Here is a 111,728-nt window from a genome sequence, read left to right as displayed (position 1 = left end):
CGGAGATGATCACCGGATAGGGCACCGCCGGTGCCGTTTGCAGAGGCTGCGTTTTGGCCATCACCGCCACCGATGACCGGCCATCGGCAGTGGCCCGCAGCCGGGTATCACCACGGACTCGGGCAAAGCGATCCAAGTCGGCCTGGTGCAGCCTCGACAGTCATGTCGTCGGCCAGCGTGCGCCACCAGCGTTGGGCGGCGGTGTGGTTGGCCTTCTCCACCACGCCCTTGCGGTTACCGCGCCGGGCCGGGCAGATCGCCACCGCCACGCCGTAGTGCTTGGCGACCCCCGCGAACGAGGCGGTCACGCGTCCCGAGCCGGGGTCGCAGACTGTGGCCATTTCGATCGAACCGCCACACCCGGGTCAGCCCACCAAGTCCACGGGTGACGCGATCCAAGCCGGCAACCAGGTGCGGCTGATCCTCCGATGGCGCCAAGAAGCCGCGCCACTTACCGGAATGCGCCAGCGAGCCGACCAACAGATGAGCGGTCTTGCCCCAACCCCAGGATGCCGGTGGGTCGGGCAATTCCAGGCAGTCCCATTGGGTTTCGTCCCCGGGTGCATGTGGGATTCACTGCGTTCGGGCGCTCGGTGGCGGTCCGGCAGGCCTGGCACACCGGCCGTAGATCCCGCACCCGGATATTGCGGGTCAAGCTCTGATACGACAAACCGAACCCCAACTCCTTGAGCTCGTCAAACAGGGTGCGGGCCCACAGGTGCGGGTCCTCGGTCAGCCGCGCGGTGACGTAGTCGACGAACGGGTCAAACGGATCCGGGCCGGGCCAGGCACCCACCCCGGGTTACCGTCACCGGCCAGATATCTGCGGACCGTCTTGTGGTCAAGACCGGTGTGGCGGGCGATCGCCCAGACCGTCCAACCACGCTTGCGTAGGGCATGTATTTCCACATCGTCCTCCCATGTGAGCATGAGAAAGCGGGCCTCCTTCGGTGGAGCAACTGGCGTCAGACACCAGTAGCTTCGAAGGAGGCCCGCCCTTCTCGGCGGAGCCACACGGGTGGGGAATTTCGATGAGCGTCAGTGGGGATTTCAGCGAGCGCGGTCAGTTCCAGCAATCGATTTCGGCGACGCAGCTCACGCAGTTCGGCGGAATCACCGGTGCTCTTGCCAACCTTGGCGCCCTCGTCGATATCCGCCTGACGCATCCACTTGGTCAGCGTCATCGGATGGACACCGAAGTCCGTGGCGATCTGCTCGATCATCACGCCGTCGTCGCGGTTGCGGGCAACACGGACGAGATCGTCGCGGAACTCGCGGGGATAGGGCCTGGGCACAATGACATCCTTCCAGCCCGCCCACCTGGGGCAAGCAACTCAGATGTCACCTGTCCGTGCAGCAGACCCGAATGGATCACTGTGCCAACGGGTTTGCGGCGTAGGCGGGCCATGTTCAGGGCGTCGGCGACCAGTTCGGTGCGGAGGTGATCGGCGATCGACCAGCCCACTACCCGGCGGGAGTACACGTCGAGCACGACCGCGGCGTAGATTCAGCCTTCGCAGGTGCGGTGCTGAGTGTAGGGGTCGGACCGGGGCGCGGTGTCGGCATTTCTACCGATCCGTTTCCCCGGCCCGCCCTCCGAACCCGCCGAGCGAATTTCTCCGCAACGGGCTCTCCACGGATTCAGGCCACTGGTGCAGTGATGTCCGTCGGCCTCGCTGTCCAAGGGGTGATGATTTTCGTGCCCCGGTAGCGGTATCGGGTGACCTCTACCTTCTGCGGCCGAAACATCGCCGTCTTGCCTTCGCGGATTTGCCAATTGGGCAGGAACCGTCGATGGAAGACGCCCCACGCCAGCCCGTGGTGCCGTTTGCGCATCCAAGTCACCACCCGCCACCATGTGAAGTGGTCGAGGTAGTCGAAGGTGCGTTTGGACACCCCGTGCTGGAAGTAATTGCACCATCCCCGCAGGACGGGGTTGAGTTGGCGCAGCAGATCAGCGAGCGTTCGATGTTTGTGTCGCCGCGTCAGATTCCTGACTTTGTCGGTGATGGACATAAGTGCCTTCTTCGACGGCCAGGTGTAGACGTAGTGCTTGGTCGTGCCCCTTTTGATCTGCCGTTGGATGCGGAAGCCGAGGAACTCGAACCCCTCGTCGACGTGGCAGATCCTGCTCTTCTCGACCGACAGGCGCAGGCCCATCGGCGCGAGCACTGCTGCGATCTCGTCCCAAAGCGCTTCGGCATCAGCGCGAGTGCCGTGGACCATGACACAGAAATCGTCTGCGTAGCGGACGATTTTCATGGTCGGAACTCCGGCGCGTCGATGCTTGGCACGTGTCCATTCCGGGCCGAGCGCCTTCCACTTCGCGGCGAAGTGCTCGTCGAGAACGGACAGGGCGACATTGCTGAGCAGTGGTGAGAGGATTCCGCCTTGCGGAGTGCCGGTGATGGTGTCCCGGTAGCCGAGATCTTTCGAGAGAATCCCGGCTTTGAGGAACGACTTCACCAGGGCCAGAACGCGTTTGTCCCCGACACGTCGCCGCACCCGGCCCATAAGGGCCGAATGCGAGATTTCATCGAAGCACGCCGTGATGTCTCCCTCGAAAACCCAGTGATAGGCCCGTGAGCCGCTGGCGAGGTGATGGATCTCAGCGATGGCGTCCTGGGCTCGCCTGCCCGGCCGGAACCCATATGCGCACGGATGAAAGTCCGCCTCGAAAATGGGCTCCAGCACCAGCTTCAGCGAAGCTTGCACGACCCGGTCGGCGACGGTCGCGATACCCAGGCGGCGGAGCTTGCCGTTCGCCTTCGGGATCATCACCTCCCGCACCGGATCCGGCCGGAATATCCGCTCCTTGAGTTCCTCGCGGAGCCGCTGAAGCAGTCCGACCGCCTCTGCCGCACCGACAGACCGCGGTGCGGTCCCATCGGCACCGGCTGAGCGCGCACCCTTGTTCGTCCGCACCCGCTCCCACGCGAGGGTGAGGAATGCGGGGTCATAAACGAGGTTGTACAAATCATCGAAACAGCGGTCGCTTTCATCAACCGCCCAATGGTGCAGTTTGCGTTGCATCCTGCGTACCCGCAGCTCGGCCGTGTCCGGGTCGGGCCACAAAGCACTCGTATTCACAAGTGACCTCCACAGTCTGCGTACTCGCCGCGAACCCGCTGGAGCCCTTTGCCATGCGACCGGCTTTCCCGGCCTCGGACTACTACGGCTCCTCCGCCCCACCACACCGGCATCAGCCGACGACTGCCTACCCCTCCAGCCCGGCTGGCTGCCGGATCTGACCGGGGACCGGCGCGGTGGTTCCCGTGTTCACTGTCAACCGTTTGACGGGTGAGGTGTCCAGCTATGCCCCTGCGACCTCGTCACGGCTACGCCGCAGTCCTTCACCGTGACCTCCCGAACCGGCGACATCAACCGGCCCACGAGTTCCCCGCCCTCAGGGCGGGTGCGCGTCGCTGCCCAGCCCGCATCCGCCAGGTTGGAGCTGGTGGTCTTCTCTTAAGAGGCGTTCAGCCGCTGGTTCCTCGCGTACACCTTCCCGTCTCGCTAGCCGGACCCGACCCGTCTGGCAGTACCAGGCCGTCCCGGCGTTGTCGGGGCTGCTTCCCACCCTCACCAAAGTCTCTTTAGATCAGGCTGCCCCCAGCTTCTACCGGGCCACTGCGATGGCTCGGCGACGGTGGTCTCTCACCTCCGTTCGGTTGAACAGCGCCTCACGGCGCTCGATGTCGGTGACCCACAACCGGTCGGGACCTTCGGCGCGGAACTGCCGCTGAACCAGATCCGGCCACGATGCGGCCGCCGGCGGTTCCCGCCTCCAGCGGCGGCGATGAACGCCTTGCACGCTAACGAGTTTCATGCACCGCCACACCCGCTTATGGCCGACCTGGATCCCGTGGCCGTGACGCAGCTCAGCCTAGATACGGCGTACCCCGTAGGTGTGGCGCGACGCGGTGTGAATTGCGGTGATGGTGTTGGCCAGCTCGGCGTCGTGGCGGTCGCGATCGCAGGCCGCCCGGGTGCGCCATTCATGGAAGCCTGACGTCGACACCTGCAGGATCCGGCCGGTCAGCGCGACAGGGAAGCCCTGCGCAGCCAGCTCGTGGACCAGCCGGAACCCTATTTTGGGAGGATGTTCTCCCGGGCGAAGTAGGCGCTGGCCCGTTTGAGGATCTCGACTTCCATCTCCAGCACCCGCTTTTCTCGGCGCAGCCGGACCAGCTCAGCCCGCTCGTCGCGGGTCAGGCCCTCTTTGTGGCCCTCCTCAACGTCGGCCAGATCCATCCATCGACGCAAACAGGACTCGCTGATCGCCAGGTCCTTGGCGATCTTGGCGATCGGTTTCTCTCGCAGCCGGGCCAACTCCACCGCACGACGGCGAAACTCCTCCGGATGAGCAGCAGGCATCTTCTCTCGGACTCCTTCCCTTGAGACGATCATCGCCTCAACCCCGGTGTCCGGGAAATCGGGAACAGGTCATTGATCGGCTTGCCGTCGCTTCGGCCAGCACACGTCACGTCAAATTTCCGGGTCTCGCCCACCCACTCGAATCGGTTCGACTACTACGCGGATACGACGGCGCGGAACCGGACATCGCCGGAGCGAGCTCGCGCGATTGCGCGATTGATGTCGGCCATCGGAAACGTTTCGACCAGTGGTCGCACTCCGGTGCGGGCGGCAAAGTCGAGCATAAGTCTGGTTTCGTGCTGTGACGCCGGCACTCCCCCGAAAATGGCCTTCTCCGACACCAGCAGAGAAATGGGACTGACCTTTACTGCACTGTCTGGCATACCGACGATGCTCAGTATCCCCTGCGGCTTTAACGCGGTGAGGTACTCATCCCAGGGCAGATCACCAGACACCGTACTCAAGATGAAATCGAAGGAGCTCGATGCTTGGGCTAATTCGTCGGTGTCGCGGGTCAGGATGAAATGATCGGCACCCAACTCATGGGCCAAGTCGCGTTTGCCGGCAGAGGTGGAGATTGCGGTTACGTCGCATCCCCAGGCGCGGGCGAACTGAATCGCGAGGTGACCGAGTCCCCCGATACCGACGATGGCGATGTGGTCAGTCGGCCTGACGCCGTGCCGGACAAGCGGCGCGAAGACCGTGACGCCCGCGCAAAGCAGCGGACCAGCGTCCTGCAGTTCGATGGCATCAGGGAGTGGATAGGCAAAGCGCCAGTCGCTGGCACGCACCGAGGAGGCGAAGCCACCGCGGTCTCCGCGCAGAACGGTGTCATCGCGACGCGCGCAGAGTTGCTGACGGCCGGTCAAACAGAATTCGCAGCTCATGCACGAGCCGGCGATTGCGCCGACGACGACGCGTTGGCCGACAGCGAGTTTGTCGGTGTCCACTAGGGAACCGACGGCGGACACCACGCCGGCGGCCTCGTGGCCGGCGACCAAGGGGAAGTTCGCATAGCCCCAGTCGTTGTCAATCATCACCACATCGCTGTGACAGACCCCGCAGTGAGTGACCGCGACGTCAACCTCGAGCGGCCCGAGCTCTCCGGCTTCGTAGGTATAGGGCGTGAGTTCGGCGCCGGCGGAAGTGGCGGCATAGGCATTGACACGCATGGGGGTTCCTTCGACGTTTGTTCTACCAACGGTTTGAGGCGTAGCACCAACAGGCGGCACGCCACACTCGAGACGAGCGGAACGCTAACTAACTAGTTTGTTTCGCGGCAACGGTACCTCTGCCAGGACAACCTTGTCAAACCAACCAGTTAGTTACAATGATGGTATGAAAGACGTACCCGTCACTCGCCGCCGCATTCTCGATGCGGCGGCAGCAGAGTTCGCGCAGTACGGCATCGCCGGAGCCCGAGTCGACCGTATTTCAGCGAAGGCCCAGGCCAATAAGGCGCAGCTATACTCTTACTTCGGCAGTAAGGATGGACTGTTCGACCAAGTCTTCAACGAGCTTGCCGCGACGCTCATGGGCACGGTGCCCTTCAACGCCGACGACCTACCGGGTTATGCGGCAAGGCTCTACGACACCTGTCTTGAGACACCCGAGATCGTGCGCCTTGCTACCTGGGCGCGCTTAGAGCGCGTACAAGTCGGTGAATTCTCGGAAGCGATGCGCGGTGACACGAAGCGGAAGGTCGACCAGATTGCAGAGGCCCAACGGAAGGGCGTTGTCAATCCAACATTCGACCCCTGCGACGTGCTCGCTATGGCGATGGCCATGGCGTTGGCGTGGTCTCCCGCCAGTCTGTTCTACACTGCAACTTCTAGCGATCCAGATGAGGACAACGCCCGGCGAAGACGCGCGCTTATCGACATGGTGCGAAATGCGTTGACTGACTCGCGGCACCACGCCGATCAATGACGATGCCTTCGACCACTCCCGCATCGATCAGCGCCTGGCGCTTCCACCGAAACAGCTTGGACTGCGGGATGTTCATACCGGCCGCGATGGCGACGACCGGCTCGCGCGATCGCAGACGCTGAGCATTTGCCAGCGCACCGTCGCCGGATAACTGAGGGACATGTGACCTCCTGCTGATCACTGTCCCCCGACTCCATAACGGTGGACCTACAACACGCGTACAGACCGCGTGGGCTTAGTACCGGGGACTCGCCATGAGCGTGCCCGCGACACGGCCGACGAACAATGAACCCCAGCTGGCCACCGCGCTTGCGATCGCCGCCGCCCAAGCCGGTCATCCTGACCTCCAACCTGCCGTTCTCCCGCTGGGGACAGGTATTCGGCGAGCCCACCATCGCCTCGGCGATAATCGACCGGATCGTGCACAACGCCGAAAATCATCGCCCCTCAGTAGGCAATCTGGCCGTGGTGCAGTCTGTGCTGGTCCGTTCGGACGTGGCCGGGATCGTCGACGACTTCGCACCCCGCCGCGTGGATGCGGCCGCGTCAGTGGGCACCTATCTGGCGTTGGCGTGAGAGAACCGGATCATCGACCCGTGGTCCAGTGGAAATCTTGCCGTCCAGCCATGTTGCTTGGGACTAACGGCACCGGTGCGCTGCGGTGATCTTGCCCGACGTCCAGTGTGACAGTGCTGTCGCGGGTCGTGCGGACTGATGGTTCTTCTCTTGAATATCTGCGCCGCTACCCGGCACGGACGTAGCCCTTTCTCTCGACTCGGTCGTCTTGAGGGAGACACAAGGCGAAGCCAATCCATCAATCAGTGTCAGTGGTGTCCGCGGCGGTAGCCGTGTCCGCCGCGGTGCTCATCGCGGTAGCCGTGTCCGCCGCCGTGCTCATCGCGGTAGCCGTGTTCACCGCCGTGCTCATCGCGGTAGCCGTGTCCACCGCCGTGCTCATCGCGGTAGCCGTGTCCAAGGCTGTCGCGCAGCCAGCCGAATAGTCCCTTGCGTCGGTGTCCGCGTTTTCTGCTCATACCACCCCAACGTCGAATGGGGCTCGAGCGTTCCCCCGCAGTCCGTCGCCTCCGGGCTTGGCCATGACCGAGGGCAGACATCGCTGTTCGCCCACTTTCGCCGCATGACAGCCGCACAGCGGATATGTGCCGGCCCCGGTCGCCGGGTTGCCGAGTAACTTACCGCGGCATGGTTGCTTCGCCGGCACCCGAGCAGGCGTCGCGCCTTGCCGACACGTGAGCGTTGACCGGCCGTGGACCAGCACGGCAGCCAACGCTAAGCCCAACACCGTGGCGCGGATGACCAGGGCTACCACGCCGAGACTGGCCAGCAGGTTCTGCCGGATGACGGTGCGGGGTACCCGCATGAGCCCAGCCGAAGCCCCACCGGTCAGAAGGCAGCGGATTCCTCCACGTGGTCGGGGGGCTCGACCTGGATCGTGGGGTGGGTGACGCCATACCGGTCGGCGAGGAGTTGCCGAGCCGAGTCCAGCACCGCGTGCCAGTCGGCACGATCAGTGATTACCAGGTGCGCGGTGGCGGCCTCCATGCCGCTGGTGACCGTCCAGATGTGCAGGTCGTGGACGTCACGGACACCGGGGATCGCGGCCAGCTCCCGGCTGGCGGCGGCGACGTCCACGCCAGGAGGCGCCACCTCCATGATGATCCGCAACGCCTGTCGCATGAGCTGCCACGTCCGTGGCAGGATGAACAGGCCGATCGCCGCCGCGACGATGGCGTCGATGTAGCGAAATCCGGTGACCGCGATGACGACCGCACCGACGATCACGCCGATCGAACCGAGCATATCGGACATGACCTCGAGGTAGGCACCCTTGACGTTCAGGCTCTCCTTGGCCCCCTTGGTGAGCAGGCGGAACGAAATGATGTTGACCACCAGCCCCACCGTGGCGACGACGAACATCGGCCACCCAAGCACCTCCGGCGGGTTCCTGAAGCGCTGTACCGCCTCGTAGAGGACGTAGAACGCGACGCCGAACAACAGCAGACCGTTGATGACAGCGGCCAGCACCTCCAATCGGTACGTGCCGTAGGTGCGCTGCCCAGCGAACGGGCGCTTCGCCAAGTAGATCGCGGTCAGGGCAAGTCCGAGCCCGAGCACATCCGTCCCCATGTGGGCCGCGTCACTGATCAGCGCCAGCGAGCCGGTGACGATCCCGCCGACGACCTCCACGCCGGCGTAGGTGGCGGTCAACGCGAAAGCAATCATCAACGGTTTCTGGTGGCGCTCACCCGCGCTGCCGATCCGTCGCCCGTGGGCGTGCTCGTCACCATCGGAGTGGCCTGGCGTGGACTTCTGTGGGCGCCAGTCCCTGTCACTGGATGAGGTCATCTAAATGTCCTTACCTTCTTGTAAGTTCGAGTCCATTGGCCCCGGGCGTCGAATCACTCAAGTGAGCGGCCCTGGCCCGGCTTCGGTGCATCTGGTCGCGAACTCCTTTACCTCAAGCCGTGATCGGCGGCCGCAATCTGTGGTACAACACCGTTGCCGCCGGCTGGATCGAGGCCCGCAACCGCTCCGCCGACGCCATCACCGAATTCAAAGCCATCAGCAGCGACGAATCGCCCCACTGTGCACCTCGCCGACATCCTCGAACTCTACGCCGCCGCGTTCTTCGCGCTCGCTTCCCAATTACGGGAAGATCCCCAACACCCACGGTGTGCACGCGGGTACAGTCCAGCGGCGTGTGCAGCGGTGCTGGCCGGCCCAGCCGCGGTGTGGGTGGGGGTACGCGATGTGAACCAGCTGATCAGTGGCTGGGCCGGGGTGCACGGAGGGCTACCGGATGCGCCGTATCGACCGATCGGGCTTCTGGGGGCGATGCTGGCCTGGCACGGCGACCTGAGTGTGCGTCCTGAGGCAGCGGACATGGCCGCGAAGCCGACGAGCCGGCCGCTGCGCGGGCTCGGGTCGTATACCAATTCGAGAAGCGCGCGCAGCTCGCCGCGGCGCGCAGTGGGGGTGGTGCACCGGGATGGTAGCCGTCGGTGCCTACCTTTTTGGAGCTCCGCGCACGGTGAGGCCGCGATAGCAGCCGACGAGGCCCGGCGATGAGCCCGAAGGTGGCCGTTTTGATGGTCGCGATGATGTCACTTTGGGCAGGCCGGTGATGGTGGTGAGTTCGCTCAGCCGCTGCGGCCGACGTGTACGGTCGTCGTCAGGCGCTCCCAACTTCGATGGCTTTGACCACGAGCAGGCTCGCCCCGACGACGAGATAGCCACGCAAGGCCAGCATGCCTAGCCGAGTTCCGACCGACCAGGACACCAACTCTAACGAAGCTAATGGCGGCATCCGCCAGGTGGCGCGATCGGCGCTGGCTAAAGCGAGAGCGAACTGTTGTGGCACCGGTTTTTTCGGTCGCCGACGGCCAGACCTCCGTAGCGCATCGAAAACGGTTGCGGCGCATATAGCGAGACCGACGGTGAGGTCGGTGGCGAGTGAGACGATGTCGAGGCTGGGAAACACGGTCGTGGCCATTAGTACGCCCGAGAGCAACAACAGGACACTGACGATAAGCCTTGTTATCACGTTGAGATGCGGCCGGTTCACCCACGGGCCCAAGACTTCCCGGTCGTTGCATAACAGCCCCAAGAAGACAGTCGCGCTGGGCAGCAGCAATCCGGCCAGCGCTTGCACGCCGGTGGTGATCAATCCCAATGGCGCGCCGGGGATAAGCACGATCGCTGCGGCGATCACGACCATCCCGGTGTAGGACAGGTAAACGGCTTGGCGTCACCCAAGCCGCGGTGCAGCGAATGCTTGAGCCCGCACACATCCCCGAAGGCATAGCTGGTGCACAGGGTCACCGCAGCGGCCCCGATGATGGAGGCGTCGAGCAACACGATCGCGAACACCGACCCGAGGGTGGTGTCGATTTGGTCGAGCAGGTGCGCAACCGTGCCGGCGTCGGCGAAGCGCCCGCGGCTGGTGGTGGCCCGCGCGGCCCAGTCGCCGGTCATGATCAACGCCGCCGCACCGATCACTGCGACGAAGGCGCACAGCGTGGTGTCGGCGCGTTCGTAGCCGATGAAGCGCGGCGTGATGCGCTTATCGACAATGTTGGACTGCTGAAAGAACAGCTGCCACGGGGCTACCGTGGTGCCGACAATCGCGATGATCAACAGCACCGCGTCCGAGGTCACTCCGCCACTCATGCCGGGGAGGAACAGGGTTTCCGCGGCGCGCCCAGGGTCCGAGTAAGAAATCAACAGCATCGGAATTTGCAGCAGCGTGGTTCGACGAACACGGGCATTGCGCGTTCCCAGCGCCGGAAGCACTGCCGGTGGCCATGATGGCGATCAGCGTGAGCGCGGCGAACGGACGATCACATATCTTGGGATGCCGATGTAGTCGGCCGCCAGGGTGATGCCGATGAATTCGGTGACTAGTCAAAGAATTCAGCAGGAACAGGTCACCCACGGAGAACCAGCCCCAGCCGCGGCCGAACCTTTCATTGATCAGCCGGGCGTGTCCGACCCCGGTGACCGCACCGAGGCGGACCATCTCCTGGTTGACAATTAGGACCGGGGCTCAATAGCACGAGCACCCACGGCAGGCTGTAGCCGTAGTTCTGTCCGGCCTGCACGTAGGTCGAGACACCTCCGGCGTCGTTGTCGCCGACCATCACGATCAAGCCGGGACTCGATGATCGCCAACATGGTGGCTAGGCGCATTTTCCAGGCTGCGCGGACGGGCGATGTCGCTGAGGTTGATTCGGCCCAGTGCACCTTCGATGTCGCCGAGGTGAGCGCTGTCCAGCACCGGCGCTGTCGGTGGAGGCCATGTTGGAGCCGGCCGTTTGCACCATGAAGCCATGGGCGTTGGCCTGCTCGTAGATCACCTGGAAGTTGCGGCCCAGCTGGGTGATGAATTCCTGGCAGGCCACTGAGCCCGCGCCACCCCAGAAGTCGCCGGCGCGGAGCACATCGCGGATGATGGCCTGATGCTCGGCCTTCAGGGCGGTGGACATGGGCACGGATCAGCGTGCCATGGGCGTCGACATCGCCGAACGGGTAGCCGATCGTCATCGGTGTTTTCCTAACGGGTGAAAAGCGGCTATTTGCTCAGGATCTGCTGAGAGGCCTGCTCTTAAGCCTCGTAGTGGTTGGCGTCGCGGATCAGCCCGTCACGCACACCGTGCAGCATGTCGACGATGTTGAAAAACGCGGTGTTCATCTGGCCCATGGTGTCGTAGGAGGTGGCCTGAGCGGTCCCGCTCCATCCGACCCCGGCAATGTTTTGGCTGGATGCCCACACCTGGCGAGCCTCGTCCTCCACGGTATGGGCGTGCACATCGAAACGGCCCGGCATTGCCCGCATCCCATGCGGATCGGTTCTAAAACGCGTAGTCATTGGAATCTCTCCTTCATCGAAATTGTGGTGCGGTAGTACTGTGCTGGTCAGCACGGTTGGCAGCCTGAATGAATTGGCGGTCTTTCCCCGTTACCCAGCGGCGGGCCAGTGAGGCACCATGAGCGGGCGGATTAAGAACCGGGTATCTGCAGTGGTGGCACCGGTTGTCGCGCGCCCGGCCATAGCCGCCGGTGCGTAGCCGGGCATGCCGGTCCCGACCGCTGGAGGGGGGCTGAGCGGGGTGGCCCCCAAGACCGATGCGAGAGGGCTTGCCGGTGGGGCGGCCGCGGTCCAGCTGGACGGCACCGACAATGACCCAATCGACGGGGCCTGACCCAGGGCGGCAGATGCGCCGCCACCGGAACCCAGGTTCGCCAGACCCACGAGGCCTCCGAGTGGGCCGGCCGTCACAGCCTCTCCCATCGCGTTCCCAGCTGCGTCCCCGGCCGCACCGGCACCTAGCAAGCTCGTGAAGGCACCCACCGTGTTGCTGGGCATGTAGAACCCGGACGAGAAGATGGTGTTCCAGATATTCGCGTTGGGTCCAAATTCATTCCACCAGTCGAACCCAGAGCTCCCGGATCCAGACCCGGTCAGCTGGCCCAGGATTGCGGAAAGCCCTGACGTGGACGATGCAGTCGGCGATCCAAGCTGCTGGAGCGCGCCCGGCACCGCAGACGTCAACTGTGACAACGCTGTCTGCGTGCTAGCGGCACCGACTGTCGTGCCGGTGGCCTGGTTGACCGCAGCGGCCTGCATGGGCAGCGCACCGGGGTCGGTGTTCTGCGTCGGCACGGTGAACGACGGCACCTTGGTGGCTGCTGCCGACTGCGCGGCATAGCCATACATGACGGCGGCGTCTTGTGCCCACATCCCGCTGTAGTGGGCCTCGGTGGCCGCGATCGCCGGGGTGTTCTGCCCGAGCACGTTCGTCGCGACCAGCGACGCCAGCTGCGCACGGTTGGCCGCGATCACCGGCGGGGGCACCGTCATCGCAAACGCAGTCTCGTAGGCCACTGCGGCGGCCGTTGCCTGGTTTGCGGTCTGCTCAGCCTGTGCAGCAGTCGTGTTCATCCACGCTACATATGGCGCAGCGGCAGCGGCCATGGCCGTCGATCCCGGACCGCGCCAGCCTTCGCTGGTCAGATCCGAGATGACCGATCCGTAAGACGCAGCGTGCGAACGCAACTCGGCTGCCAGCCCGTTCCAGGCTGCTGCCGCGCTCAGCATCGACGCCGGTCCTGGGCCGGCGTACATTTTGGCGGAGTTGATCTCCGGCGGTAGCGCGCCGAAATCCATCATCACAGTCATTGCTACCCACTCCTTTAGCCGGTCGCGACGGTGTTGGCCGCCTCGGTGGTCGCGTATGAACCGGCACCGGCACCCAAGATGCGCACGAACAGGTCATGAACCGCGGTGGCCTGGGCGCTGACCGCCTGATAATTCGCGGCGTGGGCGCTGAATTGTGTTGCAGTCAGAGCGGATACCTCGTCGGCGGCAGCAGGAATGACGCGTGTAGTCGGCAGCGCCGCTGCGGTGTTCTGGGCGGCTAGGGCCGAGCCGATACAGTGCAAATTGTTGGCTGCTGCAGCCAGCATTTCTGGCTGTGTGGTCACAAAAGTCATCGGATTTCTCCTTCCGGAAAGCAGACTGAAGCTGCGGCTGTAGTCATGTCGAAGCACGCCAAAAGGACGCGCACTTACCAAACGAAGGCGTGCGTTGGTTTTAACCGAAGCGGCGCAAGCCGATTCAAATGATGGGAAGGATGCCGGGGCCGGATCTGAACGAAACGGTCATCGGACTCGGATAGGGACTATCACCGGGACTTATCTCGCTCTCACCTCCTCACGGCCAGGGCACACGGGGGTGCCGACACGGTGCACAATGGGATGAGGCGACCTGGCTGATTAACCAGCCGCGGCACCCCTCTCGTCAGAGCTTTGGCACTACACGGCGTATCCGGTTGTCCCGGAAGCCACTTGGGCTCAACCCTTAAGCCGGGAAGAGCTGTCCTGACCCTGGGCGTCTTTCGACGTTTAAGGTCAGTGGCCTATGTCCGTGCAGACGCCTCACCTAGCGAGGTGCATGCGGAGTTAATCCTGGCACTCGAAGGCGACGCCAGTCAACTCGGCAGCGAGATCTACAAAATCGGGGGCAGTCCCATCCGCCCGCGAAACACCCTTGGTACCTGAGCTAAGCGCGCCCGCGACACGGTGACCGTCGTGAGGCATGAGGAGTGGGGCTGACAGTTTCCCTATGCGGCCTTTACTGGCCGGTGTGGCCACGATTGCTTCGACAGTGATCAGGGTCAATCGGCCGAGGGCGATCTGGTGTCGGCGAAGGCGGGCTGGTGCGTTCAATCCGCGTGACGATGGCGGTCGGTCGCTGCTTGCTGGCCGTGCCCGGCGGCGATGGTCCAGGACATTTTCTGCAGCAGGCTGAAAACGGACTTATGACCGCGGGCACTTGCGAATTTATTGGTAGCAGTGCGGCCGACCCAAAATCAGGTTGCGTCCCGCGCAGTGGTGTAAGTCGGGCCGGCGATTCGTGGGGCTCTGCGTTTCAACTATGCCGTCAGTGCGGCTGGGACCACAACGTGTTGGTCGGGTTGGTCATTGGCGCGGTTGAGCAGGGCAAGGGTGGTTTCGGAGAGATAGCGTTTGTCGGCGACCTGCCATTCGTCATGGGCTTCGACGAGGACCGAGCCGGCGAGTCGGAGCAGGGCGGCCGGGTTGGGAACACCCCGACGACGTTGGTTCGACGCATGACCTCTTTATTCAACCGCTCCAATGGATTGGTCGACCAAACCTTTTCCAGTGCGGCACAGGGAAATTCGCGAACGCGGTGATGTCGTCGGCCGCCCCGCGCAGCATTGTTTCGACCTTGGGTAGCTGGCGTCCGAGCATGCCGGCGATGGTGTCAAGTTGCTCGCGGACTTGTTCGGCGGCGGGTTGGGCGAAGTTGGTGCGGACCGCCGCGGCGACCATCTCCGCGGAGCCCTTGGGCACCTGTGCCAGCACGTTGCGCAGGAAATGCACACAGCATCTTGGCCACGCCGCCCGAGCAGCACAGCCTCGTCGCGGCGCGCAAACCAGTGGGCATCAGAGATCACCAACTGCACCCCGGACAGGCGCATGACTTCAGCGACCGCAGAAAACGCCGTCCAGAAGGCGCCGTCCTCGCTGTCGCCGACCTCGAAAGTCCAGCTCCTCGCGGCGGCCGTCAGCAGCAACCCCGGTGGCGATCACCACCGCCTGGGACACCACCCGGTGATTGACTCGGGCCTTGCAGTAGGTGGCGTCGAGGAACACATACGGGAACCGCTGATCACTGAGAGGTCGGTCGCGAAACGCGCGACTTCGGTGTCCAGGTCGGCACAGATCCGCGATACCTCGCTTTTGGATATCCCCGCATCAGCTCTCAACGCTTTGACCAGTTCGTCGACCTTACGGGTCGAGGTGCCGTGCAGGTAGGCCTCCATGGCCACCGCGAACAGGCATTGATCGACCGGCGGCGTCGCTCCAACAATGCCGGAAGAACGACCCCGTGCGCAGATTCGGTGGCCGCCTTCGTGAGCGCTGAAACGCCTGGCTCCGGTGGCACGACGTGGCCGTTGTCTGGCCGCTGCATCGGTTCTGGTCCCGTTTGAAGGTATGCTTCTTAAGGTTCTATTAACAGCCGAGGCGATGTGGCAGCGCCGCGCAGCCCGACACTCGTCCTCACGACCTTCCCTCGCAGCTGTCGATTGACCGCAGACAACTAAGAATTTGCGCCTCATGGGACGGGAGCCGTGTGCGCGCCCACTGATGTGAGAACGAAAGGGATATGGCTAGACCCATGACAGAAATGGTTACCGGAAAAGCATTTCCGAATGTGGTCGTGACTGGGATGGCCATGACGACTGCGCTGGCGCCGGACATGGAAACCACGTGGAAGATGTTGCTCGACTCCCAAAGTGGTATTCGCGTCCTGGACGATCCGTTCGTCGAGCAGTTCGACCTGCCGGTTCGCATTGGTGGTCACTTGTTGGAGGAATTCGACAGCCAGTTGACGCGTGCCGAGCTGCGCCGGATGGGTTACCTGCAGCGGATGTCCACGGTTCTGACGCGCCGGGTGTGGGAGAACGCCGGTTCGCCGGAGGTGGACAGCAACCGCCTGATGGTGTCGGTCGGCACCGGATTGGGTTCCGCCGAGGAGATGGTGTTCAGCTACGACGACATGCGGGCTCGCGGAATCGAAGCGGTTTCGCCGTTCGCGGTGCAGAAGTACATGCCGGACGGGGCTGCGGCTGCCGTGGGCCTGGAGCGGCGCGCCAAGGCTGGCGTCAACACCTTCGTCTCGGCGTGTGCGTCCGGTTCAGAGGGCATCGCTCAGGCGTGGCGCAACATCGTCTTCGGTGAGGCTGACATCGCGATCTGCGGTGGGGTCGAAACGAAGATCGAGGCCGTTCCAATTGCCGCGTTCGCCCAGATGCGCATCGTGATGTCGACCAAGAACGACGACCCCGTGGGCGCCTGCCGCCCGTTCGACCGGGACCGGACCGGTTTCGTGTTCGGTGAAGCGGGTGCATTGATGGTCATCGAGACCGAGGAGCACGCCAAGGCGCGCGGGGCCAATATTCTGGCCCGCCTGATGGGCGCCAGCGTCACGTCCGACGGCTATCACATGGTGGCGCCTGACCCCAACGGGGAACGTGCTGGACATGCGATGAGCCGGGCGATTCAGCTTGCTGACCTCACGCCGGGCGACATCGACCACGTCAACGCCCACGCCACCGGCACCTCGATTGGTGACGTCGCCGAGGGTAGGGCCATCAACAACGCGCTGGGCAGCAACAAGCCGGCGGTGTACGCCCCGAAGGCGGCGCTGGGGCACTCGGTGGGCGCGGTCGGGGCCGTGGAATCCATCCTCACCGTGCTTGCGCTGCGCGACCAGGTCGTTCCGCCCACGCTGAACCTGGAGAACCTGGACCCGGAGATCGATCTGGACGTGGTGGCGGGTAAGCCGCGACCGGGCGAGTACAACTACGCGATCAACAACTCGTTCGGATTCGGCGGGCACAACGTGGCGCTGGCTTTCGGCCGGTATTAAACCCCGTCGAATTGCCCCCGAGCGGCCAGATCGGGAGCACAATCGAACTCACCTGATCGGCGGACGATGACTGGGTGAGGTTGCAATGAAGCGTCTGCGACTGCGCGGCTTACTGGCTGCGCTCGGCGTTATTTCAGCGGTCCTTCCGATGAGCGGAATCGCCGCACCGGCTATCAGCCGTGCCGACGACGATTGCGCTCCCGGCTGGGCCTGGAGCGTGGACTTGAACGAGTGTGTCTGGGTGCTCCCGGCCGCGAACGGCCCGGGAGGACCGGGGGGCCCCGGCGGGCCAGGGGGGCCCGGTGGCCCGGGTGGTCCCGGCGGTCCGGGTGGGCCCGACGGCCCCGGGCGACACTAGCCTTCAGCCGGCGGTGACGCGCTTCACAGCTGCGTCACAGCCACAGTGGTTAAACTGGCTAAGTATCCGCACTTTGACATTGGAGAACAGCCGTGCCACGCACAGACAATGACACCTGGGATCTAGCCACCAGCGTGGGTGCGACGGCGACCATGGTGGCTGCCGCGCGCGCCATCGCGAGCAACGCCGACAACGCCGTCATCAACGACCAATTCGCCGAACCGCTGGTGCGCGCCGTCGGCATCGACTTCTTCACTCGGTGGATCACCGGCGACCTGGCGGCCGCCGACGTCGACGACGAAGAATCCGGCTGGAAGCTCGAGCACATGCCCGACGCCATGGCCGCGCGCACCCGATTCTTCGACTCCTTCTTTGAAGACGCGGCGCGGGCAGGGGTGCGCCAGGCCGTCATCTTGGCCTCCGGTCTGGACGCCCGTGCCTACCGGCTGCCATGGCCGGCGGACATGACGGTGTTCGAGGTGGACCAGCCGCAGGTCATCGAGTTCAAAACGACCACGCTGCAGCGTCTTGGCGCCGCCCCCACAGCGGATCTGCGGACCGTCGCCATTGACCTGCGGCAGGACTGGCCGCGAGCCTTGGCGGACGCAGGCTTCGACAAGACCAAACCGACCGCCTGGATCGCCGAAGGTCTGCTCGGATATCTACCGCCGGACGCTCAGGATCGCCTGATGGACAACGTCACCGCGCTGAGCGCTCGGGGCAGCCGGCTGGCGGTTGAAGCCATCCCGGACCGGCCGGAGCAGGACACCGAAAAAGCCAAGGAGATGATGCGCCGGGCCACCGCGAAGTGGCGTGAGCACGGATTCGAGTTGGATTGGGAAGAACTCGGCTTCGAAGGCGAGCGCAGCGATGTTGCGGTTTACCTGGGCAACCTCGGGTGGCGAACCGACGGAACTCAGATGAGCCGCCTGCTGGCCGACAACAATCTTGCCGCGGTCCCGCAAGACAACGACTCCGTCTCGATGGCCGATACCATCTACTACTCCTCGGTACTGGGTGAATGACCGCACCACAGCGCCGCGTCCTCAATGACGCGGTCACCGGGCTGTTCAGTTTCTTGTCGCCGGCCTACGACTGGCCCGTCCTGCAGCAGTGGGTCTACCGGCCGCCGCACGACGAGGTAATCGCCCAGTTGCGCGCCCGCAACGCTCGCAAGATCGCTGACATAGCCTGCGGGACTGGCGTTTTCACGAGTCGCCTGGAGCGGGAACTGGATCCCGACGAGATCTACGGTGTGGACATGTCCGACGGTATGCTCAACCAGGCTCGGGCCAAATCCGCTAGGGTGCAATGGTTGCGGGCCCCTGCTGAGCAGTTGCCTTTCGACGATGCCGCGCTCGAAGCTGTCGTCACGACCTCGGCCTTCCACTTCTTCGACCAACCGGCGGCGTTGCGGGAGTTTCACCGCGTGTTGGCGCCCGGCGGAATGGTCGCCGTGGCCGCGCTCAGTACGCGTCAGGTGCTGCCCGTGGTCAGCAGGTGGAAACCCCAACACAACCCTTCGCCGGCCGAGATGCGGGCGATGTTCGAAGACGCCGGGTTCACCATCAGCGACCAACACCGCATTCCCCGTCCGGTGTGGACGCGAGTCATCGCGGACCTGATCACAGTCGGCGTCAAGAAGTAATACCTGGCTGGAATGCGGCTCAGAAGCCGGCGGCGAAGTGCTTGGCTATCAAGGCATTTGCCAGTGGATACTCCTGCAGTACCTGACACAGGACACCGGCGAGTTCACTGAGCATCATTTCGTCACCGCCGCGGCTGCGAATGAGGTCGGCCACCCATGCGGCGGTTTGCGGAATCAGGCGTTGGTCACCGGTGAGCAGGGTGGCCGAAACCGCATGCAGGATCTGATGCAAGACGTCGTCGGCGATGTCGAGCACGCTGTGCAAGGTGTCGGCCTGCGCGGTGGTGACCGCGGCCACCAGCGACCATCGCTCGCGCAGCATCGCCACCAGTCGGCGGTGATCCTCTCCCAGCGAAGCATGTTCGGCCGCAGCGGCGTCAGGCAACGGTGCGGCCGGCCCGACCACCGGGGGCAGCGCGTCCATCGCCGCAATGGCGCCGTAGGCGTCGTGGGCCCAGGCGGTGGCGCCCAGTGCGCGGGCGCGCACATCGTCGTCGCCGAAAGCCGGGCCGCCGACCAAGATTGGGACGCCGACCGCCGTGCTGGCCTCGATGAATCGACGACAAGTCGCGAGTGAACTCAGCACCGAGCAGCTCACCGCAACGGCATCGGGACCGAAATCCTGCAAGTGCTGGTTGAGCCGCAGGGGGTTGGTCGACGCACCCAAAAACGTTGTGTCCCAGCCTGCTGCGCGCAGTGCGCAGTTGATGATCATGCCCGGCAGCGCGTGCCATTCCCGCTCGGCACACGCAACGACAACGGTGCCGCGACTCACCGGAAGGCTCTCGATGTGTTCGGCGACGATGTTGGTCGCGGTGATCGCCATGGCGGTGGCGGCGTGTTCTTGTGCGACGGTCCATTCGCCGCGCTGCCATCGCCGACCCACCTCGCGCTGAGCGGCGGCGATGACGTCGGTGAGGACCGACACCGGTTCTGCGCCGCCCGTCAACATCTCCTGCATCAATCGGGTGACGGCCGACGTGTCACCTTTGGCCAGCGCCTCGTCGTAGAGCTGAAGCGGTGCAGCAGGGACAGTCACCTGCTGCATGTCACCGCGAGCAACGCCATGTCGTCGTGCGGGCGACCGTCGAGGTGTTCGATCACATCCTGCTCGACCACCTGACAGGTGACGTGGGGACCGGCGCTGGCATAGGCGGGAAGCAGATTCAGCAGTCGTTCGACGCCGTATTGGCCGTCGGGGCCCATGGCCTCGTCGATGCCGTCGGTGAACATCAGCATGGTGTCACCGGGGTCCAGTCGGATTGTCACCGGCTGATACTCGGCCTGGGCCAGCACTCCTACCGCGGCGCCGCGCACCTCGACTTGCTCGACGCGGCCGTCGGCGCGCACCAGTATTGGACCGGAGTGCCCGGCCGAAGCCAAATCCAGCTCCAGCCCGCCGCCGGCGAGCCTCATCCGGGCACAAACGACCGTCACCAATTGAACGATGCCCGGATCGCGCATCACGGTGTTCAACGCGCCCAGTACCGATTCCGGCCGGCGATCGAAATATGCTGCGGTGCGGATACTTTGGCGCATGCGGCCAGTCAGTGACGCGGCTTCGACGCCCTTGCCGCAGACGTCACCCAGGCATAGCGTCCAGTCACCGTCGGTGCCGTGTACGTCGTAGAAATCGCCGCCGATGTCGAGGTGTTCGGCTGCCGGCCGGTACAACGACGCCATGTCGACGCCGTCGATGTGTGGCAGTGACGGCGGCCGCAAGCTGTGCTGGAGCACCTCGGCGATCCTGGCGCGGTCTTCGTAAAGACGCGCGGAGTCCAGCGCGAGCGCGGCGCGTGCGGCGACGCGCTGGATGACGGCGACGGTGTCGTCGTCGAACCGGCGTCCCTCGCTGCGAACCAGGATCAGGGCACCCAGCGTCGTGCCACGGGCGGTGAGTCCGACGCCGAGCACGTCGGCCGGTCGAAGCGTTGCGGCTTCCTCCATCAGCCGCGGGTGCGGAATCAGTGCGCGCAGGCTGCGCTCGGTGTCGACGGACAAAGCGACGTGAACCAGCTCGGTGCGACCGGTCCGCAGCACCCGTCCCAAGCCCTGTGGGTCGATGACGCGGTGGGAAATGACCTCGTGGAAGCCGGTGTCGTCGCCACCGACAAGAAGCAACCCGCCTGTCTTGCTGTCCGGCAATACGACCATCGACCAATCGGCCAGTTGCGGCCGAATCAGCGTCAGCAGCAATAACGCGGTGCGACGGAGATTGAGCGAGCCCGAAAGCCCGTGACTTACCTTCTCCACCAGCTCGTCGCAGTCTTGAGGCGACAGCGCCGCTGGGGGTTCGATCTGGGTTACCTCCTGGTCGGCGGAGGTCTGCTTCAAGCGCACAGCACCACATTTCCCCGCCCGCAGGAGTGTCGGTTCTGTATTGCGGAACGGTTGGTCGGCGGTGGACGGTCCAACGGTCGCGCATCCGACGGAAGGCCTACTGAAGTTGCAACCGGACTTTGAGGGCTGGGACCTCAACCCGATAGCCAATCTACGCATCTTGATTGCGCTACGCCACCGCGCTGGCGCATGTCGCGTGATTGAACCGTTATTGCGTCGTGGGGCCGGTCATAAACGACCAAAGGAAAACGAACGCATCGCCGACCAGATGGCCGCGGCCCCCGGCTTGCAGGCTTTGGCCGACGTGGTCGACAACCTGGTCGACGCCGGGCAACCGCTGGCGACCGAACAGTAGCTATAAAGGTTGTTGACCCCGCCCACAGGGGCGGATCGCACCTCGCTAAATTTTGACGCGACGTCGGCGGAAGGAATGTCATGAACGCGCGTGTCGAGCAGTTGGAGTTCCAAGCTGAGGCACGACAACTGCTGGATTTGATGGTCCACTCGGTCTACTCCAACAAAGACTCGTTCCTGCGGGAGCTAATCTCCAACGCCTCGGATGCCCTGGACAAGGTCCGGCTGGAAGCACTGCGAAACAAAGAACTCGATGTCGACACTTCTGATTTGCACATTCAGATCGAGGTCGACAAGCCGGCGCGGACCCTGACGATCCGTGACAACGGCATCGGCATGACGCGCGACGAAGTCGTCGATCTCATTGGGACCCTGGCCAAGTCGGGAACCGCCGAACTGCGGCAGCAATTACGGGAGGCCAAGGGAGAAGGCGACTCCGAAGAGCTGATCGGGCAATTCGGCATCGGGTTTTATTCCTCGTTCATGGTGGCCGACAAGGTCGAACTGCTCACCCGCAAAGCCGGTGAGAGCGAAGCCACCCGCTGGGAATCCAGCGGTGCAGGCACCTACACCATCGAATCCGTGGAGGACGCCCCTCAGGGCACGTCGGTCACCTTGCACCTCAAGCCCGAAGACGCCGAGGACGAACTGCACGACTACACCTCAGAGTGGAAGATCAAGAGCCTGGTCAAGCAGTACTCCGACTTCATCTCCTGGCCCATCCGGATGGAGGTCGAACGCCGGACCCCGCCGGCCGAAGAGGGTGGTGAAGAAGTCGTCACCCTGGAGACCGAGACCCTCAACTCGATGAAGGCGCTGTGGGCCAGACCCAAAGAAGAGGTCTCCGACGAGGAGTACAAGGAGTTCTACAAGCACATCGCGCATGCCTGGGACGACCCACTCGAGGTCATCGCGATGCGGGCCGAGGGCACGTTCGAGTACCAGGCGTTGCTGTTCATTCCGTCCCACGCCCCGTTCGACTTATTCAACCGGGACGTCAAGGTCGGTGTGCAGCTGTATGTCAAGCGGGTGTTCATCATGGGCGACTGCGACCAGCTCATGCCGGAATACCTGCGCTTCGTCAAAGGCGTCGTCGACGCACAAGACCTGTCCCTCAACGTGTCTCGTGAGATCCTGCAGCAGGATCGCCAGATCAACGCGATCCGTCGCCGGCTGACCAAGAAGGTCTTGTCCACCATCAAAGACATCCAGTCCGAGCGGCCCGATGACTACCGCACCTTCTGGACGCAGTTCGGCCGGGTCCTCAAGGAAGGCTTGCTGTCGGACTTCGACAACCAGGACACCCTGCTGCGCGTCGCCTCCTTCGCGTCCACGCACAGCGAGGAAGAGCCCACCACGCTGGCCGAGTACGTCGAACGGATGAAGGAGGGGCAAACCCAGATCTTCTATGCCACCGGCGAGTCACGTCAGCAACTGCTCAAGTCGCCGCACCTGGAAGCGTTCAAGGCCAAGGGGTATGAGGTGCTGCTGCTGACGGATCCGGTCGACGAGGTCTGGGTTGGTGTAGTCAACGAGTTCGACGGCAAACCGCTGCAGTCGGTGGCCAAAGGCGAGGTCGACCTGGGCGCCGACGAAGACAAGAGCCAAGCCGAGCGCGAAGAGCAGGAGAAGGAGTTCGCCGATCTGCTGGCCTGGCTGAAGGACACGCTGAGCGAGCACGTCAAGGAAGTGCGGTTGTCCAGCCGGCTGACCGAGTCACCGGCCTGCTTGATCACCGACGCCTTCGGCATCACCCCGGCGCTGGCGCGCCTGTACCGGGCTTCCGGGCAAGAGGTTCCGGTTGGTAAGCGGATCTTGGAACTCAACCCGACGCATCCGCTGGTGACCGGTCTGCGCCAGGCGCATCAGGACCGCAGCGACGACCCTTCGGTTGCGGAGACCGCCGAGTTGCTCTATGGCACAGCACTTCTCGCTGAGGGTGGCGCGCTCGAGGATCCGGCGCGGTTCGCGGAGTTACTCGCCGATCGGTTGGCTCGCACGGTCTAGAAAAAGCGACGACCTTGCCGCCACGCCGGACAGCTGGCGCCATCGCGTGGATTGCGGCGGCATCTGGCTTCCTCATTCTGGAGGCCATGTCAGCGCACGCGGTGCCGGCGTACAGCTACGTGCACGACTACATCAGCTCGTTGGGTGTGCCGGCCCGCTCGCCGCGAGCTGGGATGATGAATGCGGCGTTTGCCGTGCAGGGCGTCCTGCTGCTTCTGGGCGCGCTGCTGCTGGCCGGAGCAAGCCGACACACCCGGCTGTTCGTCGGTCTGGTCGCACTCAACACCGTCGGAAATGTCGTCGTGGCGGCGGTGCACAGCGGGTCACCACTGCACGGGTGGGGCGCGCTGCTGGCCATCGCCGGTGGGAACGCGGCGATCCTGGCTGGGGCGCGGTGTGTGCCCCAACTTTTCGAGGCGCGGTGGTATCGCGTCTTATCTCAGTGCGTCGCCGCTCTCGGATTCGTCGGCCTGGTGTTGTTTGTTGTCGGTGCCTCGGGCAGGACCAGCGTGCCGTGGGTCGGAATTTGGGAACGTCTCAGCGTCTACTCGATCCTGCTTTGGCAGGCGCTATCTGCGGTGTTCGCCCTGCTTTCGGCCGGCCGCGGCGATTGAAAGCGGCGAGGACGGGATAAACATGTTAGATGCCGGAATTTCGAGCTATCTCGCCCCGGGGCGAGATTGTTGCGACGCAGAACTTCGAGTGCGCGGAGGAGGCTCACACCTGGTTCATGTCCGTCGCCGACCATGCCGAGCGCGGTTGGCGAATGCAGGTCAGTGACGAGGGTCAGTGGGCGTTCTTCGATGACACCGGCGGCTTCACCGCGCCAGCGAGCCGCCATCTGTGAAGCACCATTGAGGCTCTTTTCAACGACGTAGCTTCTCGCGAACAAGATCGGTGAGGAAGCGGCGCGCACCGACCGGCCGAAAGGCCCGGGCGGCATCGGTCAGTGCGTCCCGAGCGGCAGCGCTGAGTTCGATATCGGCCGCGGCGACGTTGAACTCGAGCTGTTCCACGCTGGACGCGCCGGGGATGGCGACCACGCCCGGCAGATTGATCAGCCAGGCCAGCGCCACCTGAGCGGGCTTGGCGTCGACTTGGGCGGCGACGTCGCGCAACGTCTGCAGCAGCGGCTCGATGCGTCGCAAGTTCTCGGTTCCGAACAGCGGGTTGACCGCACGCACGCCACCTGGACGATTATCGACCCCGTACTTGCCGCCGAGCAGACCTTGGGCTAGCGGGCTGTAGGCGATGACGACGCGGTTCTCGCGCTCGGCGAAGGGAACCAGATCGTCGAGCGCGTCGGGATGCGCGAGGGAGAAATGCACCTGGTTGCTGATCACCGGACGGCCGAGTGCCGCGTCGGCCTTCTGCCACCGCGCCAAGGAGTAGTTCGAAACACCGGCCGCGCCGATGTCGCCGCTGTCCAGCAGGTCTCGCATGCCCGGCATGATCACCGAATCGGGGACCACCGGGTTGGACTGGTGGATCTGATACAGCGGGATGCGGTCCAGCTGCAGTCGCTGCGCACTGGCGCGCTCCCGCTGCTTGATCACGGCGGGAAACGGCGCTACGGGAAAGACCTTGCTCGCCACCGCGACTTCGGCACGCTGGTCGCCAAGCGCTTCGCCCAGGATGCGCTCGCTCTTGCCGAGTCCGTAAACCTCGGCGGTGTCGAACAATGTGACGCCCAAACCGAGGGCACGTTGCACGATGTCACGGGCGGGACCGGAGGCGTAATTGTCGCCGTAGCCCCACTCGCGCGAACCGAACTGCCAAGTGCCCAGCCCGATTCTGCTGACTTTCCCCACTCCGTCGACGTCAAGGTATTTCATATCGCCCACCCTATCGAGAGGTACCGGTGTCAGCTCGTGGGCGGCGGCGCCGGACGATCGGAATGCTCGGCGTGCCAACGAAGTTGTGCAGTGCGGACCTTGCGGTGTGCATAAGCCAGCCACCCGAAGCCGGCAGCTCCCAGCACGACCGCCAAGACGACGGCGACGGTGCCGCCGACCGTGCTCCCAGTCGCGAAAGCGAACAGGCCGATGATGAGCGCGAGTACGCCCGCGCCCACACCCACCAGACCTAGACCGTGCGGCCCGTTTTTCAGCGTTTCCCCGGCGTTCGGACGAGTGGTCCGATAGTGATCAGCATGGTCGTCCATGGACAAATCCAACGTCTCCTCTAACAAATAAGAACTAATGCAAGGCGTTTGGCTTGCTTGGTCAAAACCATATCTCGACGGCACGGGCAACCACTTCGCTGCTCTGTCGCGCTGTCGGCGTCGGCGCTGACACGGCTCGACATCGTCAACCTCTACCCCCTGGTCAGGCTTGCTAAACGCCGTTGGGGCCGGGTCGCGACGTCTTGCGTCTGAACTGGTTGGGTAACCCGAACTAGGCGCGCCAAACTGCTGCGCGCAACCAAGTGCCGGTCGGCGATTCAAACATTTGCTCCGCCCACCGGCACGCGACTTGGCGGGATGTGACATGCTCGCCTGCGGAGGTCGATATGTCTCGAACAGTGGTGATCGGCGCTTCCAGCGGGCTGGGACGCTGCATAGGTGTGGGACTGGCGCAACGCGGGCATCAGGTGGCGTTGCTGGCCCGACGACGTGAGCGGATTGCCGCCGCGGCGGATGAGGCAGGACACGGCGCGATCGCCGTCGAATGTGATGTCACCGACGAGTCCTCGTGCCGGTCGGCCATCGAAAGGGCCGCGGACGCCCTGGGCGGCATCGACAATCTCGTGTACACACCGGCCATCAGTCCGCTGGTCCCCATGGCGGATACCGACGCTGACACGTGGCGTCGGGTGTTCGACACCAATGTCATCGGTGCGGCGCTCGCCACTGCCGCGGCCGTGTCACATCTGACCGCTTCGGGCGGCAAGGTTGTCTACCTGTCGTCGGATGCCGGCACGTTCGGGCCTCCTTGGCCCGGACTGGGCGCGTACGGGGTCAGCAAAGCGGCGCTGGAACGGCTCGTGGAGGCCTGGCGGGCCGAACACCCGGAGATTGGTTTCACCACCCTGATCGTCGGGGAGTGTGCCGGCGGGGAAGGTGACGCGCAAACCGGAATGAACTCCGGGTGGGACGTCGAGTTGGCCATGAAGGCTTACCCGTTATGGGTGTCCCGCGGCTGCATGCCCGGCAAGCTGATGCCCGTCGAGGACCTAATCGAAGTGGTGCACACGATCTTGCGCACCACCGCAGCCACGTCGATGCCGGTGGTCATCGCGCGCGGTGCGCCGGCGACGGCGGGGGCGATTTTCGACGGCGGTTAGCGGTTACTTCCGGGGATGGATGAAGACGCCGTGCGCTGACACCATTGGGCCGTCGGCGTCGCCGATCTCTCCTGCCGCGAACGTCTTGACGCCCTCCACCCGTTCGACCCAGGCCCTGGCGCGCAACGGTCGAGACAGGGGAGTCTTGCGGTGGTAACGCACCGTCAGCGTCCCGGTATAGGCCGGTCGTCCCGGTTGGTGCGCGGTGGCCCCGAGTATGTGGTCGAGGACCATGGCGGACACCCCACCATGGACATGCCCCGACGGTCCTTCGTACGCCGCACCGAGCACGAACTCCGTCCACACCGAACCGTCGTTCTCGCGATTCACGATGAGCGGGGGAGCCGTCGGATTGCGGGCTCCGACAACCACATTGCCCGACGCAATGCCCTGGCCGTCCTCGACCGCGCGTTCACCGAAAGCCCCCGGCATCAGGGCCGTGCTGAGATCGGCTGTCACAGCGTCGATCTGAGCAGTGGCCGCGGCGATCACATCGTGGTCGACCTCGGTGCGGATGGTCGCGTCAATCAGTCGCCGCACCGACATAGCCAGGGACTCGTAGACCGGCGACGAATTAGTCATTGCGGCAAAGGAATCGACCATGCTAGTCACGATAGAGGTAGGTACATCAGTGCTGGCGATCAGGTGATTCGCCGTGCCGAAGGCATTGGGGGTGGCTCTTGCCCGAGATAACGTTCAGCTCTGTATCGCCGATCGTGCCCGTGCGCGACCTCGACATCGCTTTGCGGCGCTACGGTCGACTCGGTTTCGATGTGCGCGCCTACGAAGGCCCGGAGCGCTACGGGTACGTCGACCGAGGGTCGGTACAGCTGCACCTCACCGAATGGGACGAACACGATCCATTGCGGACCGCGGCCAGCGTGTACTTCTACGTCAGTGACGCCGACGCCCTGCATGCGGAGTGGGCAGCGCTGGCCGACCTTGAAGGCCGTCTGATAAGGCCGCAAGACACTCCGTACGGGTTGCGGGAGTTCGCCTACATCGATCCTGACGGCACACTGCACCGCATCGGCTCACCGTTGAATGGTTAGCTGTTGCGCCTGACCTTCAGCGCTGCGGTGATCATCGGAACTTGCAGCGGCAGCCGGGCAATCGCGAAAAGCCGCATATACCAAGGCTTGTCCCACCACAGCCGCACCATGTTGAGGTTGCCGGGAAAGACCCCGAGGAACAGGGCCACCGCCGCGCCTGCACCCAACCGCCGGGTTTGTCTGGGCAGCAGCAGCGCGGCGACCGTCAGCTCGGCGACACCTGACGCGTAGGTGTAGAACCGCGGGCTTCCCGGCAGCTCGGCGGGGATGATGCCGTCGAACGGCTTCGGCGCGACGAAGTGCAGTGTGCCCACGCCCAGCAGTAACGCCGCGATGCGGTATGCGCCGGTTGCGCCCGGGTCCCGCTCGGCCGTTGGTTGGATTGTCATAGGGCCATTGTGTCCTGTGTAGCTTTCAGCGGCTCAGGCGGCGTTAGGATCCTTCGAGGTGCGAGACGTCACGGCTATGAAGTGGCCGCCGCCGACGCCAAGCGGGGTAGCTTTCGCGGCACCCGGTGAGCACGAAACCACAACAGGGGCAGGAGACCTCATGGTCGAGATTCATGTGGAACGGACAATCGCCGCACCGATCGAAGACGTCTTCGACTGGCTCGCCGACCCGAAGAGCTTGACCGCCGCGCCGTTGGCGTTGAAGGCGGGATACCGCAAAGACTCGCCACCTCCGGGCGCTGGTGCGGTGCGCGAGGTGATCGGCGCGGGCATGTGGTTCCGCGAAGACATCACCGCCTACAACCGGCCGCACAGCTACTCCTACCTCATCGTGCGCTCGGTACCCGCTTTCGATCATGACGGCGGCACACTGACGTTCACCTCCATCGGCGAGGGCACGCACGTCGACTGGCTGACCAATTACACGCACCCGGCCTATGCCGGGGGCAAGCTCATGGAGGCGGTAAGCCGCCGCCTGCTGCGCAGCAGCTTCCAATCAATCCTGGATGCGTGCGCAAAAGCGTTGGAGCGCTGAGTTTCACAGGACGGGTCGTCGGTCAGCCCACGGCCGCGCCTGCTCCAATTGTGCCGCCAGGCGAAGCAGCTGACCGTCCGCGCCGAGCCGGCCCACGAACTGGACGCCGATGGGCAACCCGTCCGGTGTCCAGTGCAGCGGAACACTCATGGCCGGACGGCCGGTGAGATTCGCCAACTGTGTGTACGGCACCCACCCAAGGTTCTCGGTGATCAGCTGGTCGACGATCGGGGTATGCCGCAGCAGGCTCGCGGCGCGGGCGGTGAGCAGCGCCTGCTGCGCTAGCCGCAGCACCGGCGAGATGTCGAATGCCCCGATGCGAGGCGGTGGCGTCGCGGTCGTCGGCGTCAGCAGCAGGTCGTGCGACTCGTGAAACTCGGCGAGCCGACGGACGTGCTCGTGACGATGCTCGATGGCCCGGGTCAGTTCTACGGGATTGGTGGCGCGGCCCAACGACGCCATCAGCCGGGTGTCGAGCTCGAATCCTGAGTCGTCGCTCCCGCTGGCGGCTTTGGCCTCGTCGACCGAGAACGCGCAGTACACGAACCAGCTGGTGAGGAAGTCCTTTGCCAGCGCTGTGTCGTCGTGCGGGGCTCGGGCAAGCTCCACGACGTCGTGTCCGAGTTCGGTGAGCACCGTGGCCGCCGCCGTCACCGCCGCAAGGGCTTCGGGATGCGGCGTGGGATTGATCGAACTGTCGGTGCACACACCGATGCGCAGCCGTCCCGGATCTCGCCCGACCTCGTCGGCGTACGACCCTGGCGGGTTGGCGGGCAGGTATGGCGAAACGGGCGTCGGACCGGTGAGCACGTCGAGCATGGCCGCGCTGTCGCGCACCGAACGTGAGATGACACCGTCGGTGGCCGTGCCGCCGAGTGGTTCACCGTGCACCGGGCCGGACGGGATCAATCCGCGTGATGCCTTCAGGCCGAACAGCCCGCAGGCCGACGCGGGAATCCTGATCGAGCCGCCACCGTCGCTGGCCCCTGCACAGGGCACTATGCCGGCCGCCACCGCAGCGGCCGCGCCTCCGGACGAGCCGCCGGGAGTGTGTTCGGTGTTCCACGGGTTGCGCGCGGGCCCGAACAACACGGGTTCGGTGACGCCTTTCGCGCCGAACTCTGGTGTGTTGGTCTTACCGAAGATGACCAGGCCCGCGTCCAACCAGCGTTGCACCACGGTGGCGGTTTCGGCGGCCGGCACCTTCGCCAGCGACCGGGAGCCGCTGCTGGTCGGGTAGCCGGCGAGGTCCTGGTGCAGGTCCTTGATGAGGAACGGCACACCGGAGAACGGCGCGTCAGGACCTTCGACGGCCGGTGCCGGGTCGATGTCAGCGACGATGGCGTTGATCTTCGGATTGACCTCGGCCGCCCGCTGTTTGGCTGCCTGCAGCACCTCGTCCGGTTTGACCTCCCCGGATCGAATCAGCTCGGCCAGTCCGGTCGCGTCGTAGGTCTGGTATCCGTCCATGGCCCGAACCTTATGCTGAGGGCCTTGCTGCCGAGAGAGGAACCGCCCTGTGAGCGTCGATCGTGCCCGCGGACGCACCTTCGTCGTGACGGGCGCGGCTTCGGGCATCGGCCTGGCGACTGCACAGCGACTGCTCGACGAAGGCGGCACCGTCGTCGGCGCCGACCTCGTCTCTCCGCCGGACTTGGGTCCCAACTTCCACTTCGTCACGGCCGACATATCCGACCAGACCGCCGTCGCCGCTTTGCTGGCCGCCGTCCCGGATCGGCTGGACGGCGTGGTTCACGCCGCCGGTGTGGCCGGCGGGGGTCCCGTGCACCTGCTTGACCGCGCCGAGTGGGAGCGCGTGATCGGCGTCAACCTCACCGGCACATTCCTGGTGGCCAAGGCCGCCCTGGCCAGGATGATCGAACAACCCCGCGTCGACGGCGAGCGCGGATCGATCGTGACGCTGGCCAGTGTGGAAGGCCTTGAAGGCACAGCCGGGGGCAGCACGTACAACGCGGCCAAGGGCGGCGTCGTGCTGCTCACCAAGAACATCGCGCTCGACTACGGGCCCAGCGGCATAAGGGCGAACGCCATTTGCCCGGGATTCATCTCAACACCCATGCTGGACAACGTTTTTCAGTTGCCGGGTATGGACGGCCCACTGGAGTCGATCACCAAGGAGCACGCCCTGCAACGGCTGGGACGACCCGAGGAGGTGGCCACCGTCGCCGCCTTCCTGGTGTCACTCGAGGCGTCGTTCGTCACCGGTCAAGCCATCGCCGTCGACGGCGGGTACACCGCTGGCCGCGATCACGGCGTGGTCAAGATGTTCGGCTTACCCGAATGATCAGTGATTCTTGCCGCCTTTGGGTTTTTTCCCGCCGTGGCCGTTGGGTGGAGGTGCCGGTGGCCCAGCGGGGGTAGTCACGTCCGGAGCGGACGTTTCCGTCGTCGCCGGCGGCGGAGGCGGGGGTGGCGAGGACGGGGTGGTCGTCGTGACCGGAGCCGGCGGCGGGCCGGAGAACGGCGGGTTGATCAGCAGCACGGTGACCGCCAGCAGCAATGTGCTGAGGATCGCCGCTGCCCACAGTTTGCGCCTGGGGTGCGGTGCTTCCAGTTGCGCTTCGGCGGGGGTGTACGTGAGCAGCGCGGGCGGCGGCAACTCCATGACGCGGGTGGCTGGGCGGACGGGAACGGGCGCGGGCCTGTCGTCGCTCAACGCCGCCCGCATCTCGCCGGCCTGCGTGAACTTCTGCGCTGGGTCACTCGTCATGGCCCGGTGAATCACAGCTGCGAGCGGAGGCGGAGTATCGGGGCGCATAGCATGCAGTGGCGGCGGCGCGCCGTGCAGTATCGCCTGTGCCAGCGGACCGAAATCTTGCTGCGGGAACGGCCGCCTTCCGCTCAGCGCTTCGTAGCCGACCACACCCACGGCATACAGGTCGTCCGCCGGGGTGGCCGGTTTACCCGAAAGCCGGTCGGGGCTTAGGTAGGCCATGGTCCCGACGACTTCGCCGGTCATGGTGTGCGGGGTACCGGTTGTCTTGGCGATGCCGAAATCGGCCAGCTTGGTTTCGCCCGCGGCGGTGAACAGGATATTTCCTGGCTTGACGTCGCGGTGCAGCACGCCTGCTTCGTGGGCCGTAGCCAGTGCGGCCAATACGTCGTCGAGGACGGCTCGCACGAACGCCGGTGGTAGCGGTCCGCGAGCGATGTGGTCTGCCAGCGAAATCCCGGGCAGGCGCTCCATGACGATGAAGGGGAACCCGTCATGTTCGCCGACGTCGTGCACGACAACGATGTGCGGACTGATCAGCGCCGCTGATGCGCGCGCCTCGATCTCAAACCGGAGGCGGTCGTCCGGTCGACCTCCTGCGATGGGATGCAACAGCTTGATCGCCACCGGGCGGCCGAGCTTCAGATCCCACCCGTCGCGAACCTCAGCCATACCGCCGCGACCGATGACATCCCGCAGCTCGTAGCGGCCGCCCAGGGTTCCACTGGGCGCCAATAGGGCGTCGCCGGACGCGCGGCGGTACTTCGGCCTTCGGTATTCCGTATCCATCCTGCCTGCTGACGTCGCCGGTTTGGTTAACGGGATAGCCGACCTTATCCAGGCCGAAACGTGGGCATATGGGCGTACGGTCTATCAGTGACTTCGACTAAGGGTGCTCAGGTTATCGCGATGGCCCAAGGAATGCGGGAGCTGGTCGCAGAGCAGGCCGCCGAATCCGAACGCAACCGCACGCTGACCGACGCCATCGTCGACGAGATGTGGGCCAGCGGGTTGATGACCGCGCTCAGCCCCGCCGCGGCCGGTGGGATCGAACCGTCGTTCGCCGAGATGATCGAGACCTGGATCGAAATGGCATGGCAGGACGGCTCGTTCGGCTGGATCGGGATCGCTAATTTGCCTTCGAGATTCGCGGCCGCCACCTACCTGCCCGACGACGGATTCGCCGAAGTCTTCACCGCCCACGACAACCACGTCACCATGGGCGGCCAATTCTTCCCCAACGGTCAGGGACTCACCACCGACGGCGGCTACCTGTTGAGCGGATCGTGGAGCTTCGGCTCAGGTACCGGCCATTCGCAGTACGTCGCCGCGGGGTTCTTCCCGCTGGACAACGGCGAGATGCGCTGGATCAGCGAAGGGGTGCCCGACATGCAGGTCGCGGTGGTGCCCCGCACCGACATCCAGTTCAACGACGGTTGGCATGTGCAGGGGCTCAAGGGAACCGGCTCCTATGACTACAGCGCACAGGAAGTGTTCGTGCCCGTCAGCCGCACCTTCCCGCTGTTCGCCCGTCAGCCGCATCGGGGTGAGTCCCCGGCATCGAGGATGGGGCTGATGCCTGTGACCGCCGCCGGGCATGCGTCCTGGGCGCTGGGAGTGGCCAAGAGCATGCTCGACGATGTGACCGAACTGGCCGCCACCAAGTACCGCATGAGCGACATGGCGTCCTTGGCCAGCCGTCCGACGTTCCAGAAGGGGCTTGCTCACCACGTCGCGGCATGGCGTGCGGCCCGGTTGCTGGTGCTCGATGCATTCACCGCAGCGGAAGCCGCCGTCGGCGCAGGCTCCGACCTGACACCGGCGCTGCGTGCCGACATGCGCGCGGCCGCCGTCTATGCCACCGACACCGCCCGAAGCTGTGCCGAGTGGGCACATCTGGTCGCCGGCACCAGCGCCGTTCGTGAGGGCAGTCGCCTCGAACGGGCGTTCCGCGACATCTACACCGGAACCCAGCACGCTTTCATCAGCGAGAAGGTTGCCATCGACTGCGCGCAGATCTGGCTCGGCATCATCGAGGACCAGTTCGGGCTGTGAGGTAAGTTCGCTAATCGTGCAGACCTCAGGTGTCACAGCGAGTTGGGGATATGCCGGTGTGCCCGCCTCACAGCGACAAGTCCAGAACTTTTCCACCGACGCCCCGGATTGTCGCTGCGAGGTGGGCAAGAACGCACACCAGAATCCTGGATCCCTGAAGTGACAGACGAGACGGCCGCCATGAATGACCACGCACTGGCCGCACACCTGGCTACTGAAGCGGGCCGGCTGCTGCTCAGGGTGCGCCAGGAATTCGCCGACGCCGATGCCGGGGAACGAAAAGCGGCCGGCGACAAGAGGTCTCATGACTTCCTGATGAAGGCGCTGACCAAGCACCGTCCAGCAGATGCCGTGCTCTCCGAGGAGGGCGCCGACGACCCGGTCCGGTTGCGCTCGGAGCGGGTGTGGATCGTCGATCCGCTCGACGGCACCAGGGAATTCTCCGAGCTCGACCGTGCGGACTGGGCGGTGCACGTCGCGCTCTGGCAGTCCGGCGATTTGGTCGCCGGCGCTGTCGCGCTGCCCGCACAAGACATCACCTTTGCCACACCGGAGGTCGTGCCGCCTCCGGTCACCCTGGATAAGCCACGCATCGTGGTGTCGCGCACGCGTCCACCGGCCATTGCGCTGGCAGTGCAGGCCGCTTTGAACGGCACCCTGGTCGAAATGGGTTCTGCCGGAGCTAAAGTCGCCTCGATCATCCAAGGCCTTTCGGATGTGTACGTGCACGCCGGTGGCCAGTACGAATGGGACTCCGCCGCACCGGTGGCCGTCGCACGAGCAGCCGGTTTGCACACCTCGCGTATCGACGGATCGGCGTTGAGTTACAACCAGCGAGATCCGAAGTTGCCCGACGTCGTGGTATGCCGTCCCGAGTTTGCCGACGCCGTGCTCGCCGTTACCCGCTGATCTCTCGCAGCGCCTCACCCATCCGTGACACGGCTTCGCGCAGAATCCCTTGCGAGGTCGCGAAATTGAGCCGGGCGTGCCCCGCTCCGCCTGTTCCGAAGACGTGGCCGGAACTGAGGGCAACTCGGGCGTGGTTGAGAAACCAGCGGGCCGGCCCGGATAGATCGGATACCACCGCAAGATCTTGGGTGTCGCGGTCTTCGAAGCCCAGATCTCGGCAGTCCAGCCAGGCGAGATAGGTCCCTTGGGGCCGCAGTAGCCGGACCTGGGGTAGCTGCTCGGCCACCAGATCGGTAAGGAGCGCGCGGTTCGCGTCCAGGCCACCCAGCAGCGCATCGAGCCAGTCGCCGCCGGTCTTGAATGCTGCGGTATGCGCGATGATGCCGATGTGGCTCGGTCCGTGCCCGACTTCCTCGGGCATCCGGTGTAGTTCGATCGCCGCTTCGGAACCGGCAATCGCTATGGCCGCCTTCAGGCCGGCGAGATTCCAGGCTTTGGAGGCGGACATCAGCGCGAACGCGTTCTCCGCGCCCGGAACGGTCAGAAACGGGGTGAACGTCGCTCCGGCTAGCACCAGCGGAGCGTGGATTTCGTCGGACACCACGCGGACATCGAAGCGCCGGGCGAGTTCGGCGACCTCACGCAGTTCGTCCGCGGTGTGCACCGCCCCGGTGGGGTTATGCGGATTGCACAACAAGTACGCGACCCTGCCGCCCGAGTTTCGGCTCCGGTCGAACGCTTCCTCGAGCGTTTCCAAGTCGATTCGGCCGTCGCGGCCCAGCGGGGCTTCGATCACCCGACGGCCGTCATGCGAGACGAAAGCGTAAAACGGTGCGTAGACAGGAGAATTGACGACGACGGTATCGCCGCGATCGGTGACCAAACGCAACGTCTCCACGATGCCGAGCATGACATCGGGAACAACACGGGTTCGGCTGACCGCCACGTCGTGCCATTGCCAACGCTGTGCGGCGAATTCAGCAACCGCTTTCGCATAACCCTTCCCGTGCGGGTATCCGGTGTCCCCGTTGTCGATCGCCTGGTGAATCGCCTCGGCCACCGTCGGTGCGAGCTGGACGTCCATCTCTGCGACCCACAACGGCAGCACGTCGGCGGCGTGCGCGCGCCACTTCATGCTGGTGCGGTTGCGCAGTTGCGCGACCGTCAGCTGCTCAAGGGGGTTGGGCGTCACCCTGCGAGGTTAGCCCAGGAGGAAAGCGCAAGTCCTTCGGCCGCCGCGGCTGATGCGTACCCAATATTTGATCCGAAAGCTAGTTGTCGACGAATTCTGGGTTAGAGTGCTAATCGGAAACTAAGGGGAGGCGATGCGAACTGTCGTGTGGTCGACCGGAGGAGTCGGGAGCATCGCCATCGAGGCCATCCGGCATCGCCCGGATCTGGAACTTGTTGGCGTGTGGGTACATTCACCCGACAAGGTCGGCAAAGACGCGGGCGAGCTCGCGGGCGGGGACCCGGTCGGGTTGGCGGCGACCGATGACGCCGAAGCGCTCATCGCGTTGGCACCCGACTGCGTCGTGTACGCCGCCAGCGGTCCCGAACGTGACGCGGCCGCGATCCCCGACTACCTACGGCTGCTCAACGCAGGCATCAACGTCGTGTCGACCTCGTCGACCAGTCTTACTCATCCGCCGTCGTATTTCGCGACCGACTGGCGTGCTCAACTCGACGCGGCAGCCCGAGCGGGCGGGGCCTCGTTCTACGCGTCGGGCATCTTTCCGGGGTTCGCCTCCGACCAACTCGCGCTGTTGATGACCACGCAGTCGAAGAACATCGACCGGATCACGGTCAGCGAAGTCGCGCTCAACGACCACTATCCGGTTGCCGATGTGATGACCGATGGCATGGGATTCGGGCGGACGCTGGATTTCGAGCCCATGCTGAAGACTCCGGGATTCATCGAAATGGCCTGGAAAGCGCCGATTTCGCTGATCGCTGAAGGTCTCGGGGTGCAAGTAGAGCAAGTGCACGGCTCGCTTGATCGTGAGCTGACCGATCGCGACATCGAGGTTGCGTTCGGCACCATCCAAGCCGGTACGTGCGGTGCGGTGCGCACCCGCGCCGTCGGCGTGGTCAACGGTCGCGAGGCAATCGTCGTCGAGCACATCATTCGGATGGCCCGCGACGTGGCGCCCGAGTGGCCTTCCTCGGCGTGCGACGCCACCTACCGGGTCGACATCGAAGGGGATCCCGACATCCACTGCGTGCTGACGCTCGGCGAGGCCGAAGGGCACGAGGCGGGTCGCGGCGCAATGACCGCCACGGCGATGCGGGTGGTCAACGCGATTCCCTACGTCGTCGCAGCCGCGCCCGGCCTGCTCAGTTCGTTGGACATACCCACTACGTTGCCGCGACACGCGTTCGAGTAAGCAAGCCGCTTAAGCCAATTGGACCCTGCCGGTGATGAGGTCCATGATCGGCTTGCCGGGCGCGAACGACCCGGTGATCGACGCCATCGCGTGTCCCTGGTCGACATTGAGCGTGATCCCGTTGATCGACGCCGAGGCGGCGCTGTTGAGCATGATCATCGCCTTGCCGATGTCCTCGGGCGTCAACGTTGAGCTGCCGGTGTCGTCGCGATAGTCCTGAGCGAAGGTCAGCCAGAGGTCAGCGTTGGCGCGGGCCAGGGGAGTGTCGGTGGGGCCGGGGCAGACGGCGTTGATCCGTACACCCTTCTTCTGGAAGTGGTAGCCCTGCCAGGCGACGTAACCGTTGATCGCCTTCTTGCTGAAGCCGTAGTGAATGATTCCTTGCGGCTCGCGTTCTTGGCACCAGTCATGCGCGGACTTGTAGTCGGGCGTGGCGAGGAAGTCTTGCACCAGTTCCAGGTCATTCTCCCAGCCCATACCGGCCACCGATGAAATGAAGCAGATCGCGGCGCCGCGCGGCAGCAAGTCTTTGGCGAACAACCGCTTGATCAAGTGGCGATGCCCGATGAAGTTGACGCGCATCAGCTTCGGCCCGTCGGCGACGCCGGCCGCGGAAAACAACGAGTGCACTGGTCCATCGAGTTCGTCGACTGCCCGGTCGATCGAATCCTGATCACTCAAGTCCAGCGAGATCACCCGGTCGACGTCGTAGTCGACCGACGCGAAGTCCATGACGGTGACGTGCGCACCCAGGTCTTTGGCGATTTGTGCCGCGGCGGCACCCATGCCGGTCGCGCCACCGACGACCAGTACTCGTTTTCCGTCGTACCCCAAAAGTTCTGACGCCGTCGTCATGGTTCCCCTTTTTCCCTGGTGAATGCGCAACCGACGTTACAATATCGGGGCCGGATGTTAGTTTCAATGGCGGTCGAGCCGGAGTGCTGAGACAGCGGCGGGTGTCACTTCTGTCCCGTTGGTTCCGGTCCAGAAGCGGTGGTCTTTTTGCCCACCTCATAGCGACAACGGTGGACGGGCCGCCGCGTTCCTCTGGTTCGAGTGTGCGGGTAGGGCTCTCAAGGTGCGAAGAGGGCGCGGTTTCGGCCGCACGTGCGCCCTGACGACACAACCAAAATCGCGGTTACCCCGTCGAATCCGTCTTGACCGAAGGTCTGCCCTAACGCTGCCGCACCGGTTGCTGTTGACTGACCTGAATCCACTCCGCATGATTGAACAAACGTTAGGTTCAAGGGGTCTTGGATGACGGAGTCGGCGGCCACGGAGGAACTGGCGCAGAGCGTCAAGGAGGCCCAGGCGAAGTTTGACGCGGGCATGGGTGCCGTTGGTGATGCGTCGCCGTATCCGATGCTGGCGGAGTTGCGCGCGCAGGCGCCGGTGCATGCCGGATGGCCGGAGATGTCAATAATGGAGAATCCGGCTGACGGACAACAGATTTTCTCCGCATACACCTTCGACGCAGTCAAAGCCGTGTTGACCGACAACACAACGTTCAGCACCCGATGCTACGAGGCCATCGTGCGCCCGCTGCAGGGCCCGACGATCCTGGAGATGCAAGAACCCGAGCATCAGGTCTACCGCAAATTGCACGAATTCGCCTTTGCACGCCCCTCGATGCGGCGTTGGGAGAGTGAGTTGGTCCGCCCCCTGGTGGAACGGACCGTCGATCGGTTGCGCGACCGCCGGCGCGCGGACCTCGTCGAAACGGTGTTCATGCGAATCCCGATCCGGGTGATCGCCGCACTCATCGGCTTACCGGAGTCCGACATCGGCGAGTTTCACCGCCTGGCCATCGATCTGTTGGGATTCCACTCCGACATGGACAACGCGATGCGAGCTTCGGCGCAGTTGCGCGAGTATTTCGCCGGAATAGTGGCGCAGCGGCGACGCGCGCCCCGCGACGACATGGTGAGCGCGCTCATCGCAGCGGAGATAGACGGCGTGCGAATGTCTGACGAGCAGATCTACGGATTCATGCGCAACCTGCTCCCCGCGGGGGCGGAGACTACCTCGCGGTCGACCGCGAGCCTGGCGTTGGGGCTGCTGACACACCCGGACCAATTCGCGGCGGTGCAGGGCGATCGCGGGCTACTCGCCCAAGCCATCGAAGAAGGGATCCGCTGGGAGACGCCGCTGCTGAACTTCATGCGCGAGACCACCTGCGACGTCGAGTTTTTCGGCATGGACATCCCCGCCGGGTCCACTGTCACCGTCAACCTGGGTAGTGCCAACCACGATGAAGCCAGATGGGCCGAGCCCGAGCGGTTCGACATCTTCCGGGAACGCAAGCCACACATTGGATTCGGTCATGGGGCGCACGTCTGTCTCGGCATGCATCTCGCGCGGCTGGAAAGCACCATCATCTTCCACACCCTGATGGATCGGTTACCCCGACTGCGTCTGGATCCGGACGCGCCGGCACCCTATGTCGCCGGCATGTACTTCCGGTCACCGCAACACTTGCCCGTCGTCTGGGACTGAGCGTCCGACACGGCCGGTGCCGGACCCCGGCGGCTTGACCAGGTCAGGTGTTGTTCAGCTGATCCACCAAGACCGCGCCGTCGGTTCGGTCGCCAAGGGTCTGCAGCGCGATGTCCTCACCTGCGGCGGTGAGGCGCACGATCTCGGCCAATGTGGCGGGCGCATCGCATTGCAGGTAATGGTCGGCGTTCGGCACCACCCAGTACCGGCTGCGGGCTGGCATATCGCGCAGGTAGGCCTGCCACACGTGGTTGGCCACCCGCAGCGGTGCCACGGTATCGTGCAGGCCCCACACCAGTGTGGTGTTCACCGGAACCCGGGAAAGCGTTTCCAGCCAACGGGTTTCGTCGGCGGCGCGTTCGTGCAGATACTGAATCGTGTCGGGCAAGACACGAATACCGTCGTTGTATGCGAAGGTCTTGGCCAGCGCGGCGATCTCCGGGTCGTCGAGGGTCCGGCGCGGCAGGAACGTGCTGGCCCCCAGGCCGGCCGCCAACAGTTCCGGAGTGGTCGCGGCGGCCGTGGCCCGTCCCGTCGTGCTGTCGAGGAGCGCAGTCTGGAAGGCGGTGAGGTTGGACAGCGGAAGATAGACATTGGCGTTGGTCACGATGACGTCGACGGGCAGGGCTTCGGGCCGGTCGGCGCTCAACATGCCCAGCGCGATCATGCCGACACTGCTGCCGCGGTCGTGAGTCACCATGCGATAGTCCGTCAGCTTCCACTCCTCAGTGATGGCGTGAACCAGCAGCCGCGCATCGTCATAGAGCGAATAGACATAGGGCTCCGGCGGCTTGTCGGATAGGCCGTAGCCAGGAAAATCGAGGGTGAAGATATCGAATTCCGTTGCCAATTCACGGGTCAAGCCAAAGTAGTCGATGCCGGAGGTGGGGAAGCCGTGCACACATACCAGCGCCGGTTTCCCGGCTGTACCGCAGCGGCGAGTGAAAATTGTGACTTTCTGCCCTTTGTTGGCGGCTGTCGACGAGGACCAACGAAGTTCGGCCCCGCCACTTTGCCACTGCCCAAAAATATCCACGATGCGAGCGTGGCAGAGGGCGGGCTCCCAGGGAACCCCGAGGTTGGATGACTCGCCGAGTCGGGTGACACTCTACGATTGTGGTACGCGATTCCGGTGAGGTGACACCCCGACAATGACCGCTGCGCCGCACCGCCGCCAGCGCACGCTGGTGTTATCGGCGTTTCCGGCCGAAACCGATGCGCTGCTCGCCCGCACCACCCTGGACCCGGATCCGGTTGTGATTCATGACCGTAAGCACTTCTATCTGGGTTCCGTTGCGGGCAAGGACGTGATCGTGGCGATGACCGGCATTGGTCTGGTGAACGCCGTCCGAACCACTGAAACTGCGCTCAGACGCTTTCCACGTTCATCCAGTACCCCGATTGACGCAGTCCTGTTTTCCGGAGTAGCCGGTGGTGCGGGTCGCACCAGCGTTGGCGACGTCGCCATACCCGCGCGCTGGACTCTGGATAACGGCGCATCGTTTATCTGCGCGGACCCTGCGATGCTCGCCGCGGCTCAAACGCTGGTCGTTGACTTGGCCAGCGTCGGAAATCGCCAGCCGCGGTTGTTTGTAGGCGGCGACGGGTACAGCAACGACCACAACAACGGCCAAGAGTTCCCTTGTATCCCTCGCGGTGGCAGTGTTTTTGGCTGTCAACCCGCCAGGGCGCCGGATCGGTCGTTGTTCTACTCCGGCAATTTCTTCCGGGCGGTCGGGCCGTGGTTGCACAAGGGCCTGTTGAGCAACCTCGGCATCGTGACCGCACAGAACCCGGCGTTCGATGCCGTCGACCAGGAGACGGCAGCCGCGCACGCGGTCGCTCTTGCACATGGCGTGCCGTTTCTGGGCATCCGCGGCATGTCCGACGGGCCAGGAGACCCGCTGCACCTGCCCGGCTTTCCGTTCCAGTTCTTCTTCTACAAGAAGCTCGCGGCCGACAACGCGGCTCGGGTCACCGAGGCGTTCCTGAAGAGCTGGGTCGGCGCCTGAGTCTCATTCGGGACCGCGACTCACCGGTCGACCCGGATCCGAGATCCACTCCGACCAGGACCCCGGAAACAGCGCCGCCTGGTGTCCTGCCGCGGCCAGCGCTGCGACCACCACAGATGCGGTCACACCGGAGCCGCAATACGCACCCACCGAGCCGTCGATGCCGCGCTCGGCCAGCAGTCGGGCAACCGCATCGCCGTCCAGGAAGGTGCCGTTCGCTGCCAGGACTGCGCCGGACGGCAGGTTCTTCGCGCCGGGTATGTGCCCGGCGACCGGGTCGACGGGCTCGACCTCACCGCGGAAGCGTTCGGGGGCACGCGCATCGAGCAAAGCCACGCTGCCGGCGTTCACTTGCTCCGCCGTCACAGTCGGCCGGTTCCCCGCATACAGATCACGTTGTGTCACAGTGAAATCACCCGGTTGCGGCTCGATCGGCCCACGCTCCAGAACACCACCGGCTGAGCGCCACGCGGCCAGTCCGCCATCGAGAATGCGTACGCTGTCCAATCCCGCCGCGGTCAACACCCACCAGGCCCGTCCCGACCCGGCCCGGTTCCAGTCGTCATACACCACAACGAGATCACCTTGATTGATACCCCAACGGCGGCCGGCTTCCTCAAGGTCAGTGCCCGACGGCAGGGGGTGGCGGCCGCGACCTTCGACGCTGTGATCACTCAATTCTTCTTCGAGTGAGACATACACCGCGCCCGGAATGTGGCCATCAAGGTAAGCCGGGCGCCCATCGGGTTCGTCGAGCCGCCAGCGCACATCCAGGATGGACAGCGGGTCACCGGCGTCGATCCGCCTGATCAACTCAGCCGCGGTGATCAGCACCTGCGCGCGGGGATTCACCTGTCATGCCACCTTTCGTCACGACGCCGGGGACTCAATGACAGCAACGACCGCACCCGCGCGATCGTTCACGGACAGGTCACGCGAACCTCGAAATGCAGGTCCCGCATGCCTGTCACGTTGGGCTCAGAGCCTTTGCCGGATCCGGTGACCGTGTAACTCTTCCCGCTCTTCGTCGCCTGCACCTTGCTGGACGATTCGAGCGGCTGATAGGGGATCCGGTAGACATCCGCATCTACGGTGACCGTCACCGAAAAGCCGTTCAGCCCGAGCGGTGTGGTGTCCGAGAGCGACAGCAATTCCTCGGCTGCTCCATCGCTCGCCGTGATGTGCGTGGTCCGGCTCCCCGACTGGGGCGGTGTCGCATTGGGATTGGCCGACTCCGTCTCGCACTCGATTCCGCTGGTAATGGTGTGCTTGTGCCCCTCGATCGTGATGTCGGCAGCGGCGGGCTTCGACACGGCATGCCCCGAGCAGGCAGACAGCCCCAGCACCAGCGCGGCAGCCAAAAGCGCGGTCGTCACATGGTTCGTCATGGGAATCGTCACGACCATGCTTCCCAACTAATCATGCTTCGCAGAGGCCCGCAAAACAGCGGACGCACCGCCTGCGATCGCCACCGTCGTTCAAGGAGCGGGGCCAGGGCTTCTGTGGTGCCCAACGGGTCGGCGTCCAGATAGACGACGGTGATGTAGTGCAGGTCGGTGCGCCACCCGCGCGGTGCGGGTTGCCACGCGGTGCTGGTACCGAACATCCACGCGCCGGCCGTGCCGGAGGTCGCCAAAAGGGCCGGATAATGTTCGGCGCGCAGCCATTCCAGCCACTGGTCGGGCCGACCGTCGCTGGGCTCTTCGACGATCAGCAGGATGCCGCGATGAGGACGAAACGGCACCACCTCGGCGGAGATGAGCGCCCTGGGCGCAGCGTGCCACTGCAGTAGCCGCAGACCGCAAACTTGCAGTAATGGTCGTGCAACAGGAAAGCGGCCGTTTTCCCATAGCTCACGGCCCAACGTCACGAAGTCGTCGAACGTCTGCTGGACGGGGTCGCGAACGAGGTAGTGCACGGCATTGCCGATGTCGGCGAGTGGCCCGTCTCCCGCCAATCGATGATCGGGGTAGTCACCGTCTGCGATCCATCGCAACCCATGCACGATCCCGGGTAGTTGGTACTGCTCGGGCATGTGGTCAAGCAGGTGCCAGCGCAGGTAACTGCCGTCGTCGCCGAGTGGTGTTGGTGCGGTGAAACTGAATATGCCTGCCTTGACGGGAATCATAGGCGGATCGAACGGGAGGGCTTTGCGATAGCGGAGCTCATCGCGATAGATTCTAACAATGCTCGGATTGATTCGAACGTAGATCGAATGACATCCTCGGTGCGCCGCGCCTACGGGGAACTCGACCGCACACAGGTGGTGGCGGCGCTGCGGACGTTGGCGGGACGTGTCGGCGTACAGCAGGTGACGATGCGCGAGCTTGCGGCCGAACTGGGTGCGGCGGTGCCCTCGGTGTACTACCACGTCCCGGGCAAGCAGGCCGCCCTCGATCTGCTCGCCGACTCCGTGCTCGCCGACATCCCCGTTCCGGAAGCCGGGGCTTGGGATGCACGGATCAGCGAGCTCTATTGCGGAGCACGAGAGGTCATGCTGGATGTTCCGGGTATCGCGGCGGTCTTGCAGGCGAGCCCAGCTGGTGAACGGGCTCGCCGTCTCGACCGGGTCAGTCGCGGCCTGCTGGCCGAAGCGGGATTGACCAGACGTGTTGTCGCCGCAGCACATACGGTTTTGTACACCTACCTGCTCGGGTCGGTGAGCCTGGAGGAATCGCGCGGCAAACGTCAGGCCGCCTCCCGCTTCCGAGCGGGTTTGGACGTCATCATCGCCGGAATCAAAGCATCTGTGGAGGACCAATGAGCATGCCCCTGCTGGGACCACTGGTGGTGGAGAACCAACGAACCTCCCTCGACCGGGATGCCGCGACGGTCTTCGACCCCGACACCTACGTCCAGGGCGCGCCGTTCGACGCGCTGGCGAGGCTGCGGGCCGAATCACCAGTGCACCCGGTTCAGCTCAGCGGCTTGCCGCATGCGTGGTTATTGACTCGGCATGCCGACGTGCGCCTGGTCAGCCGCGACACCGACACGTTCTCCAGCCGCAAAGGCAACACCTTGGTTGAGGCGGAGGCGGGACCGACGTCGGCCATGCTGCCCGGGATTGATCCGCCGCGTCACGTGCATTACCGCAAGCTGATCAACCAAGGTTTCACGGTCCGCAACGTGCAACGGCTCGAACCGAAGATGCGCCAAGTGGCGCGCGACATCGTGGCTACCATCACCGAGAAAGGTGAATTCGACGCGGTAATCGATATTTCCGCGGAAATGTCGCTTCAGGTCATTGCCGATGTGCTCGGTGTCCCCGCCGAAGACCGGCTGGACGTGTTCCGGTGGAGCAACGCCATCGGCAGCTTGGGCATCGAAGATCCTGACTACGCTCCCACGCCCGAGGCACTCGGGCAGGCCGCCGCAGAGATGTTCGCGTACTGCAACAAGCTGGTAGATCAGCGCCGCAGCGATGGGCTGACCGATGACATTTTGTCGGCGTTGCTCGCTGCGGAGGTCGACGGCGAGAAGTTGAACCGCGACCAGCTCAACGAGTTCTTTCTGCTGCTGGCGATCGCGGGCAACGAGACAACTCGAAACACGTTGAGCCACGGCATACTTGCGTTGTCGGAGCACCCAGAACAACAGCAGTTGCTGGCCCGTGATCCCGGTGCGATCAAGCCGGCGGTCGAGGAACTGCTGCGCTGGGCCACCCCGGTGATGCACTTTCGCCGCACCGTCACATCGGACGTCGAAATCCGCGGGCAGCACATCCCGGCCGGCGATTGGGTGCTCATCCACTACCTCTCGGCCAACCGCGACGAAGAAGTATTCGACCGGCCCGACGAATTCGACGTCACCCGTGCGGATGCAGGTCATGCCGCGTTCGGCGGCGGGGGAGTGCACTTCTGTCTCGGAGCTCAGCTGGCCCGGCTGGAACTACGGGTCATGCTCGAAGAGCTTTACTCCCACGTGCCCGGTCTGAAGGTCACCGGACCGCCCGACCGGCTGCGGTCCTCGTTCTTCCACGGAATCAAGCGATTGCCGTGCACCACCGGCTGACTACCGGCGCGGCGCACCGAACCAGCGTCGTAGCGACGTATGCAGGGCAGCCTGTTGGGTGGCACCGAATGTGTCTGTCGCCCAAGCGATGTATCCGTCGGGTCTGATCAACATCGCGGTGGCCGGCCCGTCGGTGATACCGGCGCAGACGACTTCGACGCGGTGCGTCCACCCTTTGGCGGCGGCCGCCACCGTGCCGCCGGTTAGATCAAGCAACACGGGACGGGCGTCGTGGAGCAGTTCGGCGACCCGCCGGCCGTCGTCGAGCGTCAAGTCAGGTACCAGATGGCCGGAAAGTGGATGGTCGTCGCCCATGTCGTAACGGACATCGGAGCCGGCCAGCAGGGCCGCCATGCGCTGCGCCACTTCCGGGAGGGTGAACAGTTCACCCAAAAGCATTCGCAGCGCGCCGACTTCGGGTCCCGGCGCAACGAGCGCAATTTGCGCCATGGAATGCATCATGACGCGTTGGCCGACCGGAAAGCGTTCGGCCTCATAAGTGTCGAGCAGCCCGGCCGGTGCCCAGCCGTTGATCTGGGCGGCAAGCTTCCACCCTAGGTTGGTGGCGTCCTGCAGGCCTAAGTTCAGGCCCGGACCGCCCATCGCGCTGTGGACGTGAGCGGCGTCGCCGAGCAACAGAACTCGGCCTTCGCGGTAACGCTCAGCGAGCCGGGTGTTCTGGCCGTTGATGCGCCGAAGTGCGTGCGGCCCTTCACCTGTGGGCTCCTCGAACGGGAAGTCAACGCCGAGCAGGCGGTGAGCGCTCGCTCGCAATTCATCGAGCGTCATCGGCTTTTCCTGGACGGGAGGCTGAAACTCTATGGTGCCAAACAGGAATCGTTCTGGCTCGAACTGGGCCAGGATCACTGCGCCGCCGTCCACGCGGGTGTGACCGTAACGAAGACGGCCGTACCCGGGAACAGCAACCGTCCCGTCCTCCTTGCGCAACCGCTCAGGGATGCTCACGTGGGCAAGGCGGCTGACGGTGTCGGCGGTGTGGCCGGGAAAGCCGATGCCAAGCGTCTTACGGACCAGGCTGCGGGCGCCGTCGGCGCCCACCAGGTAATCGGTGCTCAGGCCGTACCCGCCGTCGGGCGAATTAACCGTCAGCTGAACCGATTCCGAATACGGCTGCAGCGCGGTCAGCCCGTGTCCCCAACGCAGATCCACGCCAAGGTCGCGTGCCCGCTTCTCGAGCAACCGAACCAACCGAGGCTGGGGCATGAGCATCGCGTACATCGGGTTGTCCGGCACATCGAAGAAGTTCAGCGGCATCGCGGCGAACATCCAACCAAATGATGGCGTCGGCGGTTCGTTGTCGCCGGTGAAGGCCTGATACAAGCCGCGCTGGTCAAGCATCCGCACCACTTGTCCGACGAGGCCGTTGGCTTTGGGCTCCAAGCTGGGCCCCGGCAGACTGTCGAGCACGACGGGCCTAACACCGGCCAGGGCAAGCTCACAGGCCAGCATCAGCCCATTGGGTCCCGCACCCGATATGACGACTGGGGCATGTTGGTCAGTCATGTTGTGTCTCCTGCACTTCGGCGGGTACCGGCAGGCCGTCGGCCACGGCGGCGAAGCCCTGGTGGATCAAAGTCGTGATCGCGACCGGCGGATCGGCCGCCGCATAGGCATCCATTGCGGCGTCACCGATGGCGCGGACGACCGCCACCACCAGGCGCGGGTACAGGTCATGGTCGGGATCGGTACCGGTGCGTTCGGCGATCACCTCGAGCCATTCGTCGAAGAGCGCCCTGGGGACGGCGCTGCGAACCGGTGGACTCATCAGCATCTTCCGTACCTCGGCGAGTTCCTGACGGGTCGGCACCCGGTTCTCGTCGCCATGGAAATCGCCGAAGTCTTCGGCCAAGGGCGTGAGCACGGCACGTTCGATCGACGTCCACAGCGGTTCATCGGTGGGGCGGCACCGCAGCTCGGCGATGCTACGCCGCATGCGTTCGGTCTGCCGGTAGGCCAGCGCCTCGTACTTGCCGGTGAAGTAGTTGTTGAAGGTACGCAGGGAGACCCCCGCCATATTCGCGATGTCCTCGCGCGTGACGTTGTCCAGACCGCGGTCAAACGCCAGACGCAGCGCGGCGTCGCTGAGTGCCCGCCTGGTGTCGGCTTTCTTGCGTTCCCGCAGTCCAGCGCTGGTCATGACGGCCAGCCTACGCCCAATTTTGCCCGGTGGGCAAAATTGCTCAGCGGGCAAACAATGTTTATTCGACGTCGGCCGGGCCGAGCAGGCGCACTTCTTCCAGATCCAGCGCTGCCTGCAACTCGCGCAGGACGATGTCGTCGATGCGGCGTTGGTCGCGAAGTTCGGTGATGGCCCTGCGCTTGTGTTCGAGAACCCCTAAATGAACTTGCCGGATCAAATCACCCGCCTCGGCGATGTGGTTGTTCTCCGGAGTCGTCTCGGCGCTGGCTTCGACGATCATGGCGTGTTCTTCGTATTCCTTCTGCAAGCGATTCATCAATTTCTGGCTGACACCAAGTTCACGAGCGACCACTGGCAAGGCTTCCAGCGCCGCTTCGGCGCCGCGGATCCGAGCCAGTTGGAGTTCGTCAGCCTTGGCCACGTCTTCGGGCAGCCGGGCCCACCGCACGACGAGGGGCAACGTGATGCCTTGCACCAGCACGGTTACCAAAATCACCACGGACACGACGTAGATGATCAGGCTGCGGTCGGGAAACCGGGCCCCGGTGTGCGTCTCCAGCGGCACAGCGATCGCTGCGGCCAGCGACACGGCGCCACGGAAGCCTGCCCAACTGGTCACACAGCGCTGACGAAAGGCGACGTGCTTGGTCGGACGTCCCAGGGTCTTGTCGACGACCCGACCCAGGATCGTGGTGAATTCCACCCACGCAAACCGCGTCACGATCACCGCACCGGCGACGGCAAGCGCCAAGTAGGTGGCGCGGCGTATCCCGCCGTTGACGTCGGCGATCCCGTGCAGTGCGTTGGGTATCTGGACGCCGACGAACACCCACAGCGAGCCGTTGAGCAGGAAGGTGGTGATGTCCCAGAACGCGAAGGACTGCAGGCGGGACCGAGCCCGGATGACCCGGGGGCTGACGTAGGTGATCACCAACGCCGACACCAGCACCGCGACCACACCGCTGCTGTGAATCAATTCCGCGAGCAGGAACGCCGCAAACGGCGTCAGGAGGCTTAGTGCTCCCTCCTCGAGCGGCGCGTCGATTCTGCGGCGGATCAACGTGACCACGGCGCCGACCGCCAGGCCGGCGGCGATCCCGCCGAGATAGGAGTAGATGAAGCGGCCGGTGAGTGCGGCCGGGCTGACCGCAGAGCCACCCACCGCGACGGAGACGGTAACGCCGAACAAGACCAATGCGGTGCCGTCGTTGATGAGGCTCTCGCCGCGCAGCACCGTCAGCGCCCGGCGAGGCAGCTTTTTCGCCAGCCCGGCCACGGCGGCCGCGTCGGTCGGGGACAGCACTGCGCCCAGTACCGCGGCCGCATGTGACTCCATGCCCAGCGCTCGCGCCGTCCAGGACACCGCGAGCGCGGTGACGATGACAAGGCCGATGCTGGTCATCGCAATGACACGCAGGTTGGCCCGCATTTCGCGGAAGCTGGTGTTCAGACTTTCCCAATACAGGATTGCAGGCAGGAACAGCAGCAGGACGAGCTCGCCGTCGATGTGCACATGGCTGAAACGAGGAATCAAGCCCAGCAAGGCGCCCAGGAAGATCAGCAAAACCGGCGGACCGACGCGATAGCGCCGGCCCAAAATCGTCCCCACGATGACCGTGGTGACCAGGGCGACAATGAGGACGAGCGAAAACACCAGCCCATCCTTGCCTATGCCCCTCGGGCTCGTCGCGGCGAGTTAGGAACAGTCGCAACAGTCTCCGCAGTCGCAGCAACTGTCGCAGCAGCAATCACACGAGCAGTCGCAGCAACAGACATCGAAGCAGCCGTTTATGAAGCCTTCTTTTTTAGCTGCGGGTTGGGGCGGGACTTCGCCGGGAGCCCCCGGGTAGGAGCCCATCGGCTGGTTGCCGAAGTTAATGCCTTCTTGCTGTCCGTGCGGCGTTCCGTAGTCACCCGGGTAGCTGTTGCGGAAGGTGCGGTTGACCGCGCGGCGCACTTCGCGGGTCAGCAGCCGCCGCGCCAGGCGGTCGTCGGTGAAGTTCACTTCCGCCAGCGCCAATTCGATGCCGAGCACCGCGTCGTCGCACAGGGTCCGCACTTCCGCTATGGAAGTGCCCGTGGCTGCCAACGGGTTCCATTTTCCGCGGGCCACGTCGTCGTGGTAGTCCTCGACCGCGTCGAGCAGGTGCGCCACCCTCCCGAATAACTGCCCGACCTCGCGCAGCGGCGCCGCATTCTCCGGACGACCGGCCAGGACGGCGGTGTGCGAGAAGGCGGCGGCGACGGCCGTCTCGGTCGGTTCGGTCACGTTAAGCAGCGAGCTGCCGGGGCCGGCGGTCGCCTCTAGTTCGGCTTGGCGGTCCATGGCGGCAACCAGTACGCCGGTGTCGAAGCCAAGGGTGTGTCCGGCGTCGGTGCCCTGACGTACCCAACGTTCGGCGACACGGCGCGCGGCCGGTCGCACTCCGACGGCACCGACGAGGCCGTCGCGGTCGTCGACGTGGTCGCGGACCCGTGCTGCGGCCAGGGCTAGCGAGACCACGGCGGCCAGACGCACGCTGTCGCCGGTCGCGACGTCGGCCCGCCGCATGCGCCGTAGCGGGCAGCGGCCGGCGGTACGTCTGGAAGCTTGTGCTTCGGATTGCGCCTCGACTAGGAGCGAGACGACCAGCCCGTCGTAGTTCGTCGCGATGCGAGCCACTTGGCCGTAGTCGTCGCGCAACGCCAGGCAAAGCCCGCACAGCTGGGCGCGCCAGGCGTCCGCGAGTTCGCCGCCGAGTCGGTGCCGGCAGGGCCGGATGATGCCAAACACGCATGGAAAGCTACCGGACCAAGTGGGGAAGTGTGCTCATATTCGTGCTCGTGGCGCGGGCGCGGTGCTTGTCCGGCCGCCGGCGGTGCAGCGCGATATGGATGAATTTTGTTGCGCGGCAGAAAGATTGCCTTCGCTGGCGAGGGGGGCCTTGTTGAGGCGGCTATCGTATCCTGCATGAGACTCAAGTTGCTGGTGGTGACCCTCGCCATGCTGCTAGCGGCGGTAGTGGGTTGTTCCAGAGGCAATGTCCCGTCGAGCAAGACGATTGACGTCTCGATCGACGAGGTGATGAATCAAAGCGCCGTCACCCGCGAAGAGACACTGTTGGTGGGCAACACGCTGAGGGTGTCGTTGGGGTCCAACCACACGACACCGTTCCGGTGGACCGCTGAAGCCAAGATCGGTGACCCGACGATCCTGAAGCAGACCAGTCACGAGTACCAAGCGCCGAACACGAATCGGATGGGAGCGCCCGGTAACGACGTCTGGACCTTCGTCATGTTGAAGCCGGGGACGACGACCATTGTCGCCAACTACGCCAGCATTGTGGGCGCCGATACCACACCCGCATGCACATTCACTGCGAAAGTGACTGTGCGATAAGGGAATGAGCGCGTGCAGGTGAGGCATGTATCCGGTCGGTGATGCGCGCGGGTAGCCAGCCCGGTGCCATTCCACGCAGCCCGGCCGTAATTCCCGGGCACAAAGCCGTCACGGTGACACCCGAGCCGCGGGTCTCCGCCCGCAACGCTTGGCTCAGTGACAACACGAACGCCTTGGGTGCCCCGTAGGTGGACTGGTAGGGGCCGGGTCGAAACGCAATGCTAGACGCGACATTTAGACTTCCGCCGCCACCGCGAGCCAGCATGCCCGGAAGTACCGCATCGGTCAGCCGTATAAGCGCATCAACGTTGACTCCCATCAATTCGTGCTCGCGCTCGGCGTCTGATTCGGCGAAGGAACCGTAGGTTCCGATGCCGGCTATGTTGTTGATGAGCAGACATATTCGCGGGCCACGTGGCGACCCGGTATGGCCATGGCGTGACTGAACAGGCCGATCGCGCCCCCGAGCATCGGCCAGATCGGCCAGAAGTACCAAGCGCCGCTCGTCACGGCGACCGCTGCCCAGACGGTGAGGACTGTCGCCACCATGGCGAGGTATCCGCCGAGGTGAATCCGCACGCCACGCCGAGCGGCGGCGACGCGGGCGGCGCGGCGCCGTGGATCGGCCCTTCGGATCCGGTCCACCGGCAGGTCATTGAGCAGTTCTTGGAGTTCTGCCCGGGTGTGCGTCTGGAATACGCGCTGCACGCGCTGGTCGTACTCGTCCATCTGTAGGTAGCCCTGCGCGAGTGCGAGGCCGAGGACGGCGGCGGTCCGCTGTCGGTCGCCGTCACCCGCTCGACTTGAGTGAGACGCGACGCTTGATGACTGTCTCATTCTCAGTTCCCCTTCCTGATGTGAATAGCATTAACATAACGCCAGATGTTAATATCGTCAACATGCAACAGGTGCGGTCCGGGCCAAACCGTCGGGACAGCTACCACCACGGTGATCTCAAGCGGGCACTCACCAACGCCGCGCTAGCTCTGGTGGCCGAGAAGGGGCCTAAAGGCTTCACCTTGACCGAGGCCGCACGCCGCGCCGGCGTCAGCGCCGCGGCGCCCTACCGACACTTCGCCGATCGGGCGGAACTGCTGGCCACCGTTGCCGAACAGGGCTTTCGCGATCTGCACGCCGAACTGAGTGCCGCAGGCCGGGACGCGTCTGAGCCGAAGCGCCGGGTCATGGAACTCGGCCGCGCCTATGTGCGCTGGGCGATCACTCATCCCGACCATTACCGCGTTATGTTCGGTGCCGAGATCATCAAAGCGGGGTACCCGAGTTTGGAAGTCGCTGCGGAGGAGGCCTTCGGGGATCTGCTGGATGCCATTCGCAGTTGTCAGCAGGCCGAAGGTTCTCAAGACCAAGACCCTCGCGAGGTCGCTGCACCGCTCTGGTCGCTGGTGCACGGTATCGCCTCGTTGGCCATCGGCGGTGAGCTGCGCGGTGTCGGCATCGACCAGGACCCGGAGGCCATGCTCGCCGGCGTCGTAGGTCAGCTGCTGGATATTGGGTGAACTGGCGCACCGACGCGTTAAGTGAATGCCGCATGCGGGAACCCTGCTGTGGCCCGTCGTCAAGGAGGAATCGCCATGTCGTCGCCGTACCGGGGCCCGCGACTCGGTACCCGGTTCGGACCCTATGAACTGCGATCACTGATCGGTGAGGGCGCAATGGGCCAGGTGTACCGGGCCTACGACACGACCAAGGATCGGGAGGTTGCGCTCAAGCTCCTGCGCACCGAGCTGGCCACGGATCCGTCCTTCCAGAAGCGCTTTCGGCGAGAGTCGCAATTGGCGGCGCGGCTACAGGAGCCGCACGTCATCCCGGTGCACGACTTCGGGCAGATCGACGGAGTGCTCTTCATTGATATGCGTCTGGTCAATGGCGCCAGCTTGAAGGAGCTGCTTCGCGAGCGTGGCGAGCTGGAACCGCGGGAGGCGGCGTCGATCATCGCGCAGGTGGCGGCGGCGCTGGACGCCGCGCACGCCGATGGGCTGGTGCACCGCGACGTCAAGCCGGAGAACGTGCTGCTCACCCGTAACAACTTCGCGTATCTGGTCGACTTCGGCATCGCGCACGGCCGTGGCGATGCCGGCATGACGGCGAACGGATTGGTCATCGGATCGTGTGCCTACATGGCACCCGAGCGGTTCAACGGCGGCCGTGTTGGTCCGCATACCGACGTGTATTCACTGGCCTGCGTGCTCTACGAGTGCCTTACCGGGCGACCGCCGTTCGACGGTGAGGACCTGCAAGAGCTGATCAGCGCGCACATGTTCGTGCCTCCGCCGCGGCCGAGCATCATGCGCCGGGGAATCGACCGGTCTTTCGACCAGGTGATCGCCCGAGGTATGGCCAAACAGCCTGGCGCACGGTACATTTCGGCAGGCGAATTGGCCAGAGCGGCCACCGCGGCCGCCTCGCCTGGTCTGGCGCCGTCCGAACCCACCGGGCCATCGGGCACTCGACCGTTCGAGGTGTCCTACCCGAACCCCGAAGACACCGGCTTCACCCCGTATGCGCCGCCACCTCCGCCTGCCCGTGCTGCTGTGCCGCCTCGTCGGGTGGGGCGGACCCCAGTTGTGGTCGGCGCGTTCGCGGGCCTGATGCTGATCGTCGCGGCGATCCTGGGAGGCATTCTGGCGTTCGGCAACAAAGGTGGGTCACCGGCGCAGCCGTCTGCCGCGGGATCGCCCTCGGTGCCTACGTCGGTTACGCGGACACCCTCGCTGTCGGGTTCGGTGCAGGGCGCCGACGGGCTCGGTTTCGTCGGGCACACCGCGCGGTGTTCGCCGGGTAATCCGCCCGCCGCGGTATTGCGAACGGCGCAGTCCCTGGTGGTGGTATGTCAGACCGGAGACGGTGGCTTGTATTACCGGGGTGAGCGGATCCGCGACGGCGCGAACATCGAGCTGTCCAACACTGTGCGCTCTGCGGACGGGTTCGTTGCGACCAATCCCGACAACGGGGTTCGCTACGAAATCGGTCCACAGCGGCTGACGATCTTGAGCAACGGTCATGTGGATTCGGCGGAGCCGGTGCTGCAGTACGCGACGGCTCGTTAGGCCGGGGTGAAGGTGACCGGCAGTTGAGCCAGCCCGGTCATGCTCGGGTTGCCGAGGTATTGGTGAACCCCGGCTTCGTCGACGCGGTAATCGGGGATGCGGTCGAGGACCGCCTTGACCATGACCTGGGACATCAGGCGCGCCAGATGCGAGCCGATGCAGCGATGCGGCCCGAGTCCGAACGCGACGTGGCGATTGGGGGAGCGGTCGAGGACGATCCCGTCGGGGTTGTCGAATTCGTGCGGGTCGTGATTGGCGCCAAGCCAGCTGATGACGACTTTGTCGTTGCGCCTTAGCTTTTGGCCGTTGACTTCGATGTCGTTCGTGACCGTCCTGCTGAGTTGCTGGTTGACGGAGAAGTAGCGCAGGAATTCGTCGGTGGCGGTGCGGTAGAGCTCCGGGTGGTCAATCAGTTGTTGTCTCAGGTGCGGGTGAGTTCCAATGTGTAGAAGCGTCAGCGCGATTTGTGACGTGGTGGTGTCGACACCGCCGGCGACCAGGTTCCAGATGATGTTGAGCAGTTGTTCGTCGGTCAGGCGTTGCCCCTCGAACTCGAATTGCAGCAGAAAGCTAGTCAGGTCGTTGTCGGGCTTAGCCTTTCGAGCGGCCGCGAAGTCGAGGACACCTTGCATCATGGCGGGCACTTCGGCGAGGGCTGCGGCGTACTCCGGGCGATCCTGCGGGACGGCCATGACGGAGTGGAAGAGGTTGGCGTACAAGTGCCAATTGTCGTAGGGCAGGCCCATCAGTTTCATGGTGAGGATGGCCGGGACCGGGCTGGCGTAGTCAAGGACCAAATCCATGTGCCCGGCGGTGATGTGCATGTCGAGAAATTCATGGGCTTTGTCTTCCATGAACGGCTTGAGCCGTTGCACGGCGCCGGGGGAGAAGAACGGGGCTAAGGCGTGGCGGAGGGCCTGATGGTAGGGGCCGTCGACTTCGCCGATGCCTAGGGCGGGGTGGCCTTCCGGGCGCGGGACTCCCATCTCGCCTTGGTAGTCGATGCCGTCGGCGGAGTCGGGTTCATATTTGTGCGCGAAAGTGACGCCATCCCGGGCGCATTGGCTGACAGCGTCATAGCTACTGAGGAACCAGAATCCGCCGTAGTTTTCGTTCCAGGCGACAGGGCACTTGGCGCGCAGTTCGGCGTTGATGGCCACTTCGTTGAGATTGAATTCGTCGGAGTGATGGTCGAAGGTGACGATGGCGTCGGAGGGGATGTCGGGGCGGGTGGGCATCGCAGGGCGAACCTTCCGAACGGTAGCGTCGTCGGTGCTTATCTACACTATCTTTGCATAGACAGTCCTGGGCCGGCACGGAGAACCGGAGCTCGGGCTCACCGCGTTCGGCATCACGAGGAAGCGCTGATGACTCCTACCCGAGCAACGTTCAATCACGTGGGGCTGTGCGTGAGCGACCGTAGGCGATCGCGCCGCTTCTACGAGGGACTGCTCGGGTTTCGGTTCTGGTGGGAACTCGACGCGCCAGACGACGGTACTGACCGACTCTTGCAGTTGGCGAAGCCGGTCGGGTTGCATGCCACCTACCTAGTTCTCGATGGCTTGGTGCTAGAGCTCCTGGACTACTCGGGGCGCAAAGTGCACGAAGCCGGGGAGCGAGTTATGGATCAGGTCGGCCTGACCCACATCTCTTTGTCGGTGTCTGATCTGACCGGCGTGCTGGCCAAGGTCGCCGAGTTCGGAGGCGAGGTGATCGATGGAACTGTGTCGGAACAGTCGGCGATGATTCGCGATCCCGACGGTCAGTTCCTCGAGTTGCTTTCGGACGCTTGACTCGCGGCGTTGCCCCGCCGGCCCATAACCGACTAGTGCCTCGGAGCCGAACTCGAGTGGCCCTCATTTCTTTTTCAGCGCCACAATCTGATTGTTGCGACCCCCGACATATACGGTGCCGACGTTGTCCACCGCCAACCCCCAGGGATTGTCCAGCCCGGTGAAGTGCAACTCCTCCTGCGTCGAAGAGCCGGCCGGCAGCTTCAGCGTCCGACTGTTCCCGGTGTCGGTGACATACACGGTGCCCTGGCTGTCCAGCGTGACACCGCCAGGCTGCTTAAGACCGGTAAACGGCAGCGCCACTTGCTTTTTGGTGTCGGTGGGCAACATCAGTACGCGGTTGTTGCCGCCGTCGGACACGTACACCGTCCCGGTGCTGCTCACTACCAGACCGGTCGGAGCGGTGAGCCCGGTGAACGGAACCTCCGTTTGCGTGTTGGAACCGGCGGCAAGCGCGACCACGCGATTCTTGGCCGTGTCGGTGACGTAGACGGTCCGGCTGCCGTCCACCGACAGACCGGTCGGATTGCCCAGATCGGTGAACGCCAGGACTTCCTGGTTTCGCGAGCCGGAGCGCAGCACCAATACTCGCTTGTTGCCGGCGTCGTTGACGTAGACCGTGCCGGTGTTGTCCGCCGTCACACCGGTCGGATAGTTGAGACCATTGAACGGCAGGACAGCCGGGGTGGTAGAACCGGCGAACAAAGCCAGGATCCGATCGCGCGGGGTGTCGGCGACGTAGACGGTGCCGGCACTGTCCACCGACAGACCCTGTGGGTCACGCAGACCGGTGAAGGGCAGCGTCACCTGCACGGTGTCATCACCCTTCTTCGCGGGCTCGCTGAAGACGGTCATGGCCCCCACCGTTGCCGCCACAATGAGCAGCACCGTCGCGGCGATGAGGACGGTCTTGCGACGCCACCATGGCCGCGCCGGGGGCAAGGTGACCGGCGGTCCCGTAGTAGGTCCCTGCCCGGGCCCTGAGTACGCGGGCGCCGGCCGAGCGACCGTGGTTGGGCCGGCAGTGCGCTGCGGCGGCGGAAATTGCGGGTGTTCGCGGCTGATGGGCCCGGAAGGGGGATTCATCGGGTTGGGACCCGTCCACTGCTGCGGGCCCGGCGCGTGCACAGGAGGGGTGTTGAGGGCCTCAGTTGCGGCGCGCGCCAACTCCACCGCAGTCCCGTAGCGATCGTTGGGGTTCTTGGCCATCCCTTTTCCGATGACCATGTCGAATCCCCCGGGCAGCCCGGCGACGACGTTCGACGGGCGCGGCGGGGCAGACGTCAGATGGCTGGTGACCTGTTGGCCCAGACTGTCGCCGGGGAAAGGATGCTGTGCGGTCAAGCATTCGTACAGCACACAGGCCAGCGAGTAGATGTCCGAGCGCGCGTCGATCTGTTCGGTGCTGAACCGTTCCGGCGCCATGTAATGGGCGGTTCCGATCACAGAGCCTGTCGCTGTCAAGCCGGCTTCCCCTGGGGCACGGGCGATTCCGAAATCGATCAGGTATGCGAAGTCGTCGTCGCCGATCAAGATGTTGGACGGCTTCACATCTCGGTGCAACAGCCCGTCGCGGTGTGCGGCATGCAGTGCCCTGGCCACCTGCTCGATGATGCGCACCGCCCGCGCCGGCGGCAGCGCCCCCTCTCTCAGCACTGACTGCAGGTCGCGGCCCTCGATCAACCGCATGTCCACGAACAGCCGCCCGTTGATCTCGCCGTAGGTGTGGATCGGGATGACGTGCGGGCTGCTCAACCGCCCAGCCGCGTGCGCTTCGCGACGGAACCGCTGCTGGAACACGTCGTCGTGGGAAATCTCAGCCGGCAGAATCTTGAGCGCCACGACCCGGTCGGTGGTGCTGTCGTAAGCCCGCCAAACCTCACCCATGCCGCCACGGCCCAGCAACCCGATCAGCCGGTACTTCCCGAACAAAGTTCCGTCCAACGAGCCCTCCTAAGCCCAACTGGCCCGACCATAGCGCGACACCGTCACAGGCCTCCGCGATTCGATCGTTACAGCGCCTCGTAATCGATAGAACCACACACTTGAGCTGTGCACGAGGGCGTCAGTCGGTCCGAGATTGCCCCAGGCAGGGCCTGGTGGCCGGAACACCCGAGGGGTGTGGGTCTTTGGGATCGGTAGCTGCCCAGCAGTCGTTAACTGGCGATCGAGCATGCAGGTGGAGGGAGCGGCCGATTAACACGACGATGCCTCGCTTCCTGATGGCCGCAGCGCTTCTCGCGACGGCGATGACCGTGGCGTGCACGGTGACCCACTCGGGGACGCCGACGACCTCGTCGCGCGTGACGCCGACGGTGTCGGTCACGGCCGCACCAGCGCCGACGACCAGGGAGCAGCTTTGTGACGCCCAGACGTGGCCGCGTCCCATACCGGAGGTTGTTGGGCGGCTGTTCAATCAGGTCAATAACGATGGCGCACTGTGGTGTTGGCAAAACGTCCGCGGCGTGACGACCGACGGCCGGGACCCGAGTAGGGACAAGACCTATCGCGTCACCGCGGTGTCGCCGCCAGCGGGTACTCCGCTTGGACGCTTCGACCCGGTGACGGTTGATCTCAGTGAGGTTGTCGGCGCCCCGACGGCATTTCACCCGTGCGATTGGGTGACGCCAACAGAAGCCGCCGCCATCATGGGCGGGCCAGTCAGCGCCAAGCCCGACGGCGACGAGCCCGGATCCATCGACATCGGTTGCTATTACGACAAATCCGACGACGTGGGCGAGGGCGTGGAGACCGACCTGCGCCTGCCGGGCGCCTTCCCCGTCGATGCCCCATCCCAATTCGCCCTGGCCACAACTTCGACCAATGTCACCAACGTCGACGGCATGGGACTGCAGGCCGTCTGCGTGCATGAAGCGACCACCACGCCGCCGTCGACCACGTTGGTTGTTCTGTTGAGTGAGGGGCGGTTGTTCCGAGTGACCGAGGGTTACGCGTCCTGCGACAAATTAAGGCGGTTCGCGCGATTGGCGATCGGCCGCATCGGCGCCTAGTTGTAAGCAGTGCTGCCCGCGACGGGACGTGTTGTGCTGATGATCTTGGCGATGCAGTGGTCCCGATCAAAGCCCTGACCTCGGCACCACGCCAACGCGCCCGCCGAATCTTGAAAAGTGACGCCCACGACGGTAACCCAGAAATCCGGCGCGTTGAACGTCGACCAATCACCCGACCACAGCAACCGTGCCCCGTACCGCTGCCTGAGCCGCAAATGCTCCTGCAACGCCAGCGCGTTATCCCAGACCACACCCCCGTCGACCACGCCGGGCCGCTTGGCGCTCAACTGCGGAACCCACCGATCGGCCAGCCGGGTGGTTACGAAAGAGTGGTCACCGCTTGCGATCTGGCGCAGTTGCTGTTCGGCGTCTTGCCCCGCAGTTGTACTTGGCAGCGAAGCCGTTTCGGTCGTTGTGGGCGGCTCGCTCGGATATGTGGTTGGTGCGGCGGTGGGGTAGGACATCGTCGGTGACGTAGCGTTCGTGTCGGAGTCGCGGTTGGCCAGCGCGACGACCACGGCGACGGTTCCGAAGACCAGTGTCGCGGCGATCGCGGTCACGGCCCCCACAAGCAACCGGTTGGGTTTGCTCTCGTCCCGCGCGACCGGTGTAGGGCCCGTGGGCGGTTGCGCCGAAAAAGGCGGATAGCTCGGTGGACCTACCACCGGCTGCGGTGCCGAAAACGGATTGGTGGGATAGGGATCAGAGACGGCGCGTTTTGCTGCGCGGCCCAGCGCGCCGGCGCTGCCGTAACGGTCGTCGGGATGCTTGGCCATGCCGCGCGCGACGACAGCGTCAAGTGTCTGCGGCACTTGGGGATTGACCGCGCTTGGCCGGGGCGGCGGGGACGACATGTGGGCACCGATGACCTGCTCGAGCCGTTGACTGGGAAACGGGGTGCTGCCCGTCAAGGTCTCGAACAGCACGCAGGCGAGCGCGTAGATGTCCACCGCGGCTGTCGCCGGTTGTTCGTTGAATCGTTCCGGGGCCATGTATGCCCAGCTGCCGACGTGATATCCGGCCACCGTGAGATGGGTGTCGCCTTTGGCCTCGGCGATGCCGAAATCCACCAGGTACGCGAAATCATCCGGCGTCACAATGATGTTCTGCGGCTTGACGTCACGATGAATCAGCCCTTCACCATGAGCGGCGTCAAGAGCGGCCCCGACTTGGGCGATGATGTCGGTGGCTCGGTGTGTTTCCAGCGGACCAGATTTGAGCATGTCGTACAGAGTTCGACCACGCACCAATCGCATGTCGATGTAAAGGGTGCCGTCGATCTCACCCCAATCGTGGATCGGGATCACATGCGGTTCCTGAAGTACGGCCGCCGCACGAGACTCCCGCAAGAAGCGTGCCCGGAACGTCTCGTCCTGGGCGTACTGGTCGGTGAGCAACTTCAGCGCGACGGTTCTGCCCTTCTCGGAGTCGTAGGCCTCGTAGACCTCACCCATGCCGCCCTTGCCGAGCAGTCGGTTGATCCGGTACTTGCCGAATGTCCCGCCGACGCGTGTCGTCATGGCGATCCCTGCCTTCCTTGGCTAGGGCTTGAGGAGCAACTTGCGAAACCGTCTCTGATCTGCGGATTTACCCGAGCGGGAAGCACCCGAAACATTGCCCGGGTCACCGCCAACCGAAAGCGAACCAATTCATCCCAGGTTGTAGGAGTCCCGCGAAACTCGGAAGTAGTGCCCGCTGGCGGTGTCGGTGCATCGCACACCGGACTGTTCGCTGGAGCAAGTGACGGTGCCCGCGGAGACGGTCTGACCGTAGTTCAGCGTCGGTTCCCCTGGAACTTTCAGCGTGTCGCCGTGACATTCGATGATGGCGGCTTTGCCGACCGAGAGACGGAACCGGCTGCCCCACTCGATGTGCTGCGCGCATTCCGGTGGTGGCGGAGGTTGGTAGGTGAATTCGCTGATGTCACATGCGGCCCCGGTGTTGTCCAGCGTGCAGTAGATGTTGCCCGACGGTGATTGGAAGTTGTTGGTTTGCCCGTACGCGGGCGCCGGGAAGCTGAGAGCCGCGGTCACCGTTGCTGCCGCAACGACCGCATGCTTGAGACTGTGCATCGTTCGTCCTCGCCGGTAGAAGTTTGCTGAGCAACAGACAGGATCGCATGCCGCGGCCCCGCTCGCTCGGCTTCCGGATTTGTCGGTGGCGCGGGTCAACTGCGCGGCATGGCAGCAAGTGTGAACTCAGGTGAGGACCTCGGTGGAGTGATTGCGCTGCTGATCGCGGTCGCGATCATCGTCAAGTTCCTCGGTGGCTATTGGGGGGCGGCGGCGCTGGTCGTCCCGTCCTTCCGGGGGCGAAGGCTTGGGCGCTGGTACAGGAGGCACCCGGCGTTGTCCACCCGCTACTGCGACGGCCTTGCCGTACCGACGATGAACGGGGCAGCTAGGGAACGGAACGGGATGAGCTCCCGCACCCGCACTATCCGGCGTTGGGACAGATCAAGGGCCGTAAGCCGGGGTAAGGCCTAGTTGTTACCATCGCGCGGTGATTACGGGGGACCGATCGCGGGCTGTTTCACGGCGCGACCTTCTCAGATATGCGGCGATCGTGCCGACCGTGCTCAGCGTCAGCACGCTGCTTCGTGCACCACGCGCCACCGCAGGCGTTGCCGGCATGAGCGTCTTCCTTGACGCCGGCCACGGCGGGGTCTACGACGCCTCCATCGACCGGCAGGTCCCTAATGGTCGCGGCGGCACCAAACCGTGCAACACATCCGGTGCGGCCGCCGACGGTGGCTACCCGGAGCACGCCTTCACCTTCGATGTCGTCAGTCGGATCGCTGGCGCACTGAACCAGATGGGGGTGCACACTCAGTTGTCGCGCGGTGACGACAACTCCGTCGGACCGTGCATCGATCAGCGGGCCGCGGAGGCCAACACCATCCGGCCCGACGCGATCGTGAGCATCCACGCCGACGGCGGCCCGCCCTCCGGGCGCGGATTCCACGTGAACTACTCCAGCCCGCCGCTCAATGACGTCCAAGCCAACTCCGCGGTGCAGCTCGCCAACATCATGCGTGACGCCTTGGCCGCAGCAGGCTTCCCGCCGTCGAACTACATCGGCTCCAACGGCCTGTACGGCCGCGCCGATCTGGCCGGATTGAACCTGGCCGAGTACCCCGCGGTCCTCGTCGAGCTCGGCAACATGAAGAACGCCGACGACGCGGCCCAGATGCAGAGCGCCGATGGCCGGGCGAAGTACGCCGCAGCGGTCACGCAGGGGATCGTCAACTTCCTCAGTACCAGGGCCCCGGCAGGATAAGGTGAGCAAGCCTACGCGGGAACAGCTTTGGGCCCAGCGCACCGAGTGGCCACTGGCCCTGGTCGCTGTCGCGTTCATCGCCATCTACTCCGTTCAGGTGCTGGGGCGCCCGACCGGCGCCGAGGCGCACTTCTTGTGGCTGGCGAGCTGGGGCGCGTGGAGCCTGTTCGTCGGCGACTACTTTGCTCGGTTGCTGCTGGCGTCCAATCGTCGAAAGTGGTTCCTGCAACACCTTTTCGATCTGCTGATTGTCGCTCTCCCGCTGATGCGGCCGTTGCGGATGTTGCGGCTTGTCGTCTTCTTCGGAGTGCTGCAGAAAGCCATCGGTGATGCCGTTCGCGGCCGCATCCTGATCTACACCATCTCCGGTGTGATGCTGCTGATCTACGTTGCATCGCTGGCGATTCTGGACACCGAGCGTGGCCAACGCGGCGCTACCATCACCTCCTTCGGAGAGGCGGTGTGGTGGTCGATCACCACGGTGACCACCATCGGCTACGGCCATCTGTATCCGATCACCGTGACCGGACGAGTGATTGCGGTGTTGCTCATGATCGGTGGCATCAGCCTCGTCGGTGTGGTCACCGCGTCGCTTGCCTCATGGATCGTCGAAGAGGTGTCGGAAACCGATGTGCGGAGTCAGGCGGCCACCGCAGCGGAGATCGACGAGCTTCGTCACGAGATTCGCGCACTGGCCGAAGCCGTGCGCCAACGTGACGCCGCGGGCCGCTCGCTGGAAGCCGAAGAACCGGCAGGTTAACGGCGCACCGGAAGCGGATTCAGTCGAACGTGGGCGGCACCGTATTGGTCAACGCCGGGTCGGGCCGCTCGGACGACATCGACAGCAGGCCGCGCACACCTCGGGCGGCTCGCAGCCAGTTCGACGGTTTCTTCAAATCCAAGCCGCCCAAGAGTTGCTTGATCATGGTCAACGTGTCGAAGTAGATACGTTCGCAGACCAGGGTTTCCGACTCGTCGAAGACGAAGTACGCGGTCATCCGTACCCGGAAGCGGCTGCCGGTGGGTGGCACCTTGCCGAGGTAGCCGCGGTGAGTACCCATCAGCCAGAACTCGACGATCACCGCATCCGCGCTATGGCGCAACGCGATGATCTCGTGGTCCTGATCGGGAAAGGCCGTCCGCGTGTAGTTGTAGTAACCGCGCACCGCTTCGTCGCCGTCGTGCACCGTCAGCTGCGGAATCAACTCGTAGCGCGGGTGCGGAAAGGTGGACAGAACGTCGTCCCAGTCTTGGCGGACCTCGTCGTGAAAGTGGTCGAGCACCAGCTTCTGGCGGGCGGCCAGCACATCAGGAGGCGGGAACGCGGGTATGGGCATGGTTGACGATAAACCCGGCGCTAGGACTTGATCGCCTCGATCGTCCAACTGGGCATGATCGGTGCCCGGGTCAAGGCGTGCTCGCCTTGGCCGATGCTGTGCAGCAGCCACTGCACCCGCAGGATGCAACAACCCATGCGCACCATCGCGAAGACCTCGTACCACTCCAGGTCTCGCAGCGGTCGACCGATCAATTCCTCGAAGCGGCGGATGACCCGATCGCGGCTGTCAAACCCCGGCAGCTCCGGGTCGTCGGTGCGGCCAGTGACCTCCATGGTCTGTCTACGCGTGGCCAGCCACCAGGCGAAGTCGCTCTCCGCCGGACACAAGCACGCCTGCTCCCAATCCAGGACGCCGACGATCTGTCCGGTGTCGGCGAAGATGCAATTGGACAGCCGGGCATCACCCCAACACACCGCCAGCTCGGAGGGCTGTGGCGGCTGGTGGCGGTACAGCCAGTCGAACGCGTCGGTGATGATGCCGGGCACCTGCCCGTCGGTGGCCCACTCCACGTACTCACGCCACCAGGTGAGTTCGGCGTCGTTGCCCACACCCGTGGGACGGTGTAGCCAGGTCGCTTCGGCAATCGGAACACGTTGTAGCGCAACCAGAGTGTCGAGGAACGAATCGTGCACCCGGTGCTGCACCTCCGCGCCCGCGCCGTGCAGCCAGCCGCGCAACGCATAGGACATGTCCGAGGGCGTGTGCCCGACGATGCGCGGCATCACCAGAAAACTCGAACCGAGCCAGGAGTCGTCTGGTTCGTAGTAATTGGGTGTCGGCGTGGCGATGCCGTAGCGGTGCAAGAACTCATGGGTGCGGGCCTGACCGGCCAGGTCGTATTCAGCGTAGATGCCGCCTCCGGTGGGCGGGATCCGCGCCACGAACTCCCGCACGTCAGCACCGTCGTCAACGCTGAACAACAAGCTTTCGCTGGACCATCCCGCGGCCTTATTGGCGGGACGCAGTTCGCCGACCTCGACGGCATCGCCGAACCTGCTCTGGAACCAGCGGCCGAGCGCCTCGCGCGTCGCCTCCAGGTCGCGCTGGCCGAGGGACAGTCCCGCCATAGACAAACCTTTACATGACGAGTATGAAATGTAAACAGGCCAGCTTCCGGCCGCCGCCGACGAAAGAGGTGAATGTGATTTGCTGTCAACCAATTACGGCGGTCTAGTCCCCGAAGACGAGTTATTGACGCACCAGATTGTCGACACCTTCGCGACGGTCAGCCAGTCCGACCCGTCCTGGACCGAGAAGATCTGGACCACTGCGCACGCGCGCGACAACTCGCTGCAGATCGTCCTCGGCATCGGCAAGTACACCAACCGGGGAGTGTTCGACGGCGCCGCGGGAGTATGCCGGGGCACCGAGCAGTGGACCGTACGGGCCGGTCGCCGACTGTCCGCCGACCCGTCGAGCCCCGACGTCGGACCCATCCACTACAGCGTCGTCGAACCGCTCAAGGCCATCCGCGTCGTCCTCGACCCAAACGAGCATGCCCCCATCGCATTCGACGTCACGATGCGCGGCAGTTTCCCCGCCGCGCTCGAGGACCCGTGGCCAGACCGCAGCCCCGACGGCTATCGCGTCACGCATAACGTGTTGCGCTACCACCAGATTGGCGTCGCGTCGGGCTGGGTGGAAGTCGACGGCGAGCGCACCGAAGTCCAGCCCGGCGACTGGTTCTGCAATCGAGATCATTCTTGGGGCTTGCGTCCCGGAGTCGGTAAACCCATTCCGGGCCTGCCTCGGGGCGGCCGGCACATCAAGCAGATGTTCATGACCTGGTGTCCCATGACGCTGACCCGCCCCGACGGATCGACGTATTCGCTGTTCGTGTTCTTTCAACAGGAACGAGGCGAGGGCTTCGATTCCACCCGCTACCAAGCCGAACAACAGAACTACGACGGCAGCGCCTATCGCTTCGCCGCCGTAGTTCAGGACCTGTACTTCCAAGACGACAACCGCCGCTTCACCCACGGCATCATCACACTCACCGAACCCGACGGATCGCAGCGACCCGTCCACCTCACCGCCGCGGGACCGACCGGATTTCACCTGGGAACCGCCGGCTATTACGGCTGGAATGACTGGGTTTACGGCCAATGGGTCGGTGATCTCAAAGTGGAAGGCAACCACGTGACCGATTGCGACCACCCCGACACGGCGCGCAGGGTGCACCAACTGCGGGACTTGCTGGTGCGCGTAGAAGATCCGGTGGGCGGTGGCGTCGGCGTCGGGAACGCCGAGACATTCGCGATGGGCGAGTTCCCCGAGCGCGGCCTCACTGCGCAGAACTCGTTCCTCTAAGGACTCCAGGCCACCGGCAGGCTCTTGATGCCGTGGATGAACTGCGAAAGCAAGCGGGCCGGCTCCGCAACGGCGCCGATGTCCGGAATCGACTGGCGCAACTCGTCGAACACCACCTTGATCTCCCGACGCGCCAGGTTCGCGCCCAGGCAGAAATGGGCACCACCCCCGCCGAATCCGACGTGCGGATTGGGGTTGCGCGCCACGTCGAATCGCCACGGATCGGCGAACTTCGACTCATCCCGGTTCGCCGAGCAATACCACAGTGAAACTTTGTCTCCTGCCGGCATTTTGGTGCCACGCAGCTCGATGTCTCGGGTCAACGTGCGCCGCATGTAGATCACGGGCGATGCCCACCGCACAATCTCTTCCACCGCGGTGTGCGACAGACCGTCGAAGTCCGACCACCACTTGTCGCGTTCTTCGGGGAAGCGCGACAGCGCCAGCAGCCCGTGGCTGATCGCGTTGCGTGTGGTCTCGTTGCCGGCCACCACCAGCAAGATGAAGAACATCGCGATCTCCGACGACGACAACCGCTCACCGTCGACTTCGGCCTCCACCAAACTGGTCGTGAGGTCGTCATGACGGTTGACCCGTCGGTCGTCGGCCAGCGCGGTGGCGTAGGCGCCGATGTCCATCGAGACCTTGATGAACTCCTCGAAGTCCGTCACCAGGTCCGGGTCACCGAACCCGAGAATGATGTTGGTCCAATGGAACACGCGATCGTGATCCTCTTCCGGAACGCCCATCATGTCGCAGATGACCTGTAACGGGAGCGGTCCCGCCAATTCGCTGACCAATTCGGCTTTCCCGTCAGGATGGTTGGCGATCATCGCCTGCACCAGCCGATGGGCACGCTCACGCACCGATGCCTCGATGCGCGCCGTCACCTTTGGGGTGAACGCTCTGCTGACGATCGAGCGCAGCCGTTGATGGCGCGGATCGTCCATCACGATCATCGAGCCGAAGTATTCGGCCAACTCCGGTGTCTGGTCGGCGATCACGATGTTGGGGCTGGAACTGAAGATCTCGGGATGACGGCTGGCGAAGAAGACGTCGTCGTGCTTGGTCAGCGCCCAATGTCCGTTGCCCGCGGTGAAGCCGGGCATCTGGATGGCGGGCCAGAACTTGATCGGCGCCTCGCGGCGCAGTGTGGCGAATGCGCCGTCCCGAATCAGGTCGTCTTGCTCCCAGAACTCCAGCGCGCCCAAATTGATGTCTGCAAGCGGGATTTCGGGCGGTGGATCCCCATTGACCCGAGGCGCGGCCGTAAGGCTCACCGGGATACTCCTACTGCGTGCACACCGTCCTTGCGGGAGTTCCCGTCGCGGTGGCGTTCTTGACGAGGTTGCCGTTGAGGTAGATCTTGCAGGTGACCGTGCCGGGGCTCTGCGCGCTCAACACGAACACCTGCCCGCCGAAACTGGTGAACTGCGTCGACCATGGCAACTTGGCGTTCGCCGCGTACTGCTGGCCGGCGTCAGTCTGGTAGACGATGTTGTCGGCGACCGGGGAACTTCCGCTGATCTCGTACCGAACCTTCGGCATGTCGTCCGCATTCGCCGCGCCACACGGCGCAAGACCGATATACAAAGCCAACGGGATCGCGAGTTTCGGCAGCGCCGCCAATGGACTTGTCATGTTGTTCATGTTGTCACCGCGAAAGACGGCGCGGAAGGGGTTGCCGGCCTTCGGTAGGGCTTAGGGTGAACGCGGTAGCTGGGGGACGTGGAGGTGGCTAATGGTCCAGAGTGCGAAACGGGTGGTCGTCTGGGGCACCGGCTTCGTGGGCAAAATGGTGATCGCCGAGATCGTCAAACATCCGCTCTTCGAATTGGTCGGCGTAGGCGTCAGTAACCCCGGCAAGGTCGGCCGCGACGTCGGCGACATCTGCGGCCTGCCCGAACCAGTGGGCATCACCGCCACCGACGACGTCGACGCCCTCATCGCGCTCGAGCCCGACGCTCTGGTGCACTACGGCCCGACCGCGATGCACGCCAAGGACAACATCCTGTTGATCACCCGCTTCCTGCGGGCCGGCATCGACGTGTGCTCGACCGCCATGACGCCCTGGGTTTGGCCGACCATGCACCTCAACCCGCCGAACTGGATTGCGCCCATCACCGAAGCCTGCGAGCTGGGCGAGTCGTCGTGCTTCACCACCGGCATCGACCCGGGCTTCGCCAACGACCTGTTCCCCATGACGCTGATGGGCCTGTGCGCCGAAGTCCGCCGGGTTCGCGCCTCGGAGTTGCTGGACTACACCAACTACGAAGGCGACTACGAACACGAAATGGGCATCGGGCGCGAGCCCGAATACAGCCCGCTGCTGGAGAACAGTGACATGCTCATCTTCGCCTGGGGCGCGACCGTCCCGATGATCGCCCACGCCGCCGGCATCATGCTCGACGAAATCACCACCACCTGGGACAAGTGGGTCACCCCAACCGAGCGCAACACCGTCAAAGGCGTCATCAAGCCCGGACACGTCGCCGCCGTGCGATTTACGATCAACGGTGTCTACCAGGGGGAGACGCGCATTCAACTCGAGCACGTCAACCGCATCGGGCCGGACGCCGCGCCGGATTGGCCATCGGGACACGACAACGACGTGTATCGAGTGGACATCGAAGGCACGCCGAGCATTTTTCAGGAAACGGCGTTTCGGTTCACCGACGGATCGGGCCGGGACGCGGCTACTGCCGGGTGCCTGGCCACCGGGATGCGTGCGCTCAACGCCGTACCCGCGGTCAACGATTTGTCGCCGGGTTGGGTCACCGCGCTGGACCTGCCGCTTATTCCGGGGGCGGGGACCATCCGCTGAACCGCCCGTCGTTGTACAGCTCACGCATAGGAAACTCAGAGTTCCGCTTTAGGTAGGACTTAGAGAATCCGTGCAGCGGCAATTTCGGGGACCTGCCGCTGACACGGGGATTGGACCACATGGCACAGGGAGCTAGGCCCGCGCTGGGCCTGTCGATCGGCGCCACCACTTTGGCAGCCGTCACCGCCGACCATGCCATCAGCCGCAAACCTGTGCTGACGCTCTACCGGCAACGCCCGCCCGAGGTCGGCGTGCCGTCGGAGAACCCCCGTCTAGACGAGCCGGGCCTGGTGCTCACTGATTTCGTCGACCGGGTGGGGGACCCCGTGGGGATCGTGGCCGCAGACGGCTCCGTGCACCGCAGCGAAGCGCTGGTTGCCGACGCCTTGCGAGCGCTCGCCTACAGCGCCACCGGGGGCCACCCGTTGCCCGACTGCGTCGCGGTCACGCACCCCGCGCACTGGCGGTCGTCGGCGGTGGACGCATTGGCCACCGCGCTGGGCAGGGTGTCGGAGTGGACCCACCGAGCCGAGCCGCTGACGCTGATCCCGGATTCCGCGGCGGCGCTGTTCGCGGTCCGGGCCAATCCCGGTATACCCGCCCGAGGGATCGTCGCGGTGTGCGATTTCGGTGGCAGCGGCACCAGCGTCACCTTGGTCGACGCCGCTGCCGAGTATCAACCGGTGGCCCGGACGGTGCGGCATCACGACTTCTCCGGCGACTCGATCGACCAGGCGCTGCTGACCTACGTCATGTCGCAGGTTCCCAACACCGGCTCCTTCGACCCCGCCGGCACCTCCGCGATCGGCTCACTGACCCGGCTGCGACTCGACTGCCGCATCGCCAAGGAGCGGCTTTCTTCCAGCACCGTGACCACGCTGCTGGAAGACACCCCAGGCCGGCGGGTGGAGATCCGACTGACCCGCAATGAGCTCGAAGACACCATCCGCGACTCCTTGCACAGCTTCGCGGCGGTGCTGGAACAGATGCTGTCGCGCAACGGGATCAATGGGTTGTCGGCGATCGTGTCCGTCGGCGGTGGCGCGACCATCCCGGTAGTGACAACGACACTCTCAGGGAAATTCGGGGTACCGGTCGTCACGACGCCGCGTCCCCAACTGACCTGCGCCATCGGCGGTGCGTTGCGGGCAGCTCGCGGACCGGCCGATACCAGCTCGACGATTCTCACGCCGGCAGCGCCTGCCGCGCGGGGCGCTGCGGAGGCACCGGGTACCTCCACAGCGCTGGCACCGGTCGTCCCGGAGCCCGCAGCCGAGGCGCCGGTGTCGGCGGTGCAGCCCGCCCTGGCCTGGTCGGAAGCCGACGACTCGTCGCGTAATCTGCCGGCCGGCGGCCCCGGAGGGTCGGGACTCACCTCCGCTCGCCCACAGCTGACGTTCGACGAACAAGCCCGCGACGAGCCCAAGCCGCCGCCGGTGCTTCCCTGGTACCGGCTGCCCGCGGTGATAGTCATCAGCACAGTGGTGGCCGTAGTGCTGGTGGGCGCAGCGGTGGCAATCGGACTGAGTTCGAGCGATCAGCCGGCGAAGTCACCGCAGGTGAGCACCGTGCCGAATTCTTCAGTGGCGCCGTCTCCGGCGCCGCCTCCGCCATCCGACGGCGCTACGCCCGAGCCGGCGCCGCCGGCTAGCCAGGTGCCGGAAACGCCTGCGCCGCCGCCGGCGCCGCAGACCAGCGAGGCGCCGCCGCCGCCGCAGACGACTGAGGCGCCCCCGCCGCCACCACCACCGACCACCGAGGCGCCACCACCACCGCCGCCGCCGGCGCAGCCGCCCAACACCCCGCCACCGGCACCGCAGCCACCGCAAATCCCCCAGGTGCCTGCGCCCAGCCCGCCGCCGGTCCCACAGATCCCGCAGATTCCGCCGATTCCCGGAATCGGCAACATCCCCGGGATCCCGCAGGTTCCCGGGGTCGGCCGGATATCGCTACCGAGGATCGGCCCGCTAGGGCCTAGTTGGCGCTAGCCCGATCGGGGTCTTCCTTGGTTGCTTTGATGATTTCCTCATTGAACTTCTTGTCGGACTCGAGCTGCTCTTCGGAGAACTTGTACTTGTTCTCCACCTCGTCGTCGCTGTCCGCCTCGTCCTTATCGCCGGAGTCGTCGGCCTTCTCGTTTTTGTCTTCGGTGCCCTTGTCGGTGTTCGCTTCGGCTGCCGGTGTGTCGTCGTCGTTCATGTACTTCGGATTACCGTCGTCGTCGATCCAGTCGTTGACCGCGGTACCGGAGATGGTCTTGGCCGAGCCGGGCAGAACCAGAGTGGGACGGTCCTCGTAGGCCGTCATCATCTCCGCGGCCTGCTCTTTGTGCTCTTCGTTGGGTTCGGGCACACCGGAATCGTCGTCACTGGTGCTATTGGGGCTGCCGCCATCGTCGTTGCCGTAGCCGGTTTGGCTTTCGCTGCTCTCGTCGGGACCGTTGTCGCTCTGGTCCGCAGCCTCATCGTCTCGCGCGCTCATGGCTTTCGCCCCCTAACGGACTTGCATTTGCTGATCGACCTTGAGAAGGGGGTTACCCACTGCCTGGTTGCGGCAAAACCGCTATGCCCGGGCCCGCTTGGTCAGTACCAGCGCGGCCAGCGGTATTCGCATGGGCTCAGGCGCGCGTGCCAACCGGTGCGCGACGGCGGCTTCCAGTCGCTCGACGAACTCAGCGGCGCGCGGATCATTGGGGCCGTCGTCCAGGGCAGCTGCCATGGTCGGCAACAGCGCGGCCCGGGCAAACGCTGCCCACTGCGCCCCGAACGCTTCGGCGTCGCCGTCGGCTTGATAGCGCGCCCAGAACCGGTCCGGGGCGTTGAACATGTCGAGATGCTCGATGGTCGTGCCTTCGAACCAGCCACTCGGAGCGAACGGAGCGCGCAGGTCGGCCTCGCTGCGGGCGACCACGGGAATCGTCATCCGCCGCCACTCCTCTTCGCGCAGCAGGCCCTGGCGCACCTGATCCAGGACGGCCTCGACCAGCGCGTCGTTCATCGCCCGGTAGCCGAACTGGCCCTCCTCGTCGACCGCCATCGTCAAGACCACCAGCCGACCGTTCGGAGCCAGTTCGCGTCCCCGGAAAGCCACGAAGTCGGTCCAGTCCTTGGCGGCCTGGCGGGCGTAGGCCGCGCGGGCTCCCTCGACACCGCTGTAAGCGACCTGCAGATGGTCAACGAGTTCCGGCGCTCCTTCGGGGACCCGGCTCAGCCATTGCACCGCCCACGAACTCCAGCCCAGATTCACCGTGCTGGTCGGCAAGATCTGACCGTAGAAGGACCGGCCGATCGCCGACGCGAAGACGGCGGCGTCCTTTTGCAGGTAGCTGTCGGGGTCTTCGTCCAAGGTCCGGAACAAAGCCGTGAAGTCGTTCTCCGGTACATCGGTGTGCGCGACCAGGATCGCGTGGTCGTGGCGGGTACGTCCGCGAAGCACGTCAATCGCGGCGGTGATGGGCCGTAGCGAATTGTGCCCGGTGGCTGCCCCGAAATCGGCGATGACGACCGGTTGCGGCGGCTTGGGCAGCGACACCTGCGCGGCGGCCCGCTCGAACAACGCGACGGCCGGAAGCAATCCGGCGGCCTGCAGCCGCGACGACTGGGTGTACGTCGCGCTTTCCATCGGCTCGGGCCGCACGACGTTGCTCGACTCGGGCAAGTGCACCTCCGATTCAGCTCAGCTAGGGAAGCTTACCCCGGTCAGTCGCTCCGAGATCTCCCAAAGTCGTTGACTGTCAGTCTCATTGAGCGCACGAGCGGGCACTTTAGCTTCGGTCACGCCGCCGCCCGCGGCCTCGTAGAAGCCGCGCGGGCCGTAAAACGCGCCGCCTTCGGCTTGCGGAGTCACGGCGGCGTACAGCGCCGGCAGGATTCCTTCGTCGATCTCCTGCCACAGGAACGGAGCGTAGCGCCATGACGTGGTGTACAGCCGCTGCATCAACGCCGGCTTGTCCCGGCCGTGCGAAGGTCCGCTAATCTGCAGGTTGGTCTTGGTCAAACCCGGGTGCGCGGCGTTGGACAGGATGCCCCAGCCGGCCGCCCTGCTGCGGCGGTCCAACTCGCGGGCGAACATCAAGACGGCTAGTTTCGACTGGCCGTAGGCGGTCATGGGCGCATACGACTTCTCGAACTGCAGGTCGTCGAAGTTGATCCGGCCGCGTCGCGCGGCCAGGCTGCTCAGCGAGACGACCCGCGGCTTCTGCGCGGCCCGTAACAACGGCAGCACGTGCCCGGTTAGCGCGAAGTGCCCGAGATGATTACTGCCGAACTGCAATTCGAAGCCATCGGCGGTGGTGTCGCGATCCGGCGGTGTCATGACGCCGGCGTTGTTGATCAGGATGTCGATCGGGCGACCTTCGGCGTTCAGCTGTTCGCCCAACGCGGCCACCGAGGCCAGCGACGACAGGTCCAGCGGTTTGATGGTCAACTTCGCATCCGGTACTGACGTTCGGATCTTTTCGATCGCCTCCTCGCCCTTGGCGCGGTTGCGGATCGCCATCACCACGTCGGCACCGGCCGCTGAAAGCCGCCGCGCCAAGCCGAAGCCCAGGCCACTGTTGGCGCCGGTGATCACTGCCATTTTGCCGGACAGGTTGGGAACGGTGGCGATGAGTTTGTGGGCCATGCGTATCACTCCTCGTCTAAGTGGCGCACAGGTGCGGCTCGTTCAGTGTCCTCTTTCTGTCGCCGTTTGCGAATGCGGGCGGCATTCTGGTCGGCATGGCCTTGAGCGCGGCGTGGCGGCGGCGGGCGCCTGGTTGGCTGGCGGCTTTGGTCGTGGGGTCGCTACCCGCGCTTGCTTTCCCCACCGTCTCGTGGTGGTGGCTGGGCTGGGTGGGCTTGGTGCCGCTGCTCCTGCTGGTCCGGACGGCGCCGACGTCCTGGGACGGCGCCGTGCGGGCGTGGTGGGGCCTCACCGGGTTCGTGCTGACCACCCAATACTGGCTGACGACCAGCATCGGTCCGCTACTGATAGTGATGGCCGCGGGGTTGGGAGCGCTGTGGCTGCCGTGGGGGTGGAGCGCACACCGGCTCTTATCGGGGCCTTCGGTTACTGCCTTGCTCGTGCTGCCCAGCGCGTGGGTGGCGGCCGAAGTAGTGCGCTCCTTGCCTGCGTTGGGCGGTCCGTGGGCGCCGTTGGGAATGTCGCAGTGGAATTCTCCTCCGACGCTGGCCTCCTCCGCCTTGGGCGGGGTGTGGTTGACCAGTTTCCTTGTGGCCGCGGTTAATACGGCCATCGCGTATGCGATCGTGCGGCGGGACGTGTCGGGTCGGCTCGTCGCGTTGGCGTGCGCGACGGTATGCGTGGCCATTGGGCCGGTCTGGTACTGGCTGGGCCCGACGCCAGCAGGCGGTGGTGCCGTGCGGATCGCCCTGGTGCAGACCGGTGACATCAAAGACGCCGACGCCCGACAGGCGGCCAGTGAAGCGCTTACCGCCACGCTCGCCGGTCAGCACGTCGACCTGGTGGTGTGGGGCGAAAGCAGCGTCGGCGTGGACCTCACCAGCCATCCCGACGCGCTGGCCCGGCTATCCGAGCTGTCTCGTCGAGTCGGCGCGGACCTGTTGGTCAACGTCGACGCGCCGGCACCCGGTGGCGGCATCCACAAATCGTCGGTGCTGGTGGGCTCCGAGGGGGTGTCGGGCAGCTACCGCAAGACCCGGCTGGTGCCGTTCGGTGAATACGTGCCACTGCGGCCGCTGTTGGGCTGGATCACCCGTCACAGCAAGGCCGCCGGTGAGGACCGGCAGCGGGGGACCGGGCCGGTGGTGTTACGCGCCGATGGGCTGGCCATCGGGCCGCTGATCAGTTACGAGACGACCTTCTCCGACCTTGCTCGACGCGAGGCCGTGTTGGGCGCCGACCTGCTGGCGTATCAAAGCGCCACGTCGTCGTTTCAAGGAAGTTGGGCGCAACCGCAATTGGCCGCGCAGCCGGCGGTGCGCGCCGTCGAGGCGGGTCGGCCGGCGGTACACGCCGGGTTGTCAGGTGACACTACGGTTTTCGATGCGCGCGGTCACCTGCTGGTGTGGCGGGGGTCGGACTTTCGCGGGGTGGTCGTCGTCAGTGTTGCGCGGCAGTCGCGAGTAACCCCCTACCAACGCCTCGGTGACTGGGTGCCGATCCTGGCTTTCGTCGTGCTGGGCGGCGCGATTGCGGTGTCGCGCCTGCGTGCGCGTGACACACTGCGTGGGTGAGCAGCAGACGGCTTGCCAAGATTTCGCTGTCCGTGGCCATCGCCATGTTGGTGGTCGCGGTGGCCGGGTTCATCACCACCCTGATCCTCAACGCGTTCTACTTCGACGAATACGACGCCTACGGTGAGGTGCCGATCCCCGGGTCGGGCACCGTGCACCTGCCCTCCGGTGGCGCGACGGTCAGCCTGCATGCGTTGGTCATCGGCGGCGCCGACGGTGGTCTGCCGGTGCCGCCGCTGCAGATCAGCGTGACCCCGCCCGAGGGCGTGCCACAACCGGAGGTCACCGAAAGCATCGGTGGGACAACGACAGTCAACAACGATGCGCACGTAAGAGTATGGAACGTGCAGGTGCCCGTGGAAGGCGATTACCACATCAAGACCGACGGTCAGGTCGGCGGATACATCAACCCACAACTGGCGTTCGGCCACACCAGTTCTTACGGCTGGCTGGTGTGGGTGTTCGTCGGGCTGTTCGTCGTCGCGCTTGTCGATCTGGCGTTGTCCATCCTGTGGTTGGCGCGCAGCCCGGCCCGAGTGGTGTCGGTCTCGGCCAGCCCGTATGTGCACGACCTGTCACCGTCTACGGCCGCCGTCGCCTACGAGCCCACCGATGACGGCGTTCGGCTGGAGCGACTGAAAACCCTTGCCGGGCTGCGTGACTCCGGGGCGCTGACCGAAGAGGAATTCGAAAGCGAGAAGCGCCGCATTCTGCAGGGGCACTAGCTCGCCTGCGCACGCTCGCGGGGGCGAACGATGCGGCTAGTGTCCGCGAGCAACCCATTCTTCGTAGTGGATGATCTCGTCGGCGATCGTGGTGCTGTCGCCGTGGCCGGTGTGCACGACGGTGTCAGGCGGCAACGCGCCGAGCCGATCGGAGATGGACCGCAAGATGGTGGGGAAGTCTGAGTAGGAGCGTCCCGTCGCGCCGGGTCCACCGGAAAACAGCGTGTCGCCGCTGAACACCACACCGAGTTCCGGGGCGTACCAGCACACCGATCCGGGCGAGTGGCCCGGGGTGTGGATGGCGCGTAGCTCGGTGCCGGCGACGCGTAAGCTCTGCCCGTCGTCGACAGCGCGGAAGTCCTTGTCGGCGTGCGTCATTCGCCACAACACATCGTCGGCTGGATGCAGCAGCACCGGCGCATCAAGGGCTGCGCCAAGTTGGGGCGCCACCGTCACGTGGTCGTTGTGGCCATGAGTGCACACCACCGCCACCACGTGACGGCCGTTGACAGCCGCGCGAATCGGCTCGGCGTCGTGCGCAGCGTCGAAGACCACCACCTCCGAGTCGTCACCGATCAACCAGATGTTGTTGTCGACTTCCCAACTGCCGCCGTCGAGTTCGAAAGTTCCGTGGGTGACCACGCGGTCGATGGTGGCCATCACAGCATCACCACCGAACGCAGCACCTTGCCGCCATGCATTTTGTGGAAGGCCTCTTCGACGTCATCGAGGCCGATGCGCTCGGAGACGAACAGATCAAGCGGCAACCGGCCCTGCAGGTACAGGTCGATCAGAGTGGGGAAGTCGCGTTCGGGCAGGCAGTCTCCGTACCAGGAGGACTTCAGCGCGCCGCCGTGGGAGAAGAAGTCGATCAGCGGCATGTCCAGTTGCATGTCCGGTGTCGGCACGCCCACCAGCACCACGGTCCCCGCCAGGTCGCGAGCATAGAACGCCTGCTTCCACGTCTCGGGCCGGCCGACGGCGTCGATCACGACATTGACCCCGAAGCCGTCGGTGAGGTCCTGGATGGTTTTGACCACATCGAGTTCGCGCGCGTTGATGGTGTGGGTGGCGCCGAACTTGCGGGCCCAATCGAGTTTGGTGTTGTCGGTGTCCACGGCGATGATTCGACGGGCACCCACCAGGGCTGACCCGGCGATGGCCGCATCGCCGACTCCGCCGCAGCCGATCACCGCCACCGTGTCGTCGCGGGTGACGCCGCCCGTGTTGATCGCGGCGCCGATACCGGCCATCACGCCGCAGCCCAGCAGGCCGGCGGCGGCGGGGTCGGCCTCCGGATTCACCTTGGTGCACTGACCCGCCGCTACCAGCGTCTTGTCGGCGAAGGCGCCGATGCCCAGTGCCGGGGTGAGTTCGGTGCCGTCGGTCAGCGTCATCTTTTGCTCGGCGTTATAGGTGTCGAAGCAAAGGTGCGGCCGACCGCGCTTGCAGGCGCGGCACTTCCCGCATACGGCGCGCCAGTTGAGGATCACGAAATCGCCCGGTTCGATCGTCGTGACCCCGGGTCCGACCGCTTCGACCGTGCCCGCGGCCTCGTGGCCCAGCAGGAACGGATATTCGTCGTTGATGCCGCCCTCGCGGTAGGTCAGGTCGGTGTGGCAGACGCCGCAGGCGATGATGTCGACGACTGCTTCACCGGGCCCGGGATCCGGGACGACGATGTCCACCAACTCGACGGGTTCACCCTTTTTCCGTGAAATCACGCCTCGCACTGTCTGACTCATGGCCTCTAACCTACGGTGTAGCGTCGCTGAGCGTGACGGCAACCGAAACCACCGAGGCGTTCATCGAGCGCATGGTTGCGACGATTGACAACGCCAGCCTGGCCCTGTTGTTGAGCGTCGGGCATCAAACCGGCCTGCTGGAAACGATGGGGAACCTCGCGCCAGCCACCAGCGCCGAGATCGCCGAGGCGGCCGGCCTCAACGAGCGCTACGTTCGAGAATGGCTGGGCGGCATGACCGCTGGACGTGTCGTCGACTATGACCCGCAAACCCAGACCTACTCATTGCCGGCTCATCGGGCCGCGGTGTTGACCAGTGCGGCCGGCCCGCACAACCTCGCCATCGTGGCGCAGTTCGTACCGCAGCTCAGCGAAGTCGAGCAGAAGATCCTCGACTGCTTCCGCAACGGCGGCGGCCTGCCCTACAGCGAGTTCCCCCGCTTCCACACCTTGATGGCCGAGCAAAGCGGGGCCGTCTTCGACACCTCGCTCGTCGACGTCGTGCTGCCGTTGGTCGACGGTCTTCCGGAATTGTTGCGCTCCGGCGCCGACGTTGCCGACTTCGCCTGTGGCAGCGGGCATGCGATCAACGTCATGGCCCAGGCGTTTCCGGCCAGTCGGTTCACCGGCATCGACTTCGCCGAAGAGGCGATTGCGACCGGGCGCGACGAGGCCGCTCGGCTCGGCTTGACCAACGCGACGTTCGAGGCCCACGACCTTGCGCGGCTGGACAAGGAGTCCGCGTACGACGTCGTCACCGTCTTCGACGCCATCCATGATCAAGCGCAGCCCGCGCAGGTGCTGTCGAACATCCACCGGGCGCTGCGTCCCGGCGGTGTCCTGCTGATGGCCGACATCAAGGCGTCGAGCCGACTGGAAGACAACATCGGCGTTCCGATGAGCACCTATCTCTACACCACCTCGATGATGCATTGCATGACGGTGTCGCTGGCCTTCGATGGCGCCGGACTCGGTACGGCATGGGGATGGCAGCTGGCCAAATCAATGCTTGCCGACGCCGGGTTCGACGACGTGGTCATCGCCGAGATCGAGTCGGACCCGATCAACAACTACTACATCGCCAGGAAGTAATGGCCGCTCTCGACGCTCTCGACGACTGGCCGGTCCCGGCCGCCGCCGCGGCGATAGTGGGACCTGACGGAGTTGTTGCCAGCCACGGCGACACCGGGCGCGAGTTCGCCCTCGCCTCGGTCACCAAGCCGCTGGTCGCACGAGCCGCGCAGGTCGCCGTCGAGGAAGGAGTCGTCGAGCTCGATTCCCCGGCCGGCCCGCCAGGGTCCACCGTCCGGCACCTGTTGGCGCATGCGTCGGGTCTGGCAATGCTGGAGAACAAGGAGCTGGCCCGGCCCGGCACGCGGCGGATCTATTCGAATTACGGCTTCGCTGTATTGGCCGAAACGCTGGAGCGTGAATCGGGCATCGAGTTCGGCCGCTACCTCAACGAGGCCGTCTGCGAGCCGCTCGGCATGACCACGACCCGGCTCGACGGCGGCGCCCCGGCCGCCGGATTCGGAGCCACCTCCACGGTCGCTGACCTGGCCGCATTCGCCCGCGACCTGTTGCGTCCGGCAACGGTCTCCCCGCAGATGCATGCCGACGCCACCGCGGTGCAGTTCCCCGGTCTCAACGGCGTGCTGCCGGGCTACGGCGTCCAACGGCCCAACGACTGGGGGTTGGGGTTCGAGATCCGGGACGGCAAGACCCCGCACTGGACCGGGGCGCGCAACTCCGCGCGGACGTACGGCCATTTCGGTCAGGCGGGCGGGTTCATCTGGGTAGATCCGGAGGCCGACCTGGCGCTCGTCGTGCTGACCGACCGGGATTTCGGCGACTGGGCGCTAAGCCCTTGGCCTGCGCTTTCCGACGATGTGATAGCCGCACAGATCTGATGCGAACTGCACACTAGCGCAACAGGGGTATCACAAGGCACAATAGACACGCAGGACACAACAAAATTCTGGCAAGCATCGCGCTTATCGGGTTCACCAGGTCGTTGGGGAAGACGTCCCTCGTGGAACCGAAGGAGCAACAGATGCGTGCGTCGAACCAGTTCGCCGATGTGACGACCGGCGTGGTGTACATCCACGCCTCGCCCGCAGCGGTGTGCCCGCATGTCGAGTGGGCGTTGTCGTCGACCCTGCAGTCCAAGGCGAACTTGGTCTGGACGCCGCAGCCGGCCATGCCCGGTCAGTTGCGCGCCGTGACCAACTGGTGCGGGCCGGTGGGCACTGGCTCACGCCTGGCCAACGCCTTGCGCTCGTGGTCGGTGTTGCGCTTCGAAGTCACCGAGGATCCCAGCCCCGGCGTCGACGGGCAGCGGTTCAGTCACACCCCGCAGCTCGGTCTGTGGAGCGGGGCGATGAGCGCCAACGGCGACATCATGGTCGGGGAGATGCGGCTGCGGACGCTGATGGCCCAGGGTGCCGACACCCTTGCCGCCGAGTTGGACTCCGTCCTGGGCACCGCGTGGGATGAGGCGCTGGAGGCTTACCGGGACGGCGGCGACGCCGGTGAAGTCACGTGGCTCAGCCGCGGAGTGGGCTAGTGGTGATTGCCAGTGCGGCGGATCACCACTGTCAGCTCAGTTAACTTGCCCCTCTGTCACGGGCTTGGCTGAGACGGGCATGTCAACATTGCCCTTGCACGCGCCGCTGGAAATGTCGGTGTGGAAGACGCCGGTGAGGATTCCGTATTGGCCGGGCGTGTAGACGGTCAGCGACTTCGCCGGGTCGTATTCGACGGTTCCGTCCGGAAGTAGACAGTCCCACTGCCACGTCATCTCACGTACCCATTGGGCGCCATTCCAGGTGAATTCGACCGTGCGGGGCATGGATTCGTTCTTGGGTGGGGCCGGGCCGTTGACGGTTGCGACGCAGGTTCCGGCCGAGCAGTTGGAGGTGATCGAAACGCTGGTGCGACGGGCGAATTCGGGCTGACTGGCGGCGACGCTGGTGCCCGTCTTCGCATTTGCGTTGAGCGTCAGGATGTACTGCCCATTCCAGGAGGCGACCTCACCCGCGTGGGCGGGCGCTGCGCACAGCGCGGCGGCCATGGGTAAAGCCGCCGCGGCGGCCAAAGCGGCGGTGCGGTCCATCGTTTCCTCCAGAACGAGCAGGTTTGGAAAGGATGTCGCCGGCGGCGGCCTCGCCGTTACTTTTCCGGGCGCAGGATCTGCATCGCGGCCGGCTCGACGGAGATTTCGGCCGGTAACGCGCCTGCGTAGTCACCGTCGGCGTACACATTGATGCCAGGGCACTCGACGTGCACGGTCTTGGCGCGCGCGGTGGTGACCTCGGGCAGTTCAACGTGGGTGCCCTTGAGGGCGGTTGGAAAGAAGCGGATGAGCTTCGTCCGGGATCCCGAACACACCATGGTGATGTCGAGCAGGCCATCGGAAGGGTCGGCATGTGGGCAGATTTGCATCCCGCCGCCGTAGCTGCGCGTGTTGCCAAAGGCGGTCAAGGTCAGGTCGGTCTCGATCTCTTTGGTGCCGTCGAGCACAAGCCGAAATGGCAACAGGCGCAACTGCGAGAGCTCGGCGAACATGGCAACGTAGTACCGCAGCCGGCCATGTGGCCAAGTCATCCGATTCGCCCGGTCGGTGACCAGCGAGTCGAACCCGGTGGCCGCCACGGTGCCGAACCACTTGTCGACACCGTTGGTGTCGCGAATGCGGCCCAAGTCGATCGTTTCCGTCCAGCCGTCCACCACGACGTCGGCGGCCGCTTCGGAATCCTTGGTGGGAATGCCGAATTCGCGGGCATGGTCGTTGCCGGTGCCCGCTGGAATGATGCCCAGCGGAACGTCGGTGCCGGCCAACACCTGCAGCGCGTTGGAGATGACGCCGTCGCCGCCGGTGACCACAACGGCATCGGTGCCCTTTTCCACTGCCGCGGAGAGAAGATAACGGGCGTCGTCGGCGTTCTCACCGACAATCTCGATGACTTCCACGCCGCGCTGCTGCAGGCGAGCGATTGCTCTCTGGGCGGCGTGGACAGCCGCGCCGTGTCCGGACAGCGGATTGGTCAGCGCGGTGACCTTGCTGATTTCGCGCCGAGTCACGGAATCAGCTTGCCGGGGTTCATGATTCCGGCCGGGTCCAGTGTCGCCTTGACCGCGCGCAGCAACTGCACACCGAGTTCGCCGATCTCTTCGCGCATCCACGGCCGGTGGTCGGCCCCGACGGCGTGATGGTGGGTGATGGTGCCGCCGTTTGCCATGATCGCATCGGACGCGGCCTTTTTGGCCGTCAACCATTGCTCGATCGGATTGCCGCGCTGCCCGGCGACGACGGTGAAGTACAGCGAGGCGCCGGTGGGGTAGACGTGCGAAACGTGGCACATCACCAACGCGGGAGTGCCGGACTCGGCCAGCGAGCTGGTAAGCGCTTCTGTCACAGCGGCTTTCAGTGTCGCGATGTTGGACCACTTGGTCGCAGTCTCCAAGGTCTCGCACAGCGCGCCGGCGGCAAGCAGGGAGTCGCGCAGGTACGGCGCGGCGAATCGGCCGCGCTCCCAGGCTTGGGCCGGAGCCTCACCAAGGGAGGTGGCGCCCATCGACTCCAGTAGCGCACGGGTTTCGGCGTGCCGGCTCTCGGCGTGCTCCTTGGTGCCCTCGAACAGCGTCAGGGCCAGGCAGCCACCGGTGATCTGGTTCTCGCCGATGGATTCGGTGGTGGCGAGGTTGACTCCGGTTTCGGTCTCGTCGGATAGCCGGACGACGGTGGGACCGGTGCCGGTTTGGGTGACTGCGCGCAGCGCCTCGACGCCCGTTGGGAAGTCGGGGAACGACCACGCCTCATACCGCGTGGTTTCTGGCACCCGGTGCACGCGCAACCGCACCTGGGTGATGACGCCGAAGGTGCCTTCCGAGCCGATCGCAAGCTGGCGCAGGTCCGGGCCGGCGGCCGACGCCGCGACCCGGCCCAGATCCAGAACGCCCACCGGGGTGATCATGCGCAACCCGAGGATCATGTCGTTGAAGCGGCCGTAGCCGGCGGAGTCTTGGCCGGATGACCTGGTCGCTGCGAAGCCCCCGATGGTGGCGTACTCGAAGCTCTGCGGAAAATGTCCGAGTGAGAAGCCGTGTTCGGTGAGCAGTCGTTCGGCTTGCGGGCCGGTGACACCGGCGCCCAATTCGGCTTCGCCGGAGACTTCGTCGAGGGACAGCAGTTGGTCGAAACGCCGCAGATCCAAAGAGATGACAGCGTCGAATCTGTCGCGCACCGGATCGAGGCCGCCGACCACATTGGTGCCCCCGCCGAACGGGACGATGGCGATGCCGTGCTCGGAGCAGTAAGTCAAGATGGCGGCGACGGTGTCCTCGTCACCGGGTAGCAGTACCGCGTCGGGAGCGTCCTGGACGCCGGTGTCCTTACGGCGCAGCATGTCGGGGGTCGACTTGCCGCCGGCGTGCAGCAGGCGGTCGCGGTCGCTGGTGCGGAAATAGTCGTCGCCGACGATCTTGGCCAGCGCAATCTGGTCGGTTTCTTTCAGTGCGGTCGGACGTAGCCGTACGTCTTCGGCTTCCAGTGGCGTCTGGCCTGAGTCTTCAATGCCCACAGCCTGTTTGAGCAACGTGCGAATGCCTTCGGACAGCGGCTTGGCCGCGGCGGGATCTCCCCACGCATCCCATTTCATCGGCGGCAGCAGGTCCTCGAGGTGCGTCATGCGTTACAGTATTACACATGCTGTCAATCAGTAACGCTGTGACGGATACCGGGGATCGCATCCTTCGGGCGGCCGCCAGCTGCGTCCGCGACTACGGTGTCGACCGGGTGACGCTTGCCGAGATCGCCCGCCGGGCGGGGGTCAGCCGTCCGACGGTGTACCGTCGCTGGCCCGACACCCGCTCGATCATGTCGGCGCTGCTGACCGATCACCTGCTCGGCGTGATGCGCGAAGTGCCGGTGGACGGCGACGATCGGGAAGCGTTGGTCCGACAAGTCGTGGCGGTGGCCGACCGGTTGCGCCGCGACGAGCTCATCATGTCGGTGATGCACAGCGAATTGGCGCGGGTCTACATCACCGAGCGCCTCGGTACCAGCCAGCAATTCCTCATTGCAGGGCTGGCGGCGCGGCTTCAGGTGGCGCAGGAATCGGGCGGCGTGCGTGCCGGTGACCCGCATCAACTCGCGACCATGGTGCTGCTGATCGCGCAGTCGACGATTCAATCCGCCGACATCGTCAAGCCGGTTCTCGACGACCACGCGCTGGCCACCCAACTCACCTACGCACTGAACGGATACCTGACCTGATGTCGAATCCGACTGCTCTCAATGCTGCGCGCCGTGCCGCGGACCTTGCCGCCCTGGCCGATGGGGCGGGGGTGGATGTGGTTGTCATCGGTGGTGGCATCACCGGGACCGGCATCGCGTTGGATGCCGCGTCACGTGGGTTGCGGGTGGTGTTGGCGGAGAAGCACGATTTGGCGTTCGGCACCAGTCGGTGGAGTTCGAAGTTGGTGCACGGTGGACTGCGCTACCTTGCGACGGGCAACGTGGGCATTGCCCGGCGCAGCGCGATCGAACGCGGAATCTTGATGACGCGCAACGCCCCTCATCTGGTGCACGCCATGCCGCAACTGGTGCCGTTGTTGCCGTCGATGAATCGGGTCTCGCGTGCGCTGGTGCGCACCGGGTTCCTGGCCGGAGATGCGTTGCGCATACTCGCCGGTACACCATCGTCGACGCTGCCACGGTCGCGACGGGTGTCGGCGCAGCGCGTGGTGGAGCTGGCTCCCACCGTCGCGCGCGCCGGGTTGGACGGTGGATTCCTTGCCTACGATGGGCAATTGATCGATGACGCCCGACTGGTCACTGCCGTGGCGCGCACCGCCGCACAACACGGCGCCCGGATCCTGACCTATGTGGCGGCGTCGCAGGCCACTGACACCTCGGTGCGATTGACCGACCAGCGCACCGGCCAATCGATCGAGGTTTCGGCCAAAGCGGTCATCAACGCGGCGGGCGTCTGGGCCGGGGACATCGATTCCGCGTTGAAGTTGCGGCCAAGCCGCGGGACCCACCTCGTCTTCGATGCCAGTGCTTTCGGGAATCCCACTGCCGCGCTGACGATTCCGATACCGGGCGAGCTGAACCGCTTCGTGTTCGCCATGCCCGAGCAACTCGGCCGCGTATATCTGGGTCTGACCGACGAAGATGCGCCCGGCCCGATTCCCGATGTGCCAGAGCCGTCTTCGGACGAGGTCACCTTCCTGCTGGACACGGTGAACACCGCGTTGGGGACCGCGCTGCAGGCCACCGACGTGATCGGGGCATACGCCGGGTTGCGGCCTTTGATCGACACCGGCGCCGGCCGTACCGCTGATGTGTCACGCGACCACGCGGTGTTCGAGTCGCCGTCGGGGGTGATCAGCGTGGTGGGTGGCAAGCTGACCGAATACCGTTACATGGCAGAGGATGTGCTGAACCGGGCTATCAGTCTGCGCGGTCTGCATGCCGCGGATTGCCGGACGCGTAACTTGCCGCTGATCGGTGCGCCCGCCAATCCGGGTCCGGCGGCCGGGCCGGGGTCGGCGCCGGCTTCCATGGTGGCGCGTTACGGCGCTGAGGCGGCCAACGTGGTGGCCAGCGCAACGTGTGAGCGGCCCACCGAACCGGTCGCCGAAGGCGTCGACGTGACGCGTGCGGAGTTCGAATACGCCGTAACCCACGAGGGCGCGCTGGATGTGGACGACATACTCGATCGTCGCACCCGCATCGGTCTGGTGCCGCGCGACCGCGAGCGGGTGGTCGAGGTGGCGCAGGAGTTCCTGGCCCGAGTGGGCTAGCGCTCGCGGTAAGAAGGTGACCTTACAGCGGGATGTTCTTGTGGCGTCCGCGGCGGGCGGGAGCCTGAGCCAGTGCCTCGGTCAGCTTGCTGCGGGTGTGCGACGGGTCAATCTTCTCGTCGACCACACCGATCTCGATGGCGCTGTCCACCCCACCGGCGATGCGCTCGTGCTCGGCGGCCAATTCGTTGTGCAGCGCCTCGCGCTCGTGCTCGGGCGCGGCGGCCAGCTTGCGCTTGTGCAGGATGCCGACGGCGGCCTTGGCGCCCATCACCGCGACTTCAGCGTCCGGCCAGGCGAACACCTTGGTCGCGTTGAGCGAGCGCGAGTTCATCGCAATGTAGGCCCCGCCGTAGATCTTGCGGGTGACCAGCGTGACCCGCGGAACGGTGGCCTCACCGAACGCGTGCAGCAGCTTGGCGCCGCGGCGCACCACGCCGCCCCACTCCTGGTCGACACCGGGCAGATACCCGGGAACGTCGACGACGACCACCAGTGGGATGCCGAACGCGTCGCACAACCGCACGAAACGCGCTGCCTTCTCGGCACTTTCGGAGTTCAAGCAGCCACCTAAGCGCAGCGGATTGTTGGCCAGCACGCCGACCGTGCGTCCGGACAACCGGCCCAGGCCGACCACCATGGACGGCGCCCACTTGGCCTGGAACTCGTCGAATGGGGTGTCCTCGTCGAGGATGGCGGTCACGATCGGGTGTACGTCGTAGGCCCGCCGCGCCGACTCGGGCAGCAGCGCCTTGATGTCGGTGTCGCCGGCTTCGGCTTTGTTGCGGTCGAAATGCCCCTGCTGGCAGAACAATCCGACCAGCCGGCGGCCGCGCTCATAGGCGTCGAGTTCGTCGTCGGCGACGATGTGGCACACGCCGGACTTCTTGTGGTGGGTCTCCGGTCCTCCGAGGGAGGCCATGTCGACGTCCTCGCCGGTGACGCTGCGGACCACGTCGGGCCCGGTGACAAACACCCGGCTTTCCGGCGCCATCACGATGACGTCGGTCAGCGCCGGGCCATAAGCGGCGCCGCCAGCGGCGAAGCCGACGACCACCGAGATCTGCGGAATGTAGCCGGACGCACGGATCATGGCCTCGAAGACCTGACCGACGGCGTGCAGTGCGCGCACCCCCTCGGCCAGTCGGGCACCGCCGGAGTGCCAGATGCCCACGATCGGGCTCTGCTCCTCGATGGCGGTGTCGTAGGCGTTGACGATGTGCGCGCAGCCCTCGACACCCATGGCGCCGCCCATGACGGTGCCGTCGGTGCAGAAGGCGATGGTGCGGACACCGTTGACCGTGCCTGCGGCGGCCAGCACCCCAGAGCGGTCACGCTCGTGCAGCAGTTCGATGCTGCCGTCGTCGAGGAAATTGCTCAGACGCAACAACGGGTCGCGGGGGTCGAGCGACTCGTCAACCGCCGCCGGGGCCATGATTGTCATCGCAGATCTCCTAGTTCGACAGTGATGCTCTGGTTTATCCGGTGATCCTTGGCTTTTTCTAAAGCACCGTTAGTAACGCCCAAACGTCAGCGCCACATTGTGCCCGCCGAAACCGAACGAGTTGTTGACCGCATAGTTGTACTCGCCCGGTCGCGGCTTACCTGCCACCACATCCAAATCGATTTCTGGATCTTGGTTTTCCAGGTTCAGTGTCGGGGGAACGATCTGGTCGCGCAATGCGAGCACGGTCAGGATCGACTCCACCGCGCTGACCGCTCCCACCGAGTGACCCAGCGCCGCCTTGGGTGCGTACACCGCCGGCTTGTGGCCGCCGAGGGCGCGGTTGATGGCCCTGCTCTCCGCCAGGTCACCGACCACGGTACCGGTGGCGTGCGCATTGACATGGTCGATGTCGCGCGGGGTCAGCCCGGCCAGCTGGATCGCCCGGGTCATCGCGTCCGCGGCGCGTTCCCCGTTGGGGTCCGGCGCGACCATGTGGTAGGCGTCGGAGGTGATACCCGCGCCCATCACTCGGGCCAGGATGTTGGCTCCGCGAGCCTTGGCGTGCTCCTCGGTCTCGATGACCATCAGCGCGCCGGCCTCGCCGAACACGAAGCCGGTGCGGTCCTTGTCGAACGGGCGACAGGCACCGGCCGGGTCGTCGTTGTTGGTCGACATCACCATGCGCATCTGGGCGAACGCGGCGATCGGAACCGCTTCGATCTTGATCTCCACGCCGCCGCAGACCGCGATGTCGGCCTCACCGAACACGATGTTGCGCCACGCCTGGGCGATGCCCTCAGCGCCGGACGCGCAGGCCGAGATGGGAGTGATCACGCCCGCTTTGGCGTGCAATTCCAGCCCGACGGCCGCCGCGGCGCCGTTGGGCATGAACTTCTGCACACCGAGCGGAGAGACCGCCTTCATGCCACGAACGCGCATGTCGTCGTAGCTGAGAACCATTTCCTCGTTCGATCCCAGGCCGGTGCCGATGGAGACCAGCAGTCGGTTGGTGTCGACCTCGGGGGAACCGGCGTTCTCCCACACCCGCCGGCTCAACACGGTGGACATCCGCTGCAGATAACCCATCCGGCGCAGCTCGACGCGCGTCAGCGAGCTGTCGAAATCCTCGACCAGATGACCCCCGATACGTACCGGCAGGCCGAACTCGTCGAGGAACGGGTCGTCCATGGTGCGAATACCACTTTGGTGGTCGAGCAACATCTTCCACGTGGATTCGGCGTCGGATGCCAGCGCAGTCGTCATGGCAACGCCGGTGACGACCACGTTCGGGAACGCTCTCCCGGTAACCAGCTCTGTCATTGGTCTTGCGACCGATCCTTTCCTGCCTCTAATAACGCCCGAAGGCGAGCGCCACGTTGTGGCCGCCGAACCCGAACGAGTTGTTGATCGCGTACTGGTATTCGCCGTAACGCGGTTCGCCCGCAACGACATCCAGATCGATCTCGGGGTCCGGAGTCTCGTAGTTCAAGGTCGGTGGGATGACGCCGTCCCGAAGGCTCAACACCGTGAGAACTGATTCCAGTGCGCCGACAGCACCGATGGAGTGCCCCAGCGCTGACTTCGGCGCGTACACCGCGGCACGCTCACAACCGGCGACGCGGATGGCGTTGGCCTCCGCGGTGTCACCGATCGGCGTTGCCGTCCCGTGGGCGTTGACGTGGTCGACGTCCTTGGGGGACAAGCCCGCCAATTCCAGTGCCCTGGTCATCGCCCGACCGGCGCGAACGCCGTCGGCCGCCGGGGCCACCATGTGGAAGGCGTCGGAGGTGATACCGGCGCCCATCAACCGGGCCAACGGCTTGGCGCCGCGGGCCTTGGCGTGCTCCTCGGTCTCGATGACCATGAGCGCTCCGGCCTCACCGAACACGAAGCCGTCGCGGTCCTTGTCGAACGGCCGCGACGCGCGCTCCGGCTCCTCGTTGCGGGTCGACATGGCCCGCATCATCGAGAACGCCGCAATGGGCAGCGCCTCGATAGGTCCTTCGACGCCGCCGCAGACGGCGATCTCGGCGTCACCCATGACGATCTGACGCCACGCATGCGCGATGGCCTCCGAGCCCGACGAGCAGGCCGACACCGGGGTTATCACGCCGGCGCGGGCGCCGAGTTGCAAGCCCACGACCGCCGCAGCACCGTTGGGCATGATCATCTGAACGGCCAGCGGCGACACCTTGCGGGGGCCGCCCTCGTTCATCAGGTCGTAGCTCTCGATGACGCGTTCGGCGCCACCGAGGCCGGTGCCGACCACGACGCTGAACCGGTCGGGGTCGACCTCTGGGTTGCCTGCGCTGTCCCACAGCTGGCCGCTGAGATGCTTGGCCATCCGCTGGACATACGACATGCGGCGCATGTCGAGCCTGCCCATGTGGTTGTCGATGGGCTCCTTGAGGTGGCCACCGATCTTGACCGGCAGGTCCCACTTGGTGATGTATTCGTCTTCTAGGACGTGGATGCCGCTTTCGCCGGCCAGCAAACCCTTCCACGTGCCCTCGACGTCCGGCGCGATCGACGTCGTCGCCGTGACGGCGGTTACCACGACATTGGGGTAACCGCCGTTAGCAGTGGAAGGCTTGGTCACTTGCTCTCCGCTTCGAGCCTCGCCTGGACGTTGGCAACCGCGTCGGGGTTTTCCGACTCGATCTTGGCGCGCAGAGCCTGAGCAGCCTCGGGGTTCTCTTCCTCGAGCTTCTGGATGTAGGCGACGACGTCACCGACGGTGCGCAGACCAGCGAGGTCCTCGTCCGGGATCTTGACGCCGTACTTGTCCTCGGTCTGAACAGCGATCTCAACCATCGACAGCGAGTCGATGTCCAGGTCGTCGACGAACGACTTCTCCGGGGTGACCTCCGACGGCTCGATACCGGTGACCTCTTCGATGATCTCGGCGATACCGGCGATGATTTCTTCTTGACTGACGGCCACAGCTTTTCCCTTCGTAATGTGTTGTGTTGCAAACGAACTGACGTACGTTTTGGTCTGGCCGAAGCCGGCGAATTACAAGTTCGCCAACTCGTCCAGGTCTGCGGGTGACTTGACGGCGCGCGTCGGAACCCCCCGAAGTTCGCGTTTGGCGATACCGGTCAGGGTGCCCGCGGGCGGGAACTCGACGATCGCCGTGACATTGTGCTCGCGCAGGGTCGCAGTGCACAGGTCCCAGCGCACCGGCTGGGTGAGTTGCGCGACCAGCGTCTGCATGGCCGCTGCGGCTGACGCCACCGGCTTTCCGTCCCGGTTGGACAGCAGCGTGGCGGTGGGCTCGGCGGTCGCGATGTTGGTCGCGGCGGCGCCATAGCCTTCCAGCGCGGGAGCCATGAACTGGGTGTGGAACGCCCCGGCCACGCTCAGTGCCCGGACCCGGGCTTTGGCCGGCGGGTCTTCGGCGAGCTTGTCCAGCGCGGTGAGCCGGCCGGCGGCGACGATTTGACCGGCGGCGTTGCGGTTGGCCGGCACCAGGTCGAGCTGCTCGAGGCGGGTCAGCACCTCGCCCTCGTCACCGCCGAGCACCGCGGACATCCCGGTGGGTTCGAGCGCGCAGGCCTTGGCCATCTCGGCGCCGCGGGTGGCGGCCAGTGCAACGGCGTCGTCGGCCGCCAGTACGCCGGCGATCGCGTAGGCCGCGATCTCGCCGACGGAGTGACCGGCGGCAATGACTTCCTGATCGGCCAGCAGCCCCCGCTTGGTCAGCTCACCGTGAGCCAGCAGCGTGGCCGCGACAATCAACGGCTGGGCGACCGCGGTGTCGGTGATCTCCTCGATCGACGCGCTGGTGCCCAACCGGGCCAAGTCCAGGCCGCTAGCCTTGGACCACGCCGCAATCCGGTCTGCTGCGCCGGGCAGTTCCAGCCACGGCGACAGCATCCCCTCGGTCTGGGAACCCTGTCCGGGTGCAAGCAACGCAATCACGTGTCTAAGAGAACACTGTGAAGACGGTTTTGCGGGGTGTAACAGATTATGAACCTCGTCTTAGGTTTTTGTATACCTCCCACAAAATACCCTCGTAAGCTACATTTTTGAGATCGCGCCGCGATCTGTCATCTGAGTCACTATCCGCTCGCGGTCGCGGCAGAACCGCCTCTGACCGGCAGCGGAGCCTGCGAGAGGGTGTTCACGGTGACGCCGGACGGATTCGTCGGGTAGTTGAGCTGGCCCACCGTGGCGGCGACGCGCAGCACGTAGGCGTCCCGTGGTTGGGTCGGATCACGGCCCGTGAAGTCGGTGATTCGCTTGAGTCGGTAGCGCACCGTGTTTGGATGAACGAACAACTTCCTGGCACAAGCCTCAATAGCGCCGCCAGAATCTAAGAAAGCGTCCAGGGTCTCGACGAGCGTGGGCCCGGCGTCGGCCAGGGGCCGCATCACGTCGGTGTGCAACGCCACGATCGCCGAGGCGTCACCCATCAGGGCGCGTTCCGGCAGCAATTCCCGGGCCAGAACGGGCCGTGGGGCGCCGCGCCACCCGGCGACGGCGTTCATCCCCGAGATTGCCTCGCTGGCGCTGTGGTAGGCGGCTGTGAGCATCGGCGCCGTCGGCCCGATCACGATAGGTCCGTCCGAGAAGGCCGTCAGCAGGTCCTTCAAGAACTTGTCGGTCGGGGACAGGTGGCCGGAGACGATCGCCACCAGCCAGGTGCCGTGCACGTCGGTCAGTGCGGCGCGGCCGTGCCGGATGGCGATGTCGCGCACGTCCTGGCTGGCGCGCTCACTGCCCTGGCCGTTGGACCCGTCCCGTCCGGGTGCCGGGGTGCCGACCACGACGGTCGCCGGCGCGGTGGTGTCCCAGTTCAAGGCGGCCGCACGGGACAGCAGTTCCGGGCCGGTGTCGCCGCGCACGACGGCGTCGACGACGCTGGCCTCCATCCGGCTGTCCCAGGTGCCCCGGGCCTCGGCCGCGTCGGCGTAGGCCGAGGCCGCGGTGAACGCCAGGTCGCGGCTGTACTTCAAGATGCCGACGGTCAGTGCGGTCAACTGCTCTTCGGAGCGGGCCAGCAGGGGCACCACCTCTTCGAAGAACTCCATCGTCACGCGCACCATGTCCACGGTGTGGCGCAGCGCGATCCGGCGCGTCAGATCCTGGGGTACCAGTTCGAAGGCCTGGGCGGTGTAGCTGACGTTGCTGTGCGGGTCCTGCATCCACTCGACGAAGTTGACCACCGCCGTCTGAACCACGAGCGCCACGCTGGCGCGCTGAGATGCTTCCAGGTCAGCGAAGAACGGCAACCGTTCCTGCATCGCCGAGACGGCCTCGGTGGCAAGCCGGCCGGAATACTGCTTCAACCGGCGCAGCAGCGAGTCGGGCACGGTGTCGACCAGTTCCAGCGGCGACCTCGCCTGGCCGAGGCGGCCAAGGGGACTGAACTGATTGTCATTCACACCTAAAAGCTACGCCCCGTTTATGGAAGGTTCCGCCAAGTGGGCTTCCTCGGAGCGGCGCCGAGCGTAAAGCTGGCCGCGCACTGAGCGCCGAGCGTGAAGCTGGCTTCACGCTCGGCATAGACCGCGGACTCAGGTCGCGCTACCGGCGTCCTCGTCTTGACCCCGCGCGGCCTGGACGTCGTCGATCTTGTACTGACGGGCCGCCTTGATCGGCACCGACGCGTCGATCTCCTGGTCGCGGGCCAGGGCCTCGAGCACGGCCACGACTTGTGACTCGGCGTCGGTGTTGAAGTAGCGGCGGGCCGCCGGGCGGGTGTCGGAGAAGCCGAACCCGTCGGTGCCCAAGGTCAGATACGTGCCGGGCACCCACGGCCGGATCTGCTCGGGAACGGCGCGCATCCAGTCCGACACGGCGATCACCGGCCCGGCGGTGTCGGCGAGCACCTGCGTGACGTACGCGTCGCGGGCGGGCTCGTCGGGATGGCGCAGCCGATGCGTTTCGACGGCCACCCCGTCGCGGTTGAGTTCGCTCCAGCTGGTCACCGACCACACGTCGGCGGCCACATCCCAGTCCTCGGCCAACAGCTGGGAGGCCTTGAGCGCCGCGGGCATCGACACCCCGCTGGCCAGGATCTGCGCCCTGCTGCCGCGTTCCTCGGTCACTGCGTGGTAGCGGTAGATGCCGCGCAGCACACCCTCGGGGTCGAAGTTCTCCGGCTCCGGCGGCTGCACGTACGGCTCGTTGTAGACGGTGATGTAGAAGTACACGTTTTCGGGGTTCTCGCCGTACATGCGGGCCAGGCCGCTTTCGATGATGTAGGCGATCTCGAAGGCGTACGCCGGGTCGTAGGCGATCACTGCCGGGTTGGTCGCCGCCAACAACAGCGAATGGCCGTCGGCATGCTGCAGGCCCTCGCCGGTCAGCGTGGTGCGCCCGGCGGTGGCGCCGAGCAGAAACCCGCGGGTCATCTGGTCGGCAGCGGCCCACAGGTCGTCACCGGTGCGCTGGAATCCGAACATCGAATAGAAGATGTAGATCGGAATCATCGGCTCGTCGTGCGTCGCATACGAAGTGCCGGCGGCGATGAACGAGCCCACCGAACCCGCTTCGTTGATGCCTTCGTGCAGGATCTGGCCGACTTCACTTTCCTTGTACGCCAACATCAATTCGGCGTCGACGGCGGTGTAGAGCTGGCCGTAGCGGTTGTAGATCTTCAGCGACGGGAACCAGGAGTCCATGCCGAACGTGCGCGCCTCGTCGGGGATGATGGGCACGATGCGCGGCCCAACCTCCTTGTCCCGCAACACTTCCTTGAAGGTGCGCACGGTCGCCATGGTGGTGGCGACTTCCTGCTGTCCGGAGCCCTTCTTCATCGCCGCGTAGATCTTGCGTTCCGGCAATTTGAGTGCCTTGGACTTGGTCCTGCGTTCGGGAACGAAGCCGCCCAGCGTGCGCCGCCGGTCGAGCATGTACCGGATCTCCGGGGCGTCGGCGCCCGGGTGGTAATACGGCGGCAGATAGGGGTCTTCCTCCAGCTGGGCGTCGCTGACCGGGATGCGCATGGAGTCGCGGAAAGCTTTGAGGTCTTCCAGCGCAAGCTTTTTCATCTGGTGAGTGGCGTTGCGGCCCTGGAAGTGGGCGCCCAGTGAGTAGCCCTTGATGGTCTTGGCCAGGATCACCGTCGGCTGTCCCTTGTGGTCGACGGCGGCGCGGTAGGCGGCGTAAACCTTGCGGTAGTCATGCCCGCCACGTTTGAGGTTCCAGATTTCCTGGTCGCTCATGTGCTCGACCAGCGCCTTGGTGCGCGGGTCCCGGCCGAAGAAGTGGTCGCGCACATACGCGCCGTCGTTGGCCTTGTAGGTCTGGTAGTCACCGTCCGGGGTGGAGTTCATCAGGTTCACCAGGGCGCCGTCGCGGTCGGCGTGCAGCAGCGCATCCCATTCCCGGCCCCAGACCACCTTGATGACGTTCCAGCCGGCGCCGCGGAAGAACGACTCGAGTTCCTGGATGATCTTGCCGTTGCCGCGCACCGGGCCGTCCAGGCGCTGCAGGTTGCAGTTGATGACGAACGTCAGGTTGTCCAAGCCCTCCAGCGCGCCGATGTGCAGCAAGCCGCGGCTTTCCGGCTCGTCCATCTCGCCGTCGCCGAGGAAGCACCACACGTGCTGGTCGGAGGTGTCTTTGATGCCCCGGTCGTGCAGGTAATGGTTGAACCGGGCTTGGTAGATGGCGTTCAGCGGGCCCAGCCCCATCGACACGGTGGGGAATTCCCAGAAGTCGGGCATCAGCCGCGGATGTGGGTAGGACGGCAACCCGCCGCCGGGGTGGCTGTGCTCTTGGCGGAAGCCGTCCAGCAGATCGGCGCTGAGCCGGCCTTCGAGGTAGGCCCGCGCGTAGATGCCGGGGGAGGCGTGGCCCTGAATGAACACCTGGTCGCCGCCGCCGGGATGGGACTTGCCGCGGAAGAAGTGGTTGAAGCCGACCTCGTAGAGGGCCGCCGACGACGCGTAGGTCGAGATGTGGCCGCCGACACCGACGCCGGGCCGCTGCGCGCGGTGCACCATGATGGCCGCGTTCCACCTGATCCAGGCGCGGTAGCGGCGTTCCACGTCCTCGTCACCGGGAAACCACGGCTCCAGCTCGGTGGGAATGGTGTTGACGTAGTCAGTGGAGGTCAACGCCGGGATGGCGACCCGTTGTTCGCCGGCTCGTTCCAGCAACCGCAACATCAGATATCGCGCGCGCGCCGGCCCGGAACGGGCCAGGAGTTGGTCGAAGGACTCCAACCACTCCGAAGTTTCCTCCGGGTCGATGTCGGGCAGATACGACGCGACGCCTTCACGAATCACCCGAACTCGGTCGGGTTCGCTTGCGTTGCTTGATGATTTCGCCAGATCGTTGCGCGCGAACTCGGTCGTCAACTCACCACTCCTAAGCTGGCGGGGGCCTGCCTTGTCTCTATCGTGCCGCACTGGCGTCCCGGGCGGATAGCCGCCGCCACAAACCGAACACGGTGCATGTGGGACAGGTGGGACCGTGACCCGGTAACGTCAGACCCCGTGCTCATCGGATGGCGTGCCGTCCCTCGCGCGCACACGGGGGAATTCCCTCGGCGAGGTGCTGCGGCGCTCGGGTGTATTGCGGTGCTGGCGATGGGCATCGTGGGGTGTACCAGCGTCACCGAAGGCACGGCCACACCCGACACCAACGTCGCGCCCGCCTACCGCTCGTCGGTGTCGGCCTCGGTGTCGGCCTCGTCGGCGACGTCCAGCGTCCGCGAATCGCAACGTCAGCAATCCTTGACCACCAGGGCCATCCACACCTCCTGCGACACCATGGCCACCACCAGCAAGGATGCCATCGACAAGGTGAACGCTTTTGTCGGGGCTTTCAATGCGGGTCGTAACACCGGCCCCACCGAGGGGCCGGCCATCGCGGCGCTCAACGACAGCGCCCAGCAGGTTGAAGGCAGCTACAGCGGCGCGTTGTCGCAGCAGATGCGCGACGCGATGAACGCCTACGTCGACGCGGCCCGCGCGGTGGCCAACGCCATCGCCACGCACGCGCCCACGGCGGAGTTCAACCGGCGCGTCGACGCCCTCAACGACGCGAAAACGAAGGCACTGAACTTATGCAGAGCTTCCTACTGAGGTCCGGTATCGACCGGGCCGAGCTTGTGCAACGATAAACCCCAGCGCACGTCGTGCGGAGGTTCGAAGGAGGTTCCACGGTGGTCGCGGCGGATCACGCCCCGAGCTACGCTCGCAAACTGGGCATCCAACGGGACCAAGTCGTCCAGGAGTGGGGCTGGGACGAAGACACCGACGACGACATCCGCGCGGCAGTCGAAGAGGCGTGTGGCGCCGACTTGCTCGACGAAGACACCGATGAAGTTGTCGATGTCGTCTTGCTGTGGTGGCGCGACGGCGACGGGGACTTGGTGGACACGTTGATGGATGCGATCAGCCCGCTGGCCGAAGACGGCGTGATCTGGGTGCTGACGCCCAAGACCGGCCGGCCGGGGCATGTGCTGCCGGCTGAGATCGCCGAAGCGGCTCCCACCGCGGGCTTGATGCCGACCTCGTCTGTCAATCTCGGTGATTGGAGCGCCAGCCGGCTGGTGCAGCCCAAGTCTCGCGCCGGGAAGCGCTGATGCTGGACGTCGGAGCCACCGCCCCCGACTTCACGCTGCGCGACCAGAATCAACAACCCGTCACGCTCAGCGACTATCGCGGCACGAAGAACGTGCTGCTGGTGTTCTTTCCGCTGGCTTTCACCGGCATCTGCCAAGGTGAGCTCGATCAGATCCGCGATCATCTGCCGGACTTCGAGAACGACGATCGGGCGGTGCTGACCATCTCGGTGGGCCCGCCGCCGACGCACAAGATCTGGGCGACCCAGAACGGCTTCCTGTTCCCCGTGTTGTCGGATTTTTGGCCGCACGGCGCGGTGAGCCAGGCCTACGGGGTGTTCAACGAGCAGGCCGGCATCTCCAACCGCGGCACCTTTGCCGTCGACAAGTCGGGAATCATCCGGTTCGCCGAGATGAAGCAGCCCGGAGAAGCCCGCGACCAGCGCATGTGGACCGACGCGCTGGCCGCGCTGGCGGGCTGAGGCTCTGCTCGGGTTGGCGAGCGCGCGTGTCTGTACAGGGACACGCCGGAAAGCCTGGCATTCTGCGCACGCTCGTCTGGGAGGATCGGCGTTTTGAGTGCTGGGCCCCAAGACGTGTAGCCTGCGCCGGGGCATAAAGGGCGCGTAGCTCAGTGGTAGAGCTCTGGTTTTACACACCAGCGGTCGGCGGTTCGATACCGTCCGCGCCCACCAACGAAAACCCCAGCTAGACAGCGGTTTTGCCGTCGAAGGCACCACCTGCACAAAAACCCCCGATGGGCCAAGAGTGGGCCAACGGGTCAGGCTTCGTCGCCGCTGGCGCGCGACCGGCCCAGCAGCGCATCGCCCGCCGACGCCAGCGCGTCGTCGTAGACGTGGCCGTACACCCGCAGCGTGATCGCCGGGTCATGGCCCAGCCACTTCGCCGTCGCCGATGGCGTGGTGCCACCGTCCAGCAGCATCGTGGCGGCGGTGTGGCGGACATCGTGCAGCCGGATCACCGGCACCCCCGCCGCCGCGCAGTGGGCGGCGAACGCCTTGGAGTAAGTCTCTGGCCGGATGGGGGAGCCGTCGGCGTTGACCGCGACCAGGCCCGTGTCCGGCCAACCGCCGCCGAGGGCCAGGCGCTCCTCGGCCTGGCGTGTCCTGAAGGCCCGCAGCGCGGCCTCCAGGACCGGCGGCATCGGCAGCGTCCGCGCCGAGCGCATGGACTTCGGCGCGCCGGTCACCGTTCCGCCGCCGACGACCACCCGGCCCTGAGCGATGGTGATGGTCCCGGCGTCGAAGTCCACGTCGGCCCAGCGCAGGCCCAGCACCTCCGACCGGCGCAGCCCGGCCAGCGTCAGCAGCCAGCACGCGGCCAAACGGTCACTACTTATATGGACGCGGAATCGCTCGGCCTCGTCGGGCGTCCAGAAGGCCATCTCGGCGGCGGCGATCTTGGGCCGCTTGACCAGCCGGGCGACGTTGCGGGCCACGAGGCCCTGGGCCACCGCGTCATCGAGGGCCGACGACAGCACCACCAGCATCGTGACGACCGTGCGCGCGCTGACGCCACCGGCCACCTTCGGGCGCTCAGGGTCGGCAGGACGGGCGGCGGCGTATCGCCCCCGCGCGGGCCGGGTCACTTCACCAGAGGCCACCAGCCGCGCCAGCGCCTTCTCTCCGGCGTTGCCGAACTCCGCGAACATCTCGCCGTAGCTGGCACCGTCGGGACGCGCCCGCAGCCAGGTCAGCACCTCGGCTGACCGACGACCGCGCTTGTCGCTCTGGGCGACGGGCTGACCCGCCATCCGCAGCGTCGTCAGGGCATCCAGATCGGCGGTTCGCAAGTGCTGCAACGGGACCGCGCCAACGTGATCAATCACCGGCTTGAGAGCGAAGCGGTATCCGGCCAACGTGCCGGGTCGCAAGTCACGCCGACCGTCCAGCCACCCAGCCAGAAACACGCCTACGGTCGTCTTGTCGCGCCGGACGAAGGTGCCCGCCGCCACCTCGGTAGTGATCCGGCGGTACTCCCGACGCGCCTCCGCCAAGGTGGAGAAGGTGAACCGCTGCCGCTCGCGGCTGCCGTCGGGCCGGGTGCCGACATCGACGCGGAAGGAGTAGACGGTCTCACCACGGTGGCCGCGTCCCTTCGTGATCGGCTCGGCCCGGCGGGTGCGCTTGGGCTGTGGGTCGGCGCTCATCGGTCGGTCTCCTCGGTGTCGGCGGTGGTGGTACTCCAGTCGCGGCGCAGGAAGCCGCGCTCTTTGGCCTGTTTGATCCAGCGGTCCAGGGTGGGCAAGGCCACCCCGTAATAGTCGGAGACGTGTTCCCTTGGCGAGAGGCCGATCTCGCGCGCGTATTCGAGCCGTGCGGCGACCTGGCGGTAATGCTCAGGGCCGAGGTTGCGGCGGCGGCGTCCCGGCTCCAGATCGGGCCGCGCCTGCCCGGTCGGGTCGAACAGGTCACCAGCGTTGACCACGCCGTGTTCGGTCATGGAGATGAACTGTGCCGCCGCCTTGGCCAGTCGGCGCACCGGCACCTGGCGCACGGCGGCGGGGTCGATGTCACCGCCGTCATCGGCGCAGATCATCCGTAGCTCTGTCAGGCGCGGCGTCCCGGCGCTGCGGTCGATGCGCACCTGGTAGCGGAAAGCATGGCCGTACAGGGGGATTTCGATCAGGCCGTTGTCGCTGCCGCGCCTGCCGCTGACGCGGCGAATCTCGCTGGCGGTCACGTCGCCCACGATGGGCGTGAACGCCGAGTTATCAGTAGTCACGAAAAGATGATAACGCTAAAGATAGCAAAACGCCTAGACAACTATCACTATTCAAGACACCGTTTGAGACATGGCTGATTCAACCGACACAAATACGACCAAACGCTGCCCATCACTGGAGCAACTGCGTGGGGGACCGCCCACCGTGAGCATCGAGACCGCCGCCGAATACCTGGGCGTGTCAAGGCCATACGCCTATCAGATGGTCAAGACCGGGCACCTTCCCGTGATCTGGCTGAGCCATCGACGCAAGCGTGTGCCCACCGCCAAGTTGCTGCGGATGCTGGAGGGTGAGGACGTCACCGCCAGCGACGGTGCCAAGTGACCGCCGCCGCGCGGTCACGCCCAAGACACGCCCGCCCGACCTGGCGAAAGTCAGCGCCGACAACACAGACCGAAGTCGGTGAAGTAGGTCACCGCCATCAGCGCGAAGTCCGAAATCCCTTGCAGCAGTTGCCCACCCAGGTCGGGCAAGTCAACACGAACAAGCCCGGCGTCTGCACGGTCGCCCGATAGCGTTTGACCCGCCCACGACACCCGAGAGGAACCCAACACATGGCTACAGTCAGCCCACCGACCGCCAGCCCGGCGGTCACCACCGAGGAAGCCGCGCCGATTGTCGGCGTCAGCCCGGCGACCCTGAAAACCTGGCGCAACAAGGGAATCGGCCCACCCTACGTGGTGGTCGGCACCACCAGGGTGCGCTACCGGGTCTGCGACCTCGAAGCGTGGATGACCGCGCGCACGGTCACGCCCGTGCGCCGAAAGAAGTAGCGGCGCAACGCAATTGACCTGAAATGAGTGATGCCGCCGGGCGGCGTCTTTGGCCTCGACGCGCTGCCCGACGGCACCACAACCCAACGACTCCGGCAAAGAGTCAACGTCCCTTCCAGCACCACCCGAAAGGTCCGAAATGAGCAGCCCCCAGGAGAGGCCACACATGTCAGACAATACCGGCAAGCCCGGCAGCCGCGCCGTCACCAACGGCCAGCCGCCGCCCTTTGCCGTTGATCTGCCCGCTGATTTCGGCAAGGCCAAGACGAACGGCCAGCCCGCCGCCGCCGACCTGGTGGACATGGACGGCAGAAGGCCCGACGAGCCGGGCTACAACCCGTTCAACACCCGGGGCATCAATGCCAAGCACGCCGCTGCCTCAGCGGCGCAGAGGGCCACCGACAAGCGGGTGAAGCGGTGGGCGGCGCGCCGGTACGCGGTGAGTGTTCTCGATGGCCGCACGGAGCCGTGGGCGCGCAAGATCGCCGCTGACATCGAGCAGCGAAACGCCGGGCGTGACCCGATGAAGAACCCGCCGGAACTGACCTTCAACGGCGACAAGGCGGTCAATGCCGGTGCGACCGATGACCAGCTCACCGCCCTGCCCGCGCTGACACTCGACCAGCTCGCCGCCCTGAAGATCGAGGCGTCCGCCGAGCTGGAGGCGACCAGGCTGGCGGTGCGGGAGCGGGGTCGCCAGATCACCGCCGCGCGCACCGCCGCCAGGTACGCGGACCTCACCACGCGGGTTGACCTGGCGACCTACACGCCGCCCGCCGATCCGTTCGTCGTTGACGGTTTGATCCCGCTGGGCAAGAGCCTGGGCCTGTTCTCAGAGCGCAAGGCGGGCAAGACCACCGCCAACGTGGACCTGGTGCGGGCGCTGCTGACCGGCGGGACGTTCGTGGGCAGGTTCGCCACCCGGCTGCCCGCCGACGCCGACGTGGCGTTCCTGGATACCGAAATGGGCGCTGACATGATGCAGTACGAGCTGTCGAAAGCGGGCGTGACCGACCCGGCCCTGCTGCGGCGGATCAACTACCACGACCTGCTCGGGCGCAGCGCCATGCTGAACCTGAGCGATGACGCCACGCGGGCCTACTGGCGGGGTCAAATCAGGCCGGGGTCGTTCATCATCTTCGACTGCCTCTACACCGTGTTGTCGGCGCTGGGCATTGACGAGAGTTCGTCCCAGGTGGCCGACGTGATCGAGGGATTCAAGACGCTGGCGGTGGAGTGCGATGCCGTCGGTCGGGTCATCACGCACCACCTCGGCAAAGACCCCGACAAGGGCGCGCGTGGGCACAGCTCGATCGAGGGAGCCGTGGACACCCTGGCGACCATCCGGCTGGACGGCCCGCCCGCCGCCGACACCCCGCGCACGTTTGAGGCGTTCGGTCGGCGCGGTGTGAACGTGCCGCCCGGCCTGCTGACCCTGAAGCCGACCGACGACGGCCAGCACCGGCTGATGATGAGCGGCAACACGGTGTCGGCTGACCGGAAGACGAAGCGGGACCACAGCGACGACGACATCGTGTGGAAGCTGGTCAAGGACAACCCCGGCACGTCGCTGCGGGCGCTGGAGGCGCTGCCCGCCGAGACCCGGCGCAACGTGTCCAAGAGCCGGTTGCGAGACGCGCACGCCCGGCTGGCCAAGCTGAACTACGTGATCAACAAGGGCACCGACAAGCGCCCTGAATGGCATGCCGCCGACCGCAACGGCGACCCGTTCGTTGACCCTCAGTGATGTGCGCCGAACGCGCCGCCGCGCAAATTGACGCCCGGCGCACTGTGAACAAAAGCCCAGGTCAAACGCGCCGATTTGCACCGGCGCGTTCACCGCAAAAGCCCAGGTCAGCGAATGAACGCGCCGCGCGTAATCGGCGCATTCAAAAACACCTCCTGACCAGCGCAAACGCGCACAACCCCGCCCTTGTCGGGGTTCAATGCGCCGGTACGCGCCGATACGCGCGGGTGACCGACCGGCGCATTCAAAACCCCAGCTCAGACCACATTTCTACTATCAAGTGCGCCGAAGTGCGCCGGTTTGCGGACAGGGTACGCGCCGGTCGCGCCGGGTCTCTAAGGGACCGGCGCGTGGCCGTCCCGTTGGCGCGTTCGGCCCAATGGACGGCGGCTTGCGGCGGAGGTAAAAGAGCGGCGGAGGCGGCGAGAGGGCGGCGTCATCGACAGGCTCAGCGGGCTGCGGGCGGCGGCACCCCTCCGGCTCCGGCCAGCGCCACCGTCCGGCCAGCCCGGCGTCTGCACGGCGCTGCGGTACAACTGCGGTACCCAACATTGCGGTACCCCGACGAGAGGAGGTCCGGCCCGATGGCTACAACGATGTCGCGGTACGCCAGCCGGGAGCGCGCCGCCGAAGCGTTCGCGCTGCGCGCCCAGCGCCTCAGTTGGCGCGAGGTGTGCGACCGCCTGGGCTACCGCAGCGTCGGGGCGGCGCAGACCGCCGTGGCCCGCCACGTCGAACGCAACCGGCGCAACGAGGCGACGGCCACCACCATCGAGGCCCACAAGTACGCCATCGAGACCCGCACCCGCGCGATGACCCAGAGGTTCGTGGCGGCGTACCGAGCTGGCGACGACGACACGCTGGTGATGCTGAACCGTGAAATCACCCGCAACGAGGTGGAGCTGGCCAAGATCGGCGGGCTGTACGAACCGGAGCGGGTGGACGTCACCGTGACCGCCGACCCGTCGGCGCTGATCGCCCAGACCCGTGAGCGGCTGCTGGCCGTTCTCGCTGAACGTGAGCAGCACCAACTGCCCGCGACCCCGATCATCGAAGCCGAGGTAGTGCCATGACCAACACCCTGACCACCGCCAGCGACGTCGTGACGGCGGCGATGTCCATTGCCGAGGACGCCGCCCAGGGCCGACTGGACCCGGCGGCGCTGGAGGCCCAGGCGGCGGCGGAGCTGACCCAACTGTTCGGCACCGTGGTCGGCCCTGACGACCTGGCCTGGCCGGGTACAGCTCGACGTGGCCCGCCAGGTGCTCGCCCTGGGCGGCGTGCGCGCCGACGAACTGGCGGAGTGGCTGGCCGTGGCGCGCCACCGTGCCGGTGAGCCGGTCACCGCGCCCGACCCAGACGAGGCCACGGCGGCGGTGGAATCGTTGCCCAGCGAGATGCTGAGCGCCGACTCTGATGCCGCCGAGCTGGCCGACGCCGACGCTGAACAACGCGCTGATGCCGACGCTGCCGCCGAGGCCGAGGCGGCGGAGCTGGCCAACCTGGAAGCCCAGGCCGACCCGCAGCCGCCGCGCAAGCGCCAGGCCGACGGCTACGACCCGCTAGCCGGGTGGTCGCCGGGCCGGAGCCGCCGCCCGCTGTAGCTGCGCGCCCGTGTCAAAACTTTAGTTCTGACAGACCGCCAGCTCCACCGCAGCGCACACGCATCGGCCCTGGCCATCTGTGTCAGAAGTCCTGTCAAATCAAAATAGCCACGCGCTGACTTTTGACATAGGCTGACGGCCATGACCACCGCCCCCACCACCGGCCAACTGCTCGGCTACGCCCGCGTCAGCACCGGCCACCAGTCCCTTGACCAGCAGACCGACGCGCTGACCGCCGCCGGAGTGGACGCCGCCCGCGTGTACTCCGACAAGCTGACCGGCACCTCCACCCGTGAGCAGCGCCCTGGCCTGGGCGCGCTGCTCGACTACGCCCGGCCCGGCGACACCATCGTGGTCGTCGGCATCGACCGCCTGGGCCGCAGCGCCGCCGAGGTGATGACCACCATCCGCGACCTGCTTGCCCGTGATGTCGTGCTCCGGTCGCTGCGCGAGGGCATCGACAGCTCGACGCCGACCGGGCGCGCCGTCATGGGCGTCATGGCGTCGATGGCTGAGCTGGAACTGGAGCTTCAGCGTGAGCGCCGGTCGGCTGCCAAGGCGGCGCGCCAGGCCCGCAACTTGCCGATCGGTCGGCCCAGGGCGCTGTCCGCCGACCAGGCCGCGCTCGCTGAGCGGATGCGCGCCAGCGGCGAGCCGGTGCCGGTGATCGCTGAGGCGCTGGGCGTGAGCGTGTCCACGGCGTACCGCGCGCTGGCCGACGCCTGACCCGTCCGACCGCGCAGGTCACTTCGCGACACTTGCCCTCCCTTGTCGGGTATGTCCGCCGGATTGTCGGTCCGGCAAGGCAAGATTTCCGGCATGGTGCTGGGGACTGACACGGCGGCGCTTCGTAAAGCTCGCGGCGCGTTCTTCACCCCCGAGGCCGTCGCCCGCTACATCACCGAGTGGGCCGTCCGCAGCACCAGCGAGCGCATCCTTGAACCATCGTGCGGTGAGGCGTCATTCCTCTTGGCGGCGGTTGATCGACTAGCGGCACTCCGCACCCCCGGCCACGGTGACCAATTTGCCGCCCTCGATGGCGTGGAGCTGCATGACGCCTCCGCCCGCGCGGCGCGCAAGGTGCTGCGCAACGCCGGAGTGGACGCGCGGGTGACTGTCAACGACTTCTTCTGTGTTGACCCGACCGGCTCGTATGACGTGGTGATCGGCAACCCGCCCTACATCCGGTACCAGGAGTTCTCCGGTACGGCCAGGGCGCGGTCACGCGCGGCGGCGCTGCGCGCGGGCGTGGGACTGACCAACCTGGCGTCAAGCTGGGCCGCGTTCGCGGTGCACTCGGCGCTGTTCCTGCGGCACGGCGGGCGGATGGGCCTGGTTTTGCCGGCTGAGCTGCTGAGCGTCAACTACGCCGCCGAAGTGCGCCGGTTCCTCCTGGAGTCGTTCGCCCGCGTCGATCTGGTGCTATTCACCGAGCGCGTGTTTCCCGAGGCTCAGGAGGAGGTGCTGCTGCTCCTGGCCGACGGTTACCAGGAGGGTCCGACCGACCACGCCTCGATCTATCAAGCCCGCAACGCCGCCGAGCTGGCGACGATCGCCGCCGGACGCACCTGGACGCCGACCCGGCCCGAGGAGAAGTGGACGCCCTCGCTGCTGTCCGCCGATGCGCTGACTGCCTACACCGGCCTGTTGTCGGGCGGCAGCTTCACCGTGTTGGAAAGCTGGGGTGACACGACGCTGGGCATGGTCACCGGCAACAACAAGTACTTCGCGCTGTCGCCTGCGCGAGTGGCCGACCTGGGCCTGGAACCCACCGATGTCTTGCGGCTGTCGCCGCCTGGCAGCCGCCACCTGCGCGGGCTGGCGTTCGGCACCGCCGCGCTAAACGAGCTTGGGCGCAACGGCTCCGCGACATGGCTGTTCCGCCCGCCCGGTGAGCCGTCTCCGGCAGCATGGGCCTACATCGCCGCCGGGGAGGCCGCTGGTGTTCACACCGCCTACAAGTGCCGCGTGCGCAAGCCGTGGTGGCGGGTGCCGAATCTGGCTCCGGCTGACCTGCTGCTGACGTACATGAACGCCGACACGCCTCGGCTGACAACTAACACCGCCAAGGCCGCGCACCTCAACTCAGTGCACGGTGTCTATCTCGCGCCGAAGGTCCGCAAGCTCGGTAAGGCGCTGCTGCCGCTGGCTTCGCTGACGTCGATGACGCTGGTAGGGGCTGAGACCGTGGGCCGCGCCTATGGCGGCGGGATGCTCAAGCTGGAGCCGCGCGAGGCCGACCGGCTGCCGGTTCCTCCGGCGGCACTTGTCGAGGCCGCCGCTGATCGGCTGAGCAACATCCGTCCGCAGGTGGCGGGGCTGCTGCGCGGCGGGAAGCTCCTCGAAGCCTCCAAGCTGGTTGACGACGTGCTGCTGGTCGGCGAGCTGGGCATGGCCCGCGCCGAGGTGCGGGTGCTGCGTGACGCTCACGCCGAACTCACCGCCCGACGAGTCGCAAGGGGTCGCCGTGGCGCGGATTGACGACCTGCTCATCGGCGCGATCAAGGCTGCCGGTCCCAAGCCGCCTGACGATGCCCCGCAGGGGCAGAAGAACCCGTGGGGCAACAAGATCAGCGCCACCCTGGCGCTCGCCATCGCCCAGGAGCTGCGGGCGCGCGGCATGGATGGAGCCCGGCCAGGCGAACCGGGAGAGATCGGGCTATCGGGCGCTGAGCGGCGACTCGCGGGCGGTCTCGGAGCCAAGAAGGTCGATGTCACCTGGGCGACCGAGGAGTCCGGCCTGATGCTGGCCTGCTCGGTCAAGACGATCATGTTCCGCGATAGCGTCGGCGGGCACTTCCAGAAGAATCTCACCAACCGGCGCGGCGACCTGCTATTCGAGTCCACCACGTTGCACCGCCGGTTCCCGTTCGCTGTCGTGGCCGGGTTCTTCTTCTTCGACATCGGCGCGGCCAGTGATCACACACCGCGCCGCAACAGCACCTTTGAGAATGTCTTTCCTCGCTTCCGGTTGTTCACCGGGCGAGCCGACCCGGCTGACCGAGACGAGCAATTCGAGCGACTCTACGTGCTCCTGGTGGATTCCAATCCCTTTGCGCCGTCGGTCATCTGCCACGAAGTGGACAGCCCAGAGGCGCCGGTCGCGCTGGGAGTGGTTTTCGATGACCTCATCGAGCTGACCGCTGAGCGCAACTTTGACATGTACGAGGCCACTGGCGACGGCAACATCAGGAAGGCCCGCAGCAAGTAGGGTCTGACCATGTCCGAAGAAGCCAGGGACCGGGCAGCGGATCGGTCCAGGGAGCTGATCGACCGGCACGCGGCGTTGGAGCGCGGTGAGCCGGTCACCGAGGACGACGTGCGGTTGGCGTCTCAGCGTGCCGACGAAGCCCATGACCGCGCCGCCGCCGCGCACCGCAAGGCCGCTGACCGACACGACAAGTCGGCCCGCGTACATGAAGAGGCAGCACTGGTGCACGATGACGCGGCGGAGGCGGGCAGGGGTGACCCCGCCGAACATCGCGCCGCCGCCGAACGACATCGCCGGGCGGCTGACGCCGACCGATCCGCCGCCGAAGCGGACCTCCGCAAAGCCGACGAGGAGCTGTAACCAGCCCACCCGACACGCCCAAACGCTCCGGGCCGGTCAACGGGCCGGGCTGTTGCGTTCGTGGCCAACAATTCCCACGTTGTAGGCCCGCCCGAGGCGTTGACAATCCCGCCCAAGTCGGGAAACTCATTGCGCCGCAAGCTATTTCGTCAAGTTGCTTGCACCCTTGAGTGACAGACTGGCCGACATGACGACAGCCGCCAGTGACCAGACCACCGCCGCCCACCCGCGAAGCCGGAGCATGGAGTCGTGGCGCGCCCGGTTGGGCGTGCTGGCCTCCAGAGGCGAGACCGACGGGCCGCGCGTGGCGGAGGCCCGCGCTGCGCTGGCGTGGCACCGGCACCGGGCATACCTGACCCGCGACATGGGCATCAGCGAGGCCCAGGCCGACGAGCTGCTGGAGCTGATCCGCCAGCCCGAGACCGAAGCCGCCGACGCCGCCGAGGTGGTGACGCCCGCATGAGCCGCGCCGTGCGCCGGTTCGGGACACCGGCCTACCGGGCGTCGGTGCCGGGTGCGCCGCAGCCCAAGCGCCCGCGTCGGTACAGCCAGCCCGAGCTGCGGGAGCGGCGGCGCGCCGGAATGATCACCGGCCACTACAGCGCCGACTGGAGCCTGGCGCGTGAGATTGCCGATGTCGTGACGCCGCTGGCGCGCCGTGTCGCCGCCGCTGACCGGCCTACCCGGTTCGGGCACGCCGCCACGCCGGGGTCGGTGCCCGCGCTGGCCGAGGCGGTCCACGAAGCCGTCGGGACCATCGTCGGCTGGCTGGCGGAGGCCGATGCCCGCCGTAAGACTGCTCACCTGGCCAACGAGCCGGGCAAGCGGCGCTACGCGATGACGACGCTGACCGACCTGGCGCAACGCCCGGCGCTGCCGACGGTCACCGACAAGGCGCTGAAGAACGGCACCTGGGCGGCGCTGACCGCGCTGGCCGACGGCATCGACGCCGCCTTCTCCGATCTGCTGGGCCACTCCTACCCGCCAGGAGCCGAGGGGCTGCGTGGCCAGGCCAGCCGATCGGAGCATCTGGAGCGGCTGCTGAGCCGGACCATCGACCGGGCCGCGCTGGAGCTGGAGCGCCGCCTGGACCGCGACGAGCACGCCGACTACCGCCAGACCACCGAGACCGACCCGCGCGCCGAGCTGGCCGCTATGGGCATCAACACCTAGGAGACCGCCATGACCATGCCGCCCGTCACCACCTACACCACGCCGTTGCCGGTGGACTTCGTTGTGCCGCCGGTCAACCCGACCGCCTTCGGCCTGTACGCCGCCACCACCTGGACCGAGATGGCCGCTGACGAGCCAAGCCGCCACCTGCACGGCGTGGAGGTGCGCGGCACCAACTACCCCAACGGCCAGGCGTCCGGTATCTGGGACGCGCCGTGGTGCGGTGACCCCGCGCCCGGCAGCCTTAAGACAGGTGAGCGTCAGGGCATTCTCGACCCGTTTGAGCCGGTCACGGTCTGGGCCTACGACGAATGCGACCTCACGGAGCCGTCACGGCGTCAGATCGAGGAGAACGCCGCCCAGATTTTCCGGTTGGAGGAGCAGCCGATGGTGGAGCGGGCCTTCGCCGACCGGCTGAAGCTCGACGCCGCCGATCTGGGCGACCCGCAGACTGCCGCCAGCCTGGCGCAGGCGGTGGGCTACCTGGAGGGCGCGATGGCCCTGACCGGCACCACCGGCTACTTCCACATCGGGGCGCAGTGGGTGGCCCTGGGCGGCGCGGAGCGCCTGTTCACCAGGTCCGGCACCCGCTGGGTCAGCCCGTTGGGCAACGTCTGGATCATCGGCGGCGGCTACGTGGAGGGCCTGGGTGACCAGATCATCGCCACGTCGCAGCCGTTCGGCTGGCGCGACCAGGTACAGGTCAGGACCGCGATTGACGAGCGCCACAACATCTACGCGGCGATTGCGGAGCGGTCGGTGCTGGTCAGCTACGAGGCGTGCATCGCCGCCGTCACCATCACGCCGCCGGAGCCGACGCCGTGATGACCTCGCTGATAACCGTGGTGACCGGGATGGCGCTGGGCGCGTCGATCCGCATCGCCGCCCGCCGCAAGGCGGAGACACCGTGACCACCATGACCGCTGATGACACCGCCGACGCGCCGGACACCTACGCCGGGCCACGCTGCCAGGCGTGCGGCGGGCCGTGCTGGCAGCACAAGGGCAGCGTGTGGGGCTGGACCTGCAACACCTGCCTGGAGCAATACCTTGACGAGGGCGCGGCCAAGGCTGCCGCCCGCGACCGGAAAGACCGGGAACGGTTGGCGCGCAAGGCACTTGAAGCCGCCGCCGCCACGAACGACGACAACCCAACGGCTTCGCTCACTGCGAACACGGATCAACGTCTGGAGGGTGGTCCGCGTTATGTACCGCACCCTCCGGCGTCGATTCAGCCGGAGAGGGCGGCGGACCGTGCGTATGTCCCGCGCCGCCCGATGATCACCACCACTAGAGAGGACACCTTGTAGATGACCACCAGAGGCGGTATCGACGTAGCCGTCCGCGACGGGTTCGCCATCATCGACTTCGTAGACCCGGCCCTGCGTGGCCCGGCGCTGGCCAAGCTGGTCGAAATCGGCGGCGGAGCCAGCATCGAGTCCTTCACGCGGGGCACGCCGCGCAAGGTGTACCGGGTGCCGGAGGGCAATGCGCGGGAGGCCGGGCTGCTGACTGATGCGACCACCGTGGACGCGCTACAGCCCGCTGCTGACACCGGCTTCGCCGCCGCGCTGGCCGACGCGGGGCACCAGCAGCCTCACACGCTGGCGGGCCAGCGCCAGCCGGAGCCGGGCGACTACCCCGACGGCGAGCCGAGCGAGCACTGGAAGCGTCCCGAGCTGGACGCCTACGCCGCCGCGCACGGCATCGACACCACCGACCTGCCCTCCAAGGCGGCGGCGCTCGCCGCGATCAACGAAAGGACGAACCCATGACCGGAGCCAAGCGCAAGCCGCTGACGCTGGCCGACATCACCGCCCGCGAGCGGTGGCACCTGGAGCTGGCGATCCATGAGGCGGCGCACGCCGTTGCGGCGGTGGCCCTGGGCGGCACAATCCGCAACGCGGTGGTGTCGAACAGCCGCGTGATGGGCGTCGAGGGCCTGACGACGGTCACCGACATGCCGCGTGGCCGGGAGTCGGAGATTGCCTACAGCGGTCCGTGGGCGCAGGCCCGCTTCCGCGCCGGTCGCCGCCCCACCCAGCGGGATGTGTTCAGCATCTTGTCGCGCGGTGCGTGGAAGGACGACCGCGCCCTGACCGCTGCGGGAGGCACCCACCTGGGCACGCCCGTGGTGCCGCTGATGGAGCGTTGCTGGCCCGCCGTGGTGGCGGTGGCCAAGAAGCTCCACAGGGACGGAGAGGTCCACCAGGAGGACGTGCTGGCGGCGCTGGGCGTCACCGACGGCGGCGGGCGCACGTCCGTTCAACTGGCGGGCCTCCGCAGCGGCACCTGGTCGGTGCCGAACAACACGAAGAAGCCGGTACCGGCCTGACCTGACCGGCTCGCCGCGCCCCGATTGGCCTCGGGAGGGAGCGGTGGGCCGGAGCACCGATCCACCCCAACGACACCGCCCCGAGGAGAGAACATGACCACCATCGCGCCCGCCGCGCCGCCCGCCCCGACCGATGAACAGGTAGAGCAGATGATCCTGGACACGCTCGCCGAGACCCGCGAGGAGCTGGTGCCGTGGGCCTGGCTGCGGCGGCGGCTGCCGGTGACTGGCTTCTGGCGCGCGCTGGCCGCGCTGGACCGGCTGTGGCTGGATGGCCGGGTCTACGTGATCCGCGTCCGTGGCTGCAACTACGTCGGCCTGGGCGACGAACACGACATGCGGATGGCGGCGCGGGCCAAGGCCCAGGGCCGGGTACCCGCTGTGAGGTGCGTGTGACCGCCGCCCCGATCACCACGCTGTCCGCCGCCCGCGTCTGCCAAGCCGCCCGCGAGCGTCAGCGCCCGGCCAGCCCGGCGGAGCTGGCGCGGCGGCTGGACCCGAAGTTCGTGGTGACGCCGACGATCAGGATGTTGTCGGACATCGCCGTGCGGTCGGTGACGGAGCCGGACGAGCGCGACGTGGTGACCACGCCGCCCAGAACCGGAAAGTCCCGGTTGCTGGCCGTCTGGACCGTGGTCTGGGCGCTGATGCGCGACCCCGACATGCAGATCGTGCTGGTGTCCTACTCCGACGAACTGGCCCAGGCGCACAGCCGCGAGGCCCGCCAGCTCATCAACGAGCACGCCGACTACCTCGGCTTCCGGCTGTCTCAAGACAAGACGGCGGTGGGCCGCTGGCGCGTGGACGGCCACGCGGGCGGGCTGCTGGCCACCGGAATCAACAGTGGCGTAACGGGTTTCGGCGCGGATATGCTGATCGTTGACGACCCCGTGAAGGATGCCCAGGAGGCGGATAGTGCCGCGCACCGCCGCCGCGTGATCACCGAATACCGCAGCACCTTGGCCACCCGCGTGCATCCCGGCGGCAGCGTGTTGTTGGTCATGACGAGGTGGCACCCGTCCGACCTGGCCGGTGAGCTGCTGGAATCGGAGCCGGACCTCTGGCGGCACACCAACATCCCGGCGGTGGCCGAAGCGGGCGTGCCCGATGCCCTGGGCCGTGCGCCCGGCGTGGCGATGACATCGGCGCTGGGCTTCACGGCGGAGCACTTCGCCGCCGCCCGCCGGACCTCCGGTGAGCGGGCCTGGTACGCGCTGTACGCGGGCGTGCCCGCCGCGCCGGAGGGCGGGCTGGTGAAGCGTGAATGGTTCGACAACTGGCGTCTGCCTGCGGCTCCCAGCGGAGCGGTGAAAACGGTAGTCGGCGTGGACCCTTCGGACTCCGGCAGCGGCGACAGTTGTGGCCTGGTCGCCATGTCGCTGACCGCTGAAGGCGTGGTGGCCATCATCGCGGACTTGTCGGCTCCGATGACGTCGGACGCCTGGGCGCGGGCGGCGGTGGACCTGGCCGTGGACGTGGGTGCCAGCGAAATCGCGGTGGAGGCGTTCGCGGCGCGGGAGACGTATCGGCGCGTGGTGGCTGAGGCGCTGGCCCGCGTCAAGACCCGCGTGCCCGTCAAGATCACGACGTGGCCACCCAAGGGCACCGACCGGGGCAAGGGTGACGCGGTGGCCCGCAGCTCCGCGCTGTTGCAGGCGTTGGAGGTCGGCACCTGCCGCATCGCGGGCCATCTGCCGAACCTGGAGGCGGCGGCGGTCACCTGGCAAGCCGGTCAGCACCAACCGG

The 111,728-nt window shown here is 65.7% G+C and carries 114 protein-coding genes, 1 tRNA gene, 7 pseudogenes and 1 riboswitch (2 of these 123 cut by a window edge); of the genes and pseudogenes, 59 read left to right on the top strand and 63 right to left on the bottom strand.

The annotated features are described in order from the left end of the window. The 8 genes and pseudogenes from I2456_RS28560 to I2456_RS16480 form a co-directional block, all read right to left on the bottom strand. Window positions 1-930 (bottom strand): annotated as a pseudogene (locus tag I2456_RS28560) (IS21/IS408/IS1162 family transposase); it reaches 433 nt to the left of the window's first position. Between the two features lie 35 nt (window positions 931-965). Next, window positions 966-1,295 (bottom strand): transposase, encoded by a 330-nt coding sequence (locus I2456_RS16500; RefSeq protein ID WP_085075210.1) that lies wholly within the window; start codon window positions 1,293-1,295, stop codon window positions 966-968. Between the two features lie 118 nt (window positions 1,296-1,413). Then, window positions 1,414-1,507 (bottom strand): annotated as a pseudogene (locus I2456_RS28550) (hypothetical protein); the annotation flags it as partial. A gap of 134 nt (window positions 1,508-1,641) precedes the next feature. Next, complete coding sequence (gene ltrA / locus I2456_RS16495; protein ID WP_007168383.1) at window positions 1,642-3,090, bottom strand: group II intron reverse transcriptase/maturase; 1,449 nt, start codon at window positions 3,088-3,090, stop codon at window positions 1,642-1,644. A 529-nt stretch (window positions 3,091-3,619) separates the two neighbouring features. Continuing rightward, window positions 3,620-3,829 (bottom strand): hypothetical protein, encoded by a 210-nt coding sequence (locus tag I2456_RS16490; protein WP_163703941.1) that lies wholly within the window; start codon window positions 3,827-3,829, stop codon window positions 3,620-3,622. A 57-nt stretch (window positions 3,830-3,886) separates the two neighbouring features. Beyond that, window positions 3,887-4,021 (bottom strand): transposase, encoded by a 135-nt coding sequence (locus tag I2456_RS28920; protein WP_163703928.1) that lies wholly within the window; start codon window positions 4,019-4,021, stop codon window positions 3,887-3,889. 68 nt (window positions 4,022-4,089) lie between these two features. Next, window positions 4,090-4,377 (bottom strand): transposase, encoded by a 288-nt coding sequence (locus I2456_RS16485; protein ID WP_163703929.1) that lies wholly within the window; start codon window positions 4,375-4,377, stop codon window positions 4,090-4,092. A 155-nt stretch (window positions 4,378-4,532) separates the two neighbouring features. Next, window positions 4,533-5,549 (bottom strand): NAD(P)-dependent alcohol dehydrogenase, encoded by a 1,017-nt coding sequence (locus I2456_RS16480; RefSeq protein WP_085072923.1) that lies wholly within the window; start codon window positions 5,547-5,549, stop codon window positions 4,533-4,535. A 166-nt stretch (window positions 5,550-5,715) separates the two neighbouring features. Between I2456_RS16480 and I2456_RS16475 the strand changes: the two genes are divergently transcribed. Beyond that, window positions 5,716-6,306: a TetR/AcrR family transcriptional regulator gene (locus I2456_RS16475; RefSeq protein ID WP_163703943.1), complete on the top strand. Its 591-nt coding sequence runs from the start codon at window positions 5,716-5,718 to the stop codon at window positions 6,304-6,306. A gap of 333 nt (window positions 6,307-6,639) precedes the next feature. Continuing rightward, a pseudogene (locus I2456_RS28915) lies at window positions 6,640-6,741 on the top strand (ATP-binding protein); the annotation flags it as partial. A gap of 389 nt (window positions 6,742-7,130) precedes the next feature. Here I2456_RS28915 and I2456_RS16465 read toward each other — a convergent pair. From I2456_RS16465 to I2456_RS16415, 10 genes and pseudogenes are all read right to left on the bottom strand, one after another. Continuing rightward, on the bottom strand, window positions 7,131-7,340 hold the full coding sequence (locus I2456_RS16465; RefSeq protein ID WP_163703944.1) for a hypothetical protein: 210 nt from the start codon (window positions 7,338-7,340) through the stop codon (window positions 7,131-7,133). Then, complete coding sequence (locus I2456_RS16460) at window positions 7,337-7,687, bottom strand: hypothetical protein (RefSeq protein ID WP_163703945.1); 351 nt, start codon at window positions 7,685-7,687, stop codon at window positions 7,337-7,339. Before I2456_RS16460 ends, I2456_RS16465 begins: the two co-directional genes overlap by 4 nt. Before the next feature lie 23 nt (window positions 7,688-7,710). After that, a complete protein-coding gene (locus I2456_RS16455; protein ID WP_163703946.1) occupies window positions 7,711-8,673 on the bottom strand; it encodes a cation diffusion facilitator family transporter in 963 nt (320 codons plus the stop codon). Window positions 8,674-9,339: 666 nt separating this feature from the next. Beyond that, window positions 9,340-9,471, bottom strand: a pseudogene (locus I2456_RS16450) (ABC transporter permease); the annotation flags it as partial. Window positions 9,472-9,499: 28 nt separating this feature from the next. Beyond that, window positions 9,500-11,158 (bottom strand): annotated as a pseudogene (locus tag I2456_RS28535) (NRAMP family divalent metal transporter). Continuing rightward, window positions 11,106-11,370, bottom strand: a pseudogene (locus tag I2456_RS16435) (WXG100 family type VII secretion target); the annotation flags it as partial. The pseudogenes I2456_RS28535 and I2456_RS16435, both read right to left, overlap by 53 nt. A gap of 61 nt (window positions 11,371-11,431) precedes the next feature. Further along, window positions 11,432-11,695 carry a WXG100 family type VII secretion target gene (locus tag I2456_RS16430; protein WP_085074619.1) on the bottom strand — a complete coding sequence of 88 codons (264 nt, stop codon included), beginning with the start codon at window positions 11,693-11,695 and terminating at the stop codon, window positions 11,432-11,434. A gap of 90 nt (window positions 11,696-11,785) precedes the next feature. Continuing rightward, on the bottom strand, window positions 11,786-13,006 hold the full coding sequence (locus I2456_RS16425) for a PPE family protein (RefSeq protein WP_085074618.1): 1,221 nt from the start codon (window positions 13,004-13,006) through the stop codon (window positions 11,786-11,788). A gap of 14 nt (window positions 13,007-13,020) precedes the next feature. Continuing rightward, on the bottom strand, window positions 13,021-13,320 hold the full coding sequence (locus I2456_RS16420; RefSeq protein WP_085074617.1) for a PE family protein: 300 nt from the start codon (window positions 13,318-13,320) through the stop codon (window positions 13,021-13,023). Window positions 13,321-13,612: 292 nt separating this feature from the next. After that, window positions 13,613-13,783, bottom strand: a riboswitch (M-box (ykoK) riboswitch). Window positions 13,784-14,261: 478 nt separating this feature from the next. Beyond that, window positions 14,262-15,261 (bottom strand): annotated as a pseudogene (locus tag I2456_RS16415) (IS256 family transposase); the annotation flags it as partial. 271 nt (window positions 15,262-15,532) lie between these two features. Between I2456_RS16415 and kasB (I2456_RS16410) the strand changes: the two are divergent. The 3 genes from kasB (I2456_RS16410) to I2456_RS16400 all read left to right on the top strand — a co-directional run bounded on the left by kasB (I2456_RS16410) (window position 15,533) and on the right by I2456_RS16400 (window position 18,792). After that, a complete protein-coding gene (kasB, locus tag I2456_RS16410; protein WP_068027095.1) occupies window positions 15,533-16,786 on the top strand; it encodes a 3-oxoacyl-ACP synthase KasB in 1,254 nt (417 codons plus the stop codon). A 510-nt stretch (window positions 16,787-17,296) separates the two neighbouring features. Beyond that, a complete protein-coding gene (locus I2456_RS16405; protein WP_276052219.1) occupies window positions 17,297-18,169 on the top strand; it encodes an SAM-dependent methyltransferase in 873 nt (290 codons plus the stop codon). Beyond that, window positions 18,166-18,792, top strand: coding sequence for a class I SAM-dependent methyltransferase (locus I2456_RS16400; protein ID WP_085074615.1), 627 nt, complete (start codon window positions 18,166-18,168; stop codon window positions 18,790-18,792). The genes I2456_RS16405 and I2456_RS16400 overlap by 4 nt, the downstream gene beginning before the upstream one ends. A gap of 19 nt (window positions 18,793-18,811) precedes the next feature. Here I2456_RS16400 and I2456_RS16395 read toward each other — a convergent pair whose 3' ends face one another. Next, window positions 18,812-19,831 carry a cobalamin B12-binding domain-containing protein gene (locus tag I2456_RS16395; protein ID WP_241007732.1) on the bottom strand — a complete coding sequence of 340 codons (1,020 nt, stop codon included), beginning with the start codon at window positions 19,829-19,831 and terminating at the stop codon, window positions 18,812-18,814. Next, entirely contained in the window at window positions 19,828-21,132 is a 1,305-nt protein-coding gene (locus I2456_RS16390; protein WP_241007731.1) for a PP2C family protein-serine/threonine phosphatase, read from the bottom strand. The genes I2456_RS16395 and I2456_RS16390 overlap by 4 nt, the downstream gene beginning before the upstream one ends. Window positions 21,133-21,193: 61 nt before the next feature. On the opposite strand from I2456_RS16390, the gene I2456_RS16385 reads away from it, so the two are divergent. From I2456_RS16385 to I2456_RS16370, 4 genes are all read left to right on the top strand, one after another. After that, window positions 21,194-21,487: a hypothetical protein gene (locus I2456_RS16385; protein WP_163703874.1), complete on the top strand. Its 294-nt coding sequence runs from the start codon at window positions 21,194-21,196 to the stop codon at window positions 21,485-21,487. A gap of 80 nt (window positions 21,488-21,567) precedes the next feature. Next, the gene (gene htpG, locus I2456_RS16380) at window positions 21,568-23,493 is read left to right on the top strand and encodes a molecular chaperone HtpG (RefSeq protein ID WP_068157910.1); all 1,926 of its coding nucleotides are present in this window, start codon (window positions 21,568-21,570) and stop codon (window positions 23,491-23,493) included. Window positions 23,494-23,579: 86 nt separating this feature from the next. Then, window positions 23,580-24,107: a DUF998 domain-containing protein gene (locus I2456_RS16375; RefSeq protein WP_085074612.1), complete on the top strand. Its 528-nt coding sequence runs from the start codon at window positions 23,580-23,582 to the stop codon at window positions 24,105-24,107. A gap of 29 nt (window positions 24,108-24,136) precedes the next feature. Further along, a complete protein-coding gene (locus I2456_RS16370; protein ID WP_068027077.1) occupies window positions 24,137-24,340 on the top strand; it encodes a hypothetical protein in 204 nt (67 codons plus the stop codon). 19 nt (window positions 24,341-24,359) lie between these two features. Here I2456_RS16370 and I2456_RS16365 read toward each other — a convergent pair whose 3' ends face one another. Further along, window positions 24,360-25,328 (bottom strand): aldo/keto reductase, encoded by a 969-nt coding sequence (locus I2456_RS16365; protein WP_068027074.1) that lies wholly within the window; start codon window positions 25,326-25,328, stop codon window positions 24,360-24,362. A 29-nt stretch (window positions 25,329-25,357) separates the two neighbouring features. Further along, entirely contained in the window at window positions 25,358-25,657 is a 300-nt protein-coding gene (locus I2456_RS16360) for a hypothetical protein (RefSeq protein WP_068157916.1), read from the bottom strand. Window positions 25,658-26,016: 359 nt separating this feature from the next. On the opposite strand from I2456_RS16360, the gene I2456_RS16355 reads away from it, so the two are divergent. After that, entirely contained in the window at window positions 26,017-26,778 is a 762-nt protein-coding gene (locus I2456_RS16355) for an SDR family oxidoreductase (protein WP_174814261.1), read from the top strand. A 3-nt stretch (window positions 26,779-26,781) separates the two neighbouring features. Here the strand turns inward: I2456_RS16355 and I2456_RS16350 are convergent, their stop codons facing one another. Continuing rightward, window positions 26,782-27,381, bottom strand: coding sequence for a PaaI family thioesterase (locus tag I2456_RS16350; RefSeq protein ID WP_068027066.1), 600 nt, complete (start codon window positions 27,379-27,381; stop codon window positions 26,782-26,784). An 86-nt stretch (window positions 27,382-27,467) separates the two neighbouring features. On the opposite strand from I2456_RS16350, the gene I2456_RS16345 reads away from it, so the two are divergent. After that, window positions 27,468-27,830, top strand: coding sequence for a bleomycin resistance protein (locus I2456_RS16345; protein WP_082952112.1), 363 nt, complete (start codon window positions 27,468-27,470; stop codon window positions 27,828-27,830). On the opposite strand, the gene I2456_RS16340 is transcribed toward I2456_RS16345, so the two are convergent. Further along, window positions 27,827-28,219, bottom strand: a complete 393-nt coding sequence (locus I2456_RS16340; protein ID WP_068027060.1) for a DoxX family protein — start codon at window positions 28,217-28,219, stop codon at window positions 27,827-27,829. The genes I2456_RS16345 and I2456_RS16340 overlap by 4 nt on opposite strands. Before the next feature lie 160 nt (window positions 28,220-28,379). Here I2456_RS16340 and I2456_RS16335 point away from each other — a divergent pair, with 160 nt between their 5' ends. After that, on the top strand, window positions 28,380-28,814 hold the full coding sequence (locus tag I2456_RS16335; RefSeq protein WP_068157925.1) for an SRPBCC family protein: 435 nt from the start codon (window positions 28,380-28,382) through the stop codon (window positions 28,812-28,814). Window positions 28,815-28,817: 3 nt separating this feature from the next. On the opposite strand, the gene I2456_RS16330 is transcribed toward I2456_RS16335, so the two are convergent. Beyond that, entirely contained in the window at window positions 28,818-30,284 is a 1,467-nt protein-coding gene (locus I2456_RS16330) for an amidase (RefSeq protein ID WP_085074611.1), read from the bottom strand. Between the two features lie 49 nt (window positions 30,285-30,333). Here I2456_RS16330 and I2456_RS16325 point away from each other — a divergent pair, with 49 nt between their 5' ends. After that, window positions 30,334-31,119, top strand: a complete 786-nt coding sequence (locus tag I2456_RS16325) for an SDR family NAD(P)-dependent oxidoreductase (RefSeq protein WP_085074610.1) — start codon at window positions 30,334-30,336, stop codon at window positions 31,117-31,119. On the opposite strand, the gene I2456_RS16320 is transcribed toward I2456_RS16325, so the two are convergent. Continuing rightward, entirely contained in the window at window positions 31,120-32,337 is a 1,218-nt protein-coding gene (locus I2456_RS16320; protein WP_085074609.1) for a serine/threonine-protein kinase, read from the bottom strand. Between the two features lie 120 nt (window positions 32,338-32,457). Between I2456_RS16320 and I2456_RS16315 the strand changes: the two genes are divergently transcribed. Together I2456_RS16315 and I2456_RS16310 are read left to right on the top strand one after the other, a co-directional pair. Next, on the top strand, window positions 32,458-33,603 hold the full coding sequence (locus tag I2456_RS16315) for an acyl-CoA dehydrogenase family protein (protein WP_085074608.1): 1,146 nt from the start codon (window positions 32,458-32,460) through the stop codon (window positions 33,601-33,603). Between the two features lie 180 nt (window positions 33,604-33,783). Beyond that, entirely contained in the window at window positions 33,784-34,512 is a 729-nt protein-coding gene (locus I2456_RS16310) for a 3'(2'),5'-bisphosphate nucleotidase CysQ (RefSeq protein WP_085074607.1), read from the top strand. Here I2456_RS16310 and I2456_RS16305 read toward each other — a convergent pair. After that, window positions 34,502-35,647, bottom strand: coding sequence for a MalY/PatB family protein (locus tag I2456_RS16305; protein WP_276052216.1), 1,146 nt, complete (start codon window positions 35,645-35,647; stop codon window positions 34,502-34,504). The two genes, I2456_RS16310 and I2456_RS16305, sit on opposite strands and share 11 nt — an antisense overlap. Window positions 35,648-35,837: 190 nt before the next feature. On the opposite strand from I2456_RS16305, the gene I2456_RS16300 reads away from it, so the two are divergent. Beyond that, on the top strand, window positions 35,838-36,899 hold the full coding sequence (locus I2456_RS16300; protein WP_085074605.1) for an NAD(P)H-dependent amine dehydrogenase family protein: 1,062 nt from the start codon (window positions 35,838-35,840) through the stop codon (window positions 36,897-36,899). Between the two features lie 9 nt (window positions 36,900-36,908). On the opposite strand, the gene I2456_RS16295 is transcribed toward I2456_RS16300, so the two are convergent. Then, the gene (locus I2456_RS16295) at window positions 36,909-37,754 is read right to left on the bottom strand and encodes an SDR family oxidoreductase (RefSeq protein ID WP_085074604.1); all 846 of its coding nucleotides are present in this window, start codon (window positions 37,752-37,754) and stop codon (window positions 36,909-36,911) included. A 402-nt stretch (window positions 37,755-38,156) separates the two neighbouring features. On the opposite strand from I2456_RS16295, the gene I2456_RS16290 reads away from it, so the two are divergent. Next, window positions 38,157-39,395 (top strand): cytochrome P450, encoded by a 1,239-nt coding sequence (locus tag I2456_RS16290; protein WP_085074603.1) that lies wholly within the window; start codon window positions 38,157-38,159, stop codon window positions 39,393-39,395. A 43-nt stretch (window positions 39,396-39,438) separates the two neighbouring features. On the opposite strand, the gene I2456_RS16285 is transcribed toward I2456_RS16290, so the two are convergent. Continuing rightward, window positions 39,439-40,431: an alpha/beta fold hydrolase gene (locus I2456_RS16285; RefSeq protein ID WP_085074602.1), complete on the bottom strand. Its 993-nt coding sequence runs from the start codon at window positions 40,429-40,431 to the stop codon at window positions 39,439-39,441. Between the two features lie 115 nt (window positions 40,432-40,546). Between I2456_RS16285 and I2456_RS16280 the strand changes: the two genes are divergently transcribed. Beyond that, the gene (locus I2456_RS16280; RefSeq protein WP_085074601.1) at window positions 40,547-41,407 is read left to right on the top strand and encodes a 5'-methylthioadenosine/S-adenosylhomocysteine nucleosidase family protein; all 861 of its coding nucleotides are present in this window, start codon (window positions 40,547-40,549) and stop codon (window positions 41,405-41,407) included. Between the two features lie 3 nt (window positions 41,408-41,410). Here I2456_RS16280 and I2456_RS16275 read toward each other — a convergent pair whose 3' ends face one another. The 3 genes from I2456_RS16275 to I2456_RS16265 form a co-directional block, all read right to left on the bottom strand. Next, window positions 41,411-42,259, bottom strand: a complete 849-nt coding sequence (locus I2456_RS16275; protein ID WP_139823205.1) for a sulfurtransferase — start codon at window positions 42,257-42,259, stop codon at window positions 41,411-41,413. A 68-nt stretch (window positions 42,260-42,327) separates the two neighbouring features. Continuing rightward, window positions 42,328-42,807: a lipoprotein LpqH gene (locus I2456_RS16270; protein WP_241007729.1), complete on the bottom strand. Its 480-nt coding sequence runs from the start codon at window positions 42,805-42,807 to the stop codon at window positions 42,328-42,330. Continuing rightward, the gene (locus I2456_RS16265; protein WP_169717201.1) at window positions 42,804-43,535 is read right to left on the bottom strand and encodes a hypothetical protein; all 732 of its coding nucleotides are present in this window, start codon (window positions 43,533-43,535) and stop codon (window positions 42,804-42,806) included. Before I2456_RS16265 ends, I2456_RS16270 begins: the two co-directional genes overlap by 4 nt. Before the next feature lie 87 nt (window positions 43,536-43,622). Here I2456_RS16265 and I2456_RS16260 point away from each other — a divergent pair, with 87 nt between their 5' ends. Together I2456_RS16260 and I2456_RS16255 are read left to right on the top strand one after the other, a co-directional pair. Beyond that, window positions 43,623-44,171 carry a TetR/AcrR family transcriptional regulator gene (locus I2456_RS16260; protein WP_085074600.1) on the top strand — a complete coding sequence of 183 codons (549 nt, stop codon included), beginning with the start codon at window positions 43,623-43,625 and terminating at the stop codon, window positions 44,169-44,171. Beyond that, window positions 44,168-45,418 (top strand): cytochrome P450, encoded by a 1,251-nt coding sequence (locus I2456_RS16255; protein WP_085074599.1) that lies wholly within the window; start codon window positions 44,168-44,170, stop codon window positions 45,416-45,418. The genes I2456_RS16260 and I2456_RS16255 overlap by 4 nt, the downstream gene beginning before the upstream one ends. On the opposite strand, the gene I2456_RS16250 is transcribed toward I2456_RS16255, so the two are convergent. From I2456_RS16250 to I2456_RS16235, 4 genes are all read right to left on the bottom strand, one after another. Next, window positions 45,419-46,942 carry an FAD-dependent monooxygenase gene (locus I2456_RS16250; RefSeq protein ID WP_085074598.1) on the bottom strand — a complete coding sequence of 508 codons (1,524 nt, stop codon included), beginning with the start codon at window positions 46,940-46,942 and terminating at the stop codon, window positions 45,419-45,421. It lies immediately after the preceding gene. Then, window positions 46,935-47,576: a TetR/AcrR family transcriptional regulator gene (locus I2456_RS16245; RefSeq protein ID WP_085074597.1), complete on the bottom strand. Its 642-nt coding sequence runs from the start codon at window positions 47,574-47,576 to the stop codon at window positions 46,935-46,937. Before I2456_RS16245 ends, I2456_RS16250 begins: the two co-directional genes overlap by 8 nt. 61 nt (window positions 47,577-47,637) lie before the next feature. Next, a complete protein-coding gene (locus tag I2456_RS16240) occupies window positions 47,638-49,233 on the bottom strand; it encodes a Na+/H+ antiporter (RefSeq protein WP_085074596.1) in 1,596 nt (531 codons plus the stop codon). A gap of 42 nt (window positions 49,234-49,275) precedes the next feature. Further along, window positions 49,276-50,352: a DUF5685 family protein gene (locus tag I2456_RS16235; protein WP_085074595.1), complete on the bottom strand. Its 1,077-nt coding sequence runs from the start codon at window positions 50,350-50,352 to the stop codon at window positions 49,276-49,278. A 177-nt stretch (window positions 50,353-50,529) separates the two neighbouring features. Here I2456_RS16235 and I2456_RS16230 point away from each other — a divergent pair, with 177 nt between their 5' ends. Further along, entirely contained in the window at window positions 50,530-50,958 is a 429-nt protein-coding gene (locus tag I2456_RS16230; RefSeq protein ID WP_068027002.1) for a protease inhibitor I42 family protein, read from the top strand. On the opposite strand, the gene I2456_RS29145 is transcribed toward I2456_RS16230, so the two are convergent. After that, complete coding sequence (locus I2456_RS29145; protein WP_205880175.1) at window positions 50,933-51,454, bottom strand: SDR family NAD(P)-dependent oxidoreductase; 522 nt, start codon at window positions 51,452-51,454, stop codon at window positions 50,933-50,935. The genes I2456_RS16230 and I2456_RS29145 overlap by 26 nt on opposite strands. Continuing rightward, window positions 51,337-51,795 carry a DUF1707 domain-containing protein gene (locus I2456_RS16220; protein WP_085074593.1) on the bottom strand — a complete coding sequence of 153 codons (459 nt, stop codon included), beginning with the start codon at window positions 51,793-51,795 and terminating at the stop codon, window positions 51,337-51,339. Before I2456_RS16220 ends, I2456_RS29145 begins: the two co-directional genes overlap by 118 nt. A 62-nt stretch (window positions 51,796-51,857) precedes the next feature. On the opposite strand from I2456_RS16220, the gene I2456_RS16215 reads away from it, so the two are divergent. Then, on the top strand, window positions 51,858-52,475 hold the full coding sequence (locus I2456_RS16215; protein WP_085074592.1) for a TetR/AcrR family transcriptional regulator: 618 nt from the start codon (window positions 51,858-51,860) through the stop codon (window positions 52,473-52,475). A 75-nt stretch (window positions 52,476-52,550) separates the two neighbouring features. Further along, window positions 52,551-54,026 (top strand): serine/threonine-protein kinase, encoded by a 1,476-nt coding sequence (locus tag I2456_RS16210; RefSeq protein WP_085074591.1) that lies wholly within the window; start codon window positions 52,551-52,553, stop codon window positions 54,024-54,026. Here the strand turns inward: I2456_RS16210 and I2456_RS16205 are convergent. After that, window positions 54,023-55,264, bottom strand: a complete 1,242-nt coding sequence (locus I2456_RS16205) for a cytochrome P450 (protein ID WP_085074590.1) — start codon at window positions 55,262-55,264, stop codon at window positions 54,023-54,025. The two genes, I2456_RS16210 and I2456_RS16205, sit on opposite strands and share 4 nt — an antisense overlap. Before the next feature lie 129 nt (window positions 55,265-55,393). Between I2456_RS16205 and I2456_RS16200 the strand changes: the two genes are divergently transcribed. Beyond that, window positions 55,394-55,819, top strand: a complete 426-nt coding sequence (locus tag I2456_RS16200) for a VOC family protein (RefSeq protein WP_085074589.1) — start codon at window positions 55,394-55,396, stop codon at window positions 55,817-55,819. 63 nt (window positions 55,820-55,882) lie between these two features. On the opposite strand, the gene I2456_RS16195 is transcribed toward I2456_RS16200, so the two are convergent. Further along, window positions 55,883-57,763, bottom strand: coding sequence for a serine/threonine-protein kinase PknD (locus tag I2456_RS16195; RefSeq protein WP_085074588.1), 1,881 nt, complete (start codon window positions 57,761-57,763; stop codon window positions 55,883-55,885). 278 nt (window positions 57,764-58,041) lie between these two features. Here I2456_RS16195 and I2456_RS16190 point away from each other — a divergent pair, with 278 nt between their 5' ends. Then, window positions 58,042-58,830 (top strand): hypothetical protein, encoded by a 789-nt coding sequence (locus I2456_RS16190; RefSeq protein ID WP_085074587.1) that lies wholly within the window; start codon window positions 58,042-58,044, stop codon window positions 58,828-58,830. Here I2456_RS16190 and I2456_RS16185 read toward each other — a convergent pair. Together I2456_RS16185 and I2456_RS16180 are read right to left on the bottom strand one after the other, a co-directional pair. Beyond that, window positions 58,827-60,350, bottom strand: coding sequence for a serine/threonine-protein kinase (locus I2456_RS16185; protein ID WP_085074586.1), 1,524 nt, complete (start codon window positions 60,348-60,350; stop codon window positions 58,827-58,829). The genes I2456_RS16190 and I2456_RS16185 overlap by 4 nt on opposite strands. Window positions 60,351-60,479: 129 nt before the next feature. Then, a complete protein-coding gene (locus tag I2456_RS16180; RefSeq protein WP_068026972.1) occupies window positions 60,480-60,902 on the bottom strand; it encodes a DUF6636 domain-containing protein in 423 nt (140 codons plus the stop codon). Between the two features lie 433 nt (window positions 60,903-61,335). Here I2456_RS16180 and I2456_RS16175 point away from each other — a divergent pair, with 433 nt between their 5' ends. Both I2456_RS16175 and I2456_RS16170 read left to right on the top strand, forming a co-directional pair. Then, window positions 61,336-62,109, top strand: a complete 774-nt coding sequence (locus I2456_RS16175) for an Rv3717 family N-acetylmuramoyl-L-alanine amidase (protein ID WP_068027175.1) — start codon at window positions 61,336-61,338, stop codon at window positions 62,107-62,109. Between the two features lies 1 nt (window position 62,110). After that, window positions 62,111-62,869 carry a potassium channel family protein gene (locus tag I2456_RS16170; RefSeq protein WP_068026967.1) on the top strand — a complete coding sequence of 253 codons (759 nt, stop codon included), beginning with the start codon at window positions 62,111-62,113 and terminating at the stop codon, window positions 62,867-62,869. A gap of 19 nt (window positions 62,870-62,888) precedes the next feature. Here I2456_RS16170 and I2456_RS16165 read toward each other — a convergent pair whose 3' ends face one another. Together I2456_RS16165 and I2456_RS16160 are read right to left on the bottom strand one after the other, a co-directional pair. Beyond that, a complete protein-coding gene (locus tag I2456_RS16165) occupies window positions 62,889-63,446 on the bottom strand; it encodes an ester cyclase (RefSeq protein WP_068160775.1) in 558 nt (185 codons plus the stop codon). Between the two features lie 20 nt (window positions 63,447-63,466). Next, the gene (locus tag I2456_RS16160; RefSeq protein ID WP_085074584.1) at window positions 63,467-64,516 is read right to left on the bottom strand and encodes a phosphotransferase family protein; all 1,050 of its coding nucleotides are present in this window, start codon (window positions 64,514-64,516) and stop codon (window positions 63,467-63,469) included. Window positions 64,517-64,595: 79 nt separating this feature from the next. Here I2456_RS16160 and I2456_RS16155 point away from each other — a divergent pair, with 79 nt between their 5' ends. After that, window positions 64,596-65,759 (top strand): Rv3169 family protein, encoded by a 1,164-nt coding sequence (locus I2456_RS16155; RefSeq protein ID WP_085074583.1) that lies wholly within the window; start codon window positions 64,596-64,598, stop codon window positions 65,757-65,759. On the opposite strand, the gene I2456_RS16150 is transcribed toward I2456_RS16155, so the two are convergent. After that, window positions 65,756-67,045, bottom strand: a complete 1,290-nt coding sequence (locus I2456_RS16150) for a cytochrome P450 (protein WP_085074582.1) — start codon at window positions 67,043-67,045, stop codon at window positions 65,756-65,758. The genes I2456_RS16155 and I2456_RS16150 overlap by 4 nt on opposite strands. A 4-nt stretch (window positions 67,046-67,049) precedes the next feature. Then, window positions 67,050-67,400, bottom strand: a complete 351-nt coding sequence (locus tag I2456_RS16145) for an MmpS family transport accessory protein (protein WP_139823202.1) — start codon at window positions 67,398-67,400, stop codon at window positions 67,050-67,052. Window positions 67,401-67,500: 100 nt separating this feature from the next. Here I2456_RS16145 and I2456_RS16140 point away from each other — a divergent pair, with 100 nt between their 5' ends. Continuing rightward, a complete protein-coding gene (locus I2456_RS16140) occupies window positions 67,501-68,583 on the top strand; it encodes an NAD(P)H-dependent amine dehydrogenase family protein (protein WP_068026949.1) in 1,083 nt (360 codons plus the stop codon). Between the two features lie 119 nt (window positions 68,584-68,702). Then, window positions 68,703-70,571, top strand: a complete 1,869-nt coding sequence (locus I2456_RS16135; protein ID WP_085074580.1) for an Hsp70 family protein — start codon at window positions 68,703-68,705, stop codon at window positions 70,569-70,571. On the opposite strand, the gene I2456_RS16130 is transcribed toward I2456_RS16135, so the two are convergent. The 3 genes from I2456_RS16130 to I2456_RS16120 all read right to left on the bottom strand — a co-directional run bounded on the left by I2456_RS16130 (window position 70,558) and on the right by I2456_RS16120 (window position 73,206). After that, window positions 70,558-71,064 carry a hypothetical protein gene (locus I2456_RS16130; protein ID WP_139823201.1) on the bottom strand — a complete coding sequence of 169 codons (507 nt, stop codon included), beginning with the start codon at window positions 71,062-71,064 and terminating at the stop codon, window positions 70,558-70,560. The genes I2456_RS16135 and I2456_RS16130 overlap by 14 nt on opposite strands. An 81-nt stretch (window positions 71,065-71,145) precedes the next feature. Further along, window positions 71,146-72,204, bottom strand: a complete 1,059-nt coding sequence (locus I2456_RS16125) for a class I SAM-dependent methyltransferase (protein WP_085074628.1) — start codon at window positions 72,202-72,204, stop codon at window positions 71,146-71,148. Window positions 72,205-72,258: 54 nt separating this feature from the next. Then, window positions 72,259-73,206, bottom strand: coding sequence for an SDR family oxidoreductase (locus tag I2456_RS16120; protein ID WP_085074579.1), 948 nt, complete (start codon window positions 73,204-73,206; stop codon window positions 72,259-72,261). A gap of 95 nt (window positions 73,207-73,301) precedes the next feature. Between I2456_RS16120 and lnt the strand changes: the two genes are divergently transcribed. After that, window positions 73,302-74,780: an apolipoprotein N-acyltransferase gene (gene lnt / locus I2456_RS16115; protein WP_085074627.1), complete on the top strand. Its 1,479-nt coding sequence runs from the start codon at window positions 73,302-73,304 to the stop codon at window positions 74,778-74,780. Beyond that, window positions 74,777-75,505 carry an SHOCT domain-containing protein gene (locus I2456_RS16110; RefSeq protein WP_085074578.1) on the top strand — a complete coding sequence of 243 codons (729 nt, stop codon included), beginning with the start codon at window positions 74,777-74,779 and terminating at the stop codon, window positions 75,503-75,505. The genes lnt and I2456_RS16110 overlap by 4 nt, the downstream gene beginning before the upstream one ends. 36 nt (window positions 75,506-75,541) lie before the next feature. Here the strand turns inward: I2456_RS16110 and I2456_RS16105 are convergent, their stop codons facing one another. Then, on the bottom strand, window positions 75,542-76,165 hold the full coding sequence (locus tag I2456_RS16105) for an MBL fold metallo-hydrolase (RefSeq protein WP_068026936.1): 624 nt from the start codon (window positions 76,163-76,165) through the stop codon (window positions 75,542-75,544). Then, the gene (locus tag I2456_RS16100) at window positions 76,165-77,250 is read right to left on the bottom strand and encodes an S-(hydroxymethyl)mycothiol dehydrogenase (protein ID WP_085074577.1); all 1,086 of its coding nucleotides are present in this window, start codon (window positions 77,248-77,250) and stop codon (window positions 76,165-76,167) included. The genes I2456_RS16105 and I2456_RS16100 overlap by 1 nt, the downstream gene beginning before the upstream one ends. Before the next feature lie 71 nt (window positions 77,251-77,321). Here I2456_RS16100 and I2456_RS16095 point away from each other — a divergent pair, with 71 nt between their 5' ends. The 3 genes from I2456_RS16095 to I2456_RS16085 all read left to right on the top strand — a co-directional run bounded on the left by I2456_RS16095 (window position 77,322) and on the right by I2456_RS16085 (window position 79,815). After that, window positions 77,322-78,341 (top strand): class I SAM-dependent methyltransferase, encoded by a 1,020-nt coding sequence (locus I2456_RS16095; RefSeq protein WP_116645748.1) that lies wholly within the window; start codon window positions 77,322-77,324, stop codon window positions 78,339-78,341. Further along, entirely contained in the window at window positions 78,341-79,159 is an 819-nt protein-coding gene (locus I2456_RS16090) for a serine hydrolase domain-containing protein (protein WP_085074576.1), read from the top strand. Before I2456_RS16095 ends, I2456_RS16090 begins: the two co-directional genes overlap by 1 nt. Before the next feature lie 143 nt (window positions 79,160-79,302). After that, window positions 79,303-79,815, top strand: coding sequence for a DUF3145 domain-containing protein (locus tag I2456_RS16085; protein ID WP_068027165.1), 513 nt, complete (start codon window positions 79,303-79,305; stop codon window positions 79,813-79,815). 36 nt (window positions 79,816-79,851) lie between these two features. On the opposite strand, the gene I2456_RS16080 is transcribed toward I2456_RS16085, so the two are convergent. The 3 genes from I2456_RS16080 to I2456_RS16070 are packed head-to-tail and all read right to left on the bottom strand — an operon-like array spanning window position 79,852 to window position 82,909. Continuing rightward, window positions 79,852-80,364 (bottom strand): Rv2253 family sensor-like surface protein, encoded by a 513-nt coding sequence (locus tag I2456_RS16080; RefSeq protein WP_085074575.1) that lies wholly within the window; start codon window positions 80,362-80,364, stop codon window positions 79,852-79,854. A gap of 56 nt (window positions 80,365-80,420) precedes the next feature. Beyond that, window positions 80,421-81,332 carry a diacylglycerol kinase gene (locus I2456_RS16075; RefSeq protein ID WP_085074574.1) on the bottom strand — a complete coding sequence of 304 codons (912 nt, stop codon included), beginning with the start codon at window positions 81,330-81,332 and terminating at the stop codon, window positions 80,421-80,423. Continuing rightward, window positions 81,329-82,909: an FAD-binding oxidoreductase gene (locus tag I2456_RS16070; protein WP_139823210.1), complete on the bottom strand. Its 1,581-nt coding sequence runs from the start codon at window positions 82,907-82,909 to the stop codon at window positions 81,329-81,331. Before I2456_RS16070 ends, I2456_RS16075 begins: the two co-directional genes overlap by 4 nt. A gap of 47 nt (window positions 82,910-82,956) precedes the next feature. Between I2456_RS16070 and I2456_RS16065 the strand changes: the two genes are divergently transcribed. Together I2456_RS16065 and I2456_RS16060 are read left to right on the top strand one after the other, a co-directional pair. Continuing rightward, window positions 82,957-83,526 carry a TetR/AcrR family transcriptional regulator gene (locus I2456_RS16065; protein WP_085074572.1) on the top strand — a complete coding sequence of 190 codons (570 nt, stop codon included), beginning with the start codon at window positions 82,957-82,959 and terminating at the stop codon, window positions 83,524-83,526. After that, the gene (locus tag I2456_RS16060; RefSeq protein WP_139823200.1) at window positions 83,526-85,061 is read left to right on the top strand and encodes a glycerol-3-phosphate dehydrogenase/oxidase; all 1,536 of its coding nucleotides are present in this window, start codon (window positions 83,526-83,528) and stop codon (window positions 85,059-85,061) included. The genes I2456_RS16065 and I2456_RS16060 overlap by 1 nt, the downstream gene beginning before the upstream one ends. A gap of 22 nt (window positions 85,062-85,083) precedes the next feature. Here I2456_RS16060 and I2456_RS16055 read toward each other — a convergent pair whose 3' ends face one another. From I2456_RS16055 to aceE, 7 genes are all read right to left on the bottom strand, one after another. Next, window positions 85,084-86,505: an acyl-CoA carboxylase subunit beta gene (locus tag I2456_RS16055; protein WP_085074570.1), complete on the bottom strand. Its 1,422-nt coding sequence runs from the start codon at window positions 86,503-86,505 to the stop codon at window positions 85,084-85,086. Window positions 86,506-86,574: 69 nt separating this feature from the next. After that, entirely contained in the window at window positions 86,575-87,828 is a 1,254-nt protein-coding gene (gene kasB, locus I2456_RS16050) for a 3-oxoacyl-ACP synthase KasB (protein WP_068160723.1), read from the bottom strand. Between the two features lie 28 nt (window positions 87,829-87,856). Then, the gene (kasA, locus tag I2456_RS16045) at window positions 87,857-89,107 is read right to left on the bottom strand and encodes a 3-oxoacyl-ACP synthase KasA (protein ID WP_068026902.1); all 1,251 of its coding nucleotides are present in this window, start codon (window positions 89,105-89,107) and stop codon (window positions 87,857-87,859) included. Further along, window positions 89,104-89,451 carry a meromycolate extension acyl carrier protein AcpM gene (gene acpM, locus I2456_RS16040; protein ID WP_067416664.1) on the bottom strand — a complete coding sequence of 116 codons (348 nt, stop codon included), beginning with the start codon at window positions 89,449-89,451 and terminating at the stop codon, window positions 89,104-89,106. Before acpM ends, kasA begins: the two co-directional genes overlap by 4 nt. A gap of 72 nt (window positions 89,452-89,523) precedes the next feature. Then, window positions 89,524-90,432, bottom strand: a complete 909-nt coding sequence (locus I2456_RS16035; RefSeq protein WP_085074569.1) for an ACP S-malonyltransferase — start codon at window positions 90,430-90,432, stop codon at window positions 89,524-89,526. A 140-nt stretch (window positions 90,433-90,572) separates the two neighbouring features. Continuing rightward, entirely contained in the window at window positions 90,573-91,898 is a 1,326-nt protein-coding gene (locus tag I2456_RS16030) for a PucR family transcriptional regulator (protein WP_085074568.1), read from the bottom strand. A gap of 132 nt (window positions 91,899-92,030) precedes the next feature. Beyond that, the gene (gene aceE, locus I2456_RS16025; protein ID WP_068156215.1) at window positions 92,031-94,823 is read right to left on the bottom strand and encodes a pyruvate dehydrogenase (acetyl-transferring), homodimeric type; all 2,793 of its coding nucleotides are present in this window, start codon (window positions 94,821-94,823) and stop codon (window positions 92,031-92,033) included. A gap of 138 nt (window positions 94,824-94,961) precedes the next feature. On the opposite strand from aceE, the gene I2456_RS16020 reads away from it, so the two are divergent. The 4 genes from I2456_RS16020 to I2456_RS16005 all read left to right on the top strand — a co-directional run bounded on the left by I2456_RS16020 (window position 94,962) and on the right by I2456_RS16005 (window position 96,729). Beyond that, window positions 94,962-95,552, top strand: a complete 591-nt coding sequence (locus I2456_RS16020) for a hypothetical protein (RefSeq protein WP_082952098.1) — start codon at window positions 94,962-94,964, stop codon at window positions 95,550-95,552. Between the two features lie 80 nt (window positions 95,553-95,632). Further along, window positions 95,633-96,055 (top strand): DUF3052 domain-containing protein, encoded by a 423-nt coding sequence (locus I2456_RS16015; RefSeq protein WP_068026886.1) that lies wholly within the window; start codon window positions 95,633-95,635, stop codon window positions 96,053-96,055. Beyond that, window positions 96,055-96,516, top strand: coding sequence for a peroxiredoxin (locus I2456_RS16010; RefSeq protein WP_068026884.1), 462 nt, complete (start codon window positions 96,055-96,057; stop codon window positions 96,514-96,516). Before I2456_RS16015 ends, I2456_RS16010 begins: the two co-directional genes overlap by 1 nt. 138 nt (window positions 96,517-96,654) lie before the next feature. After that, window positions 96,655-96,729 (top strand) — tRNA-Val (locus tag I2456_RS16005). A gap of 86 nt (window positions 96,730-96,815) precedes the next feature. Here I2456_RS16005 and I2456_RS16000 read toward each other — a convergent pair. Continuing rightward, complete coding sequence (locus I2456_RS16000; protein WP_085074567.1) at window positions 96,816-98,204, bottom strand: tyrosine-type recombinase/integrase; 1,389 nt, start codon at window positions 98,202-98,204, stop codon at window positions 96,816-96,818. Then, window positions 98,201-98,779, bottom strand: a complete 579-nt coding sequence (locus I2456_RS15995; protein ID WP_139823199.1) for a hypothetical protein — start codon at window positions 98,777-98,779, stop codon at window positions 98,201-98,203. Before I2456_RS15995 ends, I2456_RS16000 begins: the two co-directional genes overlap by 4 nt. A gap of 70 nt (window positions 98,780-98,849) precedes the next feature. Here I2456_RS15995 and I2456_RS15990 point away from each other — a divergent pair, with 70 nt between their 5' ends. From I2456_RS15990 to I2456_RS15910, 18 genes are all read left to right on the top strand, one after another. Then, window positions 98,850-99,104, top strand: coding sequence for a helix-turn-helix domain-containing protein (locus I2456_RS15990; RefSeq protein ID WP_085074565.1), 255 nt, complete (start codon window positions 98,850-98,852; stop codon window positions 99,102-99,104). A 230-nt stretch (window positions 99,105-99,334) separates the two neighbouring features. Next, entirely contained in the window at window positions 99,335-99,553 is a 219-nt protein-coding gene (locus I2456_RS15985; RefSeq protein WP_085074564.1) for a helix-turn-helix transcriptional regulator, read from the top strand. Between the two features lie 166 nt (window positions 99,554-99,719). Continuing rightward, window positions 99,720-101,300 (top strand): AAA family ATPase, encoded by a 1,581-nt coding sequence (locus I2456_RS15980; protein ID WP_163703947.1) that lies wholly within the window; start codon window positions 99,720-99,722, stop codon window positions 101,298-101,300. 584 nt (window positions 101,301-101,884) lie between these two features. Further along, window positions 101,885-102,373, top strand: a complete 489-nt coding sequence (locus tag I2456_RS15975; RefSeq protein WP_139823197.1) for a hypothetical protein — start codon at window positions 101,885-101,887, stop codon at window positions 102,371-102,373. Continuing rightward, a complete protein-coding gene (locus tag I2456_RS28530) occupies window positions 102,370-102,636 on the top strand; it encodes a hypothetical protein (RefSeq protein ID WP_241007727.1) in 267 nt (88 codons plus the stop codon). Before I2456_RS15975 ends, I2456_RS28530 begins: the two co-directional genes overlap by 4 nt. After that, a complete protein-coding gene (locus I2456_RS28525) occupies window positions 102,581-102,904 on the top strand; it encodes a hypothetical protein (RefSeq protein ID WP_241007726.1) in 324 nt (107 codons plus the stop codon). Before I2456_RS28530 ends, I2456_RS28525 begins: the two co-directional genes overlap by 56 nt. A 141-nt stretch (window positions 102,905-103,045) precedes the next feature. Further along, the gene (locus I2456_RS15965) at window positions 103,046-103,630 is read left to right on the top strand and encodes a recombinase family protein (protein WP_085074561.1); all 585 of its coding nucleotides are present in this window, start codon (window positions 103,046-103,048) and stop codon (window positions 103,628-103,630) included. Between the two features lie 51 nt (window positions 103,631-103,681). Then, a complete protein-coding gene (locus I2456_RS15960) occupies window positions 103,682-105,385 on the top strand; it encodes an HsdM family class I SAM-dependent methyltransferase (RefSeq protein ID WP_241007725.1) in 1,704 nt (567 codons plus the stop codon). Next, window positions 105,372-106,115: a hypothetical protein gene (locus I2456_RS15955; RefSeq protein WP_205880174.1), complete on the top strand. Its 744-nt coding sequence runs from the start codon at window positions 105,372-105,374 to the stop codon at window positions 106,113-106,115. The genes I2456_RS15960 and I2456_RS15955 overlap by 14 nt, the downstream gene beginning before the upstream one ends. Before the next feature lie 9 nt (window positions 106,116-106,124). Beyond that, complete coding sequence (locus I2456_RS15950; RefSeq protein WP_085074560.1) at window positions 106,125-106,475, top strand: hypothetical protein; 351 nt, start codon at window positions 106,125-106,127, stop codon at window positions 106,473-106,475. 187 nt (window positions 106,476-106,662) lie between these two features. Next, the gene (locus I2456_RS15945; RefSeq protein ID WP_085074559.1) at window positions 106,663-106,938 is read left to right on the top strand and encodes a hypothetical protein; all 276 of its coding nucleotides are present in this window, start codon (window positions 106,663-106,665) and stop codon (window positions 106,936-106,938) included. Further along, the gene (locus I2456_RS15940; protein WP_085074558.1) at window positions 106,935-107,648 is read left to right on the top strand and encodes a hypothetical protein; all 714 of its coding nucleotides are present in this window, start codon (window positions 106,935-106,937) and stop codon (window positions 107,646-107,648) included. Before I2456_RS15945 ends, I2456_RS15940 begins: the two co-directional genes overlap by 4 nt. Window positions 107,649-107,657: 9 nt before the next feature. Continuing rightward, window positions 107,658-108,473 (top strand): hypothetical protein, encoded by an 816-nt coding sequence (locus I2456_RS15935; RefSeq protein ID WP_085074557.1) that lies wholly within the window; start codon window positions 107,658-107,660, stop codon window positions 108,471-108,473. A 91-nt stretch (window positions 108,474-108,564) separates the two neighbouring features. Then, window positions 108,565-108,957 carry a hypothetical protein gene (locus I2456_RS15930; protein WP_139823196.1) on the top strand — a complete coding sequence of 131 codons (393 nt, stop codon included), beginning with the start codon at window positions 108,565-108,567 and terminating at the stop codon, window positions 108,955-108,957. Then, complete coding sequence (locus tag I2456_RS15925) at window positions 108,958-109,422, top strand: hypothetical protein (protein WP_085074555.1); 465 nt, start codon at window positions 108,958-108,960, stop codon at window positions 109,420-109,422. Continuing rightward, window positions 109,419-109,982: a hypothetical protein gene (locus I2456_RS15920; protein WP_085074554.1), complete on the top strand. Its 564-nt coding sequence runs from the start codon at window positions 109,419-109,421 to the stop codon at window positions 109,980-109,982. The genes I2456_RS15925 and I2456_RS15920 overlap by 4 nt, the downstream gene beginning before the upstream one ends. Before the next feature lie 93 nt (window positions 109,983-110,075). Next, window positions 110,076-110,378 carry a hypothetical protein gene (locus I2456_RS15915; protein WP_085074553.1) on the top strand — a complete coding sequence of 101 codons (303 nt, stop codon included), beginning with the start codon at window positions 110,076-110,078 and terminating at the stop codon, window positions 110,376-110,378. A gap of 131 nt (window positions 110,379-110,509) precedes the next feature. Continuing rightward, window positions 110,510-111,728 carry the 5' portion of a terminase large subunit domain-containing protein gene (locus I2456_RS15910; protein WP_241008002.1) on the top strand. 152 nt of this gene lie beyond the right edge of the window, so the window shows 1,219 of its 1,371 coding nt (coding positions 1-1,219); it begins with the start codon at window positions 110,510-110,512; the stop codon falls past the right edge of the window.

It is taken from the genome of Mycobacterium kubicae, from assembly GCF_015689175.1.
Lineage (GTDB): Bacteria > Actinomycetota > Actinomycetes > Mycobacteriales > Mycobacteriaceae > Mycobacterium > Mycobacterium kubicae.
Note: the sequence above shows the minus strand (reverse complement) of the source record. Positions and strands in the feature narration are given on the sequence as shown.

Excerpts from the sequence above, each read along its gene's own strand:
- I2456_RS16490 (WP_163703941.1), bottom strand. The coding sequence starts at position 3,829 with ATGAAACTCGTTAGCGTGCAAGGCGTTCATCGCCGCCGCTGGAGGCGG.
- I2456_RS16080 (WP_085074575.1), bottom strand. The coding sequence starts at position 80,364 with ATGGACCGCACCGCCGCTTTGGCCGCCGCGGCGGCTTTACCCATGGCC.
- I2456_RS15925 (WP_085074555.1), top strand. The coding sequence starts at position 108,958 with ATGACCACCAGAGGCGGTATCGACGTAGCCGTCCGCGACGGGTTCGCC.
- I2456_RS16405 (WP_276052219.1), top strand. The coding sequence starts at position 17,297 with ATGGTGGCTGCCGCGCGCGCCATCGCGAGCAACGCCGACAACGCCGTC.
- I2456_RS16320 (WP_085074609.1), bottom strand. The coding sequence starts at position 32,337 with ATGGATACGGAATACCGAAGGCCGAAGTACCGCCGCGCGTCCGGCGAC.
- I2456_RS16130 (WP_139823201.1), bottom strand. The coding sequence starts at position 71,064 with ATGAGCGCGCGAGACGATGAGGCTGCGGACCAGAGCGACAACGGTCCC.
- I2456_RS16095 (WP_116645748.1), top strand. The coding sequence starts at position 77,322 with ATGGTTGCGACGATTGACAACGCCAGCCTGGCCCTGTTGTTGAGCGTC.
- I2456_RS16365 (WP_068027074.1), bottom strand. The coding sequence starts at position 25,328 with ATGAAATACCTTGACGTCGACGGAGTGGGGAAAGTCAGCAGAATCGGG.
- I2456_RS15930 (WP_139823196.1), top strand. The coding sequence starts at position 108,565 with ATGACCGCTGATGACACCGCCGACGCGCCGGACACCTACGCCGGGCCA.
- I2456_RS16070 (WP_139823210.1), bottom strand. The coding sequence starts at position 82,909 with ATGAAATGGGATGCGTGGGGAGATCCCGCCGCGGCCAAGCCGCTGTCC.
- I2456_RS16180 (WP_068026972.1), bottom strand. The coding sequence starts at position 60,902 with ATGCACAGTCTCAAGCATGCGGTCGTTGCGGCAGCAACGGTGACCGCG.
- I2456_RS16165 (WP_068160775.1), bottom strand. The coding sequence starts at position 63,446 with ATGCCCATACCCGCGTTCCCGCCTCCTGATGTGCTGGCCGCCCGCCAG.
- lnt (WP_085074627.1), top strand. The coding sequence starts at position 73,302 with ATGGCCTTGAGCGCGGCGTGGCGGCGGCGGGCGCCTGGTTGGCTGGCG.
- I2456_RS16245 (WP_085074597.1), bottom strand. The coding sequence starts at position 47,576 with ATGACCAGCGCTGGACTGCGGGAACGCAAGAAAGCCGACACCAGGCGG.
- I2456_RS15950 (WP_085074560.1), top strand. The coding sequence starts at position 106,125 with ATGTCCGAAGAAGCCAGGGACCGGGCAGCGGATCGGTCCAGGGAGCTG.
- I2456_RS16060 (WP_139823200.1), top strand. The coding sequence starts at position 83,526 with ATGTCGAATCCGACTGCTCTCAATGCTGCGCGCCGTGCCGCGGACCTT.
- I2456_RS16480 (WP_085072923.1), bottom strand. The coding sequence starts at position 5,549 with ATGCGTGTCAATGCCTATGCCGCCACTTCCGCCGGCGCCGAACTCACG.
- I2456_RS16335 (WP_068157925.1), top strand. The coding sequence starts at position 28,380 with ATGGTCGAGATTCATGTGGAACGGACAATCGCCGCACCGATCGAAGAC.
- I2456_RS16430 (WP_085074619.1), bottom strand. The coding sequence starts at position 11,695 with ATGACTACGCGTTTTAGAACCGATCCGCATGGGATGCGGGCAATGCCG.
- I2456_RS16125 (WP_085074628.1), bottom strand. The coding sequence starts at position 72,204 with ATGGAAAGCGCGACGTACACCCAGTCGTCGCGGCTGCAGGCCGCCGGA.
- I2456_RS16100 (WP_085074577.1), bottom strand. The coding sequence starts at position 77,250 with ATGAGTCAGACAGTGCGAGGCGTGATTTCACGGAAAAAGGGTGAACCC.
- I2456_RS16350 (WP_068027066.1), bottom strand. The coding sequence starts at position 27,381 with ATGGTCGATTCCTTTGCCGCAATGACTAATTCGTCGCCGGTCTACGAG.
- I2456_RS28530 (WP_241007727.1), top strand. The coding sequence starts at position 102,370 with ATGACCAACACCCTGACCACCGCCAGCGACGTCGTGACGGCGGCGATG.
- I2456_RS16425 (WP_085074618.1), bottom strand. The coding sequence starts at position 13,006 with ATGACTGTGATGATGGATTTCGGCGCGCTACCGCCGGAGATCAACTCC.
- I2456_RS16185 (WP_085074586.1), bottom strand. The coding sequence starts at position 60,350 with ATGACGACACGCGTCGGCGGGACATTCGGCAAGTACCGGATCAACCGA.
- I2456_RS15935 (WP_085074557.1), top strand. The coding sequence starts at position 107,658 with ATGACCATGCCGCCCGTCACCACCTACACCACGCCGTTGCCGGTGGAC.
- kasB (WP_068160723.1), bottom strand. The coding sequence starts at position 87,828 with ATGACAGAGCTGGTTACCGGGAGAGCGTTCCCGAACGTGGTCGTCACC.
- I2456_RS16400 (WP_085074615.1), top strand. The coding sequence starts at position 18,166 with ATGACCGCACCACAGCGCCGCGTCCTCAATGACGCGGTCACCGGGCTG.
- I2456_RS16135 (WP_085074580.1), top strand. The coding sequence starts at position 68,703 with ATGGCACAGGGAGCTAGGCCCGCGCTGGGCCTGTCGATCGGCGCCACC.
- I2456_RS15915 (WP_085074553.1), top strand. The coding sequence starts at position 110,076 with ATGACCACCATCGCGCCCGCCGCGCCGCCCGCCCCGACCGATGAACAG.
- I2456_RS16160 (WP_085074584.1), bottom strand. The coding sequence starts at position 64,516 with ATGGCGGGACTGTCCCTCGGCCAGCGCGACCTGGAGGCGACGCGCGAG.
- I2456_RS16305 (WP_276052216.1), bottom strand. The coding sequence starts at position 35,647 with ATGAAGTGGCGCGCGCACGCCGCCGACGTGCTGCCGTTGTGGGTCGCA.
- I2456_RS16105 (WP_068026936.1), bottom strand. The coding sequence starts at position 76,165 with ATGGCCACCATCGACCGCGTGGTCACCCACGGAACTTTCGAACTCGAC.
- I2456_RS16145 (WP_139823202.1), bottom strand. The coding sequence starts at position 67,400 with ATGACAAGTCCATTGGCGGCGCTGCCGAAACTCGCGATCCCGTTGGCT.
- I2456_RS16455 (WP_163703946.1), bottom strand. The coding sequence starts at position 8,673 with ATGACCTCATCCAGTGACAGGGACTGGCGCCCACAGAAGTCCACGCCA.
- I2456_RS16315 (WP_085074608.1), top strand. The coding sequence starts at position 32,458 with ATGGCCCAAGGAATGCGGGAGCTGGTCGCAGAGCAGGCCGCCGAATCC.
- I2456_RS16340 (WP_068027060.1), bottom strand. The coding sequence starts at position 28,219 with ATGACAATCCAACCAACGGCCGAGCGGGACCCGGGCGCAACCGGCGCA.
- I2456_RS15945 (WP_085074559.1), top strand. The coding sequence starts at position 106,663 with ATGACGACAGCCGCCAGTGACCAGACCACCGCCGCCCACCCGCGAAGC.
- I2456_RS16205 (WP_085074590.1), bottom strand. The coding sequence starts at position 55,264 with ATGCCCACCCGCCCCGACATCCCCTCCGACGCCATCGTCACCTTCGAC.
- I2456_RS16295 (WP_085074604.1), bottom strand. The coding sequence starts at position 37,754 with ATGACGACGGCGTCAGAACTTTTGGGGTACGACGGAAAACGAGTACTG.
- I2456_RS16420 (WP_085074617.1), bottom strand. The coding sequence starts at position 13,320 with ATGACTTTTGTGACCACACAGCCAGAAATGCTGGCTGCAGCAGCCAAC.
- htpG (WP_068157910.1), top strand. The coding sequence starts at position 21,568 with ATGAACGCGCGTGTCGAGCAGTTGGAGTTCCAAGCTGAGGCACGACAA.
- I2456_RS16290 (WP_085074603.1), top strand. The coding sequence starts at position 38,157 with ATGACGGAGTCGGCGGCCACGGAGGAACTGGCGCAGAGCGTCAAGGAG.
- I2456_RS16120 (WP_085074579.1), bottom strand. The coding sequence starts at position 73,206 with ATGGCCCACAAACTCATCGCCACCGTTCCCAACCTGTCCGGCAAAATG.
- I2456_RS16300 (WP_085074605.1), top strand. The coding sequence starts at position 35,838 with ATGCGAACTGTCGTGTGGTCGACCGGAGGAGTCGGGAGCATCGCCATC.
- I2456_RS16250 (WP_085074598.1), bottom strand. The coding sequence starts at position 46,942 with ATGACTGACCAACATGCCCCAGTCGTCATATCGGGTGCGGGACCCAAT.
- I2456_RS16255 (WP_085074599.1), top strand. The coding sequence starts at position 44,168 with ATGAGCATGCCCCTGCTGGGACCACTGGTGGTGGAGAACCAACGAACC.
- I2456_RS16460 (WP_163703945.1), bottom strand. The coding sequence starts at position 7,687 with ATGCGGGTACCCCGCACCGTCATCCGGCAGAACCTGCTGGCCAGTCTC.
- I2456_RS16280 (WP_085074601.1), top strand. The coding sequence starts at position 40,547 with ATGACCGCTGCGCCGCACCGCCGCCAGCGCACGCTGGTGTTATCGGCG.
- I2456_RS16140 (WP_068026949.1), top strand. The coding sequence starts at position 67,501 with ATGGTCCAGAGTGCGAAACGGGTGGTCGTCTGGGGCACCGGCTTCGTG.
- I2456_RS16485 (WP_163703929.1), bottom strand. The coding sequence starts at position 4,377 with ATGCCTGCTGCTCATCCGGAGGAGTTTCGCCGTCGTGCGGTGGAGTTG.
- I2456_RS16220 (WP_085074593.1), bottom strand. The coding sequence starts at position 51,795 with ATGAGACAGTCATCAAGCGTCGCGTCTCACTCAAGTCGAGCGGGTGAC.
- I2456_RS16065 (WP_085074572.1), top strand. The coding sequence starts at position 82,957 with ATGCTGTCAATCAGTAACGCTGTGACGGATACCGGGGATCGCATCCTT.
- I2456_RS16360 (WP_068157916.1), bottom strand. The coding sequence starts at position 25,657 with ATGGACGACCATGCTGATCACTATCGGACCACTCGTCCGAACGCCGGG.
- I2456_RS16090 (WP_085074576.1), top strand. The coding sequence starts at position 78,341 with ATGGCCGCTCTCGACGCTCTCGACGACTGGCCGGTCCCGGCCGCCGCC.
- kasB (WP_068027095.1), top strand. The coding sequence starts at position 15,533 with ATGACAGAAATGGTTACCGGAAAAGCATTTCCGAATGTGGTCGTGACT.
- I2456_RS16000 (WP_085074567.1), bottom strand. The coding sequence starts at position 98,204 with ATGAGCGCCGACCCACAGCCCAAGCGCACCCGCCGGGCCGAGCCGATC.
- I2456_RS16215 (WP_085074592.1), top strand. The coding sequence starts at position 51,858 with ATGCAACAGGTGCGGTCCGGGCCAAACCGTCGGGACAGCTACCACCAC.
- I2456_RS15965 (WP_085074561.1), top strand. The coding sequence starts at position 103,046 with ATGACCACCGCCCCCACCACCGGCCAACTGCTCGGCTACGCCCGCGTC.
- I2456_RS15990 (WP_085074565.1), top strand. The coding sequence starts at position 98,850 with ATGGCTGATTCAACCGACACAAATACGACCAAACGCTGCCCATCACTG.
- I2456_RS16310 (WP_085074607.1), top strand. The coding sequence starts at position 33,784 with ATGAATGACCACGCACTGGCCGCACACCTGGCTACTGAAGCGGGCCGG.
- I2456_RS15975 (WP_139823197.1), top strand. The coding sequence starts at position 101,885 with ATGGCTACAACGATGTCGCGGTACGCCAGCCGGGAGCGCGCCGCCGAA.
- I2456_RS15980 (WP_163703947.1), top strand. The coding sequence starts at position 99,720 with ATGTCAGACAATACCGGCAAGCCCGGCAGCCGCGCCGTCACCAACGGC.
- I2456_RS16190 (WP_085074587.1), top strand. The coding sequence starts at position 58,042 with ATGGCCGCAGCGCTTCTCGCGACGGCGATGACCGTGGCGTGCACGGTG.
- I2456_RS16210 (WP_085074591.1), top strand. The coding sequence starts at position 52,551 with ATGTCGTCGCCGTACCGGGGCCCGCGACTCGGTACCCGGTTCGGACCC.
- I2456_RS16230 (WP_068027002.1), top strand. The coding sequence starts at position 50,530 with ATGAGACTCAAGTTGCTGGTGGTGACCCTCGCCATGCTGCTAGCGGCG.
- I2456_RS16330 (WP_085074611.1), bottom strand. The coding sequence starts at position 30,284 with ATGGACGGATACCAGACCTACGACGCGACCGGACTGGCCGAGCTGATT.
- I2456_RS16375 (WP_085074612.1), top strand. The coding sequence starts at position 23,580 with ATGTCAGCGCACGCGGTGCCGGCGTACAGCTACGTGCACGACTACATC.
- I2456_RS16085 (WP_068027165.1), top strand. The coding sequence starts at position 79,303 with ATGCGTGCGTCGAACCAGTTCGCCGATGTGACGACCGGCGTGGTGTAC.
- I2456_RS16260 (WP_085074600.1), top strand. The coding sequence starts at position 43,623 with ATGACATCCTCGGTGCGCCGCGCCTACGGGGAACTCGACCGCACACAG.
- I2456_RS15940 (WP_085074558.1), top strand. The coding sequence starts at position 106,935 with ATGAGCCGCGCCGTGCGCCGGTTCGGGACACCGGCCTACCGGGCGTCG.
- I2456_RS16465 (WP_163703944.1), bottom strand. The coding sequence starts at position 7,340 with ATGAGCAGAAAACGCGGACACCGACGCAAGGGACTATTCGGCTGGCTG.
- I2456_RS15920 (WP_085074554.1), top strand. The coding sequence starts at position 109,419 with ATGACCGGAGCCAAGCGCAAGCCGCTGACGCTGGCCGACATCACCGCC.
- I2456_RS16370 (WP_068027077.1), top strand. The coding sequence starts at position 24,137 with ATGCCGGAATTTCGAGCTATCTCGCCCCGGGGCGAGATTGTTGCGACG.
- I2456_RS15985 (WP_085074564.1), top strand. The coding sequence starts at position 99,335 with ATGGCTACAGTCAGCCCACCGACCGCCAGCCCGGCGGTCACCACCGAG.
- I2456_RS16055 (WP_085074570.1), bottom strand. The coding sequence starts at position 86,505 with ATGACAATCATGGCCCCGGCGGCGGTTGACGAGTCGCTCGACCCCCGC.
- I2456_RS16265 (WP_169717201.1), bottom strand. The coding sequence starts at position 43,535 with ATGATTCCCGTCAAGGCAGGCATATTCAGTTTCACCGCACCAACACCA.
- I2456_RS15960 (WP_241007725.1), top strand. The coding sequence starts at position 103,682 with ATGTCCGCCGGATTGTCGGTCCGGCAAGGCAAGATTTCCGGCATGGTG.
- I2456_RS16475 (WP_163703943.1), top strand. The coding sequence starts at position 5,716 with ATGAAAGACGTACCCGTCACTCGCCGCCGCATTCTCGATGCGGCGGCA.
- I2456_RS16200 (WP_085074589.1), top strand. The coding sequence starts at position 55,394 with ATGACTCCTACCCGAGCAACGTTCAATCACGTGGGGCTGTGCGTGAGC.
- I2456_RS16010 (WP_068026884.1), top strand. The coding sequence starts at position 96,055 with ATGCTGGACGTCGGAGCCACCGCCCCCGACTTCACGCTGCGCGACCAG.